Annotated in this window: 95 protein-coding genes, 2 tRNA genes, 2 other RNA genes and 1 pseudogene (2 of these 100 cut by a window edge); 55 read left to right on the top strand and 45 right to left on the bottom strand. The window is 56.3% G+C overall.

Annotation, left to right across the window (positions count from 1 at the left end; genetic code table 11):
- The 6 genes from AFK62_RS11225 to nhaB all read right to left on the bottom strand — a co-directional run.
- Positions 1 to 95: the 5' end (the start) of a glycosyltransferase family 2 protein gene (locus tag AFK62_RS11225; RefSeq protein WP_007674041.1), read on the bottom strand. The gene continues 859 nt to the left of window position 1, outside the view; 95 of the gene's 954 nt are visible here — the first part of the coding sequence; its start codon is at positions 93 to 95; the stop codon falls past the left edge of the window.
- A 444-nt stretch (positions 96 to 539) separates the two neighbouring features.
- The gene (yncL, locus tag AFK62_RS21285) at positions 540 to 632 is read right to left on the bottom strand and encodes a stress response membrane protein YncL (RefSeq protein ID WP_071884317.1); all 93 of its coding nucleotides are present in this window, start codon (positions 630 to 632) and stop codon (positions 540 to 542) included.
- A gap of 161 nt (positions 633 to 793) precedes the next feature.
- Entirely contained in the window at positions 794 to 1,063 is a 270-nt protein-coding gene (locus tag AFK62_RS11220; RefSeq protein WP_369834728.1) for a hypothetical protein, read from the bottom strand.
- A 185-nt stretch (positions 1,064 to 1,248) separates the two neighbouring features.
- Positions 1,249 to 1,338: a hypothetical protein gene (locus tag AFK62_RS22850; RefSeq protein WP_226991905.1), complete on the bottom strand. Its 90-nt coding sequence runs from the start codon at positions 1,336 to 1,338 to the stop codon at positions 1,249 to 1,251.
- 150 nt (positions 1,339 to 1,488) lie between these two features.
- Complete coding sequence (gene dsbB / locus AFK62_RS11215) at positions 1,489 to 2,022, bottom strand: disulfide bond formation protein DsbB (RefSeq protein WP_007674050.1); 534 nt, start codon at positions 2,020 to 2,022, stop codon at positions 1,489 to 1,491.
- A gap of 135 nt (positions 2,023 to 2,157) precedes the next feature.
- Positions 2,158 to 3,720, bottom strand: coding sequence for a sodium/proton antiporter NhaB (gene nhaB, locus AFK62_RS11210; protein WP_007674052.1), 1,563 nt, complete (start codon positions 3,718 to 3,720; stop codon positions 2,158 to 2,160).
- Between the two features lie 210 nt (positions 3,721 to 3,930).
- Between nhaB and fadR the strand changes: the two genes are divergently transcribed.
- Entirely contained in the window at positions 3,931 to 4,650 is a 720-nt protein-coding gene (fadR, locus tag AFK62_RS11205) for a fatty acid metabolism transcriptional regulator FadR (RefSeq protein WP_053531909.1), read from the top strand.
- A 56-nt stretch (positions 4,651 to 4,706) separates the two neighbouring features.
- On the opposite strand, the gene AFK62_RS11200 is transcribed toward fadR, so the two are convergent.
- A complete protein-coding gene (locus AFK62_RS11200; RefSeq protein ID WP_007674057.1) occupies positions 4,707 to 6,242 on the bottom strand; it encodes a SpoVR family protein in 1,536 nt (511 codons plus the stop codon).
- A gap of 323 nt (positions 6,243 to 6,565) precedes the next feature.
- Between AFK62_RS11200 and AFK62_RS11195 the strand changes: the two genes are divergently transcribed.
- Together AFK62_RS11195 and dadX are read left to right on the top strand one after the other, a co-directional pair.
- Entirely contained in the window at positions 6,566 to 7,864 is a 1,299-nt protein-coding gene (locus tag AFK62_RS11195) for a D-amino acid dehydrogenase (protein WP_007674060.1), read from the top strand.
- A gap of 12 nt (positions 7,865 to 7,876) precedes the next feature.
- Positions 7,877 to 8,947 (top strand): catabolic alanine racemase DadX, encoded by a 1,071-nt coding sequence (dadX, locus tag AFK62_RS11190; protein WP_007674062.1) that lies wholly within the window; start codon positions 7,877 to 7,879, stop codon positions 8,945 to 8,947.
- A gap of 71 nt (positions 8,948 to 9,018) precedes the next feature.
- Here the strand turns inward: dadX and AFK62_RS11185 are convergent, their stop codons facing one another.
- Together AFK62_RS11185 and AFK62_RS11180 are read right to left on the bottom strand one after the other, a co-directional pair.
- Positions 9,019 to 10,749, bottom strand: a complete 1,731-nt coding sequence (locus AFK62_RS11185) for a potassium/proton antiporter (protein ID WP_007674065.1) — start codon at positions 10,747 to 10,749, stop codon at positions 9,019 to 9,021.
- 243 nt (positions 10,750 to 10,992) lie between these two features.
- Positions 10,993 to 11,898 (bottom strand): LysR substrate-binding domain-containing protein, encoded by a 906-nt coding sequence (locus AFK62_RS11180; RefSeq protein WP_032984475.1) that lies wholly within the window; start codon positions 11,896 to 11,898, stop codon positions 10,993 to 10,995.
- Positions 11,899 to 12,070: 172 nt separating this feature from the next.
- On the opposite strand from AFK62_RS11180, the gene AFK62_RS11175 reads away from it, so the two are divergent.
- The 3 genes from AFK62_RS11175 to AFK62_RS11160 all read left to right on the top strand — a co-directional run bounded on the left by AFK62_RS11175 (position 12,071) and on the right by AFK62_RS11160 (position 15,026).
- Positions 12,071 to 13,135, top strand: a complete 1,065-nt coding sequence (locus AFK62_RS11175; protein ID WP_007674073.1) for an aldo/keto reductase — start codon at positions 12,071 to 12,073, stop codon at positions 13,133 to 13,135.
- Positions 13,136 to 13,341: 206 nt separating this feature from the next.
- Positions 13,342 to 13,893: a GNAT family N-acetyltransferase gene (locus tag AFK62_RS11170; RefSeq protein WP_050555032.1), complete on the top strand. Its 552-nt coding sequence runs from the start codon at positions 13,342 to 13,344 to the stop codon at positions 13,891 to 13,893.
- Positions 13,894 to 14,336: 443 nt separating this feature from the next.
- The gene (locus AFK62_RS11160) at positions 14,337 to 15,026 is read left to right on the top strand and encodes a DUF1963 domain-containing protein (protein ID WP_226991906.1); all 690 of its coding nucleotides are present in this window, start codon (positions 14,337 to 14,339) and stop codon (positions 15,024 to 15,026) included.
- An 82-nt stretch (positions 15,027 to 15,108) separates the two neighbouring features.
- Here AFK62_RS11160 and AFK62_RS11155 read toward each other — a convergent pair whose 3' ends face one another.
- Positions 15,109 to 15,681 (bottom strand): DUF4142 domain-containing protein, encoded by a 573-nt coding sequence (locus AFK62_RS11155; RefSeq protein WP_007674080.1) that lies wholly within the window; start codon positions 15,679 to 15,681, stop codon positions 15,109 to 15,111.
- 339 nt (positions 15,682 to 16,020) lie between these two features.
- Between AFK62_RS11155 and AFK62_RS11150 the strand changes: the two genes are divergently transcribed.
- Entirely contained in the window at positions 16,021 to 16,557 is a 537-nt protein-coding gene (locus AFK62_RS11150; RefSeq protein WP_007674081.1) for a hypothetical protein, read from the top strand.
- A gap of 56 nt (positions 16,558 to 16,613) precedes the next feature.
- On the opposite strand, the gene ldcA is transcribed toward AFK62_RS11150, so the two are convergent.
- Positions 16,614 to 17,558 (bottom strand): muramoyltetrapeptide carboxypeptidase, encoded by a 945-nt coding sequence (gene ldcA, locus AFK62_RS11145; RefSeq protein WP_007674083.1) that lies wholly within the window; start codon positions 17,556 to 17,558, stop codon positions 16,614 to 16,616.
- 129 nt (positions 17,559 to 17,687) lie between these two features.
- Here ldcA and emtA point away from each other — a divergent pair, with 129 nt between their 5' ends.
- Entirely contained in the window at positions 17,688 to 18,299 is a 612-nt protein-coding gene (gene emtA, locus AFK62_RS11140; RefSeq protein WP_053531908.1) for a membrane-bound lytic murein transglycosylase EmtA, read from the top strand.
- Here the strand turns inward: emtA and ycgR are convergent, their stop codons facing one another.
- On the bottom strand, positions 18,300 to 19,031 hold the full coding sequence (gene ycgR / locus AFK62_RS11135; protein ID WP_007674088.1) for a flagellar brake protein YcgR: 732 nt from the start codon (positions 19,029 to 19,031) through the stop codon (positions 18,300 to 18,302).
- A gap of 216 nt (positions 19,032 to 19,247) precedes the next feature.
- On the opposite strand from ycgR, the gene AFK62_RS11130 reads away from it, so the two are divergent.
- The gene (locus tag AFK62_RS11130) at positions 19,248 to 19,502 is read left to right on the top strand and encodes a GlsB/YeaQ/YmgE family stress response membrane protein (protein WP_007674091.1); all 255 of its coding nucleotides are present in this window, start codon (positions 19,248 to 19,250) and stop codon (positions 19,500 to 19,502) included.
- 61 nt (positions 19,503 to 19,563) lie between these two features.
- Here AFK62_RS11130 and AFK62_RS11125 read toward each other — a convergent pair whose 3' ends face one another.
- The 4 genes from AFK62_RS11125 to AFK62_RS11110 all read right to left on the bottom strand — a co-directional run bounded on the left by AFK62_RS11125 (position 19,564) and on the right by AFK62_RS11110 (position 25,765).
- Positions 19,564 to 21,681 (bottom strand): TonB-dependent siderophore receptor, encoded by a 2,118-nt coding sequence (locus tag AFK62_RS11125; protein ID WP_007674093.1) that lies wholly within the window; start codon positions 21,679 to 21,681, stop codon positions 19,564 to 19,566.
- A 217-nt stretch (positions 21,682 to 21,898) separates the two neighbouring features.
- Positions 21,899 to 23,863, bottom strand: coding sequence for an alpha,alpha-trehalase (locus AFK62_RS11120; RefSeq protein ID WP_053531907.1), 1,965 nt, complete (start codon positions 23,861 to 23,863; stop codon positions 21,899 to 21,901).
- Positions 23,864 to 23,996: 133 nt separating this feature from the next.
- Positions 23,997 to 25,016, bottom strand: coding sequence for a LacI family DNA-binding transcriptional regulator (locus tag AFK62_RS11115; protein ID WP_007679007.1), 1,020 nt, complete (start codon positions 25,014 to 25,016; stop codon positions 23,997 to 23,999).
- Positions 25,013 to 25,765 (bottom strand): MBL fold metallo-hydrolase, encoded by a 753-nt coding sequence (locus AFK62_RS11110; RefSeq protein WP_007679010.1) that lies wholly within the window; start codon positions 25,763 to 25,765, stop codon positions 25,013 to 25,015. Before AFK62_RS11110 ends, AFK62_RS11115 begins: the two co-directional genes overlap by 4 nt.
- 152 nt (positions 25,766 to 25,917) lie before the next feature.
- On the opposite strand from AFK62_RS11110, the gene AFK62_RS11105 reads away from it, so the two are divergent.
- Genes AFK62_RS11105 through AFK62_RS11090 form a run of 4 tightly spaced genes read left to right on the top strand, consistent with a single transcriptional unit; the run spans position 25,918 to position 29,819 of the window.
- A complete protein-coding gene (locus AFK62_RS11105; protein ID WP_007679013.1) occupies positions 25,918 to 26,895 on the top strand; it encodes an ABC transporter ATP-binding protein in 978 nt (325 codons plus the stop codon).
- Positions 26,896 to 26,926: 31 nt separating this feature from the next.
- Positions 26,927 to 28,072 (top strand): ABC transporter substrate-binding protein, encoded by a 1,146-nt coding sequence (locus AFK62_RS11100; protein WP_007679015.1) that lies wholly within the window; start codon positions 26,927 to 26,929, stop codon positions 28,070 to 28,072.
- Positions 28,073 to 28,128: 56 nt separating this feature from the next.
- The gene (locus tag AFK62_RS11095) at positions 28,129 to 28,962 is read left to right on the top strand and encodes an ABC transporter permease (RefSeq protein ID WP_007679017.1); all 834 of its coding nucleotides are present in this window, start codon (positions 28,129 to 28,131) and stop codon (positions 28,960 to 28,962) included.
- Positions 28,963 to 28,988: 26 nt separating this feature from the next.
- Entirely contained in the window at positions 28,989 to 29,819 is an 831-nt protein-coding gene (locus AFK62_RS11090; protein WP_050555052.1) for an ABC transporter permease, read from the top strand.
- Between the two features lie 4 nt (positions 29,820 to 29,823).
- On the opposite strand, the gene pdxR is transcribed toward AFK62_RS11090, so the two are convergent.
- Positions 29,824 to 31,215: a MocR-like pyridoxine biosynthesis transcription factor PdxR gene (gene pdxR / locus AFK62_RS11085; protein WP_007679021.1), complete on the bottom strand. Its 1,392-nt coding sequence runs from the start codon at positions 31,213 to 31,215 to the stop codon at positions 29,824 to 29,826.
- A gap of 121 nt (positions 31,216 to 31,336) precedes the next feature.
- Between pdxR and AFK62_RS11080 the strand changes: the two genes are divergently transcribed.
- Both AFK62_RS11080 and AFK62_RS11075 read left to right on the top strand, forming a co-directional pair.
- A complete protein-coding gene (locus AFK62_RS11080) occupies positions 31,337 to 31,816 on the top strand; it encodes a carboxymuconolactone decarboxylase family protein (protein ID WP_007679024.1) in 480 nt (159 codons plus the stop codon).
- A 257-nt stretch (positions 31,817 to 32,073) separates the two neighbouring features.
- Entirely contained in the window at positions 32,074 to 32,781 is a 708-nt protein-coding gene (locus AFK62_RS11075) for a phage antirepressor KilAC domain-containing protein (protein ID WP_007679027.1), read from the top strand.
- Positions 32,782 to 33,044: 263 nt separating this feature from the next.
- On the opposite strand, the gene AFK62_RS11070 is transcribed toward AFK62_RS11075, so the two are convergent.
- Entirely contained in the window at positions 33,045 to 33,641 is a 597-nt protein-coding gene (locus AFK62_RS11070; RefSeq protein ID WP_007679030.1) for an NAD(P)H-dependent oxidoreductase, read from the bottom strand.
- 112 nt (positions 33,642 to 33,753) lie between these two features.
- Here AFK62_RS11070 and AFK62_RS11065 point away from each other — a divergent pair, with 112 nt between their 5' ends.
- Positions 33,754 to 34,341 carry a TetR/AcrR family transcriptional regulator gene (locus tag AFK62_RS11065; RefSeq protein ID WP_007674620.1) on the top strand — a complete coding sequence of 196 codons (588 nt, stop codon included), beginning with the start codon at positions 33,754 to 33,756 and terminating at the stop codon, positions 34,339 to 34,341.
- A 113-nt stretch (positions 34,342 to 34,454) separates the two neighbouring features.
- On the opposite strand, the gene AFK62_RS11060 is transcribed toward AFK62_RS11065, so the two are convergent.
- The gene (locus AFK62_RS11060; protein ID WP_007674619.1) at positions 34,455 to 35,123 is read right to left on the bottom strand and encodes a YecA/YgfB family protein; all 669 of its coding nucleotides are present in this window, start codon (positions 35,121 to 35,123) and stop codon (positions 34,455 to 34,457) included.
- Between the two features lie 631 nt (positions 35,124 to 35,754).
- Here AFK62_RS11060 and AFK62_RS11055 point away from each other — a divergent pair.
- From AFK62_RS11055 to AFK62_RS11010, 11 genes are all read left to right on the top strand, one after another.
- The gene (locus AFK62_RS11055; protein WP_007674617.1) at positions 35,755 to 37,479 is read left to right on the top strand and encodes a ShlB/FhaC/HecB family hemolysin secretion/activation protein; all 1,725 of its coding nucleotides are present in this window, start codon (positions 35,755 to 35,757) and stop codon (positions 37,477 to 37,479) included.
- Positions 37,480 to 37,531: 52 nt separating this feature from the next.
- Entirely contained in the window at positions 37,532 to 47,719 is a 10,188-nt protein-coding gene (locus tag AFK62_RS22680) for a hemagglutinin repeat-containing protein (protein ID WP_144420968.1), read from the top strand.
- A gap of 12 nt (positions 47,720 to 47,731) precedes the next feature.
- Positions 47,732 to 48,214, top strand: a complete 483-nt coding sequence (locus tag AFK62_RS11045; protein ID WP_032967544.1) for a hypothetical protein — start codon at positions 47,732 to 47,734, stop codon at positions 48,212 to 48,214.
- A gap of 431 nt (positions 48,215 to 48,645) precedes the next feature.
- Positions 48,646 to 49,764: a VENN motif pre-toxin domain-containing protein gene (locus tag AFK62_RS11040; protein ID WP_071884316.1), complete on the top strand. Its 1,119-nt coding sequence runs from the start codon at positions 48,646 to 48,648 to the stop codon at positions 49,762 to 49,764.
- A complete protein-coding gene (locus AFK62_RS11035) occupies positions 49,751 to 49,993 on the top strand; it encodes a hypothetical protein (protein ID WP_032984954.1) in 243 nt (80 codons plus the stop codon). The genes AFK62_RS11040 and AFK62_RS11035 overlap by 14 nt, the downstream gene beginning before the upstream one ends.
- Before the next feature lie 446 nt (positions 49,994 to 50,439).
- Positions 50,440 to 50,946 carry a contact-dependent growth inhibition system immunity protein gene (locus tag AFK62_RS11030; RefSeq protein WP_053531906.1) on the top strand — a complete coding sequence of 169 codons (507 nt, stop codon included), beginning with the start codon at positions 50,440 to 50,442 and terminating at the stop codon, positions 50,944 to 50,946.
- Positions 50,947 to 51,522: 576 nt separating this feature from the next.
- Entirely contained in the window at positions 51,523 to 51,813 is a 291-nt protein-coding gene (locus AFK62_RS21220; protein WP_032984488.1) for a barstar family protein, read from the top strand.
- Positions 51,814 to 52,038: 225 nt separating this feature from the next.
- On the top strand, positions 52,039 to 52,425 hold the full coding sequence (locus tag AFK62_RS11025; RefSeq protein WP_226991907.1) for an endonuclease toxin domain-containing protein: 387 nt from the start codon (positions 52,039 to 52,041) through the stop codon (positions 52,423 to 52,425).
- The gene (locus AFK62_RS11020) at positions 52,425 to 52,931 is read left to right on the top strand and encodes a contact-dependent growth inhibition system immunity protein (protein WP_053531905.1); all 507 of its coding nucleotides are present in this window, start codon (positions 52,425 to 52,427) and stop codon (positions 52,929 to 52,931) included. Before AFK62_RS11025 ends, AFK62_RS11020 begins: the two co-directional genes overlap by 1 nt.
- A gap of 298 nt (positions 52,932 to 53,229) precedes the next feature.
- Positions 53,230 to 53,376, top strand: a complete 147-nt coding sequence (locus AFK62_RS22200; RefSeq protein ID WP_235509454.1) for a polymorphic toxin type 25 domain-containing protein — start codon at positions 53,230 to 53,232, stop codon at positions 53,374 to 53,376.
- 560 nt (positions 53,377 to 53,936) lie between these two features.
- Positions 53,937 to 54,545, top strand: coding sequence for a hypothetical protein (locus AFK62_RS11010; RefSeq protein WP_032984966.1), 609 nt, complete (start codon positions 53,937 to 53,939; stop codon positions 54,543 to 54,545).
- 521 nt (positions 54,546 to 55,066) lie between these two features.
- On the opposite strand, the gene AFK62_RS11005 is transcribed toward AFK62_RS11010, so the two are convergent.
- Genes AFK62_RS11005 through AFK62_RS10985 form a run of 5 tightly spaced genes read right to left on the bottom strand, consistent with a single transcriptional unit; the run spans position 55,067 to position 60,673 of the window.
- Positions 55,067 to 56,044 carry an ABC transporter ATP-binding protein gene (locus tag AFK62_RS11005; protein ID WP_007682146.1) on the bottom strand — a complete coding sequence of 326 codons (978 nt, stop codon included), beginning with the start codon at positions 56,042 to 56,044 and terminating at the stop codon, positions 55,067 to 55,069.
- Positions 56,041 to 57,021 carry an ABC transporter ATP-binding protein gene (locus AFK62_RS11000; RefSeq protein ID WP_007682145.1) on the bottom strand — a complete coding sequence of 327 codons (981 nt, stop codon included), beginning with the start codon at positions 57,019 to 57,021 and terminating at the stop codon, positions 56,041 to 56,043. The genes AFK62_RS11005 and AFK62_RS11000 overlap by 4 nt, the downstream gene beginning before the upstream one ends.
- Positions 57,018 to 57,965 carry an oligopeptide ABC transporter permease gene (opp4C, locus tag AFK62_RS10995; RefSeq protein WP_007682144.1) on the bottom strand — a complete coding sequence of 316 codons (948 nt, stop codon included), beginning with the start codon at positions 57,963 to 57,965 and terminating at the stop codon, positions 57,018 to 57,020. Before opp4C ends, AFK62_RS11000 begins: the two co-directional genes overlap by 4 nt.
- Positions 57,965 to 58,924: an ABC transporter permease gene (locus tag AFK62_RS10990; protein WP_007682143.1), complete on the bottom strand. Its 960-nt coding sequence runs from the start codon at positions 58,922 to 58,924 to the stop codon at positions 57,965 to 57,967. The genes opp4C and AFK62_RS10990 overlap by 1 nt, the downstream gene beginning before the upstream one ends.
- A gap of 45 nt (positions 58,925 to 58,969) precedes the next feature.
- Positions 58,970 to 60,673 carry an ABC transporter substrate-binding protein gene (locus AFK62_RS10985; RefSeq protein ID WP_007682142.1) on the bottom strand — a complete coding sequence of 568 codons (1,704 nt, stop codon included), beginning with the start codon at positions 60,671 to 60,673 and terminating at the stop codon, positions 58,970 to 58,972.
- A 408-nt stretch (positions 60,674 to 61,081) separates the two neighbouring features.
- Here AFK62_RS10985 and AFK62_RS22845 point away from each other — a divergent pair.
- A pseudogene (locus AFK62_RS22845) lies at positions 61,082 to 61,191 on the top strand (transposase); the annotation flags it as partial.
- 159 nt (positions 61,192 to 61,350) lie between these two features.
- Here the strand turns inward: AFK62_RS22845 and ychF are convergent.
- Both ychF and pth read right to left on the bottom strand, forming a co-directional pair.
- Positions 61,351 to 62,442, bottom strand: a complete 1,092-nt coding sequence (gene ychF / locus AFK62_RS10975; protein ID WP_007682141.1) for a redox-regulated ATPase YchF — start codon at positions 62,440 to 62,442, stop codon at positions 61,351 to 61,353.
- A gap of 139 nt (positions 62,443 to 62,581) precedes the next feature.
- Positions 62,582 to 63,166, bottom strand: a complete 585-nt coding sequence (gene pth / locus AFK62_RS10970) for an aminoacyl-tRNA hydrolase (protein WP_007682140.1) — start codon at positions 63,164 to 63,166, stop codon at positions 62,582 to 62,584.
- A gap of 267 nt (positions 63,167 to 63,433) precedes the next feature.
- Between pth and ychH the strand changes: the two genes are divergently transcribed.
- Positions 63,434 to 63,706, top strand: coding sequence for a stress-induced protein YchH (gene ychH / locus AFK62_RS10965; protein WP_007682132.1), 273 nt, complete (start codon positions 63,434 to 63,436; stop codon positions 63,704 to 63,706).
- 116 nt (positions 63,707 to 63,822) lie between these two features.
- Positions 63,823 to 64,869, top strand: a complete 1,047-nt coding sequence (locus AFK62_RS10960; protein WP_007682131.1) for a MerR family transcriptional regulator — start codon at positions 63,823 to 63,825, stop codon at positions 64,867 to 64,869.
- Between the two features lies 1 nt (position 64,870).
- Here AFK62_RS10960 and dauA read toward each other — a convergent pair whose 3' ends face one another.
- The 4 genes from dauA to lolB all read right to left on the bottom strand — a co-directional run bounded on the left by dauA (position 64,871) and on the right by lolB (position 69,236).
- Positions 64,871 to 66,550 (bottom strand): C4-dicarboxylic acid transporter DauA, encoded by a 1,680-nt coding sequence (gene dauA / locus AFK62_RS10955; protein ID WP_053531904.1) that lies wholly within the window; start codon positions 66,548 to 66,550, stop codon positions 64,871 to 64,873.
- 121 nt (positions 66,551 to 66,671) lie between these two features.
- Complete coding sequence (gene prs / locus AFK62_RS10950) at positions 66,672 to 67,619, bottom strand: ribose-phosphate diphosphokinase (protein WP_007679502.1); 948 nt, start codon at positions 67,617 to 67,619, stop codon at positions 66,672 to 66,674.
- A 127-nt stretch (positions 67,620 to 67,746) separates the two neighbouring features.
- Complete coding sequence (gene ispE, locus AFK62_RS10945) at positions 67,747 to 68,616, bottom strand: 4-(cytidine 5'-diphospho)-2-C-methyl-D-erythritol kinase (protein ID WP_032984823.1); 870 nt, start codon at positions 68,614 to 68,616, stop codon at positions 67,747 to 67,749.
- Positions 68,613 to 69,236, bottom strand: coding sequence for a lipoprotein insertase outer membrane protein LolB (lolB, locus tag AFK62_RS10940; protein WP_007679508.1), 624 nt, complete (start codon positions 69,234 to 69,236; stop codon positions 68,613 to 68,615). Before lolB ends, ispE begins: the two co-directional genes overlap by 4 nt.
- A gap of 199 nt (positions 69,237 to 69,435) precedes the next feature.
- Here lolB and hemA point away from each other — a divergent pair, with 199 nt between their 5' ends.
- From hemA to kdsA, 6 genes are read left to right on the top strand one after another with little or no spacing between them, the layout of a single operon-like run.
- Positions 69,436 to 70,692, top strand: a complete 1,257-nt coding sequence (gene hemA / locus AFK62_RS10935; RefSeq protein WP_032984830.1) for a glutamyl-tRNA reductase — start codon at positions 69,436 to 69,438, stop codon at positions 70,690 to 70,692.
- 37 nt (positions 70,693 to 70,729) lie between these two features.
- On the top strand, positions 70,730 to 71,812 hold the full coding sequence (gene prfA, locus AFK62_RS10930; RefSeq protein WP_007679512.1) for a peptide chain release factor 1: 1,083 nt from the start codon (positions 70,730 to 70,732) through the stop codon (positions 71,810 to 71,812).
- Positions 71,812 to 72,654, top strand: coding sequence for a peptide chain release factor N(5)-glutamine methyltransferase (prmC, locus tag AFK62_RS10925; protein WP_007679513.1), 843 nt, complete (start codon positions 71,812 to 71,814; stop codon positions 72,652 to 72,654). The genes prfA and prmC overlap by 1 nt, the downstream gene beginning before the upstream one ends.
- A gap of 6 nt (positions 72,655 to 72,660) precedes the next feature.
- Entirely contained in the window at positions 72,661 to 73,056 is a 396-nt protein-coding gene (gene sirB2 / locus AFK62_RS10920; RefSeq protein WP_007679515.1) for an invasion regulator SirB2, read from the top strand.
- On the top strand, positions 73,053 to 73,862 hold the full coding sequence (gene sirB1, locus AFK62_RS10915; RefSeq protein ID WP_032984824.1) for an invasion regulator SirB1: 810 nt from the start codon (positions 73,053 to 73,055) through the stop codon (positions 73,860 to 73,862). The genes sirB2 and sirB1 overlap by 4 nt, the downstream gene beginning before the upstream one ends.
- A 42-nt stretch (positions 73,863 to 73,904) precedes the next feature.
- A complete protein-coding gene (gene kdsA / locus AFK62_RS10910; RefSeq protein WP_053531903.1) occupies positions 73,905 to 74,759 on the top strand; it encodes a 3-deoxy-8-phosphooctulonate synthase in 855 nt (284 codons plus the stop codon).
- Positions 74,760 to 74,882: 123 nt separating this feature from the next.
- Here the strand turns inward: kdsA and chaA are convergent, their stop codons facing one another.
- Positions 74,883 to 75,986, bottom strand: a complete 1,104-nt coding sequence (gene chaA, locus AFK62_RS10905; RefSeq protein ID WP_007679522.1) for a sodium-potassium/proton antiporter ChaA — start codon at positions 75,984 to 75,986, stop codon at positions 74,883 to 74,885.
- A 274-nt stretch (positions 75,987 to 76,260) separates the two neighbouring features.
- Here chaA and chaB point away from each other — a divergent pair, with 274 nt between their 5' ends.
- Both chaB and AFK62_RS10895 read left to right on the top strand, forming a co-directional pair.
- On the top strand, positions 76,261 to 76,491 hold the full coding sequence (chaB, locus tag AFK62_RS10900) for a putative cation transport regulator ChaB (protein WP_007679524.1): 231 nt from the start codon (positions 76,261 to 76,263) through the stop codon (positions 76,489 to 76,491).
- A 214-nt stretch (positions 76,492 to 76,705) separates the two neighbouring features.
- Positions 76,706 to 77,404, top strand: a complete 699-nt coding sequence (locus tag AFK62_RS10895) for a gamma-glutamylcyclotransferase (RefSeq protein WP_007679526.1) — start codon at positions 76,706 to 76,708, stop codon at positions 77,402 to 77,404.
- 29 nt (positions 77,405 to 77,433) lie between these two features.
- Here the strand turns inward: AFK62_RS10895 and AFK62_RS10890 are convergent, their stop codons facing one another.
- From AFK62_RS10890 to AFK62_RS10880, 3 genes are all read right to left on the bottom strand, one after another.
- Positions 77,434 to 77,679 carry a DUF1883 domain-containing protein gene (locus tag AFK62_RS10890; protein ID WP_007679527.1) on the bottom strand — a complete coding sequence of 82 codons (246 nt, stop codon included), beginning with the start codon at positions 77,677 to 77,679 and terminating at the stop codon, positions 77,434 to 77,436.
- Positions 77,680 to 77,890: 211 nt separating this feature from the next.
- On the bottom strand, positions 77,891 to 79,678 hold the full coding sequence (locus AFK62_RS10885) for a methyl-accepting chemotaxis protein (RefSeq protein WP_053531902.1): 1,788 nt from the start codon (positions 79,676 to 79,678) through the stop codon (positions 77,891 to 77,893).
- 148 nt (positions 79,679 to 79,826) lie between these two features.
- Positions 79,827 to 80,180 carry a DsrE/DsrF/TusD sulfur relay family protein gene (locus AFK62_RS10880; protein WP_007679531.1) on the bottom strand — a complete coding sequence of 118 codons (354 nt, stop codon included), beginning with the start codon at positions 80,178 to 80,180 and terminating at the stop codon, positions 79,827 to 79,829.
- Positions 80,181 to 80,251: 71 nt separating this feature from the next.
- Between AFK62_RS10880 and AFK62_RS10875 the strand changes: the two genes are divergently transcribed.
- The 6 genes from AFK62_RS10875 (at position 80,252) to AFK62_RS10850 (ending at position 91,428) form a co-directional block, all read left to right on the top strand.
- On the top strand, positions 80,252 to 81,460 hold the full coding sequence (locus AFK62_RS10875) for a nitrate regulatory protein (RefSeq protein WP_007679533.1): 1,209 nt from the start codon (positions 80,252 to 80,254) through the stop codon (positions 81,458 to 81,460).
- A 264-nt stretch (positions 81,461 to 81,724) separates the two neighbouring features.
- The gene (locus AFK62_RS10870) at positions 81,725 to 82,975 is read left to right on the top strand and encodes a CmpA/NrtA family ABC transporter substrate-binding protein (protein WP_053531901.1); all 1,251 of its coding nucleotides are present in this window, start codon (positions 81,725 to 81,727) and stop codon (positions 82,973 to 82,975) included.
- A gap of 9 nt (positions 82,976 to 82,984) precedes the next feature.
- Positions 82,985 to 83,866 (top strand): nitrate ABC transporter permease, encoded by an 882-nt coding sequence (ntrB, locus tag AFK62_RS10865; RefSeq protein WP_053531900.1) that lies wholly within the window; start codon positions 82,985 to 82,987, stop codon positions 83,864 to 83,866.
- A 9-nt stretch (positions 83,867 to 83,875) separates the two neighbouring features.
- A complete protein-coding gene (locus AFK62_RS10860) occupies positions 83,876 to 84,664 on the top strand; it encodes an ABC transporter ATP-binding protein (protein ID WP_007679543.1) in 789 nt (262 codons plus the stop codon).
- Positions 84,665 to 84,673: 9 nt separating this feature from the next.
- Positions 84,674 to 88,741 carry a nitrite reductase large subunit NirB gene (gene nirB / locus AFK62_RS10855; RefSeq protein WP_082363069.1) on the top strand — a complete coding sequence of 1,356 codons (4,068 nt, stop codon included), beginning with the start codon at positions 84,674 to 84,676 and terminating at the stop codon, positions 88,739 to 88,741.
- The gene (locus AFK62_RS10850) at positions 88,738 to 91,428 is read left to right on the top strand and encodes a nitrate reductase (protein ID WP_007679548.1); all 2,691 of its coding nucleotides are present in this window, start codon (positions 88,738 to 88,740) and stop codon (positions 91,426 to 91,428) included. Before nirB ends, AFK62_RS10850 begins: the two co-directional genes overlap by 4 nt.
- Here the strand turns inward: AFK62_RS10850 and AFK62_RS10845 are convergent.
- Positions 91,336 to 91,887 (bottom strand): YbhB/YbcL family Raf kinase inhibitor-like protein, encoded by a 552-nt coding sequence (locus AFK62_RS10845; RefSeq protein ID WP_032984826.1) that lies wholly within the window; start codon positions 91,885 to 91,887, stop codon positions 91,336 to 91,338. The two genes, AFK62_RS10850 and AFK62_RS10845, sit on opposite strands and share 93 nt — an antisense overlap.
- A gap of 177 nt (positions 91,888 to 92,064) precedes the next feature.
- On the opposite strand from AFK62_RS10845, the gene AFK62_RS10840 reads away from it, so the two are divergent.
- Positions 92,065 to 93,480 (top strand): YchO/YchP family invasin, encoded by a 1,416-nt coding sequence (locus tag AFK62_RS10840; RefSeq protein WP_071884315.1) that lies wholly within the window; start codon positions 92,065 to 92,067, stop codon positions 93,478 to 93,480.
- Here the strand turns inward: AFK62_RS10840 and narL are convergent.
- A complete protein-coding gene (narL, locus tag AFK62_RS10835) occupies positions 93,477 to 94,127 on the bottom strand; it encodes a two-component system response regulator NarL (protein ID WP_007679552.1) in 651 nt (216 codons plus the stop codon). The two genes, AFK62_RS10840 and narL, sit on opposite strands and share 4 nt — an antisense overlap.
- Positions 94,120 to 95,928 carry a nitrate/nitrite two-component system sensor histidine kinase NarX gene (gene narX / locus AFK62_RS10830; RefSeq protein ID WP_007679554.1) on the bottom strand — a complete coding sequence of 603 codons (1,809 nt, stop codon included), beginning with the start codon at positions 95,926 to 95,928 and terminating at the stop codon, positions 94,120 to 94,122. The genes narL and narX overlap by 8 nt, the downstream gene beginning before the upstream one ends.
- A gap of 311 nt (positions 95,929 to 96,239) precedes the next feature.
- On the opposite strand from narX, the gene AFK62_RS10825 reads away from it, so the two are divergent.
- The 5 genes from AFK62_RS10825 (at position 96,240) to narI (ending at position 104,723) form a co-directional block, all read left to right on the top strand.
- Positions 96,240 to 97,631 (top strand): NarK family nitrate/nitrite MFS transporter, encoded by a 1,392-nt coding sequence (locus tag AFK62_RS10825; protein WP_085960986.1) that lies wholly within the window; start codon positions 96,240 to 96,242, stop codon positions 97,629 to 97,631.
- A gap of 429 nt (positions 97,632 to 98,060) precedes the next feature.
- Positions 98,061 to 101,807: a nitrate reductase subunit alpha gene (locus tag AFK62_RS10820; protein ID WP_007679559.1), complete on the top strand. Its 3,747-nt coding sequence runs from the start codon at positions 98,061 to 98,063 to the stop codon at positions 101,805 to 101,807.
- The gene (gene narH, locus AFK62_RS10815; protein WP_007679560.1) at positions 101,804 to 103,339 is read left to right on the top strand and encodes a nitrate reductase subunit beta; all 1,536 of its coding nucleotides are present in this window, start codon (positions 101,804 to 101,806) and stop codon (positions 103,337 to 103,339) included. The genes AFK62_RS10820 and narH overlap by 4 nt, the downstream gene beginning before the upstream one ends.
- Positions 103,336 to 104,046, top strand: a complete 711-nt coding sequence (gene narJ, locus AFK62_RS10810) for a nitrate reductase molybdenum cofactor assembly chaperone (protein ID WP_007679561.1) — start codon at positions 103,336 to 103,338, stop codon at positions 104,044 to 104,046. Before narH ends, narJ begins: the two co-directional genes overlap by 4 nt.
- The gene (gene narI / locus AFK62_RS10805; RefSeq protein ID WP_007679562.1) at positions 104,046 to 104,723 is read left to right on the top strand and encodes a respiratory nitrate reductase subunit gamma; all 678 of its coding nucleotides are present in this window, start codon (positions 104,046 to 104,048) and stop codon (positions 104,721 to 104,723) included. The genes narJ and narI overlap by 1 nt, the downstream gene beginning before the upstream one ends.
- Positions 104,724 to 105,259: 536 nt before the next feature.
- Here narI and AFK62_RS21205 read toward each other — a convergent pair.
- From AFK62_RS21205 to AFK62_RS10785, 6 genes are all read right to left on the bottom strand, one after another.
- Positions 105,260 to 105,390: non-coding RNA, RtT sRNA (locus tag AFK62_RS21205), on the bottom strand.
- Positions 105,391 to 105,431: 41 nt separating this feature from the next.
- Positions 105,432 to 105,516, bottom strand: a tRNA-Tyr gene (locus AFK62_RS10800).
- Between the two features lie 20 nt (positions 105,517 to 105,536).
- A non-coding RNA gene (locus AFK62_RS21200) (RtT sRNA) lies at positions 105,537 to 105,668 on the bottom strand.
- Positions 105,669 to 105,709: 41 nt separating this feature from the next.
- Positions 105,710 to 105,794, bottom strand: a tRNA-Tyr gene (locus AFK62_RS10795).
- A 156-nt stretch (positions 105,795 to 105,950) separates the two neighbouring features.
- On the bottom strand, positions 105,951 to 106,793 hold the full coding sequence (gene purU / locus AFK62_RS10790; protein ID WP_007679563.1) for a formyltetrahydrofolate deformylase: 843 nt from the start codon (positions 106,791 to 106,793) through the stop codon (positions 105,951 to 105,953).
- Between the two features lie 52 nt (positions 106,794 to 106,845).
- On the bottom strand, positions 106,846 to 107,304 hold the full coding sequence (locus AFK62_RS10785; RefSeq protein WP_071884314.1) for a YchJ family protein: 459 nt from the start codon (positions 107,302 to 107,304) through the stop codon (positions 106,846 to 106,848).
- Between the two features lie 399 nt (positions 107,305 to 107,703).
- Between AFK62_RS10785 and rssB the strand changes: the two genes are divergently transcribed.
- The 4 genes from rssB to AFK62_RS10765 all read left to right on the top strand — a co-directional run bounded on the left by rssB (position 107,704) and on the right by AFK62_RS10765 (position 112,217).
- Positions 107,704 to 108,717 carry a two-component system response regulator RssB gene (gene rssB, locus AFK62_RS10780; RefSeq protein ID WP_007679568.1) on the top strand — a complete coding sequence of 338 codons (1,014 nt, stop codon included), beginning with the start codon at positions 107,704 to 107,706 and terminating at the stop codon, positions 108,715 to 108,717.
- A 201-nt stretch (positions 108,718 to 108,918) separates the two neighbouring features.
- Positions 108,919 to 109,827 carry a UTP--glucose-1-phosphate uridylyltransferase GalU gene (gene galU, locus AFK62_RS10775; protein ID WP_007679573.1) on the top strand — a complete coding sequence of 303 codons (909 nt, stop codon included), beginning with the start codon at positions 108,919 to 108,921 and terminating at the stop codon, positions 109,825 to 109,827.
- Between the two features lie 21 nt (positions 109,828 to 109,848).
- Positions 109,849 to 111,189 carry a UDP-glucose dehydrogenase family protein gene (locus AFK62_RS10770; protein ID WP_007679574.1) on the top strand — a complete coding sequence of 447 codons (1,341 nt, stop codon included), beginning with the start codon at positions 109,849 to 109,851 and terminating at the stop codon, positions 111,187 to 111,189.
- 14 nt (positions 111,190 to 111,203) lie between these two features.
- Positions 111,204 to 112,217, top strand: a complete 1,014-nt coding sequence (locus AFK62_RS10765; protein ID WP_007679577.1) for an NAD-dependent epimerase — start codon at positions 111,204 to 111,206, stop codon at positions 112,215 to 112,217.
- 112 nt (positions 112,218 to 112,329) lie between these two features.
- On the opposite strand, the gene hns is transcribed toward AFK62_RS10765, so the two are convergent.
- The gene (hns, locus tag AFK62_RS10760; RefSeq protein WP_007679581.1) at positions 112,330 to 112,743 is read right to left on the bottom strand and encodes a histone-like nucleoid-structuring protein H-NS; all 414 of its coding nucleotides are present in this window, start codon (positions 112,741 to 112,743) and stop codon (positions 112,330 to 112,332) included.
- A gap of 540 nt (positions 112,744 to 113,283) precedes the next feature.
- Here hns and tdk point away from each other — a divergent pair.
- Positions 113,284 to 113,889, top strand: coding sequence for a thymidine kinase (gene tdk, locus AFK62_RS10755; RefSeq protein WP_007679583.1), 606 nt, complete (start codon positions 113,284 to 113,286; stop codon positions 113,887 to 113,889).
- A gap of 306 nt (positions 113,890 to 114,195) precedes the next feature.
- Here tdk and adhE read toward each other — a convergent pair whose 3' ends face one another.
- On the bottom strand, positions 114,196 to 115,343 hold the 3' end of the coding sequence (adhE, locus tag AFK62_RS10750; protein WP_053531899.1) for a bifunctional acetaldehyde-CoA/alcohol dehydrogenase. 1,531 nt of this gene lie beyond the right edge of the window; the window shows 1,148 of its 2,679 coding nt (coding positions 1,532-2,679); its start codon lies beyond the right edge, outside the window; its stop codon occupies positions 114,196 to 114,198.

The raw sequence follows: 115,343 nt of genomic DNA, 5'->3' as shown, positions 1-115,343 counted from the left end.
ACGTAGATTTTTTCAACTATTGGGCCAATCTTTCCTATCACATTCAGTATGTGTTTTTTTACCTTGTACGAAGGAATTACCACCGCAACTCTCATTTTGTTTCCTTTCAATGGAATCGATAGCGTTTTCATATTGTAACAGCTTGACCTGAACTGATCACTCTGTCGCCATGGTCGCTCTGGTAAACCATGGGGCATACATGGGGCAAAAAATTAGCGCAAAACAACTCAAAACCTCGGAAGGTGTCGATTCGTCTTGCGCTAATGCATCGCTTGTAGCCTAGTTTTCCACCACATCAACACGCTCCCGCCCTGAGCGGCTGCCTATTTTAAACAAACCGGATTGGGCAGATTAACCTTAAGTACTGGCATTAAGCGCGATACACATCAGCCACGTTAAATAATGCGAGTAAAAAAGCCGCTCATCAGGAGCGGCTTTTTTTATCAGAGACTGACACGCTGCGTATTCTTTCGCCCTAAGGGCAGGGGGATACACCGCGCTGAATGTAATGGGCTGATGACATGCGGCATGCGCGCCTTTCAGAGCCAGCCAAACCTGACGGATAAGGAAAGGAGTAAACCAGCAAAGGCGAACACGTTGAGTAAAACCGCAGTTCTGCTTGAAATCTCCATACAACACTCCGGACTTGTTTGTGACACACGGAGTATAGCTATTGTTTATTACGCTGCATCTACGGTTTACAAAAATCAGACTATTCGGTGAGTTGGCTCTGAGATATTTCTTAAGCAACGCTGAATAATTATATTTTTATTTATTGAACGTTAATAAGGACTCAGTCAGGTTTTGGGAATTGGTCAAGAAACTGGCGGAGCGTATTCGTTTCTTCATCATTCAGTGATAAAAAGCGCGCAATTTGTTCCTGCAGGTGCTCGCAGGGCTGCGCAATGATCGTCATATAGTCATCATTGCCCGGCATACGAATAAGCGACACGCCGCGCAGCATGCCGGAGCACGTCAGTACAGCTTTAATACAAACGTTGTCACGGAGAATCAGAGGGTTCATAGGGCTGAAAAAGGGCTTAGCAAAATCATCTGACCACACAAATAGCACATCTCCAGCCTTGATACAATTCACCTTTTTATAGTGATTGAACTGATAGATTATGGCTATTGTAGCGATAATTAACTCTTTGTTTTAACAGTAAAGATACGTAAAGCCAGAAATGAACGATAAATCGCCGATTGCCGGAAAAGTATACAAAAAAGGCCGCCGCAGCGACCTTATGGTTACTTCTGATTCGGATTCGGTTTTTTATCGCCCGATTCCGGTGCTTCGTTAGGATTATCTTTTTCGACGTTAAGCAGATACTGATTCATCTCGTCCTCCTGTCATTAATGCATTTCCTTAAAAGTATAGACAGGATGCGCCAAAACAAACCAGGCGGCAGGGGACATCGGGGATAAACAATAAAAAACGCCCGCAGACGAGAAGCGCTGCGGGCGTAGAAAACGACGCAAAGCCAGCCTTTAATAGCGGCCGAAGAGATCGCGTTTTTTCGGTTTGAATGCCTGTGCCAGCAGCACAAGAAGGGCGACCAGCAGGTAGGCGGCGAAAATCCCCACCAGCCACTGGGGCATTTCCAGCGTCAGAAACGACCACTGGCGCTCGGCGCAGTCGCCGCTTGCGACAAACACCTGCGGCAGCCACTTATCAAGCGGCAGCCAGCCCGGAAAGCGGGCGGCGAAATCGCAGGTCACGAAGGGGGACGGATGCAGCTGGATCATCGTGTGTTCCCACGCGAGCATCAGGCCCTTCCAGGCGCTGTAGATCCAGATACCCATCGCCACAAAGCGTAACGGGGTTTTCGGTGCAATGGCTCCCACAAGCCCTGCGCCCATGACGCCAAAGAGCGCACAACGTTCATAAATACACAATACGCAGGGTTTCAGCATCATGACATGCTGGAACCACAGCGCCACCATTTCCAGTGCGAAGGCGGTGAGGGCCAGCAACAGCCATGCGCCGCGCCCACGCGAACACTGGTTTAAATATCGCAACATAATGATTATCTCTGCAATCTGCGTTGAACCGGCAGTGTAAACGAAATCCTTTTTGACGCCACTAGCGGCATCAAAAATAACGCACTTATCGAAAGCCTTTAAACAAAAATCGGGCCGCGAAGGGCCCGATTGACGTTAGTGCAGCAGCGCCGTTGTCGCAGGCGTACTGACCAGACCACTTTGCAGCAACCAGTCGGAGAGCGGCAGCAGTGCATATTGCACGCAAACGAGGCCGACCAGTGTCAACACTACCGTATAAGGCAGCGCCATCCAGACCATACGGCCATAAGAAAGACGGATTAGCGGTGCGAGGGCGGAAGTCAGCAGGAACAGGAACGCCGCCTGGCCGTTAGGCGTGGCAACGGACGGCAGGTTAGTACCGGTGTTAATCGCTACCGCCAGCATTTCGAACTGTTTAGCGTCGATAATGCCTTCTTGCAGTGCGGTTTTCGCCTCGTTGATATAAACCGTGCCGACAAACACGTTATCGGAGATTGACGAGAGCAGGCCGTTGAAGAGATAGAACAGCGACAGCTGATTATGCGGCGAAGCTTCCAGCACAAACGAGATAATCGGCGCGAACAGATGCTGGTCGATAATCACGGCGACCACAGCAAAAAACACGGTCAGCAGGGCGGTGAACGGCAGCGCTTCGGTGAAGGCTTTGCCGATCGCGTGTTCGTCGGTCACGCCGCACAGCGACGTGGCGAGAATAATCACTGACAGGCCGATAAGCCCGACTTCCGCCAGGTGCAGCGCCAGCGCGGCAATCAGCCACACGGCGATTAACCCCTGAATGATGAGCTTCATGGTGTCCTGACGGCTGCGTTTCTGGCGGCTCTTATCGTCGTAATCGCGCAGGATCTGACGCACCGGCTCTGGCAGCGGCTCGCCGTAACCGAAGGATTTGGTTTTCTCGACCAGAACGCAGGTCAACATACCGCAGAAAAACACCGGTACGCTCACGGGCGCCACACGCAGCAGGAAGTCGCCGAAGCCCCAGTCCGCCGCATGGGCGATAATCAGATTTTGCGGCTCGCCCACCATCGTCATCACGCCGCCAAGCGCGGTGCCGACACCGGCGTGCATCATCAGGCTGCGCAAAAACGCGCGAAAGCGCTCAAGTGTGGCGCGGCGCTCTTCATCGAGCTGGGCATCGTCCACCAGGTCGTGGCTGTCCTCTTGATTCGACGCGACGCGGTGATAAATGCCATAAAAACCAACGGCCACGCTAATGACAACGGCGACGACCGTGAGCGCGTCGAGGAAGGCTGAGAGAAACGCCGCGGCAAAGCAAAACGAGAGCGACAGCAGCGTTTTAGAGCGTATGCCCAGCAGCAGTCGGGTGAAAATCAGCAGCAACAACTGTTTCATAAAGTAGATGCCCGCGACCATAAAGATCAGCAGCAGCAACACTTCGAGGTTATTCGCCACTTCTTCACGCACATGCTCGGCCGTGGTCATGCCGATAAACAGCGCTTCCACCGCCAGCAGGCCCCCAGGCAGCAACGGATAACATTTAAGCGCCATCGCCAGCGTGAAAATAAACTCGACGACCAGCAACCAGCCTGCGACGAAGGGATTCGCCCAGAACACGAGAGGATTCACAATCAAAAAGCCAAGTAAACAAAGCTTGTACCAGTCCGGAGATTGCCCTAAAAAGTTACGATACAATGCCCGGCCATATGAAATTTCCATGCCATGATCCTTTACGGTTATTTTTCGTTAACATGTCAGGGTACCCGGCAGCGTGGCGGCAATCAAGCAGCAGGCGCATATGGCAGGGCGGCGGGGATTGTTAAAAACCGAACCACGATCCCCTTATTTACATTTCGTCATGCTATCTGCGCCCTGGCGCGTCTGGTATGATGAGTGAATTTTGCATGTTAGGTGTATTGGAAGCTCATTATGGTAATTAAGGCGCAGAGCCCGGCGGGTTTCGCGGAAGAGTACATTATTGAAAGCATCTGGAATAGCCGCTTCCCTCCGGGATCTATTCTGCCTGCTGAACGCGAACTCTCTGAACTGATTGGCGTAACGCGCACCACCCTGCGCGAAGTGTTGCAGCGCCTGGCGCGCGATGGCTGGCTGACTATCCAGCACGGTAAGCCTACGAAAGTGAACAACTTCTGGGAAACCTCAGGCCTCAATATTCTTGAAACGCTGGCGCGTCTGGACCACGAAAGCGTGCCGCAGCTCATCGATAACCTGCTCTCCGTACGTACCAATATCGCGACGATCTTCATTCGCACCGCGCTGCGCCTGCATCCTGAGCGCGCGCATGAAGTCCTTGCGACGGCAGACGAAGTGGAAGATCACGCCGACGCGTTCGCAGACCTTGATTACAACATTTTCCGGGGTCTGGCATTTGCCTCCGGCAACCCGATTTATGGGCTGATCCTCAACGGCATGAAAGGGCTTTACACCCGCATTGGCCGCCACTATTTCTCAAACCCAGAAGCACGCAGCCTCGCGCTCGGCTTCTATCACAAACTCGGTTCGCTCTCACGTGAAGGGTTATACGATCAGGTTTATGACGTGGTGCGCACCTACGGGCGCGAGAGTGGGGAGATCTGGCATCGCATGCAGAAAAACCTGCCAGGCGATCTGGCGATGCACACGCGTTAAGCGCCACACACAAAAAAGGCTTCCCACGGGAAGCCTTTTTGCTGTCCTGCATTCCCTTACAGCGAGTTGATCCTGGGCGGACAACGTTCCAGCAATTCCACACTGCCATCTTCGTTTTGCTGCTCCAGCATCACGTCAAAGCCCCACAGGCGATGCACATGTTTCAGCACTTCACGACGCCCTTTATCAAGCGGCGCGCGGTTTTGCGGAATGTAGCGCAGCGTCAGGGCGCGGTCGCCGCGCAGATTAACGTTCCACACCTGAATATTCGGCTCCAGATTGCTGAGATTGTACTGGGCCGACAGCTCGTTACGAATAGCCCGGTAACCCTCTTCGTTATGGATAGCGGCAATTTCCAGGTAATTGTTGCGATCGTCATCAAGCACGGTGAAAAGGCGGAAATCGCGCATGACTTTCGGCGACAGAAACTGGCTAATAAAGCTCTCGTCTTTAAAATCGCGCATCGCAAAATGCAGCGTTTCCAGCCAGTCGGATCCAGCAATATCCGGGAACCAGTAGCGGTCTTCCTCGGTTGGGTTCTGACAGATGCGTTTAATATCCTGAAACATCGCGAAGCCGAGCGCGTATGGGTTAATACCGCTGTACCACTGGCTGTTATAGGGTGGCTGAAACACCACATTGGTGTGGCTGTGTAAAAACTCCAGCATAAAGCGCTCGGTCACTTTCCCTTCATCGTAAAGGTGATTGAGGATGGTGTAGTGCCAGAAGGTCGCCCAGCCTTCGTTCATGACCTGCGTCTGCTTCTGCGGGTAGAAATACTGGCTCACCTTACGCACAATACGCAGGATCTCGCGCTGCCACGGCTCCAGCAACGGCGCGTTCTTCTCCATAAAGTAGAGCAGGTTTTCCTGCGGCTCGGCCGGGAAGCGATGAGGCATCTCAATGGTTTTTTCCTCTTCGCGGCGCGGCAGCGTACGCCAGAGCATATTGACCTGGCTTTGCAGATACTCTTCACGGCTTTTCTGGCGCGCTTTCTCTTCCTGCAACGAAATCTTCTGCGGACGTTTATAACGATCAACGCCGTAATTCATCAGCGCATGGCAGGAATCCAGCAGCTTTTCGACCTCGTCAACGCCATAGCGCTCTTCGCACTCGGTAATATAGTGACGGGCGAAAATCAGGTAATCGACAATCGAGCTGGCGTCGGTCCAGCTACGGAACAGATAGTTATTTTTGAAAAACGAGTTATGGCCGTAACAGGCATGCGCCATCACCAGCGCCTGCATGGTGATAGTGTTCTCTTCCATCAGATAGGCGATGCACGGATTAGAGTTAATCACAATTTCGTAGGCAAGCCCCTGCTGGCCATGCTTATAAAGCCGCTCGGTTTCAATGAATTTTTTGCCGAAAGACCAGTGCGGGTAGTTAATGGGCATCCCGATGCTGGAATAGGCGTCCATCATCTGTTCGGATGTGATTATCTCAATCTGGTGCGGGTAGGTGTCCAGCCGGTAGAGTTTCGCCACGCGGTCAATCTCGGCGAGATAGACATCCAGCAAGTCAAACGTCCAGTCCGGCCCGTCGCTCAGACGTTGGGTATCCTTCTTCAGGGAATCAGTTACGGTAGCCATCAGCGCGCCCTCATTGTTAGCGGCTCTCATCCGGGGAGAGCCTTAATTTCAAGCATAGATCACCCCCGCCTTATCAGCGCCACGGCAAAAATTTTTTCTGCGCGATTTCCTGAGCCTGCCTGTCGGTAATCGCCGGGTGTGACAGCATTTTATTTTGTCGGGCCGGGAAGGGAAGCAGGAGATCCTGAAAGCGCAGGTGCCGCTGTGGCGGGGAAAGTTGTGAGTCGGCTCACCATAAAAAAGCCATATGTTGAATAATATTTTCTTCTGGGTTATCAATTTGTAATCAGTTAATCATTCTTTAACCTGAGAAGGAAGAAGACATGCATGTAGTCGTGCTGGGGAGTGGGGTCGTCGGCGTCGCCAGCGCCTGGTATTTACGTCAGGCGGGGCACGAAGTGACGGTTATCGATCGCGAGCCGGGCCCGGCGCTGGAAACCAGCGCCGCCAATGCCGGGCAGATCTCGCCTGGTTATGCGGCGCCCTGGGCAGCACCGGGCGTACCGCTGAAAGCGATCAAGTGGATGTTTCAGCGCCACGCGCCGCTGGCGATAAGCCTTGACGGGACGCACTTTCAGCTTAAGTGGATGTGGCAGATGCTGCGCAACTGCGACACCCGCCATTACATGCAGAATAAAGGCCGCATGGTACGCCTTGCGGAATACAGCCGCGACTGCTTAAAAGCCCTGCGCGAATCCACCGGCATCGAGTACGAAGGCCGTCAGGGCGGCACGCTGCAACTCTTTCGCACGGAACAGCAGTATGAAAACGCCTCGCGCGATATCGCCGTGCTTGAGAGCGAAGGCGTGCCGTTCCGCTTGCTGAAAGCCGCCGAACTGGCGCAGGTAGAACCGGCGCTCGCGGAAGTTGCTCATAAGCTCACCGGCGGGCTGCAACTGCCAAATGACGAAACCGGCGATTGCCAGCTCTTTACCACGCGCCTTGCGCAGATGGCGCAAGAGGCTGGCGTCGTGTTTCGCTACAACACGCCGATAGACCGCCTGCTGAGCGAAGGTCAGCGTATTTACGGCGTGAAGTGCGGCGATGAGGTCATCAAAGCCGACGGCTACGTGATGGCGTTCGGATCGTACTCCACCGCCATGCTTAAAGGCGTCGTCGATATCCCGGTCTACCCGCTGAAGGGCTACTCGCTCACGATTCCCATCGCCGATGAAACAGGCGCGCCGGTGTCCACTGTGCTTGATGAAACTTACAAAATCGCGATTACGCGCTTTGATAACCGTATCCGCGTGGGCGGCATGGCGGAAATTGTCGGCTTTAATACCGACCTGCTGAAACCGCGTCAGGAGACGCTGGAGATGGTCGTGCGCGATCTCTACCCGCGCGGCGGGCATATCGAACAGGCCACCTTCTGGACCGGCCTGCGGCCGATGACGCCGGATGGTACGCCAGTGGTCGGGCGCACTGCATTTAAAAACCTGTGGCTCAACACTGGTCACGGCACGCTCGGCTGGACGATGGCCTGCGGCTCCGGCCAGATGCTGAGCGACATTATCTCTGGCCGCACGCCCTCCATTCCGTTTGAGGATCTGTCGGTGGCCCGCTATGCACCGGGCTTTACGCCTTCATCGTCGCACCGCCTGCACGGCGCGCATCCCTGAGAAGGAACGCTCATGTCACGTCCGATACAGGCGAGCCTGGATCTCCAGGCTTTGCGTCACAACCTGGAGGTGGTGCGAAGCGCCGCGCCCCGTTCGCGCGTCTGGTCGGTGGTCAAGGCGAACGCCTATGGCCACGGGCTTGATCGCATCTGGTCTGCGCTCAGTACTACCGATGGTTTCGCCATGCTGAACCTTGAAGAAGCTATTTTACTGCGCGAGCGCGGCTGGAAAGGCCCCATTCTGATGCTGGAAGGCTTCTTCCACGCCGATGAACTGGCGTTATTTGATAAATATCGCCTGACCACCAGCGTGCACAGCAACTGGCAGTTGAAAGCCTTGAATGCCGCGAAGCTTAACGCGCCGCTGGATGTCTATCTCAAAATCAACAGCGGCATGAACCGCTTAGGCTTCGCACCTGAGCGTGTGCACAGCATCTGGCAGCAACTAAAGAGCATTGCGAATGTCGGGCAGCTCACCCTGATGGCGCATTTCGCTGACGCCGATCGCCCGGAAGGGATTGATGAGGCGATGGTGCGCATTGAACAGGCGGCGGAAGGTATCGACGCGCCGCGTTCGCTCGCTAATTCAGCCGCGGCGCTCTGGCATCCGCAGGCGCATTTTGACTGGGTGCGCCCCGGCATCGTGCTGTATGGCGCCTCGCCGAGCGGGCAGTGGCAAGACATCGCCACCAGCGGCCTGCGGCCCGTCATGACGCTTAAGAGCGAAGTGATCGGCATCCAGACGCTTAAGCCTGGCGATACGGTCGGTTACGGCAGCCGCTACCGGGCCGTACGCGAACAGCGCATCGGGATTGTGGTGGGCGGTTACGCTGACGGTTATCCGCGCCACGCGCCGGACGGCACCCCGGTGCTGGTGGACGGCGTGCGCACCGGTATCGTCGGCACGGTATCGATGGATATGCTGGCGGTCGATCTCACGCCCTGTACGCAGGCGGGCATCGGCAGCCCGGTCGAGTTATGGGGCAACGACATTAAAATCGATGATGTTGCCGCGGCCTGCGGTACGGTTGGGTATGAACTGATGTGCGCGCTGGCGCCCCGCGTGCCGGTCAGCACCCACTGAGTACCTGCGCTCACGCATAAAAAAGGGAAACCCGCGGGTTTCCCTTTTTGTTTTCACCTGCGCAGACGGCGTTATTCGTCGTCGTCTTCCGCCACTTTCAGGCCGATGCGGCGGATCTGGTTGTTCTCTTTCTCCGCGACGGTCCACGTCATCCCGGCAAAATCTACCTGGTCGCCCACGACGGGAGCTGCGCCAATCAGCGTCTGCACGACCTCGCCGATCGTGCGGTCTTTATCCACGGCTGACTGATCGTCTAGCCCGTAAATAAACGCCACATCGGAGAACTTCGCGTCAGCTTCGAGAATAAAGTCGCCGAAGAAGCGCTGGTCGAGTGCGACCGGCGGCGACTGGCTGAACAGCTTGCCAAGCGCAGGCAAATCCCGTTCGCGGCCAATCACGCATAATACGTCGCCTTCACGCAGGCGCGTGCTGCCGGTCGGGTGCATCAACTGGTTTTCGCGAAACAACGCCGCAATGCGCGTCTCTTTTGGCATATGCAGATCACGCAGTGCCGCCCCGACGCACCATTTATCAGCGCTGAGCTGATAAACGAACTGCTCCCACGGGTTTTCCGGGTGAATGTCCAGCCCCACGCGCGACTGCGGACGTCCGACTTCCGGCACCACCACTTTAGCCTTTTTCGCGGCCAGGCCGAGCGTAGTGCCCTGGAAGAGCAACGACACCAGCACCACGAAAAACGCCACGTCGAAAAACAGATTCGCGCGATCCAGCCCGGCCATCATCGGGAACACCGCAAGAATAATCGGCACCGCGCCGCGAAGTCCTACCCAGCTAATAAACACACGCTCGCGCAGCGTAAACCCGCGAAACGGCAGTAGTCCGGTAAAGATGGAGAGCGGGCGGGCGATGAAAATCATCCACAGCGAGAGCAGCAGTGCGGGCAGGGCAATCGGCAGCAGATGCGACGGCGTGACCAGTAAGCCCAGCACCAGGAACATGCCGATCTGCGCAAGCCACGCCAGACCGTCGAAGGTTTGCTGAATGCCGTAACGGTTGCGGATAGGGCGGTTACCAAGGACAAATCCACACAGGTACACCGCGAGTATGCCACTGCCGTCGAGCGCTGTGGTCACGGAGAACACCATGATGCCGCCGCTTAACGCGAGCAGGGGATAAAGCCCGGCGGGCAGGGGAATCCGGTTGATCATTTTCAGCAGTAACCAGCCGCCGCCAAGGCCAATCAGGATCCCAAGCCCGAACTGCTGAACGATATGCACCAGGAACATCCAGCTTAATGCGGTTTGATGCTCCTGAATCATGGCGATAAGCGTAATGGTGAGAAATACCGCCATCGGATCGTTACTGCCGGATTCAATCTCAAGGGTGGAGCTGACGCGCTCGTTAAGCCCCTTGCCGCCAAGCAGCGAAAAGACCGCCGCGGCGTCGGTGGAGCCGACAATCGCGCCAATCAGCAAGCCTTCCATGATATCGAGATGAAACAGCCACGCGGCGGCCATGCCGGTCAGCCCGGAGGTGATAAGCACTCCAACGGTTGCAAGCGACAGCGCGGGGCCAAGCGCGACTCTGAAGGAACTCGCCTGGGTGCGCATACCGCCGTCCAGCAGGATCACGGCCAGCGCCAGGTTACTGATGAGATATGCTAGCGGGTAGTTATCAAACGGAATGCCACCCACGCCATCCACGCCCGCAAGCATGCCGATAGCCAGGAAAATCACCAGAATGGGGATACCAAGACGTGACGAGAATGAACTTAACAGGATACTGCAGGTGACCAGTACCGAACCCAGAATAAAAAGACTAATAATCGTCCCGGCGTCCAACGTGCGCGATCTCCTCTGTTGATGGGTTTTTTAAAAAACTTAACATACTAATTATGAATCAATCGGTTTAATTGACATGTTGAATCGCTTTTTCCTGTCTTTTCAATAGAGAATTGCCCTGTCAGCGTAGCAGAAACCCCGGCCGCGCCGCCGGGTGTTTCGCGATGTTTGCCCGGATAACCTGTGTTTTATGCGCTTCCCGACGCACATCTTCACAAGCGGCCTGAATCGCCATGACGGATATCAGGCGAAGTACGGTTGTAAAACGGCTTCGGTCCAGCGCATAAACGCCCGCACGCGCTGCGAGAGATTTCGTCGATGGACAAGGACGAAAGCGGCATCAAGAGGCGCAGGACAATAATCCGGGAGGATCTCAACCAGCGAACCGCGCTGGATATAAGGCGCGAGGCTGGAATAGCCGCCCTGAATTAAGCCTAACCCGGCGAGCCCTGCCTGATGGTACGCCGCTACGCTGTTGACGCTGACCGCTCCCGGAAGCATCAGCGTCTGATAGCCCTCACTGGTCGGATACTCCCACCCCAGGGGCTTTGCGCCGAAATTGCGGAGGTAATGCACCATCCTGTGCCCCTGCCGGGTAAGGTCATCCAGCGTTTGCGGCACGCCAACCCGCGCCAGATAGGCAGGGCTTGCGGCATTGATCATGCGTAATTTCCCAAGTGGCCGGGCAACAAGCGTTTCATCAACGACTGGTCCCAGGCGGATCACACAGTCAAATCCTTCCTGGATGAGATCAACACGACGGTCGGTACTGGAAAGCTCAAGCTCCAGTTCAGGGTGTGCCTCAAGCAGCTGGGGCAGGGCAGGAATGATAATGTTCTCTGCCAGTATCGCCGGCATATCAACCCGTAAACGCCCGCGTAGCGACATGGCACCTGCCGTGAACATGGATGTGAGCTCGTCGGCCTCGGATAGCAGATCGCGTGCGCGGGTATAAAATGCGCGCCCCTCTTCGGTCAGCTGCACGGTTCGGGTTGTCCTGTTGAGAAGCGTCGCGCCTATCTCCTCCTCAAGCTCACGTACCACCACCGAGGCGCGGCCTTTCTGAATCCCAAGGCTTTCGGCGGCCTGCGTAAAACTCTTCATTTCCGCCACGCGCGCAAAAATGATGAGCGGCTCAAGGTTTTTCATTGTTTTCTCCGGGCGTAACAGTCTGTTCATTTTGGCGTTATTTATACCCATATTAATACTTATTACACTGCCTTTACACGCTGTAAATCTGACGAAAGGCGCTGGCCTGTAAGGACACGGCGCTTTGTCCCGGTTTAACAGGCAGAAAATACTTCGGTAAAAGGATAATGCTTTGAAATATAAACAACTTGGCCGTACAGGTATGTTCGTGTCGGAACTGTGCCTTGGCACGATGACGCTCGGCGGTAATGCCGACGCGGGTATGTGGTCATCCATCGGCGCCGTCGCGCAGGAAGAGGCCAACCAGCTTATTGCACACGCGCTTGCGGGCGGCATTAACTTCATTGATACCGCCGATATTTACTCCTTTGGCCAGGCAGAACGTATTACCGGCATCGCCCTGAAAGAACTGGGTGTGGCGCGAAGCGACATTTTTATCGCGACCAAAACGGGAGGCGTGATGGGAAGCGGCCCCAACGATCAGGGGGCATCACGAGGACACATTATGGATGCCGTGTACAGAAGCCTGGAGAGGCTCCAGGTGGACCATATCGATTTATACCAGATCCACGCCAGCGACCCCGTCACGCCGGTGGAAGAAACGTTACGCGCGCTTGACGATTTGACCCGACAAGGGCTGGTGCGCTATGTGGGTGTGTCTAACTGGGCGGCCGGTAAGCTTGGCAAAGCGCTTGGTCTGAGCGAGGCGCTGCACGCCACGCGATTTGAAACGTTGCAGGCGTATTATTCGATTGCCAGCCGCGACATAGAGCGCGAGTTGCTGCCGCTTGCGCGCGAAGAAAACCTGGGGCTTCTCGTCTGGTCGCCGCTGGCAGGGGGATTATTGTCCGGAAAATTCGGGCCAGGCGCTGCGCAGGACAGCAATGCGCGCCGCAGCAACTTTGATTTTCCCCCTGTGGACCGCGACCGGGCCTGGCAGTGCGTTGCCGCAATGCGTGAGATTGCCGACGCGCGTTCGGTATCAGTAAGCCAGATAGCCATCGCCTGGCTCCTTGCCCGCCCGGTTGTCACCAGTGTGATTATCGGCGTAAAACGGCTCGAACAACTCACCGATAATCTGGGTGCCACCGACATTACGCTGACGGCGGAGGAGCTGGCGCAGCTTGACGCGATAAGCGCGTTGCCGCCGCACTACCCGGCATGGATGATTGAACGGCAGGAGACCCTGCGCTATCCCAATGCCGCAGGCGTGCGCCGGGAGAAGAAAACGCTTTAGCATTGCGGGGCTTATTTCAGGCCGGCGACTGGAAGGGCAGGGTGCGCGGGTGCGGGGGCCGCTTCGAGCCAGAAGCGGGTCTTCCTGGAGGCACTGTTTGCCTCCGCGCGCACAGGTCATAGCAAATAACGCATACAGACCTGCAACAAAGAGATATTTCGTTATAAAGTAGGCTGCTTCTTTTTTACTCGAAAAGATTTTATTCCATGCCATTACAAATACGACAAGCCACTCTCGTCGACGCAGCGCTACTCAGTGCGCTGGGTTATCGCATCTATCGTGCTCACTTTACGCAGATGTGGGCCTCAGCGTCAGCAATGAACGATTTTTTAGACGGTGAATATGCGCTGTCTGCGATTGAACGGAGCCTGAAAGACCTCAGCGTGAGTTGGTATGTGGCAGAAACCGATCGCCCAATTGGTTTTGCGAAATTGACATGGGAAAGCACCATACCCGGTACGGAAATCTCAGGGGTGCTTCTTAATAAGCTCTATCTTGACCCTGAAGAGACAAGTAAACGCTACGGTCAGTGCGTGTTTGAAAAAATCACCGAATTTGCCCGCAATAGTGGGAAAGATTTTTTGTGGCTGGAAGTGCTTGAACAAAATACTCGCGCTTATCAGTTTTATAACAAACAGGGCATGCGCTACATGAAAGACACCATTTTTAAAACAGGCTCACAGCAGAGCATACTTAAGATTATGGGAATAACGCTTAAGGCTCGTGCAAATGCCCCGGAAATGCCCCCTGCCCCGTGATTTAATTTTTTAATGGTTAAAACGATGCCACTTCCAGAAAGATGAGACCGACCCGCGTCAGTGGTGAAAAGCGTAATGCACTTGTAAAACCAGCTGACATGTTTCTTTCTAAGATTGATGAAAGTGCTGATGAAGATGATCCCATACTGGCAACCATGATGGATGAATGGAGCAAGCAGGTTGCGTGCCCCTCTATGTTTAGTGATTTCAGAGAGTTTTCCGCGCGGAGCAGTGCCAAAGCCTTTACCCGGATGGCCTTTAATCAGCTGCTTTATACCCGGACTTTTCGTGGCCAGAATGAGTGCAAATTAACCCGTTCATCTGTGACTGCGCAGATAAGGAATCTGAACAAGCCTTCGCACTTTTATTACGTGAGAAAAATTTTGAGCCATCATGACCACATATAATGAACTGCGCGATATCCAGACAATATCTGCAAACGTATGAGAAAAAATATGACACCCGGCAGCGCCCTCGCCTTAGAAGCACTCAACTCTGCATTGCGTCCAGCTTCGGTGGCGCAAGTAGGAGGTTTTCGCCCTCCTGCAGACCCTCTTACCTCCTGGTTTTTAAAGGGCGTTTACCTGCCAGATGAAGGGATACCCTCCTGGAAGGGGCAGCCGATGTTTCCTCTTCTTCAGATTCGTATTGATGAGCTTCCCGTTATTCCTGAACAACTGAAGGGAATCGCTCTTATGGTGCTTTATCACAACAGGGAGCATCATCCATTTGATAATCCTCATGGCGAAGGATGGCTAATCCGGGAATATGCCTCGCTTGAAGGGCTTGAATTATTGCCAGAATCAGACACTCCGTATCGTGCATTTCCTGTTCGTTGGTTGAGCGTCGATGATGATGCTCCCGGCTGGGAAGATGCCTGGGAAATAACCGACCTTTCTGACGTAAATAATGACGAAGAGGCCAGCAACCGCTTCTTTGCAGATTTTAATCGCTACAGCGGAACCAAAGTGGGTGGATATCCAGCAGAGATTCAGCATGGCGTTGGAATTGAAGATTTCGTCTTCCAGGTGGGGTCGGAGGAAAAAGTAAACTGGATGTGGGCAGATAATGGCATCGGCTACTTTCACCGAAAATCAGAGGGGATCTGGACGTTCTCATGTCAGTTTTATTAATGACTTTAGCGCCCCTTTGCTGAAAGCGCATTCACGCCAGGCCGCGGGATCTGATCTCCACTGAACGACCTGGCTTATGACCTTATTTCTTCACCATCTCCTGGGCAGCTTTCAGGTGCTCTTCCACGACCGGCGTGTGCGCATCGGCCAGTGCTTTCACATCCGGATCTTTGATTTTCGTGGCGTCACTCTGGAGTTTCGACAGCACCATTTTATGGTCTTTCGTGCCGGCGTTTTCCATATACGCTTTGTCAAAGGCATCGCCGCTCTGCTTTTCAAGCTTCTCGGCCATCGCCTTGTGTTTGGCGTCCGGCTCAGTCGGCAGCGTCACGCCTTTTTTCTCAGCAACCTCTTTGACTTTATTCAAAGCATCGCTGTGATCGTCGACCATTTTCTGCGCGTAGGCTTTAACATCGCTGCTCTGGGCTTTTTCCAGCGCGATTTTGGCAGCGGCGACTTCGTTGATATTGGCCTGCGCCATGTCCTTCATTGCTTTTTCGTCGCCAGCGCTAAGCTTTGCATTCGATTCCGTCTGGCTTGCGGCATTATTCTGCGCGGTGCTCGCGGGCGTCTGTGCTTGTACACCAACGGTGTTGAACATCGCGGCGACGGCGGATACGACGAGCAATCCTTTCAGAGTATTACGCTTTTGCATCTTATTCTCCTGATGGTCATGGGTAGGGTTAGTATCAGTCAGGAAACCGTGACAGCTCCCATGGAAATGACAACGGCAATGGTCAGTATAGTGCATCAGCGAGTTATGACAGCAGGTTACGCCATATCGCAGGGAAAAGGGGGCAGGAAATAACGCAAGCGAGGCGGCAGGATGGAGTATGGCCCTGTCACGGGGTAAATCGTGGCGCTGGCGCCTGTCTGTGCGCGCCGCCTGAATGCGAGGACGCAGACAGGCGGATTATGGTAGTACCGCCTCTGCGCCAGACGTATTATTTTTAGCTCGTGAATTTGGTGATTTACTTTTTCAAGGATTAAAAGAATGCCACTGCCGGAAAGGATGAGACCGACCAAAGTCAGTAGAAAAAAGATTGGTGAACTCGCAAAGAATGCGCAAATCATTCTTTCTAAAATAGATGAAGGTGCCGATCAGGACGACCCTGGGCTAGTGACCATGATGGCCGAATGGAACCGCCAGGTTTTGCGGCCCTGTACGTTTTCTGATTTCAGAGACTTTTCCTCCTGGACCAGTGCCATCAATTTTACCCGGATGGCCTTTAATCAGGAGACGTTCTACCCGGACTTTACGTGGCCCGAACTCATTCAGATCATTACCTTTATCTGCGACTGCGAGGGCAGTGAATCTGACCAGAACTTCGCGATTTCCCTGCTGGAGAGTAATTTTGTCGGCAATCCGTCGGATCTGATTTTTTGGCCCGACAGCTGGTTTGAAGATGCGGAAATGGCCAATGTTGAGCTCAGCGCCGAAGAAATTGCCGGGTACCTGATGGCTCGCTCCGGCAGGCCGCTTACGGATGCGCCGGACATCGCGTTGCGATATCCGCTCCCGGATAAATAACCCGCTTCAGGCCCACCTTCCCCTGAGCCGCCGCACGGCTCAGGGGCGCATTCACGTCACAGACTTTGCGTAAACCGCAAGGCGGCTTTCGAAGAGAGCACCGGATGACCGCTCAGGCGCAGCTGCGCGCGCTCACCGTCGTGATGTAATTCACCCTGTGCGCCAAGCGGCAGCGTAACGGTTTCCTGCTCGTGGCCGAACGCAAGCCCCGTAAGGACTGGAATGCTTAGGCGCTCGCGCAGCAGCGCGACCACGCTTTCAAGCGTATAGCCGTCGTCATAATCATTTACTGCGCTAGCGCTGAAGCTGCCCAGAATCAGCGCCTTCTGGCGCGCCAGGATCCCGGCGGCGTGCAGTTGCAGCAGCATACGCTCAACGCGGAACGGGTGCTCGTTGATGTCTTCCACCACCAGAATGCCGCCGTCGATAACGGGCATCCACGGCGTGCCGGTAAGGGATGCCAGCATCGCCAGATTGCCGCCCCAGACGGTACCCTCAGCGGTGCAGGGCGCGCCGTCGCTGTGCCACGCGAGCGTATACGCCGGCTCGGTGAGCGCCTGCCAGAAGTGACGCCAGGTAAACGCGTTCATCTCGGGCGCGCCGAAATTCCCGGCCAGCATCGGCCCGCTGAAGGTAATGGTGTTAGCGCGCGCCAGCAGAAGCATCTGCAACGCTGTGAAATCGCTGTGACCGCAAATCAGCAGCGGATTAGCGCGCTGGCGGGCGATGAGCGGGGCAGGGTCGAAGGAGGCCAGCAGGCGGGTCATGCCGTAGCCACCGCGAACCGGCATCACGATAACGTCATTTTCAGACAATGCGCTTAAGGCCTGTAAATCACCAAGACGCTCGTCGTCCCGTCCGGCGAAACGCTGCAGCCGGCGGGTAATAACCTGCTGATTCGCCACCGTTAATCCGGCGTCTTCGAGACGACTGACGCCGCGCCAGGCCGCCTCCTGATTGATGCAATAACCAGAGGGGGCGATGAGATGAATATGGGCCATAACAAATCCTTGCTGACATACCAGGCGAAACCGCTATCATGCCGCTAACCTTAGCGGTTGTCATCCGGACGCCGGCGTGGCGGACGGGGTTGACGCGTCGTGTTGCACTGATATGGAAAGGAAAGTTGCGTGAAATTAAGATGGTTGATGTGGTTAGTCGTATTCCTCGCCGGATGTTCCTCCACGCCGGATTATAAAAACCCACCCTGGAACCCCGAAGTGCCGGTGAAGCGCGCCATGCAGTGGATGCCGATTACCGAAAAAGCGGGAGAGGCCTGGGGCGTAAGCCCGCGGCTGGTGACCGCGATTATCGCGGTGGAATCGGGCGGCAATCCGACGCTTGTCAGTAAGTCGAACGCGGTTGGCCTGATGCAGATTAAAGCCTCCACCGCCGGGCGCGAAGTCTATCGCTATATGGGCTGGAGTGGCCAGCCGTCCTCAGGCGAGCTGAAAAACCCTGAACGGAATATTTCCATTGGCACCGCGTACTTAAGCATTCTTGAGCACGGCGTGCTGAAAGGCATTGCGGAGCCGCAGACGATGCAGTACGCGCTGGTGGTGTCGTATGTGAATGGCGCGGGCGCGCTGCTGCGCACGTTCTCATCCGATCGCCAGACGGCGATTGAGAAGATTAATGGCTTAAGCCCGGATGAGTTTGTCGAACATGTCGCGAAAAATCATCCGGCGCCGCAGGCCCCGCGTTATATCTGGAAGGTTCAACAGGCGATGAACGCCATGTGATCAGCGCACCCGGCTTGCTTTTTCCCGGGCGATACGCTCCAGTGCAAAGATAATGCGCTGGAGCTCGCGCTCTGTGCCTGGGGTGAGGTTTAAGAACCGAAAGCTCAGGCGCGGCGTGGAGATCGTCTCGTTTTTACTGTCCACCACTTTGCGCTCGCTTATCGTCAGCAACTGCGCATCAAAGCGAAATTTTCCCCACTCCAGCAGATCGATTTCCAGCGGCGAGAACTGCATACCCGCTTCCAGCCCTTCCGGCATGGTGCCTTCCAGCAGCGTACCCATACCGCCGAGCGACAGATCCTGTAAACGACCGCGAAACAGTTTGCCGTCCGGCATCCGCGCCAGGCAGTAAAATTGCGGCTGTACCGGCGCGTTAATACGAAAATGCTCGCGGCGCTGGACAAACCATACCGCCTCCGGCAACGGGGCGACAAAGGCAGGCAGATTCTGATATTCACCAACATTCAGCGCAGGCAGATTAAATTCTACCTTGGCGCCCTGGGCTTCAGCGCTGAACTGGATATGCTTCGCTTTTTGCACCGCCTGGTTTTCGCTTTCCTGGCTTCCGAAATCAAGCACCAGCTGTTCCGGCGAGGCATCGAGAATGCGGCTGATAAACTGCCAGCTGCCCCACGACAGGCGGATCGGTGCCTGACTTTTTTGCAAATCGCGTAAAATCCCCAGCACGGCCAGCGGATTTTGCTTCAGAAACTGCTCACTGTAATTGCTCACGTCGCGTGATTCCTTAAAGACTGACAGAGAGATGTGGACGATTATCGGCTCGCACGCCTTAAACTTAAGATTTATCCTAAAATATTTTTATTTCAGTATGAGGATAATCCGAGCTTACCGGAAGAATCTTTATTTATTACCTATACTTGAAACCACTTCGGTTTGCCGCACCTTGCGGCGAGTCATTCAAGACACTTAATCAAGAGGGTGGAGACTATGGGTATTTTGGCCTGGATTGTATTTGGACTTATCGCGGGCATTATTGCCAAACTGATCATGCCGGGCCGCGATGGCGGCGGTTTTATTCTGACCTGTGTGCTCGGTATCGTGGGTGCCGTGGTCGGCGGCTGGCTTGCCACGTTCTTCGGTGTCGGCGGCAGCGTCACGGGCTTTAACCTACCAAGCTTCCTGGTCGCCGTAGTGGGTGCCATTGTCGTGCTGCTGGTGTTCCGTATGCTTCGCAGGGATTAAGCCTCCGTACGACGACGTTGCGTAAATACAAAAAACGGCCCCGAAGGGCCGTTTTTTTCTGTCAGAAATCGTAGCCGACCGTTGCGGTCACGCTGCGCTCTGCTCCCCAGTAACAGTTAGAGGTATAACAGCCGGAGATATAGTCGCGATCGGTGAGGTTGTTCGCCGTCACCTGGACGAACGCGCCCTTAAGCGCGCTGTTCCACGCGCCCAGATCGGCTTTCACCATCGCATCCATTAGCGTCACGGAAGAGACGCGACGGGTATTCTGGTCATCCGCCCACTGCCTGCCGATATAACGCACGCCTGCGCCTGCGCTGATGCCGTAATCGAACTGATAATGTGCCCAGAAGGACGCCATCTGATCTGGTGTCAGTAACGGCGTGTTACCGTCTTTGCCGCCGAGCGAATCTTCAAAGCGTACCCGGTTCCAGGTGTAGCCCGCGATAGTACTAAGGCGCGGCGTCAGCTGGTTACGCGCTTCAATTTCCACGCCCTGCGATTGAACGTTGCCGACAGCCTGATAGCTGGAGGTGGAGATATTTTCATCGCGCTGCGACACATCTTTCTGTTTCAGATCGTACATCGCTATTGTGTACATATCCGACGTGCCCGGCGGCTGGTACTTCAGGCCACCTTCATATTGTTCAGACGTGCTGGGTTTAAGCAAATCGCCGCGGGCATCAAAGAGAATGGACGGGGTGATAGCCTGACTGTAGCTGATATACGGCGACAAACCGTTTTCAAAAGCGTACAGCAGCGAGGCGCGCCCACCGACATGGTCGTCGGCGCGGCGGATAGTGGTGCCTGCGGTATCACTGACCTGTTTAGACACGATGCGGTCATAGCGTCCAGACAGCGTCGCATGCCAGCGGTTCCATTCCAGCTCATCCTGTAAATAAACACCGGTCTGATAATAACGGCGGTTGAAGTCGTTTGTTGAGGTGACCACATGCCCGGTTTTCGGCGTATAACCGGTAAACGGGTTATAGGGCGCGGCGCTGCCGTAGGCACCCTGAATGTCGTTGCGGAAACGATGATATTCCGCGCCCAGCACCAGCGTGTGATCCACCTCGCCCGTGGCAAAGTCAGCCTGTAAACGGTTGTCGGTAGACCAGGCGTTAAGCGACTCTTTATAACCCACATAGCCACGCGTCAGCTGATTGGTGTTGCCAATCCAGCCATTCTGATAAACCTGATCCAGCGAGGCATTGCTGTGGGTGTAGCTCGCGCTGGAATGTACAGACCAGGTATCGTTAAAGCGATGGTCAAACGCGGCACTGTAAATTTGCTGGCGACGGCGATAGCCATCGGCTGGATCGCCTTCGTTATAGGTATGGCTGACTTTGCGGCCATTATGGCCATAAAGCGAACCTTCGGCCGGGGACGAGCCGTGGTAGCCGCCCGACGGATCTTTTTGCAGATAAGCGCTTAACAGCAGGCTGGTGTCGCTGTCCGGTTGCCAGAGCAGGGACGGGGAAATGGCGTAACGCTCTTCACGCGTGTTGTCGTACTGCGTATCGGTATTGCGGGTGATCCCGGTCAGGCGATACGCCCACTGGTCGTTAATGGCATCGGTGTAATCAAACGCTGCGCTTTTGGTGTTCTGCGTGCCAGCAGAAAGCCGGAAATGTCCCTCGGAATTGAACTGGGGCCGCTTTGACGTGAGATTCACCAGACCGCCTGGAATGGTCTGGCCGTAAAGGGCAGAGGACGGCCCTTTAATAATGTCCACGCGCTCAATAAACCACGGGTCGATTTGCAACACGTTATGGCTGCCGCCGTCGCTCATCAGGCGCATGCCGTTGAGGAAAATATTATCGACGTCGCCGCCGTGGAAACCGCGCAGCGCGAGGGCGTCAAAGCGGGTCGCACCGCCGCCCACATTGGAGAAAACCCCCGGCGTGTAATTGAGCGCTTCGGTAAAGGTACTGGCTCCCTGATCTTCCATTTGCTGACGCGTTACCACTGACACTGACTGCGCGGTCGTGATAAGCGGTTTATCGGTTTTGGTCGCGCCGGTACTGCGCCTGACTGTATAGCCTTCGGTGGGTGAGGTCGCGGTTTCGGCGGGGGCGGCGCTTACGGTAATGGTGTCTTCCGCAAGCGTTGCGTGCGGCGCGGCCAGCGCCAGCGCGCACAGCGCCGCGGAGCGTTTCAGGGTTAAAGCCATTTTCATTATGAGATTCTCTGTTTGCCAACTGCATCCTGCGTCACAGGATCGTAACGATACGTAATAAAGAATGCGAATTATTATCGTTAACAACAAGAAATTGCAACTCACAGAATTGGCAGGGAAAACGGCGCTGAATGAACGCGCCGTGGCGGGCACGGTGAAGAGATAAAAAAACTGCCCTCAAAAGAGGGCAGTTGAATATTTTAAGGATAACGACAGCTTACTGTGCAGGTGCAGGTGCAGGTGCAGGTGCAGGTGCAGGTGCAGGTGCAGGTGCAGGTGCAGGTGCAGGTGCAGGTGCAGGTGCAGGTGCAGGTGCAGGTGCAGGTTGCGAGGTGGTGTTCTGCGGCGCCGCTGCGCTGTTTTGCGCCTCTGGCGTCGCAGTGGCCGGTGCGTTGTTGCCCGCAGGCGCAGGCGTCTGCGTGTTTTCTGGTGCGGAGGTTTCAGCCTTCACCGGTGCGTTTTGCTCCGCCGGTTTGCTCAGCATTTTTCCCTCCTGCTGCGGCGCGCTGGTGCTGCCCGGGCGCGTCTGCGGTACGTCATTACACGGTTTTTCCGTCCCGCACAGCAAATCGAGCATTTTCAGCGTCACGCCGTTGGTCCAGCCAAAGCCGTCCTGGAGCGGGTATTCGCCGCCACCGCCACCCGTGCCGGTAGAAGAGACGTCATATTTCTCCACCAGTTTTTGCTCGCGGTTATAGGTGTGCTGAACGTTGGTTAAGAAGTGCCAGGTCACATCCATCGCCAGATCTTTCTGCCCGTAGTTCATCAGCCCTTCGGTAGCCACCCACTGGAGCGGCGCCCAGCCGTTCGGTGCATCCCACTGCTGGCCGGTTTTAACCGTCGTGGTCAGAAGGCCGCCCGGTTTGAGAAGCTGCGCGCGGGTTGCGGCGGCGACTTTCTCGGCGCGGTCCTGCGCCGCTGCCTTCACATACAGCGGGAACAGCGCAGCGGCGGTCAGCTGATCGCGCACCTTATTGGTTTTCAGATCGTAATCGGCATACCAGCCATGTTTCGCGTTCCACAGATGCGTTTCCATCGCCTGCTGGCGCGCGCTGGCGAGCGATTCATAGCGAGTTGCGCCTGCGCTGTCACCGGCGGCTTTGCTGGCGCGCGCCAGAGTTTTCTCCAGCTGGAAGAGCAGGGCGTTGAGATCCACCGGCAGAATGGTCGTGGTGCGAATGGAACCGAGCTGCTGCGGGTTATCCATCCAGCGCGAACTGAAATCCCAGCCCGAGGCAGCACCGGCGCGCAGATCGCGGTAGATTTCTGTCGCCGGGCGGTCCGGGTTATTTTTGGCCGTGGTCACATCGTCAAGCCAGGACTCAGTACGCGGCGCATCGCGATCGTCCCAGTAGCGGTTGAGTACCGCGCCATCTTTCAGTTTCACAACACGTTCATGCGCATCGCCTGCGGCAAGGTTTTCGCTGCCTTCCATCCAGTAGGCATACTCTTTTTGCAACTGCGGCAGGTATTTTTTCAGTGTCTCATCACCGCCTTCGTGGCTTGCCAGCAGTTCCACCATAAAGGAGAAGAACGGGGGCTGTGAGCGGCTTAAGTAGTAGGTCCGGTTGCCGTTGGGAATATGACCCCACGCGTCGATTTCATGGGCGAAGTTATCGACCATATCCTGCACTTTATCCCAGTGGTCGCTCTCGGCGAGGCCCAGCATCGTGAAGTAGGTATCCCAGTAATAGACCTCGCGGAAACGTCCACCCGGCACCACGTAAGGCTTCGGCAGCGGCAGCAGGGAATCCCACTTGCTGGCGGAATCGGTGGAGCGGGTCAGCACCGGCCACAGGCCGTCGATATGCTCGCGCAGGCTCTGGCCTGCTGGCGGCACATAGGCTTCGCCTTTTTGCGGCAGGGTAAAGTTCAGCTCAACAAAGTGGCGTAAATCGAAACCTGACTGATTACGCTGCATCCGGTAGTCGGCAAGGATCATTAGCGGATCGCTTTTCGGCACCGCATCGGCAAAGGTTTTCTGATCCGGGAACAGCTTCGCGCTCTGCACATCGCTGAACAGCGGGCCAAGAAGCAGATCCGGCGGCTGTGGCGTGGTGCGCTCGGCTGGCGCATCCTGCGCGCCAGCGGGCAGCGTGGAGAAGGCCAGCAGCGCGCCGCTAAGGGCGACCTGAATGGCGAAAAACAGCGTCCGGGGACGGCGCGTAACGGCTTGTGTCATGAATGAATTCTCCTTAAGGGGGCGCAGCGCACACCACTGCGAATCAACCATATGAAAACCTTAGACGAATATTCCCGTTACGAGGGCACGTAAAGGGGAAATTTCTGCTTTTCGCGCCCGGTTCAGCCCGGGTTTACCTTATCCGGGGTGAGGTATCGCGGTGAATGAGCGTGACAGGCACCCATTCGGTGCGTGCCGGCCCGTGCGGTTGCCGGGCGCGATCGGCAAGACACGCCAGCGCCTGTGCGGCAAGCGCGGCCACGTCCTGATGCAGCGTAGTAAGCCGGTAGGCGTCATAGGCCGTAAGCGGGGTGTTATCAAAGCCTATCAGATGAAAATCACGCGGCGCGGTTTTGCCCTGCCGCCGCATGCCGTCAAGAAAACCGCAGGCGAGCTGGGCGTTGGCGCAGAATATGCCGTCGAGTGAGGCGTGCGCGCAGCCTGCCGCCGCCAGTCCCCCTTCATACCCGTCCTGAGGCGCATGGATAAACGTGGCATGCGTCCGGGTTTCCACGCCGCGCGCCTGCAGCGCCGCCAGGAAGGCTTCGCCGCGCTGCTGCCCCGCCCAGGTGGAACGCTGATAGTTTAGCCAGCCAAAGCGGCGGCAGCCTGCATCACTGAGTTGCGCGGCGGCAAGCGCTGCGCCCTGCGCGTTATCCGAGCAGACGGTATCCACCTGCGGGTGCGTCGGCGGGCGGTTAATGCCGACCACCGGAATATGATGCTGCACGCAGTCGTCGATAATCGCCTCCGGCGGCTGACCGGAGGTCACCACCACGCCGGAGACGCGATATTGCATAAAGCGGCGCAGGGTAGTTTCAAGGTCGGCATCGCCGGAAATTTCCGTCACCAGCGCCTGATAGCCGCGCTGCGAGACCGCCTGAATCAGCGCCTCCAGTAGCGCGCTGCGAAACGGATCGCCGATGCGTGCCACAATCACGCCGATAAGCTGGCTGCGCTTGCGGTTAAGCCCTTGCGCCAGAAAGTTGACCTGATAACCGAGTTCGGCGGCGGCGGCGAGCACCCGCGCTTTGGTCTCGGGCGAAATGCTGCCGCTGTCGCCGAGCGCGCGCGACACCACGGCGCGCGACACGCCCGCCCGCGCGGCAACATCCTGGGCGGTAACGACGCTGCGCGCCGGACGCGGCTTCATGCGCTCGCCTGCGCACGTGCCAGCGTATGCCGCTGGCCGTCTTCCGTTAAAAACAGCGCCGGATGACGCGCGCAGGCCTCGCGAATGGCCGGAATATCAGCCTCCCAGCAGTGATAAAGCCCGAGCGCAGGCAGTTGCAGGCATTCGCACACCGTCTGGCAGGAGGGAAAATCGCCGTGGGAGGCGTCATCCTCCAGCGCGCGCCAGGAGGCGCACTCCTGAAAGGCGAGCGTGGCACCCGCCATCAGCGCCAGACTTTCCGGGGTCGGCCTGCCGTCGCCGCTGTAAAAAAGCGCCATGCCGTCGGTGTCGATACGCAGCGACCGACACGGGATCTCATGCTGCGTTGCCGCGCTGCGGATGCGCCAGTCGCGCCACGTCATTTCCGCGGCGATGTCCTGCCAGTCGATAGCGAAACAAAACGTCGTTTGCGGCCAGACCGCCAGCAGGGCCAGTTGTTGTAACACCGCCCGCTGGGCGGGCTGGCAAAATAGGGTCAGCGGTTTCTCGCGCCCCAGGCTTTTCCACTGATTAAGTAACGCCGCCAGCCCGGCGCAGTGATCCGGGTGAACATGCGTAAACCAGATGGCATCAATGGCGTTAATCGGCGTCTGGCGCTGCCAGAGCGCACGCGGAATAGTGGGGCCGCAGTCGACCAGCCACTGCGTCGAAGCGCCCTGAATCAATATTGACGACGTATTTTGCTGCGTGGCGAACGCGCTGCCGCTGCCGAGCACATCAATAATCATTTTCCACCTGTTTTCTCGCAACTTAATTAAATTGTCACAAAGGCGCGACAAAGTAGGTGCCTATCATGTCGGGGCGAAGTTGCATTTTTTTTACAGCGTAATGAACACGTGTTCATCGCAAAATAAATGCCGCCAGAATGCAGGAAAGGGCGATGAGTTATTTAGACATTACGCGATTAAAAATGGGGTACGGCGACCATACCGTATTGCATGATATTGATCTGTCAGTTCACCGTGGCGAAATGATTGCGCTGCTCGGCCCGTCCGGTTGCGGCAAAACGTCGCTGTTAAATGCGCTGTGCGGATTTGTTCAGGTGGAGTCCGGCGATATTTCCGTGGGCGGGCGCACTATTACCCGGCTCCCGCCCGAACAGCGCAATATTATTATGGTCTTCCAGAGTTACGCCTTATGGCCGCATTTAACGGTGGCGCAAAATATCGGTTTTGGATTAACCGTGCGCAAACAACCGAAGACCGTCATTCAGGCGCAAATTAAAAAGATGCTGGCGCTTGTCAATTTAACCGGGCTTGAGAACCGCAAAATTAGCGCGCTCTCCGGTGGCCAGCGTCAGCGCGTGGCGCTCGCCCGCGCCTTAGCGGTCGAGCCGGATGTGCTGGTGCTCGATGAACCGCTCTCCAACCTTGATGCCCGCGTACGCCTGAGCGTGCGCCACGAAATCAAAACGCTGCAACAGCAGCTCGGCTTTACCTCGCTTATCGTCACGCACGATCAGGAGGAGGCGCTGGTGATGGCGGACCGCGTGGCGGTGCTCAACCAGGGATGCATCGAACAGATCGGCACGCCGCAGGATATCTGGCGGCACCCGCAAACGCCGTTTGTCGCCGACTTCATGGGGGCGACGAATCGCGTACGTGCGCAGGCGGGCGAGACACTCTGCTTTCGCAGCAGCGACGTGACAATAAGCGCCGCGCCGGGCGCGATGCCGGGGGACGGGCTGACGCTTTCCGGCATCGTGCGGCAAAGCGCCTTTATGGGCCAGCAGTACCGCCACAGCGTACAGGTGGACCACCAGCTTCTGCAGGCCGACAGCGCGCAGAACTGGCCGGTCAATACCACGGTGGCGCTCCATGTCCCGCCGCAGGCGTTGCACCGATTTAACCAGCCTTAATTTCATTTACTCACACAGTCGGGGATATTTCATGTTTGCTAAAACTCACATCGCGCTTACCGCGGCGCTCTCGTTCGGCACGCCTGGCCTCGCACAGGCAGAAACGGTGCTGAATGTCGCTACGGCAGGCGATCAGAACATGGTCGATTACGTCAAAACCTTTCTGGCGCCGCGCTTTGAGGCGAGCCATCCCGACGTAAAAATTCGGGTGATCGGCACCGGGCCTGGTGACGCAGGCTCCAACAAAATCACAGAAAAACTGACCGCCCAGCAGCAGAGCAATCTGGCGCAGTGGGATATCGATGTCGCCGTTGTGCACCAGAAAGCGGGCGGAGAGCTGGTAGAGAAAGGCTTGCTCGCAAAATTCCGCGACCAGATCCCGACCGGCAAAATGGTTTCGCAGGCGAGTGCGCGTAACGCCCTTGGTGTGAACGTTGACGGCTATGTCATGCCGATGTTCCTGAGCCAGACGGCGCTGGCTTACAACAGCGATCTGGTGAAAACGCCGCCCGCGTCCTATGACGAACTGGTGCAGTGGGCGCAGAAAAACCCGAAGGCGTTTGGCTACAACGGAATTAAAAATGGCATGTCTGGCGTCAGTTTCGTGGTGGGCTGGATCTATGCCTACGGCACCGACGCGGCCCGCCTGAGCGCGCAGCCCTACGATAAGAGCGTGGAGAAAAGCTGGGCGCCCGCCTTTGAAAAACTCAAGGCTTTTAACCAGAACGTGACCTTTACGCCAGGCAACGCCGGCACGCTCGATATGTTAAGCCGTGGCGAAATCGCGATGGGGCCAGTGTGGGTGGATATGTTCTACAGCTGGAAAGATCAGGGCAAAGTGCCGCCGTCGCTGAAACTTGCGCTGATTGCGCCAGGCATGCCGGGCCAGCCGATGTATTACGTCGTCCCGGCCCGCGCGGCGCAGGCGAAGCTCGCGCAGGAATTTATCGCGCTTGCCACCAGCCCCGAGGTACAGGCGCAGGGCATTGTGAAGCAATTCAACTGGTATCCGGGTATTGATGCGAACTATGTCAAAGCGAAGCTGGACGCGCCGACCTGGCAGAAACTCTTTGCTGAAATTTCGCCGCAGACGCTGGCAAACTATGGCAAAAGCTTCCCGATAGCGCCGTATTTTGACGACATCAAAGAAGGCTATGAGAGCCAGGTGTCAAACTGATCCCCTGTGCCCGGCGGCCACGCCGGGCGCTTTCCGATGATTTGCGGAACTGCCTGATGAGAAACGCCCTTCGTTATGGTCTGCTGGTGGCGCCTGCCGCGCTGCTGACCGCTGTGCTGTTTTTATACCCGCTGGGGTTTTCGCTGGTATCGGCGTTCGTCACCGAGGCCCCGGCATTCACCCTGGCGCACTTCGCGAAAGTCATTGACCTCTATTCGCAGGATATTCTGTTTTCGCTGGTGATCGTGCTGGCCTCGGTAGCGCTGCTGGCGCTGATTGCGGTGACACTTTCCGGCGTCATTGTCCTTTCGCCATACCCGTGGCTCGCACGCGCCTTCGGGCTGCTTTACCGGTTGCCGCTGTTTATCCCGTTTATTGTGACAGCGCAGATGATGCGCACGTTTCTTGCCAAAAATGGCCTGATGAATAACGCGCTGGTGGCAGGCGGCCTTTTGACCCCGCTTGAGACAGTCTCCTGGCTTGGCTGGAAGGGCATCATTATTACGTTCGTCTGGAAGCAGATGGCGTTTGTGACGCTGCTGACCTGCGGGGCGATGGCCTCTGTGGATCCGGCGCAGATCCAGGCGGCGAAAAACCTTGGCGCCTCCCGCCTGCGCATTCTGTGGCAGGTGCTGCTGCCGCAGGCGATGCCGACGCTTGGCGTGGCGCTGGTGCTCTCTACTGTCACGATGCTCTCTGTGCTGTCTGTTCCGCTCATGATAGGCACCGGCACGCCCGCGATGATGACGGTTGATATGGCGTTTCGCGTGAGCTCCTACGGCGATTACCACGTCGCAAACGCGCTCGGGGTGATGTCGTACCTGATTTGCGCCGCACTCTCGTGGTTTTACCTGCGCCATACGCTTAAAGAGAAAGGAACCCACGCATGAGCCCTGTTGCTGAACACACCGCTGTGATGCCTGTAAGGCGCGCCCGCTTCACGCCGTTTCGAACAGGCTTTTTCTGGCAGACGCTGCTGCTGGTCTTGCTGGTGCTGATCCTGCTCGGCCCGGTGCTGAATCTGCTTATCTGGACCGTGGCGGAGACCTGGTATTTCCCGCATGCGTTGCCTGCGCAGTGGGGAATGAAGTACTGGTCGCAGGTTTTCAGTCCTTATAGCGATGTTTCCGGATCGCTGCTCACCAGTATCGGCATTGCGCTGCTTACCGTGGCAGTCTGTCTGGTGGTCGCGGTGCCGGCCGGCTATGCGTTGTCCCGTAAAGGCATGCCGCTGCGCTTTTTCTTTATGCTGTTATTTCTGATCCCCCAGGCGTTTCCGGGGCTCACGGTCTATATGAACGTGGCGCGGCTTTTTTATCAGTGGGGGCTTAACGGTACGGTGGCGGGTGTGGTGCTGGTGCACAGCGTACACGGCATGATGTACGCCATCTGGATAAGCGTTGCTGCTTTTAGTAGCGTCGACCCACAACTTGCGCGCGCGGCGCGTAACCTTGGTGCCAGTGCTACCACCACATTCTTTCGCATCGTGCTGCCGCAGGCCGCGCCGGGCATTATCGCCGCCAGCATTTTCGTGTTTCTGGAGTCGCTGGATGAGTTCACCGGCGCGTTCTTCGTCGGCGCGCCGGATATCAGTACACTGCCGCTCCTGCTCTATAACGCCAGCATGTCCGGGAACTACCAGATCTCCTCGATAACGGCGCTGATCCTGCTGGTCCCGTCGGTGGTATTTATGCTGGTGGTGAATAAATTCATGCGCCCGGAGATGCTCGCAAAAATAGGCAAATAGCGCGTCACGACGCGGCGGTTAACAGCGCGCAGGTGTCGGCGCGGGCGCGCGCCATTAGCGCTGCGGCCTCGTCAACGGTACGCAGATTGGTGTAGCCAATGATCAAACCGTAGCGTTTGCGCGGCCCGACGTACCATGACGACAGCGCGCTTACCTGCAACTGGTGCTGTTGCCAGGCGCGTGCGAGCGCCTCGTCACAGGTGGCCGTTTTCAGATAGGCCACCACGTGCATGCCGCCATCTTCAAGCGGGGTGTCAAACACGCCGGGATAGACCGCATGCAGCGCCTCAATCGCCATACGCCGCCGCTGCTGGTAGAGGGCGCGCATCTTTTTCAGGTGCGGGTAGAATTCGCCCCCGGTGAGAAACGCCGCCAGGATCTTCTGTATCAGGAGCGGTTGACCGCCTGTAAAGCACGCACCGCTCTCAAGAAACGCGCCGCGCGCCGCGCGCGGCATCACCAGATAACCAAGGCGTACCGACGGCATGATGGTTTTACTGAAGCTGCCGATGTAGATAACCCGATCCTCGGTATCAAGGCTTTTCAGCGAGGGCAATACCTTACGGGTGTAGTGAAACTCGCCGTCATAATCATCTTCGACGATCCACGCGTTCTGCTTTGCGGCAAAAGCCAGCAGCTGTTGTTTGCGCGGCAGGGAGAGCGTGACGCCAAGCGGACTGTGGTGCGACGGCGTGACAATAACCAGCCGCGCATCCGGGTGATGACGCTGCAGATAATCAACCTGTATGCCGTCATTATCGACCGGTACGTAGTGCAGGGCGGGGGCCTGCGCGTTCAGCAGGCGCCGGCCAACGAAATAGCCGGGGTCTTCAAACACGACGCTGTCTTGCTTACCCACCAGCGCCTGAAGCGTCAGCAGCACATTGCCCTGATAGCCGCTGGTGATAAAAATATCGTCGGCGTTACACACCACCCCGCGCGAAATCGAGAGATAGCTGGCAATGGCGGCGCGCAGCGGGGCGTAGCCGGCTATCGGCGGGTTCACCATCTCTTCAGGGCGCATGGCGCGCATCGTACGTGCACTGAGCAACAACCACTTTTTATAAGGGAAGCTGTCCAGCGACGGAATGCCGAGGCGCAGGAAACCCTCGCTGTCGTGACGCGTCAGCGGCGTGTCGTCGGGGCTGGCAGGCGCACGCTGTGACGGGCGCTGCACGATGGCGAGAGCCGGATTAACGCAGGTACCCCGCGGGCCGCGACTCACCAGATAACCTTCACCTACCAACACCGCATACGCGGCCTCTACGGTTTTTTTCGCGACCTGTAACTCCTGTGCCAGTACGCGAATGGAAGGAACGCGATCCCCCGGTTTCAGCACGCCGTCATGGATATTCTGGCGATAACGCTTATAGATATCGCGATAGCCTGGCTTCATGTCCTGCCTCGATTTACGTGTTATGACCCTTTTTACTATGTCATTGCCCCGTATGATAGACGAGAACAATATGACGCACGCCGCACCGCGGCGCGCCTTTTCCTGCATCTAAGGAGTTTCTATGACGACGCGCGTAAACCATTACCAGGCCATTCCGGCACTGGTCAACACGCTGATCACTGCCAGCGCTGCGCTCAAAAAAAGCAGCCTGACCCCGACGCTTAAACACCTGATTGACCTTCGCGCTTCGCAACTCAACGGCTGTGCGTTTTGTGTCGACATGCACTGTAAAGAGGCGAAGATGGCGGGTGAGCGCGAGCTGCGTCTTTATCATCTGGCGGTCTGGCGCGAGTCGCCACTCTTTAGCGCAAAGGAGAAGGCGGGGCTGGCCTTAACAGAGGCGATGACGCGTATTTCAGAGGAGGGCATCAGCGATGCGCACTATAGTGCGGCGCGCGAGCATTTCTCTGAAACGGAGATCGCGGAGATTGCCTTCGCAGTCGCCATCATCAATAGCTGGAACCGTCTGCAACTGGTGTCGCAAATGGCACCGGGCAGCCAGGATGCGGCGTTCGGTCTGGCGCGTGCAGACCTTGCCTGAACCTGTATTTTTCCGCTGAGAAGCCCGCTGCCGCGGGCTTTTTTTATGGGCATCACAAAGGGGTGAAAAAACAGCGAACTGAGAAGCGCTTTGTTTTTAATCACATAGCAGACCACTCGCGCCAGGCCGCGCCTCGCCTGACACTTAAGTAAAACCGCTTAAAAAATCTACTGGATATTTAACCAGGTCGCTGTATACTATTTCTACAAAGCACCAGGTGTTGTTGTAATTGAGTCAGTGAATGAGTGGTGAAACCTATGATGATTCCGCTGGAAAATCTTAATGCTCAGGATCAATCGGTCACAATGAGCAGCCGTGAAATCGCTACGTTGACAGGTATTGCCCACAGTGAAGTGAAGCGCATGATCAAAAGCCTGGAAACGGCGCAGCGCCTGTCCCAGCCCATCGGCATTAATTTGTACGAGCGGGAAGGGGAGATGCGTCAGGAGTTTTTGTTAAATAAACGCGACTCGCTGTTGACGGTCGCCCGCATTTCGCCGGCCTTTACCGCCGAAATGCTCGATCGCTGGCAGGAGCGTGAACGCAATGCCAGTCTGCCGGATTTTACTAACCCGGCGGCGGCCGCACGCGCCTGGGCCGAGCAGTATGAAAAGCGTCAGCGGGCGGAGCAGCAGCTGGCTCTCTTCGCCCCTAAAGCCGAGTTTTTCGATCGTTTCGTTCAGGTTGAAGAGTCGCTTGGCTTTCGCCAGCTGTGCAAAATGCTGAAGGTGAAGGAGCCGGAGTTCCGCCAGTTCCTGCTTGAGCGCAACATCATGATGCGCGCGAACGGCACGCTGGTGCCGCAGCACCATCACCTCCAGGCGGGTTACTTTACGCTGCGCTCAGGCGTCGGTGAAAACCTGCATACGTTCTCCCAACCGCGCTTTACGGCGCGCGGCGTGAAATGGGTAGCGAGCCTCTGGGCCGCGCACCTCGCCGCACAAACCAACGGCGCCGCGGCCTGATAGCCCGGCATCCGCAGTCACCCGGCGTGGTGCCCGGCTTGCGTCTTGTCCTGCATTATCTGCAGGCAGAGACGGCAACGCCGTGACGCGCCGGGTTTTCTTTTATCTCGCCTGACTCCCCCAGAGCCCGCACGTGAGCGCAACACGTGTGCCGCATACCTGCGAACCCACGCCGGAGCATTACCACAAGCATAGCCGCGGGTGAGACCGGCGCGCTCAGGCCAGCACTGCTGATGTGCGGCTGGCCAGGACCGTAATGCGCGTTATAGTTGTGCCTGAAAAACGCGCGCGCCGATGGCCTTCGCCTGTGCAATGGCGGCCTCAGGCGTGCTGAGATCCGGCAGGAACAGCGTCTCGTTTGTGATAACCGGTGCGCCGCAGTAGTCAAAAATGCCGTGGGCGATTTGCGCGTGATACGCCTGCCGGTAACCATGTTTTTCGTACGTCGCGTGATTCGCGCCGCCAATGCCGACCAGATGCACCGGTAAATGGCCGAGCTTTTTCACGATCCCCCCGTCGGCGCGCTCCTCATACGCCCAGCCGTTAGCGAAGACGCGATCGATCCAGCCTTTCAACAGCCCCGGCATCGACCACCAGTAAATCGGGAAGACCAGCACCAGCGCGTCGGCGCCTTCAACCCGCGCCTGCTCTTTTGCGACATCTGCCGGTACCGGCGCGGTTTTCATAAATGCAGCGTAGTCGGCCTCGTTAAAGACCGGATTAAAGCCCTCACGCGTGAGATCGGCTATCTCTGTGCTATGGCGCGCGTTTTCAAGGGTAATTCCCTCGGCCAGCGCGTGCGCGACGCGGTGGGTCAGGGCGTGTTCGGACGGATGCGAAACCACGATCAGTGCGTGCATATCATTCCTCCTGCGTTGCCATCGGGCAGTATTCGACGTAACATAACTTACCAAAAGTAACCTACCATTGGTAAGTTACTTTTGGTAGGTTATATTGTCAAGGAGAAAGGCGATGTCTGAATTTCGCACCCGTCAGCGGCTGAGCCGTGAGGCGCGCTATACCCAACTTATCGAAGTGGCCTGGCAGATAATCCGTGAAGAGGGCACCGAGGCGCTGACGCTCGGCAGGCTGGCGGAGCGTGCTGGCGTCACCAAGCCTGTGGTTTACGATCATTTCACCAGCCGCTCTGGCCTGCTGGCGGCGCTGTATCGCGAATATGAACAGCGCCAGAACATCAAAATGGACGAGGCGATTGCCCAAACAACGCCTGCGCTGGCGCCGCTTGCGGCGGTGATTGCCGAGGCTTATATCGAATGTGTGTTGTTACAGGGGCGAGAGATGCCGAACGTAATGGCGGCACTTACGGGCACGCCAGAGCTTGAAAAACTGCGTCAGGATTATGCGGTCGAATTCATTGCCAAATGCCGTGCGCTGTTTACGCCGTTTCGCGCTCATGCTGCGCTGCGCGACGCCGCGCTGTGGGCAATGTTCGGCGCCGCCGAAGGGCTCTCCTGGGCCGTCACGCTTGGCGCAATTGACGCCACGCAGGCGAAAGCGGAGTTGCGTGAAGCCATAGTGGCCATGGTGCAAAGGGATTAACGACCTGCGCACGCCCAGGGGCGTTCAGTGATTCATAACAGGGGACGTGTTCTGGCGAGAAAGCGTGGGCGATGCGCTACCCATTAAAAAAATGCGCCCACAGGCGCATGGTATTAATGCAGACAGCAATGCTTATACTTTTTACCGCTGCCGCAAAAACAAGGGTCGTTGCGCCCTGGTTTTTCCTCCGTAATAACCGGCTCCTGCGGCGCAGGCACTGCCTCCGGCTGGGCTATCCAGTAATCATGCAGCGCCAGCGCGGCAGGGCGGATAGCGGCAAAACGCGCCTCTAACGCTTCCTGAGAAAGCGCCTCTAGCTGCGGGAAGTTCTCTTCTTTGCCGTGCAGGGCGATAGCATCCAGCGCGGGCTGTAATTCTTCCGGCAGCGCCGACCAGTCACTGAGCGCCACACCACGCATATAGCCAAAGCACCACTCTTCCACCACGGTGAAATCCTGGCCTTCAATCTCGCGCACGCCAAACAGCGGATCGAACTGTTCGGGGTACTCCGCGAGACGATCGGCGATATCATTCATATGCTGGAAACACAGGTCCATAAAGCGGTTCATCTCACGCTCGTTGCTCCAGCGGGGAACGCGATTCTGACCGCCCCACAGCGCGACCAGCCATTCACTTGGCTCAATCGAACGCGGACCGGAAAGCACGGCGGTCAGCAGGCCATCCAGCTCGGCGACATCAACAATGGACGCCTCGCTGCCATATTTCTCCAGCATATCGTCAAGCCATTGCAGCTCTTTGTCGGTCAATGGGCCTTCTTTCATACTGTTGCCTCCTGGGCGCTTAAATTCAAAACCGCAGCAGTGTACACGTTTATCACCTGAGCTTAGCCATAAATCTGGTACAACAGCGGTCAGGCATCTGGCGCAACGTGGCCGCCTTTGCTGTAAGAGGAACCTAACCGCGATATAGGCTCGTGTAACCAGAGGGTAAACGGCGAAATGAAACACGGGTGATGTCTGAATACTCAGGCATCATGCCGATATATTAAAAGTTAAAAAGAGGGCGTTTTATCGCTTGCGCTAAACGGATATGCGCTAACCTTTATTTCTGTATAACGTAAATACGGCTGCGTATTGGGAAAATTTGCATTAAATAATGCGCAGTTTGTTTCAGGTGGTGATATTAACTATGCGTAACAGTTCAGTTAATATAGATGTAAGGCAGCCATGCTGCGCATAAAAAAATAGGCTTAGCGATACTGTGAAATATCATTATAAGGAGTTAATGGCGACCTAAGCCAAATTATTCGCTGCAAAATCCGTAATGCTCTTTTTTTAATTATTTTATTTCTTATTGGTGTCCGCAATATAAAGAGAATTGATAGCCTATTTCAAAGGCAGATAAAATAGGATTATTACCTAAAATATAAATTACTTTTCAGTGGATCTTTTTATGCAGGGAAAAGCGCTTCTCCATTACGGACTGGTATTGATGCTGATGACGCCTCCCGTCGCGCTCAGCGCTACGCCTGGAGACCCTGCAATTTCTGCATTGCAATCGAAAGAGCAATTCCAGCATCAGCAGCAACAGCAAAAAGCACGTGAGGCCCGGCTGGCCGCTGAGGCGCCGGATATTCGCATTCCTCTCACCGTGGCGCCATCTTCACACCTGGTATTTCCGCAAGAGAGCCCCTGCTTCATGATCCATCGCGTGACGTTGACAGGGAACGACGCGCTACCGCACTGGTTGCCACTGCAGCGCCTGGCGAACCAGGCGGTAGGACACTGCCTTGGTGTCCAGGGCATCAATACGGTGATCGGTGCTCTGCAAAACCGCATTATTGAACACGGTTGGGTAACGACACGCGTGCTGGCACCGCAGCAGGAGCTACGCGAAGGTGAACTCAAACTACTGGTGGTGCCAGGCCGTAACCGGCATGTCGCGCTCACCCCCGACTCCGGACGCTACGTCAGCCTCTGGCCCGCAATGCCCGCCCACGAGGGTAATCTGCTCGATCTTCGGGACATCGAACAGGGGCTGGAAAACCTGCAGCGTCTGCCGACGGTGGAGGCGCGTATGGAACTCCAGCCGGGCGAAGCGCCGGGGGAGAGCGATATTATTATTCAACGTGTGCAAAGCCGGTTCTGGCGTGTCGGGGCCTGGGTAGATGATACCGGCACTGAAAGTACTGGCCGCTATCAAGGCGGCGTTATGCTTGCGCTGGACAATCCTGCCTCCCTCAGCGATCTCTTCTATGTGACCGCCAGCCGCGATTTGGGTTTCGCCGGTCGTAAAAGCAGCAAAAACTTCTCCGGTCATTACTCTGTGCCCTTTGGTTATTGGGCGCTGGGGCTGACTGCCAGCGACTACACCTATAGTCGGACCATCGCCGGGCGCAACGCGGACATCCTCTATTCCGGTAAAAGCCACGCCCTGGACGTACAGCTAAGCCGCGTATTGCATCGCGGCGCCACCTCCAAAACCAGCGTGACCTGGGATGTGACGCTTCGCGAAACACACAACTTTATCGAAGATGTTGAGGTGGAGAACCAGCGGCGGCGTACCAGCGCCTGGCAGTTGGGGCTTGAGCATAATCACCACATTGGGCCTGCCACGCTGGACGCCAGTGTTAGCTATCAACGCGGCACGCGCTGGTTCGGCGCACAGCCAGCCTGGGAAGAAGAAGTCGATGACGAAACTTATGCCACGGCGCTTTCAAAGATATTGACGTGGGACGCCTCGCTGACCATGCCCTTCGCGCTGTGGTCACAGGACTTCAGTTGGACGACCCAGTACCACCGCCAGATGAGCGACACGCCGCTTACGCCGCAGGAGGAATTCTCCATCGGCAACCGCTGGACGGTACGTGGTTTCGATGGCGAGCGGACTCTCAGCGCCAGCCGCGGCTGGACGTTGCAAAACACGCTCGGCTGGAGCACGCCGGTGCCTGCGCAGGAACTCTATCTGGGGGCGGATTATGGTGAAGTGGGCGGCAACAGTAGCACCAACGCAGAGCTGAGCGGCCAGCATTTGGCTGGTGGCGTGCTGGGGCTGCGCGGCGCTATTGAGCGCGCGCGCCTCAGCTATGACTTGTTCAGCGGCATCCCCCTCTCAAAGCCCCCAGGCTTTAAAACTGACCCCGTTACCTTTGGCTTCAGCCTGAACTGGAATTACTAATTAGCGCGGGCGCACCCGGAAAGCTGTGCGTGATAACCCAGGGAATAGCACGATGAACAAGCTCTTATACCGTCTGATCTTCAACAAAGCCCGTGGCATGCTCATGGTGGTGGCGGAGATAGCTGGCTGCGGCCGCGCCAGCAGCGTACGCCAAAGCACCAGGCTTGCGACGGCACGGCTTGATATACGCGTTCACCCACTCTCTTTTGCGCTCTGGCTCGCGGCGGGCTGCGTCAGCCTGCCGGCGCAGGCGAATATCGTGGCGGACGGTCACGCACCGCGCAAGCAGCAGCCCACTGTAATATCAACGGCTAACGGGCTGCCGCAGGTCAATATCCAGAAACCGAGCGCGGCAGGCGTCTCCCGCAATAGCTATTCCCAGTTCGACGTTGACAGGCGCGGCGCGATACTTAACAACAGTCATAAAAACACCCGCACCCAGTTGGGGGGAATGGTGACGGCCAACCCGTGGTTGGGCAAACAGGAAGCGCGGGTGATCCTTAACGAGGTCAACAGCCGCAACCCCAGCCAGCTCAAAGGCTTTGTCGAGGTGGCTGGCAAGCGTGCTGAAGTGGTGATCGCCAACCCGGCGGGTATTACCTGTAATGGCTGCGGCTTTATTAACGCCAGTCGCAATACACTGACCACAGGCACGCCAGTGATGCAGAACGGCCAGTTGAAAGGTTTCGACGTCAACGGCGGGCGCATCAACATTGAAGGTAAAGGCCTGAACGATACCCAGGGAGACTACACGCAGCTGATCGCTCAGTCGGTGGCGATTAACGCCCAGGTACATGCGCAGCAGTTGAATGTGGTGGCAGGGCGAAATCAAGTCAGCGCGGCGGGCTCGGTCAACACGGTTAAAGCGCAGGCCGGGAGTAAACCCACCTTCGCTGTGGACGTCTCGACGCTGGGTGGCATGTATGCCAATAAAATCACGCTGGTCGGCACCGAAAAAGGGGTTGGCGTGCGTAACGCCGGCGAACTTGGCGCAAGTGCCGGAGAGCTGCGTCTGACGGCTGACGGCAGGCTTGAGAACAGTGGCACGCTGCAAAGTCGCGATGCGCTGCGCGTTGACAGCCAGGGGGGTATCGATAACCGAGGAAGACTGCGCTCTGATAAACAGATCGTTCTCGCTACGCAGGCCGATTTGAATAACAGCGGCAGCGTGATAGCCCATGACGATCTGACCGCGCGTGCCGGACGAATCAACAGCAGCGAGACCAGTACGCTGGCGGCGGGCATTGATGATAAAGGAACGGCCACGCGCCCTGGCAATCTGGTATTGAGCAGTAACGGCGAACTGGCGGCGCACGGGCAAAATGTCGCGACACAACGGCTGGAGGCGCACGGCAAACGCGTCGATTTCAGCGGGAGCCAGACGGTGGCTGACCAGGTGGCACTTACCGCCACAGCAGGTGAGGCTTCCACCGCAGACGCAACGGTGAAGGGCCGCCAGCTGACTATTACTGCTGCTGAGCGCATCACTAACGATCGTGGGCAGATAGCTGCGCAGACGCTGAGTCTTAATGCGCCCGTTCTGAGTAACCGCGGCGGGTTGCTGCGCCAGGAAAGCAGCGACGCGTTGACACTGAAGGCCAACAGCCTCGATAACGGCGGCGGCGCGATCATTACTGCAGGCGATCTTAATGTGAAGGCCCCGGAACTGAACAACCGTCAGGGGTTGATTGAGAGCACCGGCCACGCGCTGACGCTGACGACGGATCGTCTGGACAACCAGCAGGGTACTGTGCAACTCAGTGGCGCTGGGCCGATGACAGTCACGGCGCAACAGTTGCAGGGGACTCAGGGCGAATTGCTGTCCGCGGGCAAGCTCAACGTGCAGGGCCAGACGATAGACCTTGACGGCGCCACCACGCAGGCGCAGCAAATCTCGCTGAAGGCGCAAAGCCTGTCGCACCGTGACGGCATCATGCAGCAGCAGGGCAGCGATGCCATGACGCTGGATATTGCCAATGAGGTGAATAACCAACAGGGGCGGCTGGAAAGCAACGGCGATCTGCAACTGCACGCCGGTGCGCTGGACAATAGCAAAGGCACGCTGCTGGCGGCCGGCGCGGCCAGCCAGCAGCTAAAAATAGATGGCGCGCTCGATAACAGCGACGGCAAGATTCTCGCTGCACACAAGGTCTCGCTGGAGGCCGAAACGCTGCAAAGCCAGCGCGGTCATCTTGCCGCAGCCGGTGGCGAAATGACGCTACAGATAGCTCATGAGCTTGGCAATCAGGGCGGGCGCATCGAAGCGAAGGACAATCTGACCAGCCAGAGCGGCGCCTTCAACAACGATGGCGGTACGCTGCTTGGCGACGCGGTGACTATCGACACCCGGGAGCAGGCGCTCTCAAACGTGGGCGGTAAGCTCATCGCCGATGGCGCGCTTGATCTCAACAGCGGGCGTTTTGACAACACCGGCGGGCTGGCCCAGGCGGGCGATGCCCTGCGGGCAGACACCCACGGCCAGGCGTTGGTTAACGCAGCAACCACACAGGGCGGCCTGCTGAGCGGTGCGGATATGCATATCCTGGCAGGCGGCATTGACAACCGCGCTGGTGTAATGGCCGCCCAGGGGCAGGCTGCTATTCAGGGCGGCACGTTCGCGAATAACGGCGGTCGCGTTGTCGCGGATGGCGATGTAACGCTTGCCTCTCAGGCGCTTGATAATACGGGCGGCATGCTTCAGTCGGCGCATCGCCTTACCGTAGATACCCATCAACAGACGCTAAATAACAGCGATCGCGGGGCGTTGATCGCCACGGACGCGTTGACGCTTACCAGCGGCGATGTCAATAACCAGAATGGCGAGATTGCCACCGACGGCGACGCTACGCTCATTACCGGCACTATCGATAACCGTCAGGGGCGCATGACCGCGGGCGGTGCGGCTGTGCTGCACGGCGGCGATCTTAATAACCAGCACGGCCAGATAGAGGTCAGCGGGCCCGCGCAGCTTAACATCGGTAGCTTTGATAACAGTGCAGGTGCGTTGACCAGCGGCGATACGCTGACTCTCGGCAGTCGCAGACTTGATAACAGCGGCGGGCGGTTGCAGTCGAACAAAGACATGACGCTTGATACCACAGGCGAAGCCGTCATTAACCGTGACAGCGGCGCGCAGGGCGGCATTATCGCGCTGGGTAATTTGCAACTGCGCGGCGGCGACATTGACAACCAGAGCGGGTTTATTGCTGCCAGCGGCGTCGCCGAACTTATGAGCGGCACGGTCAAGAATGCGCAGGGGCAGATGGCGGGGAATGGCGGTCTGTTGCTGCACAGCCAGGCCGTCGATAACCACAGCGGCACGCTGCAGTCGGGCGGCGATCTGCTCATCGATACCGCCGGGCAGACGTTATCTAACCGTGACGGCAAGCTGGTGGGTACGGGCGCGACCCGCGTTGACAGTGGCTCGCTGGATAATCAGCACGGCCATATTCAGGGCGGAAGCGATCTTGTCCTGACTGCGGGCGTTGGCGGTGCCGCGCTGATGAACCAGGACGGCAAATTACTCTCTGCCGGGAGCATGACGCTGAGCGCCGATAGTCTGGACAACCAGGCAGGTCAGGTGCAGGCGATCGGCGACGGACGTATCGAGCTGGCACATCAATTCGATAACCGGGCAGGCCTGGTGCGCGGCGGCCAAACGCTTGATGTTAACGCCACAGAGATCCTCAACCGCGATACCGGCAAGGGGGAAAACGGCATTGAGGCCAATGCGCTGAGCCTGACGACGCAGCGTCTGGATAACGGCAACGGCGCGCTGCGCGCTACCCAGCATCTCATCGCCAGCATCAACGGTATGCTGGATAATCGCGGCGGCCTGACCAGCTCGGCCGGTGCGTTCGATCTGCACGACGCGGCGCAGGGCCAGAAACTCACGATCAATAACCAGGGCGGTACGCTGATTGCCGGCAGCGAGGGCAGCCTTCACGCTGCCTCGTTGAGTGGCGATGGCAAAGTCCTCTCGCAGGGCAGCCTGACTCTCACGCTGGGTAGCGGCTTTCATAACACGGAGGCCCTCGGGGCGAATGGCAATCTCACACTGGCCACCGCGGGCGACTTGCGTAACGACGGCAGCATTACGTCTGGCGGGGAGATGCATCTTCAGGCACAGAATATCAATAATACCGCGTCCGCAGAGATCAGCGGCCAGGCAGTGCATCTCAACGCCCGCAACGCGCTGGACAATGCCGGACTGATTGACGGCGCTCTGACGCATCTGGTCGCAGGTACGTTGAACAACATCGGTACCGGCCGTATTTATGGCGATCGTATTGCTATTCAAGCAGGCAGCCTTAACAACCTGAACCAGAATGGCAAAGCGGCGGTGATTGCGGCGCGCGACAGGCTGGACATTGGCGCGGGCACCATCGACAACCGCGATCATGCGCTTATCTATAGCGCGGGTGATATGCATATCGGCGGCACACTGGACAGCAATCTCCAGGCGACGGGCCGTGGCGGCGAGTTGAATAACTATGGTGCTACCCTTGAAGCGGGCCGTAATGCGCAGATTGACGTGGCTAAGATTGACAACGCCAACCGCAATCTGGTGACGAAAGTGGTCACGACGGAAAACGCTAAGCACCATGAGGCCGCGCTGTCGGGCCAGGCGACCCACTACGACTGGAGCAAAGTCGATACCAGCCGTAAAAACAAATACGGCGTACACACCGCCAGAATGCCTGACGGCAGCAGCGGTTCAAAATTTTACGAATACACCTTTACCCGTACCGTGAAGGAAACTCAGGTTAAACAGAGCGATCCGGGCAAAATACTCGCGGGCGGCAATATGCGCTTCAACGTCGATCGTCTGACCAACCACGACAGCCAGATTGTGGCGGGCGGCGCACTGGGCATTGATTCCGGTGTGCTGGCGAACGAAGCAACAAAAGGTCAGCGCGTCATAACCGATGTCGGCAGGCAAACACGCTGGTACGCCAAGAAGAAAAAGAAAAAAATGGGTGGCACCAAAACCTCGCAAGGGAAAAGCCGTAGCAACTATCGCCCTGCGCCCGTCACACAAACTATCGATCTGCAAACGCTGGTCTGGCAGGCCAACGGCAGCGCGCAGGGCAGCGGCTTTAAAACGCAGGGTCATCAGGATAAACGCGTTGCCGATACTGCCCGCGGCGCGGGCGAGGCGGGGGGGCTCATGGCCGCCGCGCCGGTGACGCTGAACGCGCTCAAGGCAAGCCCGCTCAACAGCCGGCCACTGGCGTTACCGCCCGGCCAGCAGTTTGCGCTGACGCTGCCGCCCACCACCGTCAGCGGACAGGCGATTACGCCTGTGATCCGCGTGGTGACGCCAGACATGAAGCTGCCTGATAACAGCCTGTTTCGCGTAAAACCCGAGAGCCAGAGCCATTACCTGGTGGAAACCGACCCGCGTTTTACTAACCAGAAACAGTGGCTTGGCAGCGACTACATGCAGGAGGCGCTCTCCGATAACCAGAACCTGGTGCATAAGCGTCTGGGCGATGGCTATTACGAACAGAATCTGGTGCGCGATCAGGTCACCCAGCTTACCGGCAACCGCTATCTGGGCAATTACAGCAGCGATGAGGATCAGTTCAAAGGGCTGATGAACAACGGCATCGCCTTCGGCAAGCAGTATCAGTTGCAGCCGGGCGTAGCGCTGTCGCCGGAACAGATGGCGCTGCTGACCTCCGATATTGTCTGGCTGGTGAATCAGCAGGTGACGTTGCCGGACGGCACGCAGCAGACGGTGCAGGTGCCGCAGGTCTACGCGCGCGTCAAAGAGGGCGATCTCACCGGCGATGGCGCGCTGATGGGCGGCCATGATGTGGCGATCGCGAGCCGTGGCGATGTTATCAACAGCGGCGCGATTCAGGGACGCGCGGTGACGCAGGTCACAGCACAGAACCTCAGCAACAGCGGGTTTATCAGCGGCAACCGCGTCGATCTTAACGCCCGTCAGAACATCGACAACATTGGCGGGCAAATCCGGGGCGGCGACCGGGTGGCGCTACTGGCGGGGCATGACATCACCAGCACCTCTACGGCGGGCGGCGACGACAGCGAACGCTGGATAGATCGCCCGGCAGGCATCTATGTGCAGAATAACCAGGGCGAGCTGCGCCTGAGCGCGCTGAATAACGTCGCGCTGATCGCATCAGACATCACCAATGCCGGCAAGGCCGGGAAAACGGCGATCGCCGCGGGCAACGATTTGCAACTGAGTACCCTGACCACGCGCCACCAGGAGCGGGGCGACTGGGGTAAAGGCAACAACCGCGCGGTCGATCAGCAAACGGATGTCGGCACTTCCATCACGACGCCTGGGGATCTGCAACTGACGGCCGGGCGGGATATCAATGCCGTCGCCGCCACGATAAAGGCCGACGGCGTCGCGCAGCTGAAAGCGGACCGGGATATCACTCTCACCGCCGGGCGCGCCTCGACGGATATTACGGAGCACAGCAAACAGTCAAGCAGCGGCTGGCTCTCTGCGGCAAGCCAGGAAACCCATGAGGAAGTCCATACCCGGAAGGCAGAGGGCACGACGCTGAACGCGGGTAAGGTGCAGATAAGCGCCGGGCGCGACGTCGCCGTCAGCGGCAGTAATGTCGTCGGCACCGGGGATGTCTCGGTGACGGCGAAGCGTGATGTCAGCCTGAGCACTGCCACCGAAACCGATTATCACTATAAAGAAGAGACCAAAAACAAGAGCGCTTCTCTGAGTAAAACCACCTTGCACAACATCTCTGAACAAAGCGCCACGCGGGAAGTCGGGGCGCTGTTGAGCGGTGATAACGTGACGGTGCAATCGGGCAATGATCTGCGGGTGAAAGGTTCATCCGTGGTGGGTGATGGCGATGTGGCGCTGAGTGCAGAGCATAACGTGGACATCACCGCCGCCACCAATACCGATTCGAACTGGCAGTTAAATGAGAAGAAAAAGAGCGGCCTGATGGGCTCCGGCGGTATCGGATTTACCATCGGCAGCAGCAAGACCAAACAGGATCTGAAAGAGAAGGGCACCAGCCAGAGCCAGAGTCAGAGCACTGTCGGCAGCAATGGCCGCGATGTGACCATCAGCGCAGGTCATCAACTGCACGTCGGCGGTTCGGATCTTATCGCTAAAAAAGATCTTTCGCTCTCGGGCGACAGCGTGGTGATTGATCCGGGCCATGATAAACGCACCTCTGATCAGAAATTCGAACAGAAGAGCAGCGGGTTAACCATTGCGCTTACCGGCGCTGTGGTCGATGCCGTCAGTAATGCAGTGACGGCGGCAAAGGACGCCTCAAAGCAAGGCGATTCTCGTCTTGCCGCGCTCCAGGCGACCAAATCGGTGCTTTCGGGCTATCAGGCGATGCAGGGCAAAGAGATGGCGGACACCACCGGCGAGCCCAATTCCGGTATCCGCATCAGCGCCTCGATTAATACGCAAAAATCGAAATCGGAGCAGCATCAGACGTCGGATCAGGTGAGTGGTTCGACGCTCAATGCGGGCGGTGATTTGTCGATTAACGCTACCGGTAAACATCACGGGGCTAACAGCGGCGATATTGTGGTTGCGGGCAGCAGCATGAAAGCGGGCGGCGATGCCAGCCTGAATGCGGCGCGGGATATTCTCCTGACCGGCGCGGCGAATACGCAGAAAACCACCGGCAGCAACAGCAGCAGCGGCGGCGGGGTCGGCGTCAGCTTTGGGGTTGGGCAGGGAAGCGCGGGCCTTAGCGTCTTTGCTAATGTCAACGCGGCAAGAGGCCATGAAAAAGGCGATGGCACCGACTGGACCGAAACCACGCTGGACAGCGGCGGTAAAGTGTCGCTGCGAAGCGGGCAGGATACGTCGCTGACGGGCGCGCAGGTGAGCGGTGCTCAGGTGACGGCGGACATTGGACGCAACCTGACGGTCACCAGCCTGCAGGACAGCAATCACTACGACTCGAAACAGAGCAGCGTGAGCGCAGGCGGCAGCTTCACTTTCGGTACCATGACAGGCTCTGGCTATGTTAACTTTAGCCAGGACAAAATGCACAGCACCTTCAACAGTGTGGCCGAGCAGAGCGGGATCTTCGCCGGTAAAGGTGGTTTTGACGTTACGGTTGGAAGCCATACCCAGCTTAATGGCGGGGCGATAGGCAGCACCGCCACGGCGGATAAAAACAGCCTGGATACCGGGACACTGGGCTACATTAATATTTCCAACAAAGCAGATTATAAGGTGTCGCACGCCGGTGGCGGCTTCAGCTCTTCCGGTAACCTGGGCGCGCAGGCTGCGATCAACGCAGCCAGTACGCTCATGTCGGCCGTGGGCAGTTCCGGCCATGCGCAGGGCACCACCCAGGCGGCGGTGTCAGAAGGCACCCTTACCGTTCGCGATACGGCGAACCAGCGACAGGATGTTAACGGACTGCAAAGGGATGTGACGCAGGCCAACGACGCCATCAGCCCGATCTTTAACAAAGAGAAAGAACAGACTCGCCTGCAGACCGTGCAGATGGTCAGCGATATCGGTAATCAGGTGGCCGATATTGTGCGCACGCAGAGCGATCTCGATGGCCTGAAGGCGGCGATAGCCCAGACGGGCACGTCACTTCAGGGGCTGCCGGAGAAAGAGCGCCTGGCAAAACTGGCGGTACTGCGCGATACGGCCGTCTACAAAAAAGTGACCGAAAACACCGGCACCGGCAGCGATGTGCAGCGAGCGATCACCGCCGCGACTGCGGCGGTCAGCGGGCTGGCAGGCGGAAACCTGAATGCCGCGTTAGCGGGCGCGGCCGCGCCGTATATCGCTAATGAGATCGGTAAATACATCACCGAGGAAAACACGGCGGCGGGGATAATGGCCCACGCGGTGGTCAACGCCGTGCTGGCGAAAGTGCAGGGGCAGGACGCCCTGGCCGGTGCCTCTGGCGCGGTCGTGGGTGAAGCGATGGGGTACCTGATTGCGCAGGAAGTGTACAAAAAAGACCCTTGGCAGCTGGATGAGACAGAGAAACAGACGGTTGCGGCGCTCTCCACGCTGGCCTCCGGCCTGGCAGGCGCACTGGCCGGCAACAGTACGGAAGCGGTAGCGACCGCCGCGAAGGCCGGGCAGACGACGGTTGAGAATAACTTCTTGGGTGAGAGCTCAAGGAAACAGAAGGATGAGTTAGTTCAGAAAGGGCTGACAGAGGGGCTGACCCTGGATGAAGAAAAGGAGCTCATCCGTCTTGATACAAATAATCAAATGAGTGATGAGTATCTTGATAAATACCGTCATGACCCCGGTTCATTAACCCCGGATGAAAGAGATAAACTGAACCTGGCGTTAACTGACTTTTATTACGAAAATTTAAAATATTATGACACCGATACCGTAAACAAACTGGTGGGCAGCCTGTTTGCTGAAGGGGCTACCTTCAGGGATTATGGTTTCCCGTACGCAGCAAGCAGTGAACTGAAGAACAAAATTACGGACATCAATAAGGCCGGACTGGGTTTCTGGGATGCCTTAACCTACACAAGAGATATTTCGCCACAGGAACGGTTGTATAAGGACGCAATAAGCGATCTGGGTGTGGTGAATGAGCACGCATACTGGGCCCGAGTTGGCGAGCCAGTATTAAACTTTTTACCAGGCGCGCCGGGGCTTCTGGTCAACGTAAAAGATGCCATTACAGGCGGCAGCCAGATGGGGCAGGCAACGGCCTCCTTCCTCAATGATGGCCCGAATGCGGATTCCGCAGGACGCTTCCTGGAAGGTTTCCTGAACGCAGCAGGCGCCGTGGCTGGTACACATTGGGGTTATAAGGGAGCGACTCAGCCAGGAAAACAAATAATAGGTGTACCTGTAACTCAGTCTAAAAATCCACTAAATCCAGTACAACAATATGATGCTCATGGAAATGAAATTGTTTATCGCACTATGTCGCAAAAACAATATGAGAAATTTTTAAATACAGGGGTAATGCCAGCCACAACCGAAACCTCAGTTTCTCCAGTATTAGGATATTCATCAAAATATGATGGAGTGACTGTAAAAATAGTTGTTAAGCCTGGCACATTCTCAGAGCTTGAAAAGGTAGGCATTGCAGCAAATTCTGCGGCAGCAAAAGAATTACCTAACATGTCGACTCAGACAGGAAAGTGGATGGAAACAAATACCCGATTTAAGGTTGAAGGTGGGCAGATGACAACTCAGCTTGGGCAAGGTAAAGGAATGGAAATTTTTAATAAAAATATTGTCCATTTTGAAAAGGTACAATAAAAGGAAAAAATTATGCTACTCAACTTAGAAAACACAAAAACACCCATGAAACTGGTATACCTTCTTTCTGAAGAGTTAAAAGCTGATCCTGAATATGTTTCCTTGACTCAAGCTTTAACATTGGATAAATCAAGGCCTTATGTTGGATTGAATGGAACCTATGGTCTTTTTGGATCACAAGAATGGTGGGATAGTATCAATCAAGGTAAAATGCCGTTGCTATCACTGTCTGGGGTAATAAAAAAAGCCTATGTAGCAGGGCAAGACCCTTCTGATTTTAATAATACTATCGATTTATTACTTGATGATGGAACCATCCAATCCGTTGGTATTTATACTAATCAAGATGAAGACTTAAGTTTTTTTAAAAGGGGACATAGGGCAAGTATTGTCTATGCTCTTGATGAGCTTAAACCAGAGGCAATGCTTAACTTTGGTCAAAAATATAATCAAATCGCTTTAGAAATGGCTGTTTCATTACAATCAGTTGAATAAAAAACTAATAATTCTTATGAAGTAACAAAAAAGATCCCAGACTTTTGAATCTGGGATCTTTTATTACTTTTTTAGACTGTAAATGATGCTGTGGGGGAGCCCCCATTTTTAACGGAGGTTATAAATTGTATTAGCTCACGCGGGGATTTTCCTGCCAGCCGTCAGGCTTACCCAAAATGCCCGTTCCCGCGCTGGTACACCGGCAGATCGCCGGTGTACCAGCGCGCCCGGAAACGCCCCGATCCACTGTTTCGTTTTCTTTTACTGACGAGAGGCAGGCTTAAGCCCTCGACCCAATTCTACCCTTAACGGGAATCCGGGAGGATGGCTGCTGGTGCAGCGCCCTGTGTGACAGGTCTGAGTAAAAGAAAAGCGTCGCCAACGGCAGTGAGCCTGCACGTATCGCTCTGCATACGCTCACTTCTGCCGTATTGGTAAAAGCCCAGGGAAGAAATGCCGCCGCAGGTGCAGCCGGAGGATTTGTTGCCGCGTCAGGTTCTGCTGCGCTGTCTCTGGCGTTTTATAATAAAAAGCCAGAAGAACTCTCTCCGGATGAAAAAACGGTCATTGTTAACCTCGTTGCAGCACTGCGCGCGGCGGTCGGTAGCATGGCCGCAGGGAACAGCACCGGTATCGGCAGTGGTGCAAACGCCGCCAGGGTGGAGGTTGAGAATAACTATCTTACTGCCAAACAAACAATGTCTTGGTTGGAGAAATATAGAGATGCAACTACGGACGAACAGCGTAAAAAGCTTATTGATTTAGCAAGTCAGATTGACGCTTCGCAACAGGAGAAAGCATTAAGCACCCAAATAACAAAGGATTACTTAGTAAAACAGCAAGATGATTTGATCAGGCTATTGCAATCTACCCAGTGTGATGTCGATTGTAGAAAAATGGCTCAGTATAGTATCAACCAGCTTAGCCCTATTATTGATAATTATGGTCAATTACAAGCGCATAACAATATACCAAAAGCCCTGGTCGCATCCGTTTCACTTTCAATTCCATTATTAAGCAGAGCAATAGCGCCGACAATAAGTGAATGGGTAGGAAGCCAGCAACTGGCAAAAAGATTGGGAGGTGCAGGCATTGGTGGCACCGCGAACACTATGTCGCAGTTGCAAACTATTATCAATAATCCAAAGGAAAAATTTAGTATTAGTAGTTTGTTTATAGCAACAGTATCGGCTGGACTTAGTACAGCAATGAAAATGCCGGGTACGGTTATGGTAAGCTCCGCAGGTGCAGGCATAAGTAGCGTTATCGACGGAAAAAAACCATTGCCGCCAATAGTGGGGGCTGCTAGCGGCGCACTCGTGGGTTATTATACCGCGGCGGGTTTTGAAAAGGTTGGTAATAGATACATTAATCCATTGCGGAATGGTTTTAAAGATATGCCAAACGGGAAGTTACCTTTTATAATAAACCCACCTGTAACTAGCTCTCTGCCATCAACAACTGGTGCAGCAACAGGTTCATATCTTTCCGAGAGATTTGGCAAGAGAATGGAAGACATTACTGCTGGGGAAATAAATGAAAAGAAATAACGGGGTGCTTTTACTATTAATAGCTATAATAGTATCAATAGTAATGTTCATTTTTCTAAACCTATTCTGCGCTTTTATGATTCGAGGATATGTGCTTATAAGGTATGATAAATGGCAGCCATATAAAATAACCGATTTTTGGGATGACTTAGGCTCAGGCATTGTGGTTGGTATCGTGTTCGGGATTGCCGTAAGTATTGGTGGCATGATTTTAAAGAAACTTAGATAATATTGTTCAATTGAGTTTTGTACAAAGAATTTATTGTAATATGTAGATACTCGCTGTAGTGAAAAAAGCTGCAATGAATGCAACGAGTGGCACTATGCTAAATTATGGTGCATCGTGGGTAGGTGGTAATTCATCCAGTTTTGTCATGCCGCTATGGCACCGAGACACTGCGGCATTGAACACAGGAATGGGCTGAGGACATTTGCAACCCCTAACATTGACCCTGAATGAAAAAAATATCTCATTCCCCGCGATTAGGTAAATCAATTAAATGATGAGCATGTTGATAAATACAACTCTAACTCCGGCTCATTAAAGATGTACTGAGTCGGGCGCTCAATGGCGGTTCCTGCCAATACGACAAAAGCCCAATGGGTGGAAATTAACCGGGCGGTCGAATAGGGTAAGAATCGGGGTATTAAGGTAACAGTGACGCAGGTGAAATAATGATTTTCAATAAGGATCAGGACTACTGGGCTGGTATTTTCTGTACTCCAGAATTTATCAGCATAGAAACATATTCGGGGCTGGGTATGGTTGCTGTGGATCCTCTTTTCCCCTCTCATCTCTTATCACCAGAGAGTGATGATGAGACTATTGGAAAAGCAATTTTACAGGCACTCTCTGACAGCCGGACATTAACCTCGCTTGACGAGCGGGTTGAACTTTTTGACCTTGAAAAAGGAAAGCAGCGTTATTCTGAATGGATTGCAATGCTAAGGGAGAAATATGGCTATAAGAGCAAAAAAGCCCTCTTTAAAGACATGAAACACTGCGGTATCCATTGTGTTAATGGTGTTATGAATATATCCCCATTCCGCCATGAAAAGCTGGAAGCCTGGGGAGACACTGGACGTGATGAGAGTGATGAAGTCATTTTATCCCTGGAAAATTCACCTGCTGAAATAGGCGCGGGGCTGAGACTTGCATTGAGCCGTTGTATCGATTTATAAATTTTACCCGGCCAGATACTTTGTGTTCGGGATCAGATTATCAGCCATTGTCCTTACGTGGGTGCTGGCAGTAACGCCGGGTGACAGAGAGCCAGCCAGCGTTATTGTGCGCTCGAAAAAGCTGCTGCCACAGCGTTATTTTGTTCTTGCTGAAATACGTGACGTTTCATTTCGCCGCACAGCATCGCGGTTTGCGGGTACTCGGGGTAGTTAATACGATGCAGCCGGACATCACTTTGAGTAAGGGTGGCTTTGAGGCCACAGGCGGTAGCCATATCTGACGCAATCGCTGAGGACTGGCAGCACCGCCACGGCGGATAAAAACCGCTTTGATAGCGGTATGCCGGGCTACAGTAATATTTCCAACAAAGCAGATTATAAGGTGTCGCACGCCGGTGGCGGCTTCAGCTCTTCCGGTAACCTGGGCGCGCAGGCTGCGATCAACGCAGCCAGTACGCTCATGTCGGCCGTGGGCAGTTCCGGCCATGCAAGGTTATTGTATTCAAACGATGGTTTACTTTATATCACAACAGATCACTATGAGACTGCAACTTCAATTGGTAGGTGGAAGTGAATATGAATGAAATAATTCTGGATGGAAAAAGAATACAGAATGAGTCAGATTTTCATAGTGTTATGTCTGAGTTGCTGGATTTTGGTCCTTATTATGGTCGAAATCTTGATGCTTTATGGGATCGTCTTAGCACTGATATTGAAAGACCAGTAAAGATAATTTGGTTACATTCTGAACTATCAAGAAAAAATCTTGGTGAATCCTTTGACAGGATTATCCAAATTTTTGAGAGGACCAGGCAGCAAGATATTACATTTAAATGGGATGAAAGATTTGATTATATTTTGAAATAATAAAGATTCCGGTTCATTGGCCTGAATCGTCTTATCAGCTCTTACCCAAAATGCCCGTTCCCGCGCCTGTACACCGGCAGATCGCCGGTGTACAGGCGCGCCCGGAAACGCCCCAATCCACTGCGCCTTCTTCTTACGGTTGACGGGCACCACGCTTAAACCCTCGGCAAGGAAATGGCCACGGTCTCTGCTTCTGCCATTGGATTAAAATGGGGGGAGGGTAATATGAAGCAAGGGATGCCGTGGGAGGATTATGTGGGCACTACTCTTGCGGCAGACGCCAGATTACCGAAAAACTTCAGAACGTTTGATTACTCTGATTCTGTTACTAAAACAGCGGTGAGTGCTAAATCCCTTGATACTCAGACGGCGCCAAAGCTTAGCAATCCCAAAGCGGTTTATTATTCAATCAAAGGAAATATTAATGCAGCAGCAAAATTCAAACGAGCATCACTTTCTGGGCGAGCGTTAAACTCATCAATGATCAGTAGTAAAGAAATACAGTTGGCGGTTCCTGCTAGTACGACAAAAGCCCAATGGGTGGAAATTAACCGGGCGGTCGAATATGGTAAGAATCGGGGTGTTAAGGTAACAGTGACGCAGGTGAAATAATGACTTTCAATAAGGATCAGGACTACTGGGCTGGTATTTTCTGTACTCCAGAGTTTATCAGCATAGAAACATATTCGGGGCTGGGTAGGGTTGCTGTGGATCCTCTTTTTCCCCCTCATCTCTTATCACCAGAGAGTGATGATGAGAGTATTGGAAAAGCAATTTTACAGGCACTCTCTGACAGCCGAACATTAACCTCGCTTGACGAGCGGGTTGAACTATTTGACCTTGAAAAAGGAAAGCAGCGTTATTCTGAATGGATTGCAATGCTAAGGGAGAAATATGGCTATAAGAGCAAAAAAGCCCTCTTTAAAGACATGAAACACTGCAGTATCCATTGTGTTAATGGTGTTATTAAGATTTCACCATACCGCCATGAAAAGCTGGAAGCCTGGGTAGGAACTGGTCGGGGAGGAAATGATAAGGTCATTTTATCTCTCGAGAATTCTCCTGCTGAAACAGGCGCGGGCCTGAGACTGGCATTGAGCCGTTGTATCGATTTATAAATTTTACCCGGCCAGATACTTTGTGTTCGGGATCAGATTATCAGCCATTGTCCTTACGTGGGTGCTGGCAGTAACGCCGGGTGACAGAGAGCCAGCCAGCGTTATTGTGCGCTCGAAAAAGCTGCTGCCACAGCGTTATTTTGTTCTTGCTGAAATACGTGACGTTTCATTTCTCCGGACAGCATCGTAGTTTGCGGGTACTCGGGGTAGTGAAAACGATATGGCCCGGCGGTGCCCGGTTGCGGAGCGGCATTAGGTTTATTCAACGAGTATTAGCTATGGCCCGGGCTCAGTACGGTTGTCCATTGGCAAAGATGGATTCGGTTTTGCCGTTTCTGTCGGACCAGGTATTGGTTATACTAGTTCTTCAACTTCTCGTCATAATGAAAAGAAAGATTTGAACAGTGATACCTCAAAGGAAATATATCACCATGATTTCAAATGATACAGTGCTTAATACATCATCACTGATGATGTTTTTATTTTTGTTTGCGTGGGGGATATGTTTTGTTATTTTTATTTATAAGGTGCTTGGTGGCCCTAAAGTAGGCAGGGACTCTTTTCTTTACTTCAATTTTATTTTTTTTTAAACGTGATACCCTTGCAAACATCTCGCTTTGTTTCTTTGTATTAAGTTATCTGTCTCAAGCACTTGCAGAGTATCGAAGGGGATTTGATGATTTAACGCTACTTGCTAATTTGATGGGGGGAGGGTCATTTCTTCTTTTTGGCATATATGGTAAATATTTCTATTGTGACACCATTGAGGATGAAAATCCGTTTTTTTTTCATTAATATATTTCTTCGCAAGGTTGATTTCCGATTCGGCTCTTTGTTTCTGTGGCTTTCGAGGGTTTCATATATCACATGGGTGTTCTTTTTATTTTTTAGATAGTTGATAATGATTTGCTGAGGAGTATACAGGATGACTGGTTTTAGACCAGATAAAGTAATGGTTAAAGCGCGCGATGATTGCAAAGTCGCATGGTAAAAAGGTGCAAAGCGATGGGTGATTTAACAACAAATTGGGAGCCAGGATTTGGAACTATCTATACATGGTTTGCAATGGATAAAAATGGAAAAATAGCAGTAATGGTGAATAACTGCTGGGGATGGCTACCTGATGCTCTGCTATCAATTGATAATGCTGAAGCTTTGTTAGATGAGCTTAATGAGTATAAGTGGGAAGAGTCAAATATATATACTGAGTACACACCAAATAAAAATGGTGACTTTTCCCTTGATTTGTATTCTTACTGGCGCCATCATGCTTATTTAAATAAAGATTATATCATAGATGAGTTGAGGAAGGATTTGGTTGCATGTGGGCATTACAGTGAAACCAATCTGCCCGTTAATAAAGGTTTCTTTATTTATTATGGGGTAGAAGGTAGTTTTGAGGGTGAAGATTACCCTGTGGGCTATGATGGCAAAACAAAGATGGGAGATTATTTTAGATATTTGATCCCAACAGTGTATGCTTCAATAGAAGACTTTCCCCAAGAACTCCGTTGCGGAATCGCTGTTTCTGACACGGTTGATTTTACGATTGATAGATTATTGGATAATGATAAAATTAATGAATGTTTTCCAGGAATGTATGAGCATAATTAGTTACAGAGACTAACCTTTTAGGTGAGTATACAGTGAATTGGTAGGATGAGTTTGTTCAGAAGGGCCTACCACGATTAAAACAGGTATTATCCTCCTTCAGAAAATATGATGCGCAGCAAAAGGAATACAGCCCTGTCAGTATTCCTTTACCAGACAGTGACGAATAGCCAATAAAATCTCTTAGCGTCAGATACTATAAAAGGAAAATCCACGCGATAGCGTGGATTTTAAACAGTACTACCTGAGTGATGCGGCGGATATGTCTACCCGGTTTGGTTATGCTCAGCAGGCGGGGTAGCGAAGTGAAGCACTGATTTCCGGCAAAATGTTACCGGTGGCCAGCCCGAACAGCTTCCCGCGGAAGATGCAAACTTTAGTGAGCACTTAACGATACAGGCACCAACGCGTCATCAGTAACGAAGCTTAATGCAAATGTCAGATCGTATGCGCCTGTCAGGGCGCGGCTGATACTAAAGCCTTGCAGGCGCATCTGAAAAACCTCTGCCAGTGCCGGAGCCTGTTTATTGCGCTGTCTCCACCCAGTGGCACGCCACCTGATGACCAATACGCACTTCGCGCAGTTCCGGAATGTCAGTGCGGCAGCGTTCCGTTGCCTGCGGGCAGCGTGAAGAGAAACGGCAACCGGAGGGCGGGCGTGACGGATCGGGGATTTCCCCCTGCACCACGGCCACGGGTTCGCTTTCCGGGTCGAGCGTCGGTACCGCTGCCAGCAGCGCCTGGGTGTAAGGGTGCAGCGGCTGGCTGAACAGCGCATCGCGGCTGGCGGTTTCCACCAGTTTCCCCAGATACATCACCGCCACGTCATCACACAAATGTTCCACGACACCAAGATCGTGAGAGATAAACAGGAAGGTGACGCCGTGGTCATCGCGCAGATCGGAGAACAGATTAATGATTTGCGCCTGGATGGAGACATCCAGCGCCGAGATGGGTTCGTCGGCGATAATAAAATCCGGGTTGAGGATTAGCGCGCGGGCAATGCCAATACGCTGGCGCTGGCCGCCGGAGAACTCATGGGGAAAGCGATTGTAATGCTGCGGCGCCAGGCCACAGATTTTCATCACCGCCAGCACGTTGTCGCGCAGTTCCGCTTTGCTGCACAGTTTGTGTTCCAGCATCGCTTCGCCGATCGCATCGCCAATTCGAATGCGCGGGTTCAGCGAGCTGTACGGATCCTGAAACACCAGCTGGATTTTCGGGCGCAACGCACGCATTTGTTTCGGCGTCAGATCCTGCAACTCCTGCCCGCGATACTTCACGCTACCCGCCGTTTTGTCATACAGCCCCAGCAGCGTGCGTCCGACGGTGGTTTTACCGCTGCCGGATTCGCCCACCAGGCCAAAAATGGTGCCGGGTCGAATGTTAAAACTGACGCCATCCACGGCGCGTAGCTGTCCGGTTTCCTGACCAAAAAGCCCGTCGCGCAGCGGGAAGTACTTTTTCAGACCGTCAACTTCAATGACATATTGCTGGCTCATGCAACCGGCTCCGCTAGCTCAGTGTGAATACATGCGGCTTGCCGCGTTTGTCCGATAAGCGGCGGAATGCCCGCGCGGCACTGCGGCGTAGCGCGTTCGCAGCGATCGTAGAACGCGCAATACGGCGGCAGTTCGGCCAGATCCGGCACTTGACCGGGAATCGAATAGAGGCGGCGTCGGCGCTCGCCTGGAACAGGGCGCGAGGCGATCAGCCCTTTGGTATAAGGATGCAGCGGGTGGCGCAGCACGTCGGCGGTCGGACCTTGCTCAACGATGCGCCCGGCGTACATCACTACAACGTGTTCCGCCATCTGCGCGATAACGCCTAAATCATGGGTGATCAGCATCAGCGCCATCTGCTGCGCCCGCGCCTGATCACGCAGTAAGCGCAGGATTTGCGCCTGCACGGTGACATCCAGCGCCGTGGTTGGCTCGTCGGCAATCAGCAGTTTTGGCTGGCAGCTTAGCGCCATGGCAATCATGATGCGCTGCAACATGCCGCCGGAAAGCTGGTGCGGATAGCTGCTCATCAAGCTCTCCGCCCGCGCCAGCCCGACATCGGCGATCAGTTGCGTGGCATGCGCCCAGGCCGCTTTGGGGGGTTCGCCGCGATGGCGGATCAGCGGTTCGCAGAGCTGCTCGCCGATGGTCAGCACCGGGTTGAGCGCCGTCATCGGCTCCTGAAAAATCATCGCTAACTGATTACCACGCAGATCGGCCATTTTCGATGGCTTCAGACGCAGCAGATCGGTGCCCTGAAAGTGGATTTCTCCACCGTCGATACGCGCAACCTGCGGCGGTAACAGCCCCATCAGCGACATAGCGGTAACGCTTTTGCCGCAGCCGGATTCACCCACCACGCCAATGGTTTGCCCGGCCTGAATGGCAAATGAGACATTCTGCACAGCGCGCACGCGCCCCTGCTCGCTGGCGAAGGAGACAGATAAGTTATCAAAGGTAATTAGCGGCTCGCTCATTTCAGGCTCCGTTTCATCTTCGGATCCAGCGCATCGCGCAGGCCATCGCCCAGTACGTTAATGGCGATGACGGTCAGAAAAATAGCGATACCCGGCGGCATCCACAGCCACGGGCGACGCTGAAAATCGATCAGGCTGTTGGCCGCATCCATCATATTGCCCCACGATGGTGTTGGCGGTACGACGCCAAGGCCGAGATAGCTGAGCGCAGATTCCATCAGAATGGCATTTGCCACCGCCATCGTCGCCATCACTACCAGAATGGGAATAGTGTTCGGTAACAGATGGCCGAACAGGCGGCGGCGCGAAGAGAGGCCCAGTACTTGCGTCGCCAGCATAAAATCGCGCTCGCGCAGCGAGAGGATTTGCCCGCGCACCAGACGCGCCAGCTTTGGCCACTCCAGCAGGCTGAGCATCACCACCACCATGTAGATGCGCGAATCGGACGAGAAATCGAGCTCTGACAACATCGCCCCGGCGACAATCAGCAGCGGCAGGCTGGGGATCGTCATCACCAGATCCGCCAGACGCATAACCAGTTTGTCCGTCCAGCCGCCGACATAACCGGAGATAGCTCCCAGCAGGTAGCCCAGCGCCACCGACAGCAGCATGGTCAGCAGGCCAATAATCAGTGAGATACGCCCGGCAAGCAGCAGGCGGGTATAAATATCGCGGCCAAGAAAATCGGTGCCCAGCCAGTGCGCGGCGTCAGGCGGTTTATTGATCATCAGCGCGTCGGTGGCGTCATCTTTCCATGGCGACCACACCGGCCCCAGCACGCACCAGAGGGTCATGACCACCAACAGAACCAGGCACAACATCGCCAGAGGGTTGTGGCGCAGCGCTTTCCACGCCTGACGCCACGGAGAGGGCGTGGCCTGCGCCAGCGCCGGAATTTCCGCCTTGCGCAGGCGGCGATTCGTTGAGAAAAGGGAACCAAACATCACGACCTCACGCGAATGCGCGGGTCGGCCCACGCGTACAGCACATCGGCAATCAGGTTGCCAACAATGGTTAATATTGCCAGAAACAGGGTGAATCCCATCAGCACCGGGTAATCGCGGGCGGCCAGCGAATCAATATGGATATGCCCGGCGCCCGGCCAGTTAAAGACCTTTTCGGTGATGATCGCGCCGGAAAATAGCCCCGGCAGCTCAAAACCGAGCAGGGTGATGATCGGCAGCAGCGCATTGCGCACCGCGTGTTTGAGGATGACGGTACGTTCACGCAGCCCTTTGGCGCGCGCGGTGCGGATAAAATCCATCTTCACCACGTCCAGCATGCTGGCGCGGAAGTAGCGTGTCAGGCTGCCCGCCTGCAACATCACCAGCGCCATAACCGGTAACACCAGATGTGCCGCAACCTGCATCACCCATGCCCAGCCGCTGTCGTCGCTGCCCGTGTTGGTCATGCCGCCCACCGGCAACCAGTGCAGATCGACCGCGAACCACTTAATCAGCAACAGGCAGAGGAAAAAGGTCGGGAATGACATGGCGGCGAACACCACCACGCTCACCAGATGATCGAACAGCGAATTGGGTTTCAGCGTCGAGGCAATGCCCACCGCCAGCCCGATGCCCCAGTAAAACACCAGCGCAACGCTTGCCAGCAGGAACGAGTTCCAGACGTACTGGTTAAGTAGCTGGCTCACCGGGATTTGGTATTGCAGCGAGAACCCCAAATCGCCGCGCAGCAACTGGCCGAGCCAGTGCAGATAACGGCTGAAGAGGGGTTGATCGAGGCCATAAATGGCTTTCAGTTCAGCGGCGCGGGCGGCAGTGAGGGTAATGTTACCGTCGATAAAGTCGCCCGGCGTTTTTGCGAACAGCATAAATATAATCAGTGAGGCGAGCAGCAGCATTGGCAGGGTTTGCAGCAGCCGCCTGAGGATAAAATTTCGCATAGCTTTCTCATGACAACTGCCGGCGATCCCCGGCAGTTATTCGTGTTACTTGACGATTTTCACATCCGGCAGGCTACCGGTCAGTCCGTTGTAGATGTCCGGCTTAAAGCCGGTGACGCGAGCGCTGCTGGCCGACAGAATCTCACGGTTACCCAGCAGAATCGCCGGGGGATCGTCCGCCAGCACTTTATAGAGCTGGTGATAAATCGGTTTGCGTTTTTCCACGTCCAGTACCGCATTGCCTTCGTTGATCAGCTTATCAACCTGCGGATTGTTATAGCCGGACTCTTTCGCTTCCGTGCTGTAGTAATCCCACACGCCATCATGCGGATCGTTGAGCGTGCTGGTGCTGAAAGAGGCCAGGTCATAGTTGCCCGCTTTGCGTTGCGCCATGAGGGCGTTGAAATCCACCACCTGTGGTTTCAGCAGCACGCCAATCTGCTGCCAGTTCTCTTTGGCGATAGGGATCAGCGCATCGTTCAGTACTTTCTTGCTTACCAGCAGCGTCAGCTCCAGACGTTTACCGTCCTTCACGCGGATGCCGTCCGGCCCTGGTTTCCAGCCCGCTTCATCAAGCAGTTTTTTCGCCTGCGCCGGGTCGAATTTGTACGGGTTCACGCCGTCGGTGTTATACGCCCATGAAATCGGGGCGATAGGTTCAATCGCCACTTTGCCGTAGCCCTGATAAACCACATCAATCAGCTTTTGGCGGTCGAGGCCGTAAATCAACGCCTGGCGCACTTTCACGTCCTGTAACGCCGGGCGACGCACGTTAAATTCCACTTTGCTGTAGTCGCTGGAGCCGAACAGGTTGATATTGGCGAAGCCCAGCATTTTCAGTTGTTCGATATCATCCGGGCGCGAAGTGAACGCGTCATAATCAGTTTCGCCGGTCTGGAACAACTGGAAGTTGGTGGACGGGTTGGTTACGCGGTAGATAAAGCGCGGCGTCGGCGGTGTGCCGCGGTAGAAATGGGTATTGGCGTGGAAACGAATTTCCTGGCCCGGAATATATTTTTCATAGACATACGGCCCGTTGCCCAGCGGTTTGCCGTGCAGCGTACGCAGATAATCGAGGTTGCCGCGCTGATACCCTTTACCGTAATACGCTTTGGACAGCACCGGGCCGCCGATTTTCGCAAGCGTTGTCGCGCCTGGCTGCGTGGTGGTGACCTGTAAGGTCAGCGGGTCGATCACTTTCAGGCCGCTGACGCTATCGGCTTTCCCGGCTTTATACTCCGCGCCGCCCGCAATATTGGCGAGGGTGATATCGGTATCGCCATCGTATTTCGGGTCATACAGCACGGTCAGGGTAAACGCCACGTCTTCAGCGGTCAGCGGCGAGCCGTCGCTGAAAGTCAGGTTCGGGCGCAGCTTAATGGTATAGACCTTGTTGTCCGGGCTGACGCTCCAGCTTTCCGCCAGGCCTGGCACCAGTTTACCGTGGCTGTCCCAGTCGATGAGGCGTGAGAAAATCACATTGGTGACGTTTTCGTCCCAGCCGTTGACAAAGAAATAGGGGTTAAAAATCCCCTGCGGTTCAGAAATGCCTGCTACCACAGTGTCTTTACGCAGCTTTGCCGCAGCCGGGATCTGGCTTATGTCTGTCGCGGGCGTAATCCCTTCTTTTAAGGTTTCATCGGCAAACGATGCGCAAGAGAAAACCACCACGCTGCTGAGCAGGGCAATTTTGAGGGACAGGGTAAAGTGCGTGGGTTTTGTTTTTATGCGGGTCAGTAAGCTGGACAAAATTGCTCCCTCATCAAATAATTGCGTCAGATTTACAAATCATGACGAAGATAAGAGCCGTCCTTCCCCCTGTCTAACAATGAAAATGCATGGCTTATAACAAACGATACTTAGCAAATTCATGGTAAATCAAAGCTTAATTTTAGCTAAAGAAGGTGAGACATCACACGGGGCAGGCAAAAAGCCCAAATATCCTGATGGATTATTTTAAGGGTATTTTTTGAGGTGTTTTTTTAATAGTGGTAACAACACGAGTGCAACAGACAGTATCAGCTACGGCCTTGTCAGATAAAGCATGCTGGGGTCATGCAATGCAGGTTCTATGACATTGCCACCAAGGCCTGCTCTTTGTTGATGTAGACACTGCGATGTTAGCAATGTCTTCATCAGCAACCTGAGGGCATCCCTATGAAGAAGCGATTTTCCGACGAACAGAGTATCCATATCCTCCGCGAGGCCGAAACCGGGGTTTCTGCCCGAGAACTCTGCCGCAAGCATGCTTTTCAGACGCTACCTTCTGTATCTATGGACTACCATCGTTTTGCCAGTGCTCATTTTAGGCTGCGCTTTCATGAGATCATCTCAGACAATCTAAAAAGAAAAATCCACGCGATGGCGTGGATTTAAATAATGTTGTCTCAGAAGAGGTAATACAACCTCATACGACACACATTTTATTAGACGTTAAACAGGAAGTTCATGATGTCACCGTCTTTCACGATGTACTCTTTACCTTCCGCACGCATTTTGCCCGCTTCTTTCGCACCCTGTTCGCCTTTATAGGTGATGAAATCGTCATAGGCGATGGTCTGTGCGCGGATAAAGCCTTTTTCGAAGTCAGTGTGGATTTTACCGGCGGCCTGCGGTGCGGTCGCGCCAACCGGGATAGTCCACGCGCGTACTTCTTTCACGCCCGCGGTGAAATAGGTTTGCAGGTTCAGCAGGGAGTAACCGGCGCGGATCACGCGGTTAAGACCCGGCTCTTCAAGGCCCAGTTCTTTCATAAACTCGTCGCGCTCTTCATCGTCGAGCTCAGCGATATCGGATTCCACCGCCGCGCACACCGGCACCACGACAGAGCCTTCTTTCTCGGCGATTTCACGGACCTGGTCGAGGAACGGGTTGTTCTCGAAGCCATCTTCGTTGACGTTCGCGATGTACATGGTTGGCTTAAGCGTCAGGAAGCTCAGGTATTTGATGAGTTCTTTCTCTTCTTTGCTCAGATCGAGCGCGCGCAGCATACCGGCGTTTTCAAGCTGCGGCAGGCATTTTTCCAGGACAGCCAGCTCGGCTTTGGCGTCTTTGTCGCCGCCTTTGGCTTTCTTGGAGATACGGTGGATGGCGCGCTCGCAGGCGTCGAGGTCAGAGAGCGCCAGCTCGGTATTGATGGTGTCGATATCTTCCGCCGGATTTACTTTGCCCGCGACGTGGATAATGTTGTCGTTTTCAAAGCAACGCACCACGTGGCCGATAGCTTCGGTTTCACGGATGTTGGTCAGGAACTGGTTGCCCAGGCCTTCGCCTTTGGACGCGCCTTTCACCAGGCCCGCGATGTCCACGAATTCCATCGTGGTCGGCAGAATGCGCTGCGGCTTGACGATCTCGGCGATTTTGTCCAGACGCGGATCGGGCATAGGCACGACGCCGGTGTTCGGCTCAATGGTACAGAACGGGAAGTTCGCCGCCTCAATACCTGCTTTGGTCAGCGCATTGAACAGAGTGGATTTACCGACATTCGGCAAGCCGACGATACCGCATTTGAATCCCATGTTTTACATTACCTTAATTGCTGATTTATCAGAGGGTTAGAAATAACCCGATGATGAGAAATGATGTTATTTGGCTATTATACACGTAACAGGCGCGCAACGGGGGAGAAATCACCCTCGCCACCCGCCGTCGCGCCGTTTATTGCGCTTTGAAACTGTGCAGCCGATTAGTCGCTTTGGTTAAGCCGTCCTGGAGCCAGATTTCGGTGCAGCGCGCCGCTTCGTCCACCGCCTCGTCAATCAGCTTTTGTTCGCTGACCGGTGGTTTGCCAAGCACAAACCCGACAACTTTGTTTTTATCACCCGGATGACCGATACCAACGCGTAAACGGTGAAAATTCGGGTTATTACCAAGCTTGCTGATGATATCTTTCAGGCCGTTATGACCGCCGTGGCCGCCACCGAGCTTGAACTTTGCAATACCTGGCGGCAGATCCAGCTCATCGTGCGCTACCAGAATTTCATCCGGCGCGATGCGGTAAAACGTGGCCATCGCCGCAACAGCTTTGCCGCTCAGATTCATAAAAGTGGTGGGGACAAGCAGGCGCACGTCGTTGCCGCTGATATTGATGCGCGAGGTATAACCGAAAAATTTCGACTCCTCTTTGAGCGGGGCGCGAAAGCGGTCCGTCAGCAAATCCACATACCAGGCACCTGCGTTGTGGCGAGTCGCGGCATATTCGGCGCCCGGGTTGGCAAGCCCCACAATCAGTTTAATTGTCACGTTACTGTTCCTGAAAACCTCTGTTTGCGCCGTAGTTTACTGTGCTGTCGCGCAGATCACAAAACCGCGACAGCCCGTGCTAAAAAAATCAATAATCACCACAATGAATCATTACATTTTCATGCAATTCATTGGTTTATTTGTAAAGTTTCGTTCGCAGAATGTTCATAAATGTGATCCCTGGCGCAATCGTCATTCATAAGTGTTGCCTATACTTTACACATAAATCGCAGGGGTACTTTCCCGCCCAACATTCCGGAGGTGACTGTGAAACGCAAAAACGCTTCGTTACTCGGCAATTTTCTGATGGGGCTTGGGTTAGTCGTTATGGTAGTCGGCGTGGGGTATTCGATTCTCAACCAGTTGCCGCAGCTTAACCTGCCACAGTTTTTTGCGCATGGCGCCATCTTAAGTATTTTCGTCGGTGCCGTGCTGTGGCTTGCAGGTGCCCGTATTGGCGGGCATGAGCAGGTCTGTGACCGCTACTGGTGGGTACGCCACTATGACAAGCGCTGCAAACGAAATCATCACTCCAGTTAATGCTTCAGGGCATCAGAAAAGCTCCCGCCGGTCGGGAGCTTTTTTTATGCTAGTCTCTTGACCCTTACGTTACGTCAGGGCTCACAGTGGGCCTCACAAGGGAAGAGGAGAGGCGTATGTTGCTACAGGTGGGTGAACTTGCAAAACGAACCGGCGTTACGGTTCGCACATTACACCACTATGAAAGCCTCGGCCTGCTCATTCCCTCTGGACGCACCGCTGCCGGGTATCGGCTCTATAACCGCGACGATATTCAGCGCCTGCATCATATTCAGGCGTTAACGCGAATGGGGCTTAGCCTTACGCAGGTGCGTGAGTGCCTGGAGAGCGGCAGCGTCACGCTGCCAGAGGTCATCGAGACGCAAATCGCCATGCTTAACGCGCAGCTGACACGCACTGTTATCCTGCGCGACAGGCTGGTGGCGTTGCGTGAAGGGCTGCTGGCAGGCGACGAGCCGGATCTTCAGGAATGGCTGAACACACTGGAGCTTATGACGATGTTTGAGAAATGGTTTTCGCCGGATGAACTAAAACAACTGCCATTCGCGGAGCACAATACCGCTCGTGAGGCGCAGTGGACGGTGCTGGTGGGCGAGGTAAAAGAAGCGATGCGCCAGGGCGTGTCGGTAACCGACCCGTCCGCGCAGGCGCTCGCCACGCGCTGGATGGAAACGCTGGAGCGAGACACCGCAGGCAACCCGGCATTTCTGACGCGCCTTAACGAGATGCACGCCGCCGAGCCCGCCATGCGTGATCAGACCGGCATCACGCCGGACATTATCGACTGGGTCACGCACGCCTTTGCCGAAAGCAAACTGGCGATTTACCAACGCTACCTCACGCCAGAGGAGTTTGCGTTTACGCGTGCGCACTACTTTGACCGCATGATGGAGTGGCCGCCGCTGGTGGCGAAGCTGCACGCGGCAGTCGAGACGAAATGCGACCCGGCCAGCAAGGAAGCGCGCGGTCTTGCCGCACACTGGTTGACGTTGTTTGAATCGTTTGCCGGGCGTAACCCGCAAACGCAGCAGAAATTTCGGGAGGCGATGCGCCACGAGCCGCACCTGACGAAGGGCACCTGGATGACGCCTGATGTGCTCAGCTGGTTACAGCAGGCGTTAGGGGCACTCATGCAGGCGCAAGGCGGCGCGCCTGCGCGTTAAGTTACGACGCGGCTAAGGCCGCGTCTCGGTCCGGGAAGAAGGCAAGACGCCCAGGGATGGGCTGCACGCCTGCGCGCGCCAGGGTGCGCAGTGGCTGAAATTCAAGATGACACAGTCGCAGTTCGCAGCCCTCCGGCAGGCGTTCGATAAAGCGCTGCAGGGCATCCAGGCCGCCCGCGTCCAGTACCGGCACGGCATCCCATTGCATCACAATGATCCGTTTACCCTCAGCCTGCGCCAGCAACGGCGTAAAAATCCCTTCCGCTGCCGCGAAAAACAGCGGCCCGGTCACCCGAACGGCCAGCACGTCGTCCGGCACGCTGACGTTAAGGGGCGCAAGACGCGTCATTCGTGCCACCCGACGCATAAACAGCAGCGAGGCCAGCACCACGCCGACGCTGATAGCAATCACCATATCAAACAGCACAGTGAGCGACATACAAATGAGCATCACGATAATGTCGTCCTGTGGCGCACGGCGCAGCAGACCGATGACCTTATGCGCTTCGCTCATGTTCCATGCCACCATCAACAGCAGCGCGGCCATCGCCGAGAGCGGCAGCCATGAGAGCAGCGGGGCGAGCGCCAGTAGCGCCAGCAACACCAGCAGCGCGTGAAACACAGCGGCAACAGGCGAGGTGGCCCCGGCGCGCACGTTAGCGGCCGAACGGGCAATCGCGGCGGTGGCGGTAATGCCGCCGAAGAACGGCGCAATCAGGTTGCCAAGCCCCTGGCCGATAAGCTCGCTGTTCGCGTTATGCCGCGTGCCGGTCATACCGTCCAGCACCACCGCGCAGAGCAGCGATTCTATAGCGCCAAGCATTGCCATAGAAAACGCCGCCGGCAGCAGCGCGCGCAGTGAATCCAGGCTTAGCGTAAAGGTCGACCCCGGCAGATCCCAGGGCAACATCAGTTGGGGCAGCAGCGGTGGAATACCGCTGCCCTGGGTGCCATCTGCGAGCAGATAATGAAAACGCGAGCCGATTGTCGCCACATTACCGCCCAGCAAATGCACCACGCCCATTACGGCGCAGCCAGCCAGCAGCGCAGGCAAATGCCCAGGCAGGCGAATGCCCAGGCGCGGCCAGAGCACCAGCACACCGAGCGTCACAATGCCGATCGCCGCGTCGCCCGGATTAACGCCTGGCAGGGCCATCGCCAGCGCCGCGACTTTCGGCAGGTAGTGCTCCGGGACGTGCGCCATTTCGAGCCCGAAAAAATCTTTGATTTGCATGGTGGCAATCGTGATGCCGATGCCCGAGGTAAAGCCGAGCGTGACCGGTAGCGGAATGTATTCAATTAGTCGCCCAAACCGGGCCAGACCAAACAGTACCAGAAAGACACCGGAAAGGAGCGTTGCGACCAGTAATCCTGCCAGGCCAAATTGCTGGGCGACGGGGTAGAGAATGACCACAAACGCGGCGGTCGGCCCGGAAACGCTAAAGCGCGAGCCGCCGCTGAGCGCAATAATGATACCTGCTACCGCAGAGGTGTATAACCCGTACTGCGGCGGCACGCCGCTGCCGATGGCGAGCGCCATCGCGAGCGGGATGGCGATAATGCCAACCGTAATGCCAGCAATCAGATCGCGGCTCAGCCGGGAAACGGTATATTTTTCACGCCAGCAGGCCTCTACCAGCGCGCGGAAAGGAAGAATTTGTGAGAGATATTGCGTGTTCACGTTATGTAGTCCATGCGCTCATCATCATGCAAATCAATATATGACGATGAATTGATAAGTCATACAAATAAAATTAAGGGATAAAAAAACCCGCCGGAGCGGGTTTTTAATGTCGGGCAAATTAATGCTCGAACATGGCAGAGATAGATTCTTCGTTGCTGATACGACGAATCGCCTCGGCCAGCATGCCGGAGAGGGTGAGGGTACGCACGTTTGGCAGCGCCTTGATCTCTTCAGCGAGCGGGATCGTGTCGCAGACAACCACTTCGTCAATGACCGAATTGCGCAGGTTGTTAATGGCATTGCCAGAGAAGATCGGGTGAGTGGCGTAAGCGAAAACGCGTTTAGCGCCGCGTTCTTTCAGCGCTTCTGCCGCTTTGCACAGCGTGCCGCCGGTGTCTATCATGTCGTCAACCAGCACACAGTCGCGACCGGCTACGTCACCGATGATATGCATCACCTGGGAGACGTTAGCGCGCGGACGGCGCTTGTCGATGATTGCCATGTCGGTATCGTTAAGCAGCTTCGCGATAGCACGAGCGCGTACGACGCCGCCGATGTCCGGCGAAACGACAATCGGGTTGTCCAGGTTCTGCTGCAGCATATCTTCCAGCAGAATCGGGCTGCCGAATACGTTGTCTACCGGCACATCGAAGAAGCCCTGAATCTGTTCTGCGTGCAGGTCCACAGTGAGAACGCGGTCAACCCCAACGCTTGAGAGGAAATCCGCCACCACTTTCGCGGTGATAGGCACACGCGCGGAACGCACGCGACGGTCCTGACGGGCATAACCAAAGTAGGGGATAACAGCGGTAATACGACCTGCGGAAGCGCGGCGCAGGGCGTCAACCATCACAACCAATTCCATCAGGTTGTCGTTGGTAGGGGCACAAGTGGACTGGATGATGAAAATATCACCACCGCGTACATTTTCATTAATTTGTACGCTGACTTCGCCGTCGCTAAAGCGACCGACAGCAGCGTCGCCGAGGGAAGTGTACAGGCGGTTGGCAATACGTTGTGCTAGTTCCGGGGTGGCGTTACCAGCAAAAAGCTTCATATCAGGCACGAGAAGAACCTCAGGCATGCGTCCAGTGGTGGATGGCGGCGCCGCAAAACGCGACAGGAAGCAGGTTCGCCATCCAGGCGGTGTATTAAAAGAGCATGGCGCAACGTCTGGAACAGAGGTGACGTTGTCACCAGTACTCGATTTGCCCGGCGATGGCTTGCTGTAGCGGAGAATGGTTGACACCTCGCGCAACAAAACCCTTAAGCCATTCCGGGGCTTTCTCAAGCACCCGGCGGGCCTCGGATTCGGTGTCAAATTCAGCAAACACACAAGCTCCGGTGCCGGTCAGGCGCGACGGCGCGTATTCTAACAGCCAGGAAAGCGCGGCATCAACCTCACGAAAACGTTTTCTTGCGATATGCTCGCAATCGTTGCCAAATTCACATTTCAATAACGTGTCCATTGACCGCACGGGCGTATCGCGGGTGAGCTCAGGATCCTGAAAGATAACTGGCGTAGGAATACTGACGCCAGGATGCGCCACAAGATACCATTTCTCCGGCGGGCTGGCGGGTGTCAGCAGCTCGCCGACACCTTCGGCAAACGCCGCACGCCCACGTACAAACACAGGCACATCGGCGCCAAGTTGTACGCCTAAACGCGCCAGTTCATCTTCGCTAAGCCCGGTCTGCCAGAGATGATTAAGCGCCACGAGCACCGTCGCCGCGTTAGATGAACCACCGCCAAGCCCGCCGCCCATCGGCAGACGTTTTTCCACACCCAGATCCGCGCCAGCCTCTTGCGGCAGACGATGCGTCTCGCGGGCGTAATCCCTTAGCAAATGCGCCGCGCGCATGATGAGATTATTCTCCTCCGACACACCGTCGACGGGCGTCACCAGCCGCAGCGCGCCGTCCTGACGCGGCGTAATCAGCACCGTGTCGCCATAGTTGAGAAACTGAAACAGCGTCTGCAGGTTATGGTAGCCGTCATCGCGACGGCCCGTAATATATAAGAAAAGATTAAGCTTCGCCGGGGAGGGCCAACGGGTCATTATTTCACAATCCAGTTATCCATTTTTAGCTTGATGCGCTGATCGCCTTCGCGCAGCTCCAGGTTCGACGGCATGGCCGGCTGGGTTTTGGTGTCATAACCGCCGTAAGTGACCTTCCAGGTCTTACCATTCTGGGTGTAATTCACCTCACGCAGGCGATACTGCTCGTCCAGCGAATAGTCGGTGGCATCGCCCGGCAGGCCGACAATCCACTGGCGCAGGCTGTTGAGCGGGATAGGCATACCTGTCAACTTGCCTATCATCTCCTCGGCGTCGGTTGCCTGATAGTGCTGACCTTTGTTATCCATCAGTTCTACCGCGCCCGGCTTCGCGTTCAGCTCAAGTTCGGTGCTGCCAAGCGGGTTAGTTAACAGCAGGCGGTAATTCTCTTTACCGGTCTGCTGCCAGAAAAAGCGCGCGTAGACTTTCTGCTGGTCGGAAAGATAGGCGAAGGCGCCGCGGGTCTGGAACTGGGCGAGGTTTTGCACCTGTTGTTGATGCTGTCGCCACTCGGGGGAATCGGGGCTTTTACCCGGACCTTGCGGGGCATGACTGACACAGGCGGTCAGCACCAGGCTCGCCAGCGGGGCGAGAGACCAAAAACGCACAGAAGAAATCGCCATAACAGGAACAAATCCTTGATGTTGATTGAGGTTATAACCCTTCATGCTAGCGTCAGGGGCAGGGGGCGTCTATGGTCAAGTTGTCTTAAATCATGAAACGGCCTATTACTCCAAAAGAGGCGGTTCTCTTTTATTGACCTTACGCATCCTGTATGATGCGCACAGCAAACCTTATCAACGCTGGTACTATTCCCGCTCCATGACCCTGTTAGCTCTCGGCATCAACCACAAAACGGCTCCTGTTTCGCTGCGAGAACGCGTAACGTTTTCGCCGGATACGCTCGACCAGGCGTTGGAAAGCCTGCTGTCGCAGCCTATGGTGCAGGGCGGAGTGGTGCTGTCGACATGCAACCGTACAGAGCTTTACCTGAGCGTTGAAGAGCAAGACAACCTGCACGACAAACTCGTTCGCTGGCTGTGCGACTACCACCATCTTGACGAAGCGGAAGTGCGCAATAGTCTGTACTGGCATCACGATAACGATGCCGTCAGCCATTTGATGCGCGTGGCAAGCGGACTTGATTCGCTGGTATTGGGCGAGCCGCAAATTCTGGGCCAGGTGAAAAAAGCCTTCGCCGACTCCGGGCGCGGCCATGCCAATGCGAGCGACCTTGAACGCATGTTCCAGAAGTCGTTCTCCGTCGCCAAACGTGTTCGCACGGAAACGGATATCGGGGCCAGCGCGGTCTCAGTCGCCTTCGCCGCCTGTACGCTGGCGCGTCAGATTTTCGAATCGCTCTCAACCGTCACCGTCATGCTGGTCGGGGCGGGCGAGACTATCGAACTGGCGGCACGACACCTTCGCGAACACAACGTCCAAAAAATGATTATCGCCAACCGTACCCGCGAGCGCGCCCAGCGCCTGGCAGATGAAGTCGGGGCGGAGGTCATTGGTCTTGGCGAGATAGACGAACGCCTTAAAGACGCCGATATCATCATCAGCTCCACTGCAAGTCCGCTGCCTATCATCGGCAAAGGGATGATGGAGCGTGCGCTGAAAGCGCGCCGCAACCAGCCGATGCTGCTGGTGGATATTGCGGTGCCGCGCGATGTTGAGCCGGAAGTCGGCAAACTGGCCAACGCCTATCTTTATAGCGTCGACGATCTCCAGAGCATCATTCAGCACAACCTGGCGCAGCGTAAAGCCGCGGCGGTGCAGGCGGAGTCTATCGTCGAGCAGGAAGCGAGCGAATTTATGGCCTGGTTGCGCGCCCAGAGCGTCAGCGAGACCATCCGCGATTATCGCGCCCAGGCTGAGCAAGTACGTGAAGAACTCACCAGCAAAGCGCTGGCAGCACTGCGTACCGGCGGCGATGCCGAAGCCATCATGCAGGATCTGGCGCGCAAGCTGACCAACCGCCTGATCCACACCCCAACCAAATCTCTTCAGCAGGCTGCCCGTGACGGGGATGATGAACGCCTGCATATTCTGCGCAACAGCCTCGGGCTGGAGTAGCACAACACAATTCTAATTACAGGGTGATCTACCGCCTATGAAGCCTTCTATCGTTGCCAAACTGGAAGCCTTGCAGGAGCGTCATGAAGAAGTTCAGGCTCTGCTGGGCGATGCGGGTACGCTTGCCGATCAGGAGCGTTTTCGCGCCCTGTCGCGCGAATATGCCCAGCTGAGCGACGTTTCGCGCTGTTTCCTTGAATGGCGCCAGGTCCAGGAAGACATGGAAACCGCACGCTTAATGTTAAGCGATCCGGAAATGCGCGACATGGCGCAGGACGAACTGCTGGAGGCGAAGGAAAAAAGCGAAGCGCTGGAGCAGCAGCTTCAGCTCCTGTTGCTGCCAAAAGATCCTGACGACGAACGCAACGCGTTTCTTGAGGTGCGTGCCGGTACTGGCGGCGATGAAGCCGCGCTGTTCGCAGGCGATCTCTTCCGTATGTACAGCCGATACGCTGAATCGCGCCGCTGGCGCGTAGAAATCATGAGCGCCAGCGAAGGCGAGCATGGTGGTTATAAAGAGGTCATCGCCAAAATCAGCGGCGATGGCGCTTATGGGCGTCTTAAGTTTGAATCCGGCGGCCATCGCGTACAGCGTGTACCGGCCACCGAATCCCAGGGCCGCATCCACACCTCTGCCTGCACCGTGGCGGTGATGCCGGAGCTGCCGGAAGCGGAGCTGCCGGATATCAACCCGGCGGATCTGCGTATCGACACCTTCCGCTCCTCCGGCGCAGGCGGTCAGCACGTTAACACCACTGACTCGGCGATTCGTATCACCCACCTGCCGACCGGCATTGTGGTGGAGTGTCAGGATGAGCGCTCGCAGCATAAGAACAAAGCTAAAGCGCTGGCGGTGCTGGGGGCGCGGATTCACGCCGCTGAAGCGGCGAAGCGGCAGCAGGCGGAAGCCTCCACGCGTCGCAACTTGCTGGGAAGCGGCGATCGCTCCGATCGCAACCGCACGTACAACTTCCCGCAGGGCCGCGTAACCGATCACCGCATCAACCTGACGCTTTACCGTCTCGACGAAGTGATGGAAGGCAAGCTGGACGCGCTCATCGAGCCGATTATCCAGGAGCATCAGGCCGATCAACTGGCGGCGCTGGCCGAGCAGGATTGATGGAGTATCAGCAGTGGCTTAAAGAGGCCATCCACCGTCTCCATGATAGCGAATCGCCGCGCCGCGACGCGGAAATCCTGCTGGGCTTCGTGACCGGCAGGCCCCGCACGTTTATCCTCGCCTTTGGCGAAACGTTGCTGACTGATGATGAACGTCAACGGCTCGATACTCTGCTGGCGCGCCGCGCCAAGGGCGAGCCGGTGGCGTATCTTATCGGCCAGCGCGAGTTCTGGTCGTTGCCGCTTGAGGTGTCACCGGCAACGCTTATTCCCCGTCCCGATACGGAATGTCTGGTGGAGCAGGCGCTGGCGCGTTTGCCGTCGACGCCGTGTCGCATTCTCGATCTCGGCACTGGCACCGGCGCGATTGCGCTGGCGCTCGCCTCGGAACGCCCCGACTGCCATGTCACGGCACTGGATGTCATCCCCGACGCCGTAGCGCTTGCCAGACGCAACGCGCAGCGGCTTGGCATCGATAACATCACGGTTTTACAAAGCCACTGGTTTTCCGCGCTGACGGAGGCGCGTTTTTCGCTTATCGTCAGCAATCCCCCGTATATTGATGCTGAAGATCCGCATCTGGCGCAGGGGGACGTGCGCTTTGAGCCGACAAGCGCCCTTGTGGCGCAAAAAGGCGGGCTTGCGGATCTCGATACGCTGATTACCGACGCGCGCCGCTTTCTTGAAAACGACGGTGTCTTATTATTAGAACATGGCTGGCAACAGGGCGGCGCGGTACGCGCGTTATTCGAGCGCGCAGGTTATGAGCGCATAGAAACCTGCCGGGACTACGGCGACAACGAACGTTTGACGCTGGGACATTATCGCAACACACAGGAGTAGGGCAGCATGGCCGCTTACTTTGCAGTAAAACATCTACATCTTCTGACGGTGGCAATCTCCATCAGTCTCTTTATTTTGCGTTACTGGTGGCAGTACCGCGGCTCGGCGATGTCGACAAAGCGCTGGGTGCGCATCGTGCCGCATGTCAATGATACCGTATTGCTGGGTAGCGGCGTGGCGCTGGTGCTCATTACGCACTTTTATCCGTTCACCCCACAAGGCGCGTGGCTGACTGAAAAACTCTTTGGCGTTATCATCTACATCGTTTTAGGCTTTATCGCGCTCGGGCGTCGCCCGCGCAGCCAGCAGGTCCGCTGGATTGCCTTCCTGCTTGGGCTGGTGGTGCTGTACATCATCGTGAAACTCGCCACCACAAAAATACCGCTATTGGGGTTGATATGAAGTCGTTGGCCAATTTCCAGTTTAACAACGCGCCGCTCTGTGACGGCATGATTCTGGTATCACAGCATATTCGTGACGATTTTCCGGCGCAGGACGTTTACGACCAACTGGAGAGCCTGGTGAGGCTCGCGCGTGAAGAGATCTGCGAAGGTTCGCATCAGGACAGCCAGCTGGAGCGCCTGCTTGAGCTTTTTTACGGGGAGTGGGGGTTTAGCGACGCGCGCGGCGTCTACCGCCTCTCTGATGCACTGTGGCTGGATAAAGTGTTGAAAAACCGCCAGGGCAGCGCCGTATCGCTCGGGGCCATTCTGTTGTGGATTGCCGGTCGTCTTGAAATTCCCCTCATGCCAGTGATTTTCCCGACGCAGCTTATTTTGCGCGCCGACTGGATGGATGGCGAAATGTGGCTCATCAATCCGTTCAACGGCGAGACGCTCGACGAACATACGCTTGAAGTGTGGCTGAAAGGCAATATCAGCCCGGTCGCCGAGCTCTATATGGACGATCTTGAAGAGTCCGAACATATTCTGGTTATCCGCAAGCTGCTCGACACCCTGAAATCCGCCTTGATGGAAGAGCGGCAGATGGAACTGGCGCTGCGCGCCAGCGAAGCGCTGCTGGAGTTTAACCCGGAAGACCCGTATGAAATCCGCGACCGCGGACTGATTTATGCTCAGCTGGATTGCGAGCACGTAGCGCTTAATGATTTAAGCTATTTTGTGGAGCAGTGCCCTGAAGATCCGATTAGCGAGATGATTCGGGCGCAGATTAACTCTATTTCGCACAAGCAGATTACCCTGCACTAAGCGGCGGCAGTGTACCGATTTACACAGGACTAAGGCGACAATATGAAACAAAAAGTGGTTAGCATTGGTGATATCAACGTAGCGAACGATCTGCCGTTCGTGCTGTTTGGCGGTATGAACGTGCTGGAATCGCGCGATCTGGCGATGCGCATCTGTGAGCACTACGTCACCGTGACTCAGAAGCTTGGTATTCCTTACGTTTTTAAAGCGTCTTTTGATAAAGCCAACCGCTCCTCCATTCACTCTTACCGCGGCCCGGGCCTCGAAGAAGGGATGAAAATCTTCCAGGAGCTGAAGCAGACCTTTGGCGTGAAAATTATCACCGACGTACACACCGCCGAACAGGCGCAGCCAGTGGCTGACGTAGTAGATGTTATCCAGCTGCCGGCGTTCCTGGCGCGCCAGACCGACCTGGTTGAAGCGATGGCGAAAACCGGCGCGGTCATCAACGTGAAAAAACCGCAGTTCATCAGCCCAGGGCAGATCGGTAACATCGTCGATAAATTCAAAGAGGGCGGCAACGAGCAGGTCATCCTGTGCGATCGCGGCACCAACTTTGGTTACGACAACCTGGTCGTTGACATGCTCGGCTTTGGCGTAATGAAAAAAGTGTCTGGCAACGCGCCGGTGATTTTCGATGTGACCCACGCGCTGCAATGCCGCGACCCGTTTGGCGCAGCCTCCAGCGGTCGTCGCGCCCAGGTGACCGAGCTTGCCCGCGCAGGTATGGCGACCGGTATCGCGGGGCTCTTTATCGAAGCGCACCCGGATCCGGAACATGCGAAATGCGACGGCCCGTCCGCGCTGCCGCTGGCCAAACTGGAAGCCTTCCTCCAGCAGATCAAAGCCATCGACGATCTGGTAAAAAGCTTCCCGGAACTCGATACCGAGAATTAATTCGCGGGTTCGTAAAAAGAAAAACCCCGCATCGCGGGGTTTTTTTATGGGCGTGCCATCGTTTGTGGCGATAAAGCGACAGGCGGGAGCGTCAATCACCCGCAGCAGGTATCGCCAGGCGCACTACGCAAATATCGTCATCAGATAGGCGACAAACAGCGCGAGGTGCGCGCTGCCGTTCAGCACATTGGTACGCCCGGTTGAGAACGAAATCTGGCACAACACCAGCGCGGCGAGCATTACCACCATCTCCGGCGCCCCGAGGGCAAACTGAAGATCGTTGCCGGTCAGAATGGCGATTATCGTCACCGTCGGCACCGTCAGCGAAATGGTCGCCAGCACCGAGCCAAAAAACAGGTTCATCGCGCGCTGCACCTGGTTATTGAGCACCGCCTTAAGTGCGCCCAGGCCTTCCGGCGAGAGGATCAACAGCGCGACCAGGAAACCGGTGAACGACACCGGCGCGTTCAGGTGGCTCAGCAGCCCTTCGAGCGGATTGGCGTTCATTTTGGTGACGGATATCACCGCAATGAGATGCACTACCAGCCACGCGGCATGCCACAGGCTACTGTGCGCCGAAGGTTTACCGTGATGCGGGTCGTCATCATCGCTTTCGTCTTCATGCTCATACACAAACAGGCTCTGGTGCGTCTTGGTCTGGATCAGCAGAAAAACGCCATACATCGCCGCCGAAATCATCGCGACCAGCAGCGCCTGCGGCATCGAAAAATTACCGCCAGGCAGCGCCATCGGAAACACCAGAACAATCACCGCGAGCGGGAAAAGGGCTATCAGATACTGTTTAATGCCGAAAAGATTCACATATTGCGTGGCGAATTTCCGCCCACCCAGCAACAGCGCCACACCCACCAGACCGCCGCTCACAATCATGATGATCGAGTAGAGCGTATCGCGCATCAGCGTCGGAGCGGCATCACCCGTCGCCATCAGCGCAGAAATCAGGCTGACCTCAAGAATAACAACCGAAAGACTGAGGATCAGCGACCCGTACGGCTCGCCGAGGCGGTGCGCCAGGACATCCGCGTGACGCACCACGCTAAACGCGCTGCTGAGAATACCGACAAGCGCCAGCGCGTTAATGCCCACAATCACTGACAGCGACTGGCTGGACCCCCAGAACGCCAGCACTGCCAGCGCTAAAACCGGGAAAATGAGAGAAGTCTCCTTATGACGGGTTTTCACCGCCTCATGGCTTGATGTGGTCACGTTAATTCTCCAGAGAAGCAGGTCATTATCATTATAAAAAAGGGAATGGCATAACGTAAAAATAGCAAAAAACGCCCGTTTAAGACGTTTTATTTACGCTTTTTTACGGCTTTGCCCATCGTTTCGGTTTTTACTGCTGAAAATCTCAAATTTACTCATAAAGTATTTATTAAACAGTTAATTGTAGATAGCAGGCTTGATGTCACCTGTATGGCTGGCGAAGCGCGCCATCGTGAACCACACTTACCTTTTAGACATTAAAAGGAGCCATACGATGCCATATTCTTCCAAAACCGATTTGCCTGACAACGTTCGCCATGTGCTCCCCGCGCACGCGCAGGAGATCTACAAAGAAGCGTTCAACAGTGCCTGGGATCAGTATAAAGATGAAGATGACCGCCGTGGTGATGCCAGCCGGGAGGAAACCGCGCACCGCGTTGCATGGGCTGCGGTTAAACATGAGTATGAAAAGGGCGATGATGACAAATGGCATAAGAAAAAATAATGTGTTGTTAATCGCCTGATTCCCTTCTTTCTTTATCTTTATCCCTACACGTCGTGCGGGGATAGATAAGTTTTTTATGGGTCGAAAAAGGCGCAGCGGTCTTGTCAGCGGCACGTTAATCCCCTATCGTCACCACGTAATTGCTTTCTGATTGAGCGATAAAAAGATTCTGAACGCGCTTAAAATCACAGGAAAGCAGGGTTGGAGGTAGAAGGTGTTAACACGTGATTTCTTAATGACAGCAGACTGTAAGACGGCTTTCGGAGCCATTGAGGAATCGTTACTGTGGACGCCAGAGCAGCGAGCGGCGTCACTGGCCGCTACGCTCGCCTGTCGTCCTGAAAACGAATCGGTCTGGATTTTTGGCTACGGGTCCCTTATGTGGAACCCGGCAATGGTGTATGAAGAGCGCTGCGCCGCCACTCTCAACGGCTGGCACCGCGCATTCTGTCTGCGGCTTACCGCCGGACGAGGCAGTGCCTGCCAGCCTGGGCGCATGCTCGCGCTCAAAGAAGGCGGAGCCACCACCGGGGTGGCGTATCGTCTGCCGGAGGCGGAACTGGAAACCGAGCTGACGCTGCTGTGGAAGCGGGAGATGATAACCGGGTGTTATCTGCCAGGGTGGTGCAAACTCACGCTTGACGATGGCCGCACCGTGCATGCGCTGGTGTTTATTATGGACCCAAGCCATCCGCTTTATGAGGCGGACACGCGCCCGGCAACTATTGCGCCGCTCATCGCCCGCGCCAGCGGCCCACTTGGCACCAACGCGCAATACCTCTTTTCGCTGGAGCAGGAGCTGAGAAAACTCGGCATGTGTGAAGCGTCGCTGGATGAACTGGCGTATGAAGTGCGAGCCTGTCAGGCGCGCGACGGTGGGGAAAGCGGCGAGCTACAGCCTGGCTTTGCCTAAAAACCCCGGCGGGCGCCGGGGCGATGTCATTATGCCGGAACGTAGCTGATAGAGTGTTCCAGCGTCTGGCTGTGGCTGTCGATAAGCACATCCCAGATGCCGCTGTACGGCACGCTGATATAGGCGCTGTTACGGTTCTGAACGCTTAATACATCGGCACCCGCGCGTGTGAGTCGCTCGCCGACACTCATCAAATGAATATGGCAGTTCGCTGAGCAACGCACGACCACCGTATCTCCCCCAAACAACTTCAGGCTTGCTTTTACCCGCGCCATTTTTTACCCCTCTGTCAATGATAAAACCCGTCAGGACAGCCCTTCGAATGTGAGGCTGTTCACAAAATACTCCGGGAATAACACCAAAGAGGGAGGCGTCGAACGCTGATTTTGATCAAAAAAGGCGGCCGTGCCGCCATATTCATTACATTGTGCGTTAAAGCGGGGCGGCAGGCGCGCGGAACGTTGCCGAAAGCGCGCCTGCGCCTGATTAAATGCGGAAATGTCCGGCCGTCTGGGCAAGTTCGCCCGCCTGGCCCTGCAACGCGCCTGCGGCAGCGGCAGACTGCACCACCAGCTCAGCATTCTGCTGCACCATCTGGTCGAGCTGGGTAACGGCGTGGTTAATCTCCTGAATGCCTTTCATCTGTTCACTGGTGGCGACAGTAATTTCACGCATGATCCCGGAAACATTACCGATGCTGCTGACAATCTCTTCCATTGATTCGCCTGCGAGCCGTACATAGCGTGAGCCGGTTGATACGCTCTCGGTCGTGGAGTCGATAAGCGATTTGATCTCTTTCGCCGCCTGGGCGCTGCGGCTTGCAAGATTTCGCACTTCGCCTGCCACCACCGCGAAGCCGCGGCCCTGTTCGCCCGCGCGCGCAGCCTCCACCGAGGCGTTAAGCGCAAGTATGTTGGTCTGGAAGGCGATGCCATCAATGACGCTGGTAATATCGCCGATTTTAGCCGAGGCGGTTTCAATCAGTTGCATCGTCGAAATGGCCTTCGACACCACTTCGCCGCCGCGTGAGGCGGCATCGGTCGCGCTTTGCGCCTGACTATTCGCCTGGGCTGCCGCGTCGTTGGAGTTGGCGACCGACGCGGTTATCTCCTCAACTGCACTCGCCGTTTCGCGAAGGCTTGAGGCGGCCTGTTCGGTACGCCCGGAGAGATCCTGGTTGCCCGCCGCGATTTCATTCGCGGCGACTTTTACCGAGGCGCTGGCATCACGCAACTGACCCATCACGCCCGCGAGCTTGTCGCAGAAGGCGTTAAAGGCATGCGCAATCTGCGCCACTTCATCACGGCCGTTTTCAGGCAGGCGCTGCGACAAATCATTGGTGCCGCTGCTAATTGCCACCAGCGCGTCGCGGATCATCAGCAGACGCCTTAACAGCTTCGTCACCAGGAAATGCATCAGCGCGCCGGTAATCAGCAACAGCACCAGCACCGAAATAGCGGACGTGTTGAGCAGCGCGCGCATACCGGACGTCGCGTCGTCTTCATCCAGCGCCACCACCAGATACCACTGCGTACCGGGCACCGGTGTTGCGATCAGCGCTTTTGTTGCACCGCCGATATCGCCTTCAAGCGATGTCTCACTCGTTTTCAGCGCGCTAAACGCGACGCCCGAGACCGCATTTTCAAACGGTTTAGAGGTCAGCGCCGGATCTTTGGCGGCGATAAGGGTGCCATCTTCATTGACCAGCAAGCCGCTGCTGTTCGCGGTCGGATGAATACTGCGTACGTTGGCAATAACGCTATCCATAGACAGATCGCCTGCGACAACCGCCGCAATCGCGCCGTTTTGCTTCACCGGCACCGCGAAGGTGACCACCAGTTTACCCGTGCCCGCGTCCACATACGGCGCGGTGACGACAGGCGCAGCCGCTTTCACGGCCTGCTGGTACCACGGGCGGATCGTCGGATCATAATCAGACGGCACGCCTTCCGGGTTGGAAAACTTCGCGGTTTTGGTGGCGTAGCCAGCGTAGACGTTCATAAAGCCGCCAGCTTTTGCGATTTGCGTAAAAACCGGCACCGGATCGGCGCTGAGCGCGACAGTGTCGAGCGAACTTATCATGGCGGTTTTGCTGTTTACCCAGTCGCTAATAGCCAGATTATGGCTGGCACTGGTGCTCTTCAGGGTATTAAGGCTCGCATGCTGGTTATCCAGCCGCGTGACCTGATAGTTCATGATGGTGTTGAGTAAGAGTGCGCCTATCAGGCAGCCTGCGGTGGCTGCGATGATGCGTGCGCGAATCGACGTTAACATAGGCGTTTACCCTGCTGTGTGTTGTGTGAGCGTTGTGTATTGGGACGTGCTTGTTGTTATGGGTTTTAAGGTAAATATCGGCACACATGACAGGGACTTGATGGGGAGGGCAGGTGAATAAGTAAATATTATTACACCTGCGTGATTATCAGAATGTCAGGACTTTGTCGGCCTCAAGCGTCCACTGCGCGAGTTCCACCAGAGTGCCAATTTCAACGCCGTCCACCAGCGGCAGGGCGCTGACGCCGCGCCCGTCGGCGCAGGTTTTGCAAAGCTTCACGGGCACGTTCTGGGCCGTCAGGATCTCCAGCATTTGCTGAATGTTATAGCCCTCGGCAGGCTTCTGGCCGCGCAGCCCGGCGGTGACGGCGTCGGACATTAAAAACAGTTTAAGCGCAGGCGCCTGCGGCTGATCCCGAAGGGCGATAGCAAGACGCAGGCTGTTAAACAGCGATTCGCTGCCGTAAGCCGCACCGTTGGCGATAATCACGATTTTTTGCATCCGGAACTCCTTTGCCATGACGGCATAGTTATTGCTTGGTTCCTGTAAAGGCGATAACAGGAGAGTGAGCGATGGCAATACAGTCCAGACCGGCGCAGGATGCGCAGGCGTGGTTTCGTTTCGCCCGGGAAAGAGAACGCAGCCAGCTGGAGGCGTGGCTGAGCGTGGGCGAGTGGGCAAGCCAGATAAGCCATCTGGTGCATATGCTACAGCGCGAGCGCGGCGCATCCAACATCTGGCTCTGTTCGGGCGGCCAGCTTTTCGCCCGCGAACACGCGTTTTGCGTGACGCAGACCGACGAGCGGGCCGACGCGTTTCGCGCAGCGCCGCCTTCGCTCGCCTCCTCGGGCAGCCTGCTTGCCTGGCGTATGGCCTGCGCACTCTGGTCACTGGAGCAGTTGCCCGCGCTGCGCTTGCGCATTCGCGCCCGCGACATCGAGCCGGTTGAAGCCATGGACGGGTTTAACCAGACTATCCGCCATCTTGTGGCGCTGCTGCCGGAGGCGAGCGAAACCGTCGATGACGCGTCGCTTGCCCGCGCACTGACGGCGCTCTATAGCTTTATGCAGGGCAAAGAGCTGGCGGGCCAGGAGCGTGCCACCGGCGCGATTGGTTTTACGCAGGGCGCCTTCAGCGAGCCGCTGCGCCAGCGGCTCGCTGATCGCATCGACGGTCAGCAGCGCTGCTTCGAGACGTTTTTGTCACTGGTGGCGGCAGATATCCGCGATCGCTTTTACCGTCACGGCGAGGCGACGCGGGAACTTGAGCAGCTGCGGCGTCTTGCCTGTACGCGGCTGCCTGCCGATGACGACAACCGCGCGCGGGCGGTACGCTGGTTCGCGCTACAAACCTCGCGGCTCGACGCACTGCGTGATATCGAAGAGGCGTTGATTGCAGGACTTCTGACGCAGGCCCGCACACTGCTTGCGAGGGCCGAGAGCAACGAATCGCCGGAGGCGGTGCTGGCCCGCCGCGCCAGCGAATCGTTCGCGCAGGACACGCCGGTGGCGCTGGAGCGCCATCTTCTTCCGCTGGTGCGCCAGCAGGCGCGCGAGGTGGAGTCGCTGACACGCCAGCTGGCGTCGTTACAGGCAAGCCTTGAGGAGCGCAAACTGATTGAGCGCGCCAAGAGTTTGTTGATAAGCCACCAGCAGCTTAGCGAAGAGCAGGCGTGGCATCAGTTACGTAAACTCGCGATGGATCAGAACAAGCGGATGGTGGAGATCGCCGAAGCGATGCTCGCCGTCGCCCAGTTGTGGCCCGTAACCCGAAAGGAGTAGGTGCACAGCGAGTGGGCATTTTATGCGTGATTTTGGGGCAGAGCGGGGCGGCGCAATGCTCACAAGACGTTGTTGCAGGAGGGGTAAGCGTTAGCGCCACCCGCCATTGTCACGTCGCTTAAACCTGGCACATCCCTTGCTTAACATATCCTGACAAACATTTTTCGGTGGCTCGCCAACGGCGGTGGGCAGACCGAAAGGATAAAGGCGTCCTGCAATGTCTTCGGACATTGGCGGACGCCTTTTTTATTTTCAGGAGCAGCCATGAGCCAATCGTCATTTTCTCTCACCCGCCGCCGCTTGCTACAGGCTGGTGCCGCTTTCGGCGGCGCGATGCTGTTGCCGGGGATAATGAGCAACGTCTGGGCCGCAGGCAGTGACAAACCCGAACTCGACACGGTGCGCGTCGGTTTTATTCCGCTCACTGACTGCGCGCCAGTAGTCATGGCGGCGCTGAAGGGGTTTGATAAAAAATACGGTATCCGGATCGTGCCGAGCAAAGAAGCGAGCTGGGCGGCGGTGCGCGATAAACTGGTCTCCGGCGAACTCGACGCCGCCCACGCGCTCTATGGCCTCATTTATGGGCTTGAGCTTGGCATCGCAGGCAAAGCGCAGCCGATGGCGAATCTGCTGACGCTCAATCAGAACGGCCAGGCGATTTCACTGAGCGCGGATCTGCTGGAAAAGGGCATCACCACGCCGGACGCCCTGAAAACGCTGATTGCAGCGAGCGAACCCGGCACTTATACCTTCGCGCATACCTTTCCGACCGGCACGCACGCGATGTGGCTCTATTACTGGCTGGCGGCGGCCGGTATTCACCCGTTTAACGACGTGCGCACCGTGGTGGTGCCGCCGCCGCAGATGGTCATGAACATGCGCATCGGCAACATGGTCGGTTTTTGCGTTGGCGAGCCGTGGAATGCCCGCGCCATTAACGACCGCATCGGTTTTACCGCCACGACCTCGCAACAGATTTTCCCGGATCACCCGGAGAAAGTGCTTGGCACCCGCCGCCTGTGGGTCGAGCAACATCCAAACACCGCCCGCGCGCTGACCGCTGCCGTACTGGAGGCGGCACGCTGGATTGACGCCTCCGACGACAACCGGCGGGAAACCGCGCAGGTGCTGGCGAAGCGCGCCTACCTCAACACCAAAGAACAGTATCTCACGCCGCGCATGCTGGGCGACTACGACAACGGCGCGGGCCGACGCTGGAAGGATGATCACGGCATGCGTTTTTTTCGCGAGGGCGAAGTGAGCTACCCGTGGCATTCCGACGGGATGTGGTTCTTAACGCAGTTCCGCCGCTGGGGATTGCTGAAAACCGACCCGGATTACGCGGCCATCGCCGCACGCATCAACCGCACTGACATTTATGAGCAGGCCGCGCAGGCGGTGGGCGGCATTACGCTGCCTGAAACGCCGCTTCGCACCAGCCGCCTGATGGACGGCAGCCTGTGGGATGGCCGCTCACCGGCCGCTTACGCCAACAGTTTTGCCATGAAACGTTAAGGGGAAACCATGAAAGAGCTACAACAGACCGTTAGCGCGCCCGCAACACCGCCTGCCGGTGAAGTGATTGTGATGCCCCGCGTGGCGGTGCGAAAACGTCGTCCTAAGCTTGCAACCCAGGTCAGCGCCATCGCGGCGCGCGTGGTGCCTGCGCTGCTTGGGCTTGCGTTGCTGGTGCTTGCCTGGCAACTGGCCGCTATCAACAGTAAAGGTTTTCCCACACCGCTTAGCACGCTTGACTCGGCACTCACGCTCTTCGCCGATCCGTTCTACAACGAAGGGCCGAACGACCAGGGGATTGGCTGGAACGTGCTGGCCTCGCTTGGACGCGTGGCGGTGGGTTTTGGCCTCGCGGCGCTGGTGGGCATACCGCTTGGCTTTTTGATTGGCCGCTTTACCTTTCTGGCACGCATGTTCAACCCGCTTATCGCACTGCTGCGCCCGGTCAGCCCGCTCGCCTGGCTGCCAATCGGTCTGCTGCTCTTTCAGAAGGCCGAGCCCGCCTCAAGCTGGACCATTTTCATCTGCTCTGTCTGGCCGATGGTCATTAATACCGCCGAAGGGGTGAAGCGCATTCCGGATGACTACCTCAACGTGGCGCGCGTGCTGCAACTCTCCGAATGGACGGTAATGCGCCGCATCCTGTTTCCGGCTGTATTACCGGCAGTGCTTACCGGCGTGCGCCTCTCTATTGGTATCGCCTGGCTTGTGATTGTCGCTGCTGAAATGCTCACCGGCGGTCTTGGCATCGGCTTTTGGATCTGGAACGAGTGGAACAACCTCAACGTCGAAAACATCCTCATCGCCATCGTCATCATCGGCGTGGTGGGGCTCTTGCTGGAGCAGGGGCTGATGCTTCTCGCCCGGCGTTTCAGCTGGCAGGACAAATAAGGGGCAATCATGAAACCGATCATTCAGGTACAGAACGTCAGTCAACGTTTCAATACTGCCAGCGGGGAGTTCCTGGCACTGCAAAACGTCAGTTTCGACATCAATGTGGGTGAAACGGTGAGCCTGATTGGCCACTCCGGCTGCGGCAAATCGACGCTGCTTAACCTTATCGCGGGGATAACCTTGCCAGGCGAAGGCGGATTGCTGTGCGATAACCGTGAAATCGCAGGCCCCGGCCCGGAGCGCGCCGTGGTGTTTCAGAACCACTCGCTGCTGCCCTGGCTGACCTGTTTTGACAACGTGGCGCTGGCGGTGGATCAGGTCTTTCGCAAAACCATGAATAAAGCGCAGCGCCGGGAATGGATTATTCACAACCTGGAGCGCGTGCAGATGGGACATGCGCTTGATAAGCGCCCCGGCGAAATCTCCGGTGGGATGAAGCAACGCGTCGGCATCGCCCGGGCGCTCGCGATGGAGCCGAAAGTGCTGTTAATGGATGAGCCATTCGGCGCGCTGGACGCGCTGACCCGCGCCCACTTGCAGGACGCGGTCATGCACATTCAGCAGGAACTCAACACCACGATTGTGCTGATCACTCACGACGTTGACGAGGCGGTGCTGCTGTCGGATCGCGTGCTGATGATGACCAATGGCCCGGCGGCCACCGTGGGGGAGGTGCTGGAGGTCAACCTGCCGCGCCCGCGTAACCGGGTACAACTTGCTGATGACAGCCGTTATCACCATCTGCGCCAGCAGATCCTGCATTTCTTGTATGAAAAGCAGCCGAAAGCGGCGTAAGGAGCGGTGATGGCGCAACGACTGGTGATTATCGGCAACGGCATGGCGGCCGTACGTCTGGTGGAGCAACTGCTGGCGCGTGCACCGGCGCGCTTCGCCATCACCCTCATTGGCGACGAACCGCAGCCTGCCTACAACCGCATTTTATTGTCGCCCGTGCTGGCTGGTGAGAAGCCTGCCGCGCAAACGCAGCTGCATGATGAATCGTGGTACTCACGTTACGGCGTCACGTTATTGACCGGTGAGCGTGCGCAGGCGGTCGATCTCATCGCCCGAACCGTAACGACGGCCACGCGAACGCTCGGCTGGGATGAACTGGTGTTCGCGACCGGCTCAACGCCGTTTATTCCCCCGATAGAAGGCAGCGCGCTGGGGCACGTCCACGCCTTTCGCACACTGGCGGATGTCGACGCGATTCTGGCAACGCCCGGCCCGACCGTGGTGCTGGGCGGCGGCTTGCTGGGCGTGGAGGCCGCTGCGGCGCTCGCCCGCCAGGGGGCCGATGTCACGCTCATTCACCGCCACCCCTGGCTGATGGAGCAACAGCTTGATGCACAGGCGGGGGCATTACTTGGCGAAAGTCTCACCGCGCGCGGTATCCGCATTATCACCGACAGTGGTATCACGCGCATCACGCCAGATGCCGTCACGCTGCCCGATGGCGGCACCGTTGCCGCCACACGGGTGGTGATTGCCACCGGCGTACGTCCGTCGGTGTCTCTCGCCGAGGCCGCCGGGCTTCACTGCGCGCGCGGCATTGTGGTGGATGACGCGCTTCGCGCCTCGCACGCCCATGTGAGCGCCATTGGCGAATGTTGTGAAATCAATGCGCAGACCTGGGGGCTGGTGGCGCCGTGCCTGCAGCAGGCAGACGCGCTGGCCGCACGCCTTTGCGGTGACAGGGCGCGCTTCGGGTATGAGGAGCATGGCACGCGGCTCAAAGTCACCGGCATTGAGGTGTTCTGCGCGGGCGCGGTCACGCCGGGGCCGCAGGCGCAAACGCTGATAAGCCTCGATCCCATTGCCCGACACTATCGCCGCCTGATCCTCGAAAACGGCAGGCTCAGCGGCGTACTGCTGTATGGCGATACCGACAGCGCCAGCGCGCTGATGAATCACTTCGGGCAGCCGCTGCGCGCGTGCGCAGGGCTGCTGTTTGATGAAACCGATGAAACGCAGCCCGCGGCTGCAGGATGTGAAACGATGACAAAACAAACTCTGGTGGTCGTGGGCCACGGCATGACAAGTCACCATTTTCTGGAGCAGTGCGTCGGGGCCGGGCTGCATACGCGTTTCCATATCATTGTCTTTGGCGAAGAGCGCTATCCGGCTTATGACCGCGTGCATCTCTCGGAATATTTCGCCGGGCGCAGCGCGCAGTCGCTCTCAATGGTGCAGGGCGATTTCTTTACGCAGACCGGGATTGAACTGCGTACCGGTTGCCCGATTGTGGCGGTGGATCGTACTGAGCAGGTAGTGCGTGACGCCCAGGGCCACGACACCCACTTTGACAAACTGGTGCTGGCCACCGGCTCCTGGCCATTCGTGCCGCCGGTGCCGGGGCGCGATCTGTCGGGCTGTTTTGTTTATCGCACGCTTGACGATCTCGACGCCATTCGTGAACGCGCGCATGACGCCACCTGCGGCGTCGTGGTCGGCGGCGGGCTGCTGGGGCTTGAGGCGGCCAATGCGCTAAAACAGCTTGGACTTAAAACGCACGTGGTGGAGTTTGCGCCCGGCCTGATGGCGGTGCAGCTCGACGCGCTAGGGGCGGCGATGCTGCGCGAGAAAATCGAGGCGCTTGACGTGAGCGTCCATACCAGTAAATCCACCACCGCGATTGTGGAAGAGGATGGCGGCCTGACCATGCAGTTTGCCGACGGCGACAGCCTGCACACCGACTTGATTGTCTTTTCGGCAGGTATTCGCCCGCAGGATTCGCTGGCGAAAGCCGCAGGAATTGCCGTGGGCGAGCGCGGCGGTATCGTCATTAACGACCACTGTCAGACCAGCGATGACAACATTTTCGCCATCGGCGAATGCGCGCTGTGGGAGAGCAAAATCTTCGGCCTGGTGGCGCCGGGCTACCAGATGGCCCGCGTTGCTGCCGCGACGCTTGCGGGTGAGACGGCGGCTTTTCGCGGGGCGGACATGAGCACTAAACTTAAGCTGCTTGGCGTTGAGGTCGCGTCATTTGGCGACGCCCACGGGCGCACGCCGGGTAGCCAGAGCTACCAGTGGACGCACGGGCCGAAGCAAATCTATAAAAAAATCGTCGTCTCGGCGGATGGTAAAACCCTGCTCGGCGGTGTGCTGGTGGGCGACAGCAGCGACTACGCCACGCTGTTGCAGATGATGTTAAACGGCATGGCGCTGCCAGCCGAGCCGGAGACGCTTATCCTGCCTGCAAGCCAGGGCGCGCCCGCGAAAGGGCTTGGCGTTGCGGCGCTGCCGGACAGCGCGCAAATTTGCTCATGCCATAACGTCAGCAAGGCCGCTATCTGCGCGGCGGTGTCAGGTGGCGCTGCCGACATGGGCGCAGTGAAAACCTGCACCAAAGCGGCGACCGGCTGCGGCGGTTGCAGCGCGCTGGTAAAACAGGTGATGGAATACCAGCTTGAACAGCAAGGCGTGACGGTTAAAAAAGATATCTGCGAACACTTTCCTTATTCACGCCAGGAGATCTATCACCTGGTGCGCGTTAACCATATCCGCACGTTTGACCAGCTCATCAGCCGCTACGGTCAGGGTCACGGGTGTGAGATCTGCAAACCGCTGGTGGGTTCGGTGCTCGCCTCCTGCTGGAATGAATATCTGCTCAAACCGGCGCATCTGCCTTTACAGGACACCAACGATCGCTACTTCGCCAATATCCAAAAAGACGGCACGTATTCCATTGTGCCGCGCATGGCGGCAGGCGAAGTGACGCCGGACGGGCTTATCGCCATCGGGCAGATTGCGAAACGCTACAACCTCTACAGCAAAATTACCGGCGGGCAGCGCATCGATCTCTTTGGCGCGCGGCTGGAGGAACTGCCTGCCATCTGGGCGGAGCTGGTGGCGGCAGGCTTTGAAACTGGCCACGCCTACGGGAAATCGCTACGCACCGTGAAATCCTGCGTCGGTTCTACCTGGTGTCGCTACGGCGTGCAGGATTCTACCGGTCTCGCGGTCGAGCTGGAGAACCGTTACAAGGGGCTGCGTGCGCCGCACAAAATCAAAATGGCGGTTTCCGGCTGTACGCGCGAGTGCGCCGAGGCGCAGGGCAAGGACGTGGGCGTTATCGCGACAGATAAAGGCTGGAACCTTTATGTCTGCGGCAACGGCGGCATGAAGCCCCGCCACGCGGATCTCTTCGCAAGCGATCTTGACCGCGAAACGCTGCTGCGCACCATCGATCGCTTTCTGATGTTTTACATTCGCACCGCCGACCGTCTGCAACGCACCAGCACCTGGATGGATAATCTGGAAGGCGGGCTCGACTACCTGCGTGAGGTTATCCTGAACGATTCGCTGGGCATTGGCGAAGAGCTGGAGCGCGAAATGGCGCAGGTGGTGGAGAGTTATCAGTGCGAATGGCAGACCACGCTGGCAAGCCCTGATCGGCTGGCGCTGTTCCGTTCCTATGTCAACAGCGATAAACCGGACGAAGCCGTACAGCGTCGCGCGCTTCGGGGCCAGCCGCAGCCGGTGGAACACGTGCCACCCTCGACGCCGCGTGCACCAGCGCGCCCGTGGCAGGCCGTGTGCGACGTGACAGACATTCCGCCGCAGGCGGGGATCGGGGCGCGGCTGGGCGAGGTGCAAATTGCGCTGTTCCGTTTTGACGATCGCGTCTATGCGCTGGATAACCTGGAGCCGGGCAGCGAGGCCAATGTGCTGTCGCGCGGGCTGGTGGGTGATGTCAACGGCGAGCCGGTGGTGATATCGCCGCTTTATAAACAGCGCATCCGGTTGCGCGACGGCCGGCTTGCGGAAGGACTCACCGAGGCTGTGCGCGCCTGGCCGGTAAAAGTGGAAGGCGGCAAGGTATGGGTGGCCGGACAGGCGCTGCTGTTACAGGCGCAGGCATCATGAACAGCGTGCACACCACCTGCCCCTATTGCGGGGTCGGCTGCGGGGTGGTGGCGCAGCGTGAGGCGAATGGCGCGGTAAGCGTGCACGGCGACACGCAGCATCCGGCGAATTTTGGACGGCTTTGCGTCAAAGGCGCGGCGCTTGGCGAAACGACCGGGCGCCAGGGGCGACTGCTGTATCCGGAAATCAACGGCGAGCGCGCCTCATGGGAGGCGGCGCTTGACGAGGCGGCCACGCGCCTTCGCGCCATTATCGATACGCATGGCCCGCAGGCGGTGGCGTTTTATGCCTCAGGTCAGTTGCTGACGGAGGATTACTATGCCGCCAACAAGCTGATGAAAGGGTTTATTGGCGCGGCGAATATCGACACCAACTCGCGACTCTGTATGTCTTCCGCTGTGGTGGGCTACAAGCGCGCGTTTGGCGCGGACGCGGTGCCGTGCAGCTATGAGGATCTGGAGCAGACCGATCTGCTGATTTTTGTCGGCTCTAACGCTGCCTGGGCACATCCGGTTTTGTACCAGCGCATTGCAGCGGCGAAGCAGGCGCGCCCGGAGATGAAAATCGTCGTCATCGACCCGCGACGCACCGCTACCTGTGATATCGCCGATTTACACCTGGCGCTTGCCCCCGGCAGCGACGCCGGGCTGTTTGTCGGGCTGCTGAACGCGCTGGCAGGTGAGCTTTTGCCGGGGCGGTTTGATGGTCAGGACGCGGCGCTTGCGGCAGCGCGCGAGTGGGATGTGGCGCGCGTGGCCGCGTTTTGCGGGCTGGCGCACAGCGACGTGGCGCGGTTTTACGACTGGTTTTTGAGCATGCCGACCGCGATGACGCTTTACACGATGGGCATCAATCAATCCTCCAGCGGCAGCGATAAATGCAACGCGATTATCAATGTCCATCTGGCGAGCGGCAAACTCGGGCGGCCTGGCTGCGGCCCGTTTTCGCTGACCGGTCAGCCGAACGCGATGGGCGGGCGCGAAGTCGGCGGGCTTGCCAACCAGCTTGCCTGTCATATGGGATTTGAACCGGCGGATATCGCCCGCCTTGGCCGGTTCTGGGGCAGCGAGCGCATCGCGCAGACGCCAGGCCTGATGGCGGTGGAGCTGTTTGAGGCTATCGGGCGCGGCGAGGTTAAAGCCGTCTGGATCATGGGCACCAACCCGGCGGTGTCGCTGCCGGACAGCGATGCGGTGCGCCAGTCGCTCTCACGCTGTGAGCTGGTGATGATTTCCGAGGTGGCGGCAAAGACGGACACTTCGCACTTCGCGCACGTGCGCTTCCCGGCGCAGGGCTGGGGCGAGAAAAACGGGACGGTCACCAACTCCGAGCGGCGGATCTCACGCCAGCGGCCGTTTCTGCCCGCACCTGGTGAAACGCGGCCCGACTGGTGGATAGTGGCGCAGATGGCCCGGCGGCTTGGGGCGGGTGAGGCGTTTGGCTGGCAGCACCCCCAGGAGATTTTTTGTGAGCACGCTGCGCTGTCGGGCTTTGAAAACGACGGCACACGGGCATTTGATATCAGCGGGCTGGCCGGGTTAACGCGCGAGGCGTATGACGCGCTTTCGCCTGTGCAATGGCCTGTCACGGCGACGATGCCCGCCGGTACCGCGCGGTTGCTTACCGAGAAAACCGGCTGGCGCGGCGGCAGGCTCGCGATGGTGGCCGTAGTGCCCGCCTTGCCGCAGGCGCGGCCCGATGCGCGCTATCCGTTCTGGCTGAACACCGGGCGTATTCGCGATCAGTGGCACACAATGACCCGCACCGGCACGGTGGCGCGCCTGATGCAACACCAGCCGCTGCCGCGCGTCTCGATTCACCCTGACGATGCCGTGCGCGAGGGCGTGCGTGAGGGCGATCTGGTTGATGTCGTCTCGGCACAGGGTTTTATGGTGGCCTGGGTAGCGCTGAGCGAGGCCCAGCAGCCCGGCGCGCTCTTTGTTCCCATGCACTGGAACGCGCATTTTGCCACGCGCGGGCGGGTGAATGCGCTGGTGGCACCGGTCTGCTGTGCGCACTCAGGCCAGCCGGAGAGCAAACAGACCGCGGTGCGCCTGCAAAGGCGTCATACGCACTGGCAGGGCGAGTTGTTCTGCCGCGCGCTTCCCGCACTGCCTTCTGAACTGCTGTGGTGGCGTCAGGCGCAACACGGGTGCGAGCATTACACACTGGCGGGGGTGACCTCGCCGCAGGGCTGGCTCTGTGACCTCGCAACCCACGCGGGCTGGCAAATTCAGTATGCGGAAGGCGCAGGGGCCTTTCATCTGCTGGCCTGGCGGGACGGCGAGTTGATGCTGGCGTTCTACAGCGGCGCACGCCGTCCGGAAATACAGCCGGAGGCGGTGGCTACGGCTTTCAGCGAACCGCCTGCGTGCGCGCTTGCGCGCCACGCGCTGCTGGCGGGCAAGCGCGCGGGCAACGCGCCCGCGAAGGGGCGCATTATCTGTAGCTGCTTTGGTGTAGGCGAAAATGCGATCCGGGCGGCCATCACCGCCGGGTGTGTCAGCACAGAACAACTGGGCGAATCCCTGCGCTGCGGCACCAACTGTGGCTCCTGCGTTCCGGAGCTGAAGGCGCTGCTGGCGCAGGCGGCCTCACTGTCCGAAGCGGCCAATCAGACCGGTCGCGGCGAGCGCGTGGCCCTTGAGCCGGGCGAAGAGATCCTCCCGCGACAGGCCAGGCGGTAGGTCAGGTGGCAGATCGGTGGCGATAAGCGTGAAGACGTAATGGTGCGCACCGCTGCCGGGCGGGGGACAAGGACCATGCCAGGCGGTGGTGCCAGGGGTGTTCTTGCCGCCGGTAAAACCTTTGCCTTCGGTCAGCGCATTAGCCGCAAGCCCGGTGGTGGTGGCGGGAATGTTATAGGCCACCAGATGCGTGACGCCAAGGCCCTTCGCGCCTTCGGGATCGTGCACCACAAGCGCGTAGCTTGTAGTGCCCTGCGGCGCATGGCTCCAGATAAGCGCGGGCGACTGGTTTTCGCCGGTGCAGTTCGGGTTTTGCTTCGCGTTGCCAGCGAAAGGTTTCTCCATCATGCCGTTATCGGCGAAAGAAGGGGACTGCAGCATAAAAATACCGTCGTCAGGCGCGGCGGCGGCGTTAAAAGCCACAACAGCAAGCACAGCAGCTAGCAGCGTTTGTTTCATCGGTGTGTCTCACGCAGGGCGGGATCTTAAGCGTAGCGCACCGCGCGAAAACGGGCTGAGGATTATGCTGAAAAGCCGCGCCAGGGCTTGTCGGAAGCGGGGAAAGCAGTATGGTATACTGTACAAATGTGTACAATTCCCGGCAAAACCGGTCCAGGAGAGAAAAGTTCATACGTGATGCGGTGGTTATTTGTTGTCCTTCCGTCATTCCTTACCGCCGCGCTGCTGCCGGTCCGTGCATACCCGGCCAGCCAGAGCGACGACTACGTGCGCCAGGCGCAAAACCCCTTCGATGAAAATGGCGACAACCTCCCCGATCTTGGTCTCGCACCGGAGAACGATGCGACAGAAAAGCATCTTGCCCGTATGGCGAAAGCCTTTGGTGAGGCGAGCCAGACCGACAGCGCGCTCTCGCCAGGCCAGCAGGCGCGCCACTTTGCCTTTACGCGTTTGCGCGACGCCGTCAGTGACAGCATCACCAGTGAGGCGGAAAGCCTGCTCTCGCCGTATGGCAGCGCCACGCTTGATCTGCTGGTGGACGAAGAGGGCAATTTCAACGGCAGCAGCGGTTCGCTGTTCACGCCCTGGCAGGATAACGATCGCTATCTTACCTGGACTCAGGTAGGCGTAAGCCAGCAGGATCAGGGGCTGGTGGGCAATGCGGGCATCGGTCAGCGCTGGGCTGCTGGTCACTGGCTGCTTGGCTATAACACCTTTTATGACCGCCTGTTTGATGAAGATTTATCGCGTGCCGGGCTTGGCGCCGAAGCGTGGGGGGATTACCTGCGTCTGTCGGCGAACTACTATGAACCGCTCGGCGGCTGGCAACACCGCGCCGGACTGCTGGAGCAGCGCATGGCGCGCGGCTATGACGTCACTGCCCAGGCGTACCTGCCGTTTTATCAGCACATCAATACCAGTGTGAGCTTTGAGCAATATTTCGGGGATCAGGTGGAGCTGTTTGACAGCGGCACCGGTTACCACAACCCGGTCGCGGTGAAGGTGGGGCTGAGTTATACCCCGGTGCCGCTTGTGACCGTCAGCGCGCATCACCGCCAGGGTGAGAGCGGCGTTAGCCAGAACGATTTAGGACTGAAGCTTAACTACCGGTTTGGCGTGCCGCTCAATAAGCAACTCTCCCCGGACGAAGTGGCGGCGTCGCGCTCGCTGCGCGGCAGTCGTTACGACCGGGTGGAGCGCACCAGTGTGCCGGTGCTGGAGTTTCGCCAGCGTAAAACGCTGTCGGTGTTTCTCGCAACACCGCCCTGGGATTTGAGCGCCGGAGAAACGGTGGCGCTGAAGTTACAGGTACGCAGCCTTCACGGTATCCGCCAGCTCTCCTGGCAGGGTGACACCCAGGCGCTGAGCCTGACGCCGCCGCTTGACAGCAACAGCGCCGAGGGCTGGACGGTGATCATGCCTGCCTGGGATAACTCGCCGGGGGCAAGTAATAGCTGGCGGCTGTCGGTGACGGTAGAGGATGAGCAGGGCCAGCGTGTAACCTCGAACTGGATAACGCTTAAGTTGCAAACGCCAGTACAGACGCTGCCGCCAGACGATCCGCGTTACGAACTGCTGGCGCCGCTACCTTAGAAAATCCGTTCCTGATGCACCCAGACCGCGGCTTCAACGCGCGATTTGAGCTTCATTTTTTTCAGCAGATGCTTCACGTGCACTTTGACGGTGCTTTCGGTGATATCAAGTTTACGGGCGATCATTTTGTTCGGCAGGCCCTGAGCGATGAGCTTAAGGATATCGCGCTCGCGCGGCGTGAGCTGTGACACATCGCGCCCGGAGGTGGCGCGGCTGGCGCGCAGGCTCGCCGCCAGAACCGGCGTTAGCGCCTCGCTTAAGACCATTTCGCCCGCCGCCGCTTGCTGCAGCGCTTTTAGCAGATCTTCCGGCTCCATATCTTTAAGCAGATACCCGTCGGCACCGCGCTTGAGCGCCGTCACGACATCTTCTTCATGGTTTGAAACGCTAAAGACCACCACACGGCCCGACAGGGATTTCTCCCGCAGTTTGTCCAGCGTTTCCAGACCGTTCATGCCAGGCATGTTGAGGTCAAGCAGGATCAGATCCGGGTCGAGCGCTTCGGCCATTTCAATGCCTTGCTCGCCGTTTCCGGCTTCGCCGACCACCGTAATGGCGGGCGCCATGCTGACTAACTGTTTCACGCCGCTGCGCAGCATCGGATGATCGTCTATCAGCAGGATAGTGGCCGGTTCCGGGTTATTCATGAACTTCTCCTTCTATAAGAGCGGGTACGGATGAGAACGGCGCATCGGGAATAAAGGTCACCACCACTTCGGTGCCGCCTTCTGTCCGTCGCCGTACCTGACAGTCGCCGCGCAAACTCTGAGCGCGGTCGCGCATAATAATTAAGCCATAGTGATTGGTGCGCCCGGCGTTATCCGGCAGGCCGCACCCATTGTCGGCCACGCACAGCCGCACCTGGCCCTGATGTAGCGTCACGCTGACATGAATCGCGCTGGCGCCGGCGTGCTTCAGGGCGTTATTTAATGCCTCGCGTGCGATCTGCACGAGATGAATGGCCTGATGCGACGGCACCCGTCGTGGCGGAAGCTGGTAATCAAGCACCACCGGGAACCCGAGCCGCGCGCTGAACTCCTGACAGCTCGCTACAAGCGCCGCTTTAAGCCCCGGCTCGTTAAGCTGCAAACGGAAGGTGGTCAGCAGTTCACGCAGCTGTCGCCACGAGGCGTTGAGTTCGTTGCGGATCTGGCCAAGCAGCGTGCGGCTCTCCTCCGTCAGCGCGTCGCCCTGCATTTGCAGGCAGCTCACCTGCATTTTCATACAGGAGAGCGACTGGGCGATAGAGTCGTGCAGTTCGCGGGCGATGGCAGCGCGCTCTTCCATCACCAGCAATTGTTGTTTGCGCTCCTGCTGGCGCTCGAGCGCCAGTGTGGCGGTGAGTTGTTCCATCAGCGTGTCGATAAGCTGTTGCTGGTCACGGCTTAAATGGCAGCCTGCGGGCAGGGTGGCCAGTAACAGCCCATATTGCGTGTGGCTGTCGCCAAGCCGCCATTTGAGCGTGGTGCCGGTTTCCGTTTCGGCTGGCAGCTGGCGCGGGCAGAGGTGACAGCCAATTTCGTCGCAGCGCTCATCCGGTTGCCAGACAAACTCCTGATAATGTTCTTCATCGTCCACTTCATAAACGCGCAGGGCGATGTCACGCAGCAGCGTCAGGCTTTGCAGACGCGTCAGGACAGGCGCCAGACGTTCGCACAGCGGTACATCAGAGTGCAGGCGCCGGTTCGCCTCCCACAAAAAAGAGAGGATCTGGTTTTTTTGCTCAAGACCTGCGGTTTTCTCCTGCACGCGCTGTTCAAGGCTGGCGTAGCTTTCGGCAAGTTCGGCAGACATGCTGTTGAGCGCGCGGCCAAGTGTGGCCATTTCATCGCGCCCCGAAACGCTGGCACGCTGACTAAAATCGCGGTGCGCAACGGCGTGGGCTATCGCGAGCAGTTGCCGCCACGGTCGCAGCAGACGACGGCGCAGCCAGAGCAGGGTAAAGAGCAGCAGCAGGCCCATCAGCACCGCCATACCACGCTGAAGCATCACGACCTGGGCGATGCGCCGCTCGGTGGAACTGTCGAAGGCGCTTACCAGCGCGTCTATTTGCGCGACAAACTGCGCCACCTGCGCGTTGACCTCCTGCGGCGAGCGGGCGTCGCGCAGCGCCGGGGAGAGCCGGTCGCGCCAGTAGCGCTGAATCGCCTGCAGCGCGGCCTGCTGGCCGTCGCGAACCGCCGCCTGTTCGAGTTCCTCACTCCAGGCGGTGCGCTCCATATCGTTAAACATCGCCGTTTGCGCTTTTGCCACCGGCACGGCGGCCAGCAGACGATAGCTCTGCATACGCAGCGAACCGGCTTTGTTGATAGCATGCGCGCTGCCCTGAACGCCCTGGGCCAGCCACCCCGCCAGCGCCATCCCGCCCATACCGAGACCGGCAAGCAATAGCACGATCATCGCCAGTTGGTTAGCGAGAGTCAGTGGTGAAAAGAGTCGTTTCAGCATGGCGAGGCGCGCTCCTTAGACGGCATCGAGGCAAGCGTTAAGGCTATTCTCAGTTATCCCCTGGAGTATACCCATACCCACAGGGGATTACTCCTTTATTGCCATTCAGGTCATCCATTGTAAATCCGTCACGCCCACACCGCCGCCGGGCCTGAAAAACCACACTTTTTTTGACGCTTTGACCTACCCCCTGGTGGGTAAGGTGAATTTTTGTACAAAATGCAGAGCGATTATCCATTGATTTACATCAACTTAAGCGCGCGGCCAGGCTCTATCGTGGCGGCAGTATTCCCTTAATGTTTGAGGTGTTTATGACTGACTCTTCCGCTGCGGCACGTCCCACAAGCGGGTTGATTACCGACTGGCGGCCTGAAGACAACCAGTTCTGGCAGCGTCTAGGCCAGCGCACCGCGCGTCGCAACCTGTGGATCTCCGTGCCTTGTTTGCTGCTCGCTTTCTGCGTCTGGATGTTGTTTAGCGCGGTGGCGGTAAATCTGAATAAAGTGGGTTTTCGCTTTACCACTGACCAGCTGTTTATGCTGACCGCGCTGCCGTCGGTCTCCGGCGCGCTGCTGCGTGTACCGTACTCCTTTATGGTGCCGGTATTCGGTGGTCGTCGCTGGACGGCGTTCAGCACGGGTATTCTCATTATCCCGTGTGTATGGCTGGGCTTTGCGGTGCAGGATACGTCCACACCGTTTAGCACGTTTATTATCATTTCCCTGCTGTGCGGCTTTGCCGGGGCGAACTTCGCCTCCAGCATGGCGAACATCAGCTTCTTCTTCCCGAAACAGAAACAGGGCGGGGCGCTCGGCATTAACGGCGGTCTCGGTAACCTTGGCGTTAGCGTGATGCAGCTCGTCGCACCGCTGGCGATTTCGCTTTCCATCTTTGCCGCGTTCGGTAGCGAAGGCGTGACGCAGGACGACGGTACGCGTCTGTATCTGGAAAACGCCGCCTGGGTGTGGGTGCCGTTCCTCGCCGTGTTTACGCTGGCGGCATGGTTTGGCATGAATGATCTTGCGACGTCAAAAGCCTCGTTGCGCTCACAGCTGCCGGTGCTGAAACGCGGCCACCTGTGGATGATGAGCCTGCTCTATCTGGCGACGTTCGGTTCGTTTATCGGCTTCTCGGCGGGCTTCGCGATGCTCTCGAAAACGCAGTTCCCGCAGGTGGACGTGATGCATTTCGCCTTCTTCGGGCCGCTGCTTGGCGCGCTGGCGCGTTCAGCGGGCGGGGCGATTTCGGACCGTCTCGGCGGTACACGCGTGACGCTGGTGAACTTTGTGCTGATGGCTATCTTCAGCGCGCTGCTGTTCGTCACGCTGCCGTCTGGCGGCACGGGCGGGAATTTCGCGGCATTCTTCGGGGTGTTCCTGGCGCTGTTCCTGACGGCCGGGCTCGGTAGCGGTTCCACCTTCCAGATGATTTCGGTGATTTTCCGCAAGCTGACGATGGATCGCGTAAAAGCGGCAGGCGGCAGCGAAGAGCAGGCGATGCGTGAAGCCGCGACCGATACGGCGGCAGCGCTTGGGTTTATTTCGGCGATTGGCGCGATTGGTGGGTTCTTTATCCCGAAAGCCTTTGGCACGTCGCTGGCGCTGACCGGGTCACCGGCGGGCGCGATGAAAGTCTTTTTAGTGTTTTACGTTGTTTGCGTGGTGCTGACCTGGGCCGTTTATGGCCGTAAATCAGCACGCTAATCGATTAACCTTTTGGTTATCCTTTGCGCGGCCTGGCCGCGCTTTTTTTTAAGGCTTTTTTAGTTACAACATACTTGATGCGTGGCGGACCCGTTTCAGCAGCGTCGGGGTGAAGGCACAGGAAAAACAACGTCTGTAGCGTGGCGGCGATCACAATCGCTTTCGGACTACCCCTTAATACCCGGCGGGTAACATCAGGCGGTTAAAAACGCACCACCATTCAATTTTTATCCATTAAAAACAGTAAGTTACTAAAAATAGACAGATCATCCTTTGGGGGTAATGACATTTTTACGCCCTTTTTCTAAGCCAGGCCGCGTTGATCGTTGTCAATTCTGCCGCCTTAACCGCGCGTTACCTTGCCCGCAAATTGAGCCAATGTCGATTTGACCAGAGAGCCAACAGGCTCCACACAGGAGAACACCCCCGATGAGTAAATTCCTGGACAGGTTCCGCTATTTCAAGCAGAAAGGCGAAACCTTTGCCGATGGGCATGGACAACTTCTGGAAACCAACCGGGACTGGGAAGAGGGTTACCGTCAACGCTGGCAGCATGACAAAATTGTCCGCTCCACTCATGGCGTTAACTGCACCGGTTCTTGCAGCTGGAAGATTTACGTGAAAAACGGTCTCGTGACCTGGGAAACCCAGCAGACCGACTACCCGCGCACCCGCCCTGATATGCCGAACCATGAGCCGCGCGGCTGCCCGCGTGGGGCGAGCTACTCCTGGTATCTCTACAGCGCTAACCGCCTGAAATATCCGCTGATGCGCAAACGCCTGATCAAACTCTGGCGCGAAGCAAAAGCGCAGCACAGCGATCCGGTGAATGCCTGGGCGTCCATCATGGAAGACAGCGAAAAAGCGAAAAGCTACAAACAAGCCCGCGGTCGCGGCGGTTTTGTTCGCTCCTCCTGGCAGGAAGTCAACGAGCTTATCGCTGCCTCTAACGTCTGGACAGCCAAAACCTACGGCCCTGACCGTATCGCAGGCTTTTCGCCAATCCCGGCGATGTCGATGGTGTCTTACGCCTCCGGCGCACGCTATCTGTCGCTGATTGGCGGCACCTGCCTGAGCTTCTACGACTGGTATTGCGACCTGCCGCCGGCATCACCGATGACCTGGGGCGAGCAGACCGACGTGCCGGAATCTGCCGACTGGTATAACTCCAGCTACATCATCGCCTGGGGCTCTAACGTTCCGCAGACGCGTACGCCAGATGCCCACTTCTTTACCGAAGTGCGCTACAAAGGCACCAAAACCGTGGCGGTGACGCCGGACTACGCTGAAATCGCCAAACTCTGTGACCTGTGGCTTGCGCCGAAACAGGGCACTGACAGCGCCATGGCGATGGCGATGGGCCACGTGATGCTGCGCGAATTCCACCTCGATAAACCGAGCCAGTATTTCACTGATTACGTGCGCCGCTACACCGACATGCCGATGCTGGTAATGCTCGAAGAGCGCGACGGCTTCTACGCCGCAGGCCGCATGCTGCGCGCCTCGGATCTGGTCGATAACCTGGGCCAGGAAAATAACCCGGAATGGAAAACGGTCGCGTTTGATAACCGTGACGGCGATATGATTGCGCCGAACGGCTCTATCGGCTTCCGCTGGGGTGAAAAAGGCAAGTGGAACCTGGAGCAGCGCGACGGTACGAGCGGCGAAGAGGCTGAACTGCGTCTTTCCCTGCTGGGCCATCAGGATGATATCGCCGAGGTTGGCTTCCCGTATTTTGGCGGTGAAAGCAGCGAGCATTTCAACAGCGTGAAGCTCGAAAACGTGCTGTTGCACAAACTGCCGGTTAAACGCCTGACGCTCGCCGATGGCAGTACCGCGCTGGTGGCAACCGTTTATGACCTGACGCTTGCCAACTACGGTCTGGATCGTGGTCTTGGCGATGACAACTGCGCTACCAGCTATGACGATGTGAAAGCGTATACCCCGGCCTGGGCTGAACAGGTGACGGGTGTACCGCGCGCGCAGATCATCCGCACCGCCCGTGAGTTTGCGGATAACGCCGATAAGACGCATGGTCGTTCGATGATTATCGTCGGTGCCGGTCTGAACCACTGGTATCACATGGATATGAACTACCGTGGGCTTATCAATATGCTGGTGTTCTGCGGCTGCGTCGGCCAGAGCGGCGGCGGCTGGGCACACTATGTAGGTCAGGAAAAATTGCGTCCGCAAACTGGCTGGACACCGCTGGCGTTCGCGCTGGACTGGAACCGTCCGCCGCGTCATATGAACAGCACTTCGTTCTTCTATAACCATTCGGGTCAGTGGCGTTATGAATCCCTGACGGCGGACGACTTACTGTCGCCGCTTGCGGATAAATCCCGCTACAGCGGACACCTGATCGACTTCAACGTGCGCGCCGAGCGCATGGGCTGGTTGCCGTCTGCGCCGCAGCTTGGCACCAACCCGCTGCGCATCAAAGCCGCGGCAGATGAAGCCGGCATGAGTCCGGTGGATTACACCGTCAAGGCGCTGAAAGCAGGCGATATCCGCTTTGCTGCGGAAGAGCCGGAAAACGGTAAAAACCATCCGCGTAACCTGTTTGTGTGGCGCTCAAACCTGCTGGGCTCTTCCGGTAAAGGGCATGAGTACATGCTCAAATACCTGCTCGGCACTGAAAACGGCATTCAGGGCAAAGATCTTGGCCAGCAGGGCGGCGTGAAGCCGGAAGAGATTGAATGGCAGGACAACGGCCTCGACGGCAAACTGGATCTGGTGGTCACGCTTGACTTCCGTCTCTCCAGCACCTGTCTCTACTCCGACATCGTGCTGCCGACCGCCACCTGGTATGAGAAAGACGACATGAATACCTCGGATATGCATCCGTTTATTCATCCGCTTTCCGCAGCCGTTGACCCGGCCTGGGAATCAAAAAGCGACTGGGATATCTACAAAGGCATCGCGAAGAAATTCTCCGAGCTGTGCGTCGGCCATCTGGGTGTGGAAACCGATGTGGTGACGCTGCCGATTCAGCACGACTCCGCCGCCGAACTGGCGCAGCCGCTGGATGTGAAAGACTGGAAAAAAGGCGAATGTGAGCTGATCCCGGGTAAAACCGCGCCGCACATTATTGCGGTGGAACGTGACTACCCGGCGACCTACGAGCGCTTTACCTCCATCGGCCCGCTGCTCGACAAGATTGGCAACGGCGGCAAAGGCATCGCCTGGAACACCCAGAGCGAAATGGATCTGCTGCGTAAGCTTAACTACACCAAGCAGGACGGCCCGGCCAAAGGCCAGCCGATGTTGAACACGGCGATTGATGCCGCCGAGATGATCTTAACGCTCGCACCGGAAACCAACGGCCAGGTGGCCGTAAAAGCCTGGGCGGCACTGAGTGAGTTCACCGGTCGCGACCATACGCATCTCGCCACCAATAAAGAAGAAGAGAAGATTCGCTTTCGCGATATCCAGGCGCAGCCGCGCAAAATTATCTCAAGCCCGACCTGGTCAGGCCTTGAAGATGAGCATGTCTCTTATAACGCCGGTTATACCAACGTGCATGAGCTGATCCCGTGGCGCACGCTGTCGGGCCGCCAGCAGCTGTATCAGGATCACCCGTGGATGCGCGACTTCGGCGAAAGCCTGCTGGTGTATCGCCCGCCTATCGACACCCGCTCGGTGAAAGCGGTAATGGGCAAGAAATCTAACGGCAACCCGGAACGTGCGCTGAACTTTATTACCCCGCACCAGAAATGGGGCATTCACTCAACCTACAGCGACAACCTGCTGATGCTGACGCTCTCGCGCGGCGGCCCGATTGTCTGGATGAGTGAAGTCGACGCGAAAGCGCTGGGTATTGAAGACAACGACTGGATCGAAGCGTTTAACAGCAACGGTGCGTTGACCGCCCGTGCGGTGGTCAGCCAGCGCGTCCCGGAAGGGATGACGATGATGTACCACGCCCAGGAGCGCATCGTGAACATTCCCGGCTCGGAAATCACTGGCCAGCGCGGCGGGATCCATAACTCCGTGACCCGCGTTTGCCCGAAACCGACCCATATGATCGGCGGCTATGCGCAACTCGCTTACGGTTTCAACTACTACGGCACCGTAGGCTCTAACCGCGATGAGTTCGTGGTGGTTCGTAAGATGAAAAATATTGACTGGTTAGACGGCGAAGGCAACGACCAGAAACAGGAGAGCGTCAAATGAAAATTCGTTCACAAGTCGGCATGGTGCTGAATCTCGACAAGTGCATCGGCTGCCATACCTGTTCAGTTACCTGTAAGAACGTCTGGACCAGCCGCGAAGGGATGGAATACGCCTGGTTTAACAACGTAGAAAGCAAGCCCGGCGTGGGCTTCCCGAATGACTGGGAAAACCAGGAAAAGTGGAAGGGCGGCTGGGTACGTAAAATCAACGGCAAGCTGCAACCGCGCATGGGCGGCCGTGGCATGCTGCTCGGTAAAATCTTCGCCAACCCGCATCTGCCGGGCATCGATGATTACTACGAACCGTTTGACTACGACTATCAGCATCTGCATAACGCGCCGGAAGGTAAACATCAGCCGATCGCCCGTCCGCGCTCGAAAATCACCGGTCAGCGGATGAACAAAATCGAAACGGGCCCGAACTGGGAAGAGATCCTGGGCGGCGAGTTCGACAAGCGTTCGCATGACAAGAACTTCGAGAACATGCAGAAGGCGATGTACGGCCAGTTCGAAAACACCTTCATGATGTATCTGCCGCGCCTGTGTGAGCACTGCCTGAACCCGGCGTGTGTGGCGACCTGTCCGAGCGGCGCGATTTACAAGCGTGAAGAAGACGGCATTGTGCTGATAGACCAGGACAAATGCCGCGGCTGGCGGATGTGCATCACCGGCTGTCCGTACAAAAAAATCTACTTCAACTGGAAGAGCGGTAAATCTGAGAAGTGCATCTTCTGTTATCCGCGTATCGAAGCGGGGATGCCGACGGTTTGCTCTGAAACCTGCGTAGGCCGTATTCGTTACCTGGGCGTGCTGCTCTATGACGCAGACGCCATTGAGCAGGCAGCGAGCACCGAGCATGAAACCGATCTCTATCAGCGTCAGCTGGATGTGTTCCTTGACCCGAACGATCCGGCGGTCATTGAACAGGCGCTGAAAGACGGTGTGCCGCAGAGTGTGATCGATGCCGCGCAACAGTCGCCGGTGTGGAAACTCGCGATGGACTGGAAGCTGGCGCTGCCGCTGCATCCGGAATACCGCACGCTGCCGATGGTCTGGTACGTGCCGCCACTGTCACCGATTCAGTCGGCGGCAGACGCGGGCGAGCTTGGCAGTAACGGTATCCTGCCGGATGTAGATAGCCTGCGTATTCCGGTGCAATACCTGGCGAACCTGCTGACTGCGGGCGACACCGCACCGGTGCTACTGGCGCTCAAGCGTATGCTGGCGATGCGTCATTACAAACGTGCAGAAACCGTTGACGGCGTGAATGATGTTCGTGCGCTGGAAGACGTGGGACTGACCGAGGCGCAGGCGCAGGAGATGTATCGCTATCTCGCTATCGCTAACTACGAAGACCGCTTCGTGGTGCCGTCGAGCCATCGTGAACTGGCGCGTGACGCGTTCCCGGAACGTAACGGCTGCGGCTTTAGCTTCGGCGATGGTTGCCACGGATCGGATAGTAAATTCAACCTGTTCAACAGCCGTCGCATCGACGCCATCGACGTGACGGTGAAAACGGAGCCGCGCCAATGACCGAACTGCTGATGATCTCCCGCCTGCTGGAGTACCCGGATGCTGCCCTGTGGCAGCATCAGCAGGAGCTGTTTGACGCCCTGGCCGATACGCAACACCTGTCGCTGCAAAACGCCCATCATCTGGGCGTGTTTATCCGCGATCTGCTGCAGGAAGATCTGCTGGATGCCCAGGCGGCGTACAGCGAACTGTTCGACCGCGGCCGTGCGACATCGCTGCTGCTGTTCGAACACGTGCATGGCGAATCGCGCGATCGCGGCCAGGCGATGGTGGATCTGCTGGCGCAGTATGAGCGCGCGGGTCTGGTGCTGGACAGCCGCGAGCTGCCTGACCATCTGCCGCTTTATCTTGAGTATCTGGCGCAGCAGCCGGTGGAAGAAGCGGTAAGCGGCCTGCGCGACATTGCGCCGATTCTGGCGCTGCTTGGTGCACGCCTGAAACAGCGCGAAAGCCGTTACGCGGTGCTGTTTGACCTGCTCATTGCGCTTTCTGATGCCAGGGTCGATACCACCAAAGTGAGCGAAAAAATCGCCGAAGAAGCGCGCGACGACACGCCGCAGGCGCTGGACGCAGTCTGGGAAGAAGAGCAAGTGAAATTCTTTGCAGACCAGGGCTGCGGCGAGTCTGACATTGCCGCGCATCAGCGCCGCTTCGCCGGAGCGGTCGCTCCGCAATATTTGAATATCTCTGCCGGAGGACAGCAATAATGCACTTCCTTAATATGTTCTTCTTTAGTATTTACCCGTACATCGCCGGTACGGTGTTCCTGGTGGGCAGCTGGCTGCGCTACGACTACGGGCAGTACACCTGGCGTGCGGCCTCCAGCCAGATGCTGGATCGCAAAGGGATGAACATGGCCTCAAACCTGTTCCACTTCGGGATCCTCGGTATTTTCTTCGGCCATCTGTTTGGGATGCTGACGCCGCACTGGATGTACGAGTCATTCCTGCCGATCGCGGTCAAACAGCAACTCGCGATGGTCGCGGGCGGGGTTTTCGGCGTGATGACGCTGGTCGGCGGCCTGCTGCTGCTCAAACGTCGCCTGTTTAACCCGCGCGTGCGCGCCACATCGACCGGGGCGGATATTCTGATTCTGGCACTCCTGATGACGCAGTGTACGCTCGGGCTTATCACCATTGCGTTCTCGGCACAGCATATGGACGGCAGCGAAATGATGAAGCTGGTGGGCTGGGCGCAAAGCGTGGTGACGTTCCGAAGCGGTGCCGCAGAACATCTGGACGGCGTGGCGTTTATTTATCGCGTGCACCTGATGCTGGGCATGACGCTGTTCCTGGTGTTCCCGTTCACCCGTCTGGTGCATGTCTGGAGTGCGCCGGTGGAATATCTGACCCGCAAATATCAGGTCGTGCGTGCGCGCCGCTAAGCGTGTTGTTCTCTGACGCCACTGACCTTCAGCATTAACGGGGCGGGCTGCGCCCCCGGACGTTAAATCCCGCCGCCTCCGACCTGTTCGGGGCGGCGTTTTTTATGTTATTGCCGCGTTTTCCGCCATCTCTGAGAATTTCCCCTCTGCAGATTACACATGAACGCGCTGGCCACAGAGGAATGCCACCGTTTACACCGTGCATGGCATCGCACGATTTCCGTCTGTCGTGACAGAACCCTCTTCGCGTTAAGGCGGGCAGAGCGTGAGCATGCCGCCGCCCGGCGAGCCATGCATTCACGACGCAGAACACACGCTGTCCCATCCTTCTGCAATAGCCCTGCTGGGGCTGAGCACCTGGCTTGCTGTCAGCACCGTTGGCTGTGTAAGAAACAGAAAGAATAGGGCGATATACAGAAGAGGGTGTGGAGGAAGGATTATTCGGCGCTTCGCGCCTCACCCTTCATTCTTCCCTGACGAGGAGAAAGAGGATGCATAAGACAGGAATAGTAAGAGATAGAGCGAGATACAGAAAATGGTGGTGGGGAAGGATTATTCGTCGCTTCGCGTCTCACCCTTCGGGCCGTTGCCTGCGGCAACGTTGTCTCGCATTCGCTCGACTCGAACCTTTATCGAAGGTTCTCACCCTTCCCGCTAGGCTTTCATTATGGGCACTTAACGAGATAACCACATTGCTATGGTTGAAGATGGTGGTGGGGGAAGGATTCGAACCTTCGAAGTCGATGACGGCAGATTTACAGTCTGCTCCCTTTGGCCGCTCGGGAACCCCACCAGGGGAAATGCACGCATTGTAGATGGTGGTGGAAGGATTATTCGTCGCTTCGCGCCTCACCCTTCGGGCCGTTGCCTGCGGCAACGTTGTCTCGCTTTCGCTCGACTCGAACCTTTATCGAAGGTTCTCACCCTTCCCGCTAAGCTTTCCTTATGGGCACTTAACGAGATAACCACATCGCTATGGTTGAAGATGGTGGTGGGGGAAGGATTCGAACCTTCGAAGTCGATGACGGCAGATTTACAGTCTGCTCCCTTTGGCCGCTCGGGAACCCCACCACGGGGTAATGCTTTTTACTGGCCTGCCTCCACTGCGGGAAGCGGGGCGCATCATATCAAATGACGCGCCCCTGTAAAGTATTCCGTGAATCAATAACGATTGTTTGCGTACTTTTTGCCCGTAACGTTGTAAACCTGAACAAAACGGGCCATTTCTTACAAAATGATGGTGCGGTTGCCGTAGACAAACACGCGCTGGGCCAGTACCTGATACAGCGCGCGGCTCAGCACATTCTTCTCGACATCACGCCCGGCGCGCATCATATCTTCCGCCGTATAGGTGTGATCCACATGGATAACGTCCTGCATGATGATCGGGCCTTCGTCCAGATTATCATTCACATAGTGCGCCGTAGCGCCGATGATTTTCACGCCGCGCTCGTAAGCCTGATGATAAGGGCGCGCGCCAATAAATGCTGGCAGGAAGGAGTGGTGGATATTAATTATCTTGTTCGGGAAGCGGGCAACGAAATCGGGCGTCAGCACGCGCATATATTTCGCCAGTACGACGTAATCTGGATCGTGCGCGGCGATGGCGTCTGCCATCAAATTATCGTGCGCCTCGCGCGTCAGCCCTTCGTGGCTCACCAGTTCAAACGGAATATCAAAACGCTCCACCAGCGGGCGCAGCGTGTCGTGGTTGCCTATCACCGCCGCGATGTCCACATCAAGACCGCCGTAGTTGGCTTTCATCAGCAAATCGCCCAGGCAGTGCGCCTCTTTCGTCACCAGAATCACGACGCGGCGACGACCGGCCGGGTTCAGTTCACGCACGGAGCCGGCTGGCAGCGCGCTGTCGAGATCGGCAAGCAGCGTCGCGTCGTTAAAAATGCCTTCCAGTTCGGTACGCATGAAAAAGCGGCCGGTGCGATGATCGACGAATTCGTTGTTCTGCACGATATTCAGCTCGTGCTTGTAACAAATATTGGTGATGCGTGCGATGAGCCCTTTCTGATCGGGGCAGATGGTACGCAGTACTTTACGTTGTAATGCTTGCATTGCAGGGGTGATCCTGTTGATGGTTTGCCAGATGTGTTGTCAGTCAGCGGTGTTATTGCCCGCAACACTTTTTAAATTTTTTCCCGGAGCCACACGGGCACGGATCGTTGCGTCCGAACACCGGGCGGGTGCCGTCGATATAGTACCAGCGGCCCTGTTCATTCAGAAAACGTGACCGCTCAATTAGCGCGCCAGATTTACCATTTTCCTGGAAACGCGCCACAAAACTGACGTACGCTTCGCTTTCGGTATGACCCGGCGCTTCTTCAAAAATCGTCAGGCCAAGCCATTGTGTATGGGCGAACCCCGCTTCGATATCAGCGCGCAGGGCGTCAGCCTGGCAGGCGGGATGCCAGGTCTTTATCAGATAATCCGCATTTTTCATCACAAACGCGCAGTAACGAGAGCGCATAAGTTGTGATGCAAGGGCTGCGCTCCGGTTACCAGAAAGATAAGGCTGGCAACATAGGCTATACTCCAGAGCGCTACCGCAAGGACAAAGTTCCGACACGATTTCTCCTTGAGGACAAAATTAAGGCGTTAAACGCCACAGCGGCACTATGTTAACCGAGCGGCGGCCTTGATGCCACGCTGCCCGCAGCCTCAGGCTCTGGGCGGTGAATTTTCCGGCTCGTACCGATGCTGCGAACAATGCAGACTTTTAGTCCAGGCGTTTCATGCCGGACGAACATACACAGCAAGGCTTAGCCTCACACAAAGGTATAAAATAAAGTATACACATGCTGCAGTTTATCTTTTGGACACAGGGCACTATCACCCCCGCTTCACGGCGCCAGGCGCAAAAGCGTTATATTTCTTCCTGTTGCGCTTACATTCTTCGGGCAATTCTGACAGGCAGGGCCCGCCTGAACATGCCAAACTTGGCAATAAGTCATTCAGGGGGGGAGAGATGACGCAACCATTAGCCGGAAAACAGATCCTCATTGTTGAAGATGAAGCCGTTTTTCGCTCGATGCTTGATGCATGGCTTTCTTCATTAGGCGCACAGACGCAGGGCGCTGAAGATGGCGTCGATGCGCTGGAAAAAATGCAAGGCACCTCGCCGGATCTGCTGATTTGCGATCTGGAAATGCCACGTATGAACGGATTGAAGCTGATTGAGCGGCTTCGCAACGACGGCAATCAAACGCCCATTCTGGTTATCTCCGCCACTGATAACATGGCCGATATTGCCAAAGCGCTGCGCCTTGGCGTACAGGATGTGTTGCTCAAGCCCGTTAAAGATTTTAACCGGCTGCGTGAAACCGTTTACGCCTGCCTCTATCCCAATATGTTCAACTCGCGAGTCGAGGAAGAGGAGCGGCTGTTCCAGGACTGGGATGCGCTGGTCAATAACCCCCATGCGGCCGCGAAATTGTTGAAAGAGCTTCAGCCTCCAGTGCAACAGGTGATGTCGCACTGTCGTGTTAATTATCGGCAACTGGTTGCCGCCGATGAGCTGGGCCTGGTGCTGGATATCGCGCCTATTTCAGATAACGATCTTGCGTTTTATTGCCTTGATGTCACGCGCGCCGGCGATAACGGCGTGCTGGCGGCGTTATTATTACGCGCGTTGTTTAATGGTTTGTTGCAAGAACAACTTTCCCGAGAACGTCAGCGTTTACCGGAGCTTGGGGCTTTACTTAAGCAGGTAAATCAATTATTGCGCCAGGCGAACTTGTATGGACAGTTTCCTCTCCTGGTCGGTTATTACCACAGCGAATTAAAAAACCTCATATTAGTCTCAGCGGGTCTTAACGCCACGCTTAATACCGGTGATAACCAAATTCAGCTCAGTAATGGTGTCCCTTTGGGCACCTTAGGCAATACTTACTTAAATCAAATCAGCCAGCGCTGTGAATCCTGGCAGTGCCAGGTTTGGGGTGCGGGCGGCCGTTTAAGACTCATGTTGTCTGCGGAATGAGCATTTGATTTATCTGATGCAGATAGCTTTTCCAGGCTATCTGCCCAGGTGCTAATATCGCGTCAGTTTTCTTCGTATTTGTCCTAAATTGCCATGACATAAGGGTATTCAGACTCTTTCCCCAATTCTAAGCTGATATACTCGAACGCGTTTTTAATTGACGAACAAGTGTGAAACTTGAACAGTCCAGGAGAATATTCAATGGCTGCCATTAATTCGAAAGTGAAAAAAGCAGTAATCCCTGTTGCGGGATTAGGAACCAGGATGTTGCCGGCCACGAAGGCGATTCCAAAAGAGATGCTGCCGCTGGTGGATAAACCGTTAATTCAGTATGTCGTTAATGAGTGTATTGCCGCTGGCATTACTGAGATTGTTCTGGTCACTCACTCCTCAAAAAATTCCATCGAAAACCACTTCGATACCAGCTTTGAACTTGAAGCGATGCTGGAAAAACGCGTTAAGCGCCAGTTGCTGGAAGAAGTGCAGTCTATCTGCCCGCCGCACGTCACCATCATGCAGGTACGCCAGGGTCTGGCGAAGGGCCTGGGGCACGCAGTTATGTGCGCGCATCCGGTCGTAGGTGACGAGCCGGTCGCGGTTATTCTGCCAGACGTGATTCTGGACGAATTCGAATCCGATCTGTCTCAGGACAACCTCGCAGAAATGATTAAACGTTTCGACGAGACGGGCCGCAGCCAAATCATGGTTGAACCGGTCGCTGATGTTACCGCGTACGGCGTTGTGGATTGCCAGGGCGCGCAGCTGCAGGCTGGCGACAGCGTGCCGATGGTTGGCATTGTTGAAAAACCGAAAGCCGATGTCGCGCCGTCTAACCTCGCGGTTGTAGGTCGTTACGTGCTGGGCGCGGATATCTGGCCTCTGCTGGCTAAAACCCCTCCGGGAGCCGGTGACGAAATCCAGTTGACCGACTCTATCGCCATGCTGATGGATAAAGAGACCGTCGAGGCGTACCACATGAAAGGCAAAAGCCACGATTGCGGCAACAAACTGGGTTATATGCAGGCCTTTGTGGAATACGGAATTCGCCACAAGACGCTGGGTGAAGAGTTTAAAACCTGGCTCAACGAGACCGTTGGCGACAAGAAGTAATTAATCACCCGGGACAACGTAATGAAAGTAACCGTATTTGGTATTGGCTACGTGGGGCTGGTGCAGGCTGCTGTACTGGCAGAAGTTGGGCATGACGTAATGTGTATCGACGTTGATGCCAATAAGGTCGAGAACCTGAAAAAGGGTGTCATCCCGATTTATGAGCCCGGCCTGACGCCACTGGTGAAGAAAAACTATGAAGAAGGGCGTCTGCATTTCAGCACTGACGCGGCTGAAGGCGTTAACCACGGCGTAATGCAGTTTATCGCCGTGGGCACGCCGCCGGACGAAGACGGCTCCGCTGACCTGAAATACGTCACGGCGGTAGCGCGCACGATCGCTCAGCACATGACCAGCCATAAAGTGGTGCTGGACAAGTCCACCGTTCCGGTGGGCACTGCTGACAAAGTGCGCCAGGTTATGAGCGAAACGCTGAAAGCCCGTGGTGCGGAGTTCCCGTTCGACGTAGTGTCTAACCCGGAGTTCCTGAAAGAGGGTGCTGCGGTAGCAGACTGCATGCGTCCTGAGCGTATCGTTGTCGGTACCGACAACGACGACGTCGTTGAGCTGCTGCGTGAGCTCTATGAGCCGTTTAACCGCAATCACGACCGCATGATCCTGATGGATATCCGTAGCGCAGAGCTGACCAAATACGCCGCCAACTGCATGCTGGCGACTAAAATCAGCTTTATGAACGAGATTTCAAACCTGGCGGAACGCCTGGGCGCAGATATCGAGAAAGTACGTCAGGGTATCGGTTCTGATCCCCGTATCGGTTACCACTTTATCTATCCGGGCTGTGGCTACGGCGGTTCTTGCTTCCCCAAAGATGTTCAGGCGCTGATCCGCACGGCTGAACATATCGGGTATGTGCCGCGTCTGCTGCAGGCGGTAGAAAATGTCAACAACGATCAGAAAATGAAGCTGCCAGAATTTATTCGCCGTCATTTCGGCGAAAATCTGGAAGGCAAAACGTTCGCGTTGTGGGGACTTTCGTTCAAACCGAATACTGACGATATGCGTGAAGCCTCCAGCCGTGTGCTGATGGAAGAGCTGTGGAAACGTGGCGCGACCATTCAGGCTTTCGATCCGGAAGCGATGGATGAAACCCAGCGTATTTATGGCCATCGTGCCGACTTACGTCTGATGGGCACGAAAGAAGCGGCGCTGCAGGGTGCGGACGCGTTGATTATCTGTACCGAGTGGCAGGCATTCCGCGCGCCGGATTTTGATTTCATCAAAAATTCCCTGAAGGAACCGGTTATCTTTGATGGTCGTAACCTGTATGATCCGGCAAGGCTCAGCAAACGCGGCTTTGTTTATTATGCAATCGGCCGTGGAGCATCCCTTAACATTGCATAATTAATGAGGATCGTATGAAATTTCTGGTTACCGGCGCAGCAGGCTTTATTGGTTTTCACGTCAGCGAACGTCTGCTGGCAGCCGGTCACCAGGTTATCGGTATCGATAACCTGAATGATTATTATGACGTCAACCTCAAACTTGCCCGTCTCAATATTCTTAACAAACACACCGCGTTTCATTTCGAAAAAATTGATCTGGCTGACCGTCAGGCAATGGAAACCTTATTTGCTCAGCATCAACCGCAGCGCGTAATTCATCTTGCGGCACAGGCGGGGGTGCGTTATTCCCTGGAAAATCCTCATGCTTATGCGGATGCCAACCTGACCGGGCATTTAAACATTCTGGAAGGTTGCCGACACCATAAAGTTGAGCATTTATTATACGCCTCCTCCAGCTCGGTTTATGGTCTCAACCGTAAAATGCCTTTTTCGACCGATGATTCTGTAGACCATCCGGTTTCTTTATATGCCGCGACGAAAAAGGCCAATGAGCTAATGTCGCATACTTATTCGCATCTGTACGGTCTGCCAACGACAGGGCTACGCTTTTTTACCGTTTATGGCCCGTGGGGCCGTCCGGATATGGCGCTGTTCAAATTTACCCAAGCGATTGTTAAAGGCAGTAGCATTGATGTGTATAACCATGGCCAGATGCGTCGAGATTTTACTTATATCGACGATATAGCAGAGGCGATTGTTCGCTTGCAGGATGTTATTCCGCAAGCAGACCCGCAGTGGACCGTGGAAAACGGCTCGCCGGCAACCAGTTCTGCGCCTTATCGTGTCTATAATATCGGCAACAGTTCTCCCGTTGCGTTAATGGATTATATCTCTGCGCTGGAAAAAGCATTGGGTAAAGAAGCGCAGAAAAATATGCTGCCAATGCAACCCGGCGACGTGCTGGAAACCAGCGCTGATACTTCTGCGCTTTATAATGTGATTGGCTTTAAACCGCAGACTTCTGTTGAAGAGGGCGTTAAACGTTTTGTAGCGTGGTACAAGGCGTTTTATAACGTAGCAGAGTAATCTGTAAGGCACTGCGCTGAACGCCTCTTAAGCATTATAAGAGGCTATAAAAACAAAAACCCCGCCATGGCGGGGTTTTTTATACAGCACCGTAAGCACTGTCTGAACGAAATTAATCCTTGATCAGGAAATCGTCCAGCTGTTTGCCTTGCTCGTCGATAGCTTTTTTGATGACTGCCGGGGTGCGGCCCTGACCGGTCCAGGTTTTGCTTTCGCCGTTTTCATCGGTGTAACGATATTTAGCCGGACGCGCAGCACGTTTAGCTTTGGTGCCGGTTTTAGCGGCAGACATGCTGTTCAGCAATTCATTCGGATCAATACCGTCAGCAATCAGCATTTCACGGTACTGCTGTAATTTACGAGTACGTTCTTCGATTTCCGCAGCGGCGGCGCTTTCTTCTTCACGGCGCTCATTTACAACCACTTCTAATTTCTCCAGCATCTCTTCCAGAGTTTCCAGAGTACATTCTCTCGCCTGTGCACGAAGAGTACGGATGTTGTTCAGAATTTTAAGTGCTTCGCTCATTGTAGTAATCTCAAACTTATAATGGGGTGGTGTGTTGAGCTAATAATAGAGCCTTAAATTCAGTTCTGCAATAGGTCGGAATGTAAGGAAGTCAAAATATCGGATTATTTGTGGTCATTTAAAAAGGCGAAACTTAAATTTTTCTTGAAGTGACGCACAAAGCTACTGGGGGAAAATGTGTCGTCTATCGCGAGCGTCAGGCGGGCATTCTCCTGAGAAACACCATTTTTTAAGGGTTTATTATCCTCAAGAAGAAATATGCTCCCTTTGTATTAGTAGATCCTTGAGTGGCACTTGTGCCTGTCATATTAGAATACGAACCAACCAAAAGTATTTCGATTAATGGACTAAAGTGCCCAGTGTCTTCACAGTTTATCCACAATACGGGGCGCCAATGTGTTTCAAAGTGTTGAGTCCTTTCCATGAGCGTATCGCTATATAAGCATGTGTGTGGTCAGCAACGGCGGCGGCACGCGATCCTTAGAGAATATGATACACTGGCCGCAACGTACCAACACTTAAGCCAGGGTTATCGAGCAGATGGCGCAACTTTATTTTTACTACTCGGCAATGAATGCCGGTAAATCGACGGCATTACTACAATCATCATATAACTATCAGGAAAGGGGAATGCGCACGCTGGTTTATACCGCGGAAATTGATGATCGCTTTGGCGCAGGGAAGGTCAGTTCCCGTATAGGATTATCCTCGCCTGCACGGCTTTATAACCAGCACACCTCTTTATTAAATGATATTCAGGATCAACATCACCACGCACCAGTACATTGCGTGCTGGTGGACGAATGCCAGTTTCTGACCCGTGAACAGGTTTATGAACTTTCCGAAGTCGTCGATAAGCTGGATATTCCTGTGCTCTGTTATGGCCTGCGTACCGATTTCCAGGGCGAATTATTTAGCGGCAGCCAATATCTGCTGGCGTGGTCCGATAAACTGGTTGAGCTGAAAACGGTCTGCTTTTGCGGGCGTAAAGCGGGCATGGTGCTCCGTCTCGATCAAGAAGGACGACCTTACAATGAGGGTGAACAGGTCGTCATTGGCGGTAACGAGCGTTATGTGTCCGTATGCCGGAAGCATTATAAAGAAGCACTGGAAAAAGGCTCGCTAAAAGCCATACAAGGTGTTTAATCAATACGGTTTAGGTAACTGTCCCGTTTGTAAAAAAAGCCTCAGAAATGCGCTGAGGCTTTTTTATGGGGATGAGGGGTAACAGGCCTGATGTATGGTCAGCGGTATATCGTGGAGTGGTGGTGCGTTAGCCGAAATCTGGCTCATAGCATCGCAACACAGCCCATCCGCAGAAGAGGGAATTCTCGCATTAAGCCTCTGCATCTAATCCATTAACAGCGCTTGAGTAACTATCGGTACCGCTGAGGATGTTATAACAGGCATAAAAAAACCCGCCGGGAGGCGGGTTTATAATTTTAAGCCAGATTAAACGGTTTTCTTGGCTTTTTTGTCAGCTTTCACGACCGGGGCGGTTTCCGCTTTTGCAGTTTCTGCGCCTTCCTTGTATTCGCGACCGTAGAAGCTATCCAGCAGGATTTGTTTCAGCTCGGCAATCAGCGGATAACGCGGGTTAGCGCCAGTACACTGGTCATCGAAAGCATCTTCGGACAGCTTGTCGACATGCGCCAGGAAGTCAGCTTCCTGAACACCCGCTTCACGAATGGACTTCGGAATGCCCAGTTCAGCTTTAATGCTTTCCAGCCACGCCAGCAGTTTCTCGATTTTCGCGGCGGTACGGTCACCCGGTGCAGACAGGCCAAGGTGATCGGCAACTTCAGCATAACGACGGCGCGCTTGCGGGCGATCATACTGGCTAAAGGCGGTCTGCTTCGTCGGGTTATCGTTCGCGTTATAGCGGATAACGTTAGAAATCAGCAGGGCGTTCGCGAGACCGTGCGGGATATGGAACTGCGAACCCAGTTTATGTGCCATTGAGTGGCACACGCCCAGGAAGGCGTTCGCAAACGCGATACCAGCGATAGTAGCTGCACTGTGTACACGCTCACGCGCTACCGGGTTTTTAGAACCTTCATGATACGAAGCCGGCAGGTTATCTTTCAGCAGTTTCAGTGCCTGCAGCGCCTGACCGTCAGAGAATTCAGAGGCCAGAACAGAAACGTAAGCTTCCAGTGCGTGCGTTACAGCATCCAGGCCACCGAACGCGCACAGCGATTTCGGCATGTCCATTACCAGGTTAGCGTCCACAATCGCCATATCCGGCGTCAGCGCGTAGTCTGCCAGCGGATATTTCTGGCCGGTTTCGTCGTCGGTCACGACCGCAAACGGGGTAACTTCGGAACCGGTACCGGACGTTGTAGTGACAGCGATCATTTTCGCTTTCACACCCATTTTCGGGAACTTGTAGATACGTTTACGGATATCCATAAAGCGCAGTGCCAGTTCTTCAAAGTGGGTTTCCGGATGCTCGTACATGACCCACATGATTTTCGCCGCATCCATCGGAGAGCCGCCGCCCAGCGCGATGATGACATCCGGTTTAAAGGAGTTCATCAGTTCAGCGCCTTTACGTACAACGCTTAATGTCGGGTCAGCTTCTACTTCAAAGAACACTT

It is taken from the genome of Cronobacter condimenti 1330, assembly GCF_001277255.1.
Lineage (GTDB): Bacteria > Pseudomonadota > Gammaproteobacteria > Enterobacterales > Enterobacteriaceae > Cronobacter > Cronobacter condimenti.
The sequence above is the reverse complement of the archived record's forward strand: the minus strand, read 5'-3'. Positions and strand labels throughout refer to the sequence as shown.

Coding starts and splice junctions, on each gene's coding strand:
- AFK62_RS11110 (WP_007679010.1), bottom strand. CDS start 25,765: ATGATTATTGATGTGCTCGGCAGCGGCAGCGCGTTCGCCACGCAGCAA.
- ntrB (WP_053531900.1), top strand. CDS start 82,985: ATGAAAGAGCTACAACAGACCGTTAGCGCGCCCGCAACACCGCCTGCC.
- AFK62_RS10770 (WP_007679574.1), top strand. CDS start 109,849: ATGAAAGTAACCGTATTTGGTATTGGCTACGTGGGGCTGGTGCAGGCT.
- AFK62_RS10820 (WP_007679559.1), top strand. CDS start 98,061: ATGAGTAAATTCCTGGACAGGTTCCGCTATTTCAAGCAGAAAGGCGAA.
- AFK62_RS11000 (WP_007682145.1), bottom strand. CDS start 57,021: ATGAGCGAGCCGCTAATTACCTTTGATAACTTATCTGTCTCCTTCGCC.
- sirB1 (WP_032984824.1), top strand. CDS start 73,053: ATGAAGTCGTTGGCCAATTTCCAGTTTAACAACGCGCCGCTCTGTGAC.
- AFK62_RS10860 (WP_007679543.1), top strand. CDS start 83,876: ATGAAACCGATCATTCAGGTACAGAACGTCAGTCAACGTTTCAATACT.
- ychF (WP_007682141.1), bottom strand. CDS start 62,442: ATGGGATTCAAATGCGGTATCGTCGGCTTGCCGAATGTCGGTAAATCC.
- nhaB (WP_007674052.1), bottom strand. CDS start 3,720: ATGGAAATTTCATATGGCCGGGCATTGTATCGTAACTTTTTAGGGCAA.
- AFK62_RS11195 (WP_007674060.1), top strand. CDS start 6,566: ATGCATGTAGTCGTGCTGGGGAGTGGGGTCGTCGGCGTCGCCAGCGCC.
- narL (WP_007679552.1), bottom strand. CDS start 94,127: ATGAATAACCCGGAACCGGCCACTATCCTGCTGATAGACGATCATCCG.
- opp4C (WP_007682144.1), bottom strand. CDS start 57,965: ATGTTTGGTTCCCTTTTCTCAACGAATCGCCGCCTGCGCAAGGCGGAA.
- hemA (WP_032984830.1), top strand. CDS start 69,436: ATGACCCTGTTAGCTCTCGGCATCAACCACAAAACGGCTCCTGTTTCG.
- AFK62_RS11160 (WP_226991906.1), top strand. CDS start 14,337: ATGAGAAAAAATATGACACCCGGCAGCGCCCTCGCCTTAGAAGCACTC.
- AFK62_RS11180 (WP_032984475.1), bottom strand. CDS start 11,898: ATGAAAAACCTTGAGCCGCTCATCATTTTTGCGCGCGTGGCGGAAATG.
- pdxR (WP_007679021.1), bottom strand. CDS start 31,215: ATGAAGCCAGGCTATCGCGATATCTATAAGCGTTATCGCCAGAATATC.
- ldcA (WP_007674083.1), bottom strand. CDS start 17,558: ATGGCCCATATTCATCTCATCGCCCCCTCTGGTTATTGCATCAATCAG.
- AFK62_RS11055 (WP_007674617.1), top strand. CDS start 35,755: ATGCAGGGAAAAGCGCTTCTCCATTACGGACTGGTATTGATGCTGATG.
- galU (WP_007679573.1), top strand. CDS start 108,919: ATGGCTGCCATTAATTCGAAAGTGAAAAAAGCAGTAATCCCTGTTGCG.
- chaB (WP_007679524.1), top strand. CDS start 76,261: ATGCCATATTCTTCCAAAACCGATTTGCCTGACAACGTTCGCCATGTG.
- AFK62_RS11060 (WP_007674619.1), bottom strand. CDS start 35,123: ATGAAAGAAGGCCCATTGACCGACAAAGAGCTGCAATGGCTTGACGAT.
- narJ (WP_007679561.1), top strand. CDS start 103,336: ATGACCGAACTGCTGATGATCTCCCGCCTGCTGGAGTACCCGGATGCT.
- AFK62_RS11120 (WP_053531907.1), bottom strand. CDS start 23,863: ATGACACAAGCCGTTACGCGCCGTCCCCGGACGCTGTTTTTCGCCATT.
- hns (WP_007679581.1), bottom strand. CDS start 112,743: ATGAGCGAAGCACTTAAAATTCTGAACAACATCCGTACTCTTCGTGCA.
- AFK62_RS10890 (WP_007679527.1), bottom strand. CDS start 77,679: ATGGCGCGGGTAAAAGCAAGCCTGAAGTTGTTTGGGGGAGATACGGTG.
- AFK62_RS10875 (WP_007679533.1), top strand. CDS start 80,252: ATGGCAATACAGTCCAGACCGGCGCAGGATGCGCAGGCGTGGTTTCGT.
- fadR (WP_053531909.1), top strand. CDS start 3,931: ATGGTAATTAAGGCGCAGAGCCCGGCGGGTTTCGCGGAAGAGTACATT.
- AFK62_RS11020 (WP_053531905.1), top strand. CDS start 52,425: ATGACTTTCAATAAGGATCAGGACTACTGGGCTGGTATTTTCTGTACT.
- narH (WP_007679560.1), top strand. CDS start 101,804: ATGAAAATTCGTTCACAAGTCGGCATGGTGCTGAATCTCGACAAGTGC.
- AFK62_RS10845 (WP_032984826.1), bottom strand. CDS start 91,887: ATGAAACAAACGCTGCTAGCTGCTGTGCTTGCTGTTGTGGCTTTTAAC.
- prfA (WP_007679512.1), top strand. CDS start 70,730: ATGAAGCCTTCTATCGTTGCCAAACTGGAAGCCTTGCAGGAGCGTCAT.
- AFK62_RS11170 (WP_050555032.1), top strand. CDS start 13,342: ATGCCATTACAAATACGACAAGCCACTCTCGTCGACGCAGCGCTACTC.
- lolB (WP_007679508.1), bottom strand. CDS start 69,236: ATGGCGATTTCTTCTGTGCGTTTTTGGTCTCTCGCCCCGCTGGCGAGC.
- AFK62_RS11105 (WP_007679013.1), top strand. CDS start 25,918: ATGAGTTATTTAGACATTACGCGATTAAAAATGGGGTACGGCGACCAT.
- AFK62_RS11115 (WP_007679007.1), bottom strand. CDS start 25,016: ATGAAGCCGCGTCCGGCGCGCAGCGTCGTTACCGCCCAGGATGTTGCC.
- AFK62_RS11010 (WP_032984966.1), top strand. CDS start 53,937: ATGGGTGATTTAACAACAAATTGGGAGCCAGGATTTGGAACTATCTAT.
- AFK62_RS11150 (WP_007674081.1), top strand. CDS start 16,021: ATGCCACTGCCGGAAAGGATGAGACCGACCAAAGTCAGTAGAAAAAAG.
- AFK62_RS10850 (WP_007679548.1), top strand. CDS start 88,738: ATGAACAGCGTGCACACCACCTGCCCCTATTGCGGGGTCGGCTGCGGG.
- AFK62_RS11200 (WP_007674057.1), bottom strand. CDS start 6,242: ATGGCTACCGTAACTGATTCCCTGAAGAAGGATACCCAACGTCTGAGC.
- AFK62_RS10870 (WP_053531901.1), top strand. CDS start 81,725: ATGAGCCAATCGTCATTTTCTCTCACCCGCCGCCGCTTGCTACAGGCT.
- AFK62_RS11155 (WP_007674080.1), bottom strand. CDS start 15,681: ATGCAAAAGCGTAATACTCTGAAAGGATTGCTCGTCGTATCCGCCGTC.
- AFK62_RS10880 (WP_007679531.1), bottom strand. CDS start 80,180: ATGCAAAAAATCGTGATTATCGCCAACGGTGCGGCTTACGGCAGCGAA.
- AFK62_RS21220 (WP_032984488.1), top strand. CDS start 51,523: ATGAATGAAATAATTCTGGATGGAAAAAGAATACAGAATGAGTCAGAT.
- AFK62_RS11075 (WP_007679027.1), top strand. CDS start 32,074: ATGATGATTCCGCTGGAAAATCTTAATGCTCAGGATCAATCGGTCACA.
- narI (WP_007679562.1), top strand. CDS start 104,046: ATGCACTTCCTTAATATGTTCTTCTTTAGTATTTACCCGTACATCGCC.
- AFK62_RS11130 (WP_007674091.1), top strand. CDS start 19,248: ATGGGTATTTTGGCCTGGATTGTATTTGGACTTATCGCGGGCATTATT.
- AFK62_RS10765 (WP_007679577.1), top strand. CDS start 111,204: ATGAAATTTCTGGTTACCGGCGCAGCAGGCTTTATTGGTTTTCACGTC.
- AFK62_RS11045 (WP_032967544.1), top strand. CDS start 47,732: ATGCTACTCAACTTAGAAAACACAAAAACACCCATGAAACTGGTATAC.
- dadX (WP_007674062.1), top strand. CDS start 7,877: ATGTCACGTCCGATACAGGCGAGCCTGGATCTCCAGGCTTTGCGTCAC.
- AFK62_RS11090 (WP_050555052.1), top strand. CDS start 28,989: ATGCCTGTAAGGCGCGCCCGCTTCACGCCGTTTCGAACAGGCTTTTTC.
- AFK62_RS11125 (WP_007674093.1), bottom strand. CDS start 21,681: ATGAAAATGGCTTTAACCCTGAAACGCTCCGCGGCGCTGTGCGCGCTG.
- AFK62_RS11070 (WP_007679030.1), bottom strand. CDS start 33,641: ATGCACGCACTGATCGTGGTTTCGCATCCGTCCGAACACGCCCTGACC.
- AFK62_RS10825 (WP_085960986.1), top strand. CDS start 96,240: ATGACTGACTCTTCCGCTGCGGCACGTCCCACAAGCGGGTTGATTACC.
- AFK62_RS10960 (WP_007682131.1), top strand. CDS start 63,823: ATGTTGCTACAGGTGGGTGAACTTGCAAAACGAACCGGCGTTACGGTT.
- AFK62_RS11035 (WP_032984954.1), top strand. CDS start 49,751: ATGAAAAGAAATAACGGGGTGCTTTTACTATTAATAGCTATAATAGTA.
- AFK62_RS10885 (WP_053531902.1), bottom strand. CDS start 79,678: ATGTTAACGTCGATTCGCGCACGCATCATCGCAGCCACCGCAGGCTGC.
- kdsA (WP_053531903.1), top strand. CDS start 73,905: ATGAAACAAAAAGTGGTTAGCATTGGTGATATCAACGTAGCGAACGAT.
- AFK62_RS11005 (WP_007682146.1), bottom strand. CDS start 56,044: ATGAGCCAGCAATATGTCATTGAAGTTGACGGTCTGAAAAAGTACTTC.
- purU (WP_007679563.1), bottom strand. CDS start 106,793: ATGCAAGCATTACAACGTAAAGTACTGCGTACCATCTGCCCCGATCAG.
- prmC (WP_007679513.1), top strand. CDS start 71,812: ATGGAGTATCAGCAGTGGCTTAAAGAGGCCATCCACCGTCTCCATGAT.
- AFK62_RS11025 (WP_226991907.1), top strand. CDS start 52,039: ATGAAGCAAGGGATGCCGTGGGAGGATTATGTGGGCACTACTCTTGCG.
- AFK62_RS11100 (WP_007679015.1), top strand. CDS start 26,927: ATGTTTGCTAAAACTCACATCGCGCTTACCGCGGCGCTCTCGTTCGGC.
- tdk (WP_007679583.1), top strand. CDS start 113,284: ATGGCGCAACTTTATTTTTACTACTCGGCAATGAATGCCGGTAAATCG.
- yncL (WP_071884317.1), bottom strand. CDS start 632: ATGGAGATTTCAAGCAGAACTGCGGTTTTACTCAACGTGTTCGCCTTT.
- AFK62_RS11095 (WP_007679017.1), top strand. CDS start 28,129: ATGAGAAACGCCCTTCGTTATGGTCTGCTGGTGGCGCCTGCCGCGCTG.
- AFK62_RS11065 (WP_007674620.1), top strand. CDS start 33,754: ATGTCTGAATTTCGCACCCGTCAGCGGCTGAGCCGTGAGGCGCGCTAT.
- AFK62_RS11030 (WP_053531906.1), top strand. CDS start 50,440: ATGATTTTCAATAAGGATCAGGACTACTGGGCTGGTATTTTCTGTACT.
- AFK62_RS22680 (WP_144420968.1), top strand. CDS start 37,532: ATGAACAAGCTCTTATACCGTCTGATCTTCAACAAAGCCCGTGGCATG.
- dsbB (WP_007674050.1), bottom strand. CDS start 2,022: ATGTTGCGATATTTAAACCAGTGTTCGCGTGGGCGCGGCGCATGGCTG.
- AFK62_RS10840 (WP_071884315.1), top strand. CDS start 92,065: ATGCGGTGGTTATTTGTTGTCCTTCCGTCATTCCTTACCGCCGCGCTG.
- rssB (WP_007679568.1), top strand. CDS start 107,704: ATGACGCAACCATTAGCCGGAAAACAGATCCTCATTGTTGAAGATGAA.
- nirB (WP_082363069.1), top strand. CDS start 84,674: ATGGCGCAACGACTGGTGATTATCGGCAACGGCATGGCGGCCGTACGT.
- AFK62_RS10990 (WP_007682143.1), bottom strand. CDS start 58,924: ATGCGAAATTTTATCCTCAGGCGGCTGCTGCAAACCCTGCCAATGCTG.
- sirB2 (WP_007679515.1), top strand. CDS start 72,661: ATGGCCGCTTACTTTGCAGTAAAACATCTACATCTTCTGACGGTGGCA.
- AFK62_RS22850 (WP_226991905.1), bottom strand. CDS start 1,338: ATGAATCAGTATCTGCTTAACGTCGAAAAAGATAATCCTAACGAAGCA.
- narX (WP_007679554.1), bottom strand. CDS start 95,928: ATGCTGAAACGACTCTTTTCACCACTGACTCTCGCTAACCAACTGGCG.
- AFK62_RS11080 (WP_007679024.1), top strand. CDS start 31,337: ATGACGACGCGCGTAAACCATTACCAGGCCATTCCGGCACTGGTCAAC.